At 71.6% G+C, this 111355-nt stretch carries 110 protein-coding genes, 4 tRNA genes and 2 pseudogenes (2 of these 116 running past the window's edge); 55 read left to right on the top strand and 61 right to left on the bottom strand.

The window, feature by feature from the left end; translation table 11 throughout:
* Positions 1–144 carry the final stretch of a hypothetical protein gene (locus tag ACQUSR_RS23970; RefSeq protein ID WP_431044671.1) on the top strand. It extends 513 nt beyond the left edge of the window, so 144 of the gene's 657 nt are visible here — the last part of the coding sequence; its start codon lies off the left edge, out of view; its stop codon occupies positions 142–144.
* Between the two features lie 114 nt (positions 145–258).
* Here ACQUSR_RS23970 and ACQUSR_RS23965 read toward each other — a convergent pair whose 3' ends face one another.
* On the bottom strand, positions 259–1047 hold the full coding sequence (locus ACQUSR_RS23965) for an ABC transporter permease (RefSeq protein WP_431044670.1): 789 nt from the start codon (positions 1045–1047) through the stop codon (positions 259–261).
* 195 nt (positions 1048–1242) lie between these two features.
* On the opposite strand from ACQUSR_RS23965, the gene ACQUSR_RS23960 reads away from it, so the two are divergent.
* From ACQUSR_RS23960 to ACQUSR_RS23930, 7 genes are all read left to right on the top strand, one after another.
* Complete coding sequence (locus ACQUSR_RS23960; protein WP_431044669.1) at positions 1243–1917, top strand: HNH endonuclease family protein; 675 nt, start codon at positions 1243–1245, stop codon at positions 1915–1917.
* Positions 1918–2688: 771 nt separating this feature from the next.
* A complete protein-coding gene (locus tag ACQUSR_RS23955; RefSeq protein WP_431044668.1) occupies positions 2689–3144 on the top strand; it encodes a GNAT family N-acetyltransferase in 456 nt (151 codons plus the stop codon).
* Positions 3145–3249: 105 nt separating this feature from the next.
* Positions 3250–5079, top strand: a complete 1830-nt coding sequence (locus ACQUSR_RS23950; RefSeq protein WP_431044667.1) for an alkaline phosphatase D family protein — start codon at positions 3250–3252, stop codon at positions 5077–5079.
* Between the two features lie 308 nt (positions 5080–5387).
* The gene (locus ACQUSR_RS23945) at positions 5388–7361 is read left to right on the top strand and encodes an FAD/NAD(P)-binding protein (RefSeq protein WP_431044666.1); all 1974 of its coding nucleotides are present in this window, start codon (positions 5388–5390) and stop codon (positions 7359–7361) included.
* Between the two features lie 100 nt (positions 7362–7461).
* Positions 7462–7935 carry a DoxX family protein gene (locus tag ACQUSR_RS23940; RefSeq protein WP_431044665.1) on the top strand — a complete coding sequence of 158 codons (474 nt, stop codon included), beginning with the start codon at positions 7462–7464 and terminating at the stop codon, positions 7933–7935.
* A 245-nt stretch (positions 7936–8180) separates the two neighbouring features.
* A complete protein-coding gene (locus ACQUSR_RS23935; protein WP_431044664.1) occupies positions 8181–8846 on the top strand; it encodes a DedA family protein in 666 nt (221 codons plus the stop codon).
* A gap of 89 nt (positions 8847–8935) precedes the next feature.
* Complete coding sequence (locus ACQUSR_RS23930) at positions 8936–9532, top strand: lytic transglycosylase domain-containing protein (RefSeq protein ID WP_431044663.1); 597 nt, start codon at positions 8936–8938, stop codon at positions 9530–9532.
* A gap of 108 nt (positions 9533–9640) precedes the next feature.
* Here ACQUSR_RS23930 and ACQUSR_RS23925 read toward each other — a convergent pair whose 3' ends face one another.
* From ACQUSR_RS23925 to ACQUSR_RS23890, 8 genes are all read right to left on the bottom strand, one after another.
* Complete coding sequence (locus ACQUSR_RS23925; protein WP_431044662.1) at positions 9641–10444, bottom strand: alpha/beta fold hydrolase; 804 nt, start codon at positions 10442–10444, stop codon at positions 9641–9643.
* A gap of 265 nt (positions 10445–10709) precedes the next feature.
* A complete protein-coding gene (locus ACQUSR_RS23920) occupies positions 10710–10928 on the bottom strand; it encodes a hypothetical protein (RefSeq protein ID WP_431044661.1) in 219 nt (72 codons plus the stop codon).
* Between the two features lie 250 nt (positions 10929–11178).
* A complete protein-coding gene (locus ACQUSR_RS23915) occupies positions 11179–12300 on the bottom strand; it encodes a lactonase family protein (protein WP_431044660.1) in 1122 nt (373 codons plus the stop codon).
* Positions 12301–12382: 82 nt separating this feature from the next.
* A complete protein-coding gene (locus ACQUSR_RS23910; RefSeq protein ID WP_431044659.1) occupies positions 12383–13435 on the bottom strand; it encodes a phosphatidylinositol-specific phospholipase C domain-containing protein in 1053 nt (350 codons plus the stop codon).
* A gap of 257 nt (positions 13436–13692) precedes the next feature.
* A complete protein-coding gene (locus tag ACQUSR_RS23905) occupies positions 13693–14313 on the bottom strand; it encodes a dihydrofolate reductase family protein (RefSeq protein ID WP_431044658.1) in 621 nt (206 codons plus the stop codon).
* A 140-nt stretch (positions 14314–14453) separates the two neighbouring features.
* A complete protein-coding gene (locus tag ACQUSR_RS23900; RefSeq protein ID WP_431044657.1) occupies positions 14454–14810 on the bottom strand; it encodes an ArsR/SmtB family transcription factor in 357 nt (118 codons plus the stop codon).
* A 103-nt stretch (positions 14811–14913) separates the two neighbouring features.
* Positions 14914–15210, bottom strand: coding sequence for a hypothetical protein (locus ACQUSR_RS23895; RefSeq protein WP_431044656.1), 297 nt, complete (start codon positions 15208–15210; stop codon positions 14914–14916).
* A 344-nt stretch (positions 15211–15554) separates the two neighbouring features.
* Positions 15555–16112, bottom strand: a complete 558-nt coding sequence (locus ACQUSR_RS23890; protein WP_431044655.1) for a TetR/AcrR family transcriptional regulator — start codon at positions 16110–16112, stop codon at positions 15555–15557.
* Positions 16113–16218: 106 nt separating this feature from the next.
* Between ACQUSR_RS23890 and ACQUSR_RS23885 the strand changes: the two genes are divergently transcribed.
* Entirely contained in the window at positions 16219–16644 is a 426-nt protein-coding gene (locus tag ACQUSR_RS23885; RefSeq protein ID WP_431044654.1) for a DUF4267 domain-containing protein, read from the top strand.
* A gap of 374 nt (positions 16645–17018) precedes the next feature.
* Here the strand turns inward: ACQUSR_RS23885 and ACQUSR_RS23880 are convergent, their stop codons facing one another.
* Positions 17019–17699 (bottom strand): HNH endonuclease, encoded by a 681-nt coding sequence (locus ACQUSR_RS23880; RefSeq protein WP_431044653.1) that lies wholly within the window; start codon positions 17697–17699, stop codon positions 17019–17021.
* 175 nt (positions 17700–17874) lie between these two features.
* On the opposite strand from ACQUSR_RS23880, the pseudogene ACQUSR_RS23875 reads away from it, so the two are divergent.
* A pseudogene (locus tag ACQUSR_RS23875) lies at positions 17875–18147 on the top strand (tyrosine-type recombinase/integrase); the annotation flags it as partial.
* Positions 18148–18215: 68 nt separating this feature from the next.
* Here ACQUSR_RS23875 and ACQUSR_RS23870 read toward each other — a convergent pair.
* Positions 18216–18290 (bottom strand) — tRNA-Val (locus tag ACQUSR_RS23870).
* A gap of 143 nt (positions 18291–18433) precedes the next feature.
* Between ACQUSR_RS23870 and ACQUSR_RS23865 the strand changes: the two genes are divergently transcribed.
* The 3 genes from ACQUSR_RS23865 (at position 18434) to ACQUSR_RS23855 (ending at position 21014) form a co-directional block, all read left to right on the top strand.
* Positions 18434–19759 carry a hypothetical protein gene (locus ACQUSR_RS23865; protein ID WP_431044652.1) on the top strand — a complete coding sequence of 442 codons (1326 nt, stop codon included), beginning with the start codon at positions 18434–18436 and terminating at the stop codon, positions 19757–19759.
* Between the two features lie 279 nt (positions 19760–20038).
* Complete coding sequence (locus tag ACQUSR_RS23860; RefSeq protein ID WP_431044651.1) at positions 20039–20254, top strand: FmdB family zinc ribbon protein; 216 nt, start codon at positions 20039–20041, stop codon at positions 20252–20254.
* A gap of 64 nt (positions 20255–20318) precedes the next feature.
* Positions 20319–21014, top strand: coding sequence for a DUF4383 domain-containing protein (locus ACQUSR_RS23855; protein ID WP_431044650.1), 696 nt, complete (start codon positions 20319–20321; stop codon positions 21012–21014).
* Here the strand turns inward: ACQUSR_RS23855 and ACQUSR_RS23850 are convergent.
* From ACQUSR_RS23850 to ACQUSR_RS23840, 3 genes are read right to left on the bottom strand one after another with little or no spacing between them, the layout of a single operon-like run.
* Positions 20968–21633: an O-methyltransferase gene (locus tag ACQUSR_RS23850; RefSeq protein ID WP_431044649.1), complete on the bottom strand. Its 666-nt coding sequence runs from the start codon at positions 21631–21633 to the stop codon at positions 20968–20970. The two genes, ACQUSR_RS23855 and ACQUSR_RS23850, sit on opposite strands and share 47 nt — an antisense overlap.
* 8 nt (positions 21634–21641) lie before the next feature.
* A complete protein-coding gene (locus ACQUSR_RS23845; RefSeq protein WP_431044648.1) occupies positions 21642–22289 on the bottom strand; it encodes a response regulator in 648 nt (215 codons plus the stop codon).
* Positions 22280–23422 carry a sensor histidine kinase gene (locus ACQUSR_RS23840; RefSeq protein ID WP_431044647.1) on the bottom strand — a complete coding sequence of 381 codons (1143 nt, stop codon included), beginning with the start codon at positions 23420–23422 and terminating at the stop codon, positions 22280–22282. The genes ACQUSR_RS23845 and ACQUSR_RS23840 overlap by 10 nt, the downstream gene beginning before the upstream one ends.
* A gap of 134 nt (positions 23423–23556) precedes the next feature.
* On the opposite strand from ACQUSR_RS23840, the gene ACQUSR_RS23835 reads away from it, so the two are divergent.
* Complete coding sequence (locus ACQUSR_RS23835) at positions 23557–24180, top strand: DedA family protein (RefSeq protein WP_431044646.1); 624 nt, start codon at positions 23557–23559, stop codon at positions 24178–24180.
* Between the two features lie 151 nt (positions 24181–24331).
* On the opposite strand, the gene ACQUSR_RS23830 is transcribed toward ACQUSR_RS23835, so the two are convergent.
* Genes ACQUSR_RS23830 through ACQUSR_RS23820 form a run of 3 tightly spaced genes read right to left on the bottom strand, consistent with a single transcriptional unit; the run spans position 24332 to position 29570 of the window.
* Positions 24332–25192, bottom strand: a complete 861-nt coding sequence (locus ACQUSR_RS23830; protein ID WP_431044645.1) for an HAD family hydrolase — start codon at positions 25190–25192, stop codon at positions 24332–24334.
* The gene (locus ACQUSR_RS23825) at positions 25189–28386 is read right to left on the bottom strand and encodes a phosphoribosyltransferase domain-containing protein (RefSeq protein WP_431044644.1); all 3198 of its coding nucleotides are present in this window, start codon (positions 28384–28386) and stop codon (positions 25189–25191) included. Before ACQUSR_RS23825 ends, ACQUSR_RS23830 begins: the two co-directional genes overlap by 4 nt.
* On the bottom strand, positions 28383–29570 hold the full coding sequence (locus tag ACQUSR_RS23820; RefSeq protein ID WP_431044643.1) for an HpcH/HpaI aldolase/citrate lyase family protein: 1188 nt from the start codon (positions 29568–29570) through the stop codon (positions 28383–28385). Before ACQUSR_RS23820 ends, ACQUSR_RS23825 begins: the two co-directional genes overlap by 4 nt.
* A 201-nt stretch (positions 29571–29771) precedes the next feature.
* On the opposite strand from ACQUSR_RS23820, the gene ACQUSR_RS23815 reads away from it, so the two are divergent.
* On the top strand, positions 29772–30818 hold the full coding sequence (locus ACQUSR_RS23815) for a TerD family protein (protein WP_431044642.1): 1047 nt from the start codon (positions 29772–29774) through the stop codon (positions 30816–30818).
* 58 nt (positions 30819–30876) lie between these two features.
* Here the strand turns inward: ACQUSR_RS23815 and ACQUSR_RS23810 are convergent, their stop codons facing one another.
* The 6 genes from ACQUSR_RS23810 to ACQUSR_RS23785 all read right to left on the bottom strand — a co-directional run bounded on the left by ACQUSR_RS23810 (position 30877) and on the right by ACQUSR_RS23785 (position 35358).
* Positions 30877–31611 carry a TerD family protein gene (locus tag ACQUSR_RS23810; RefSeq protein ID WP_431044641.1) on the bottom strand — a complete coding sequence of 245 codons (735 nt, stop codon included), beginning with the start codon at positions 31609–31611 and terminating at the stop codon, positions 30877–30879.
* 126 nt (positions 31612–31737) lie between these two features.
* On the bottom strand, positions 31738–32880 hold the full coding sequence (locus tag ACQUSR_RS23805) for a DUF475 domain-containing protein (protein WP_431044640.1): 1143 nt from the start codon (positions 32878–32880) through the stop codon (positions 31738–31740).
* Positions 32881–32932: 52 nt separating this feature from the next.
* Positions 32933–33508, bottom strand: coding sequence for a TerD family protein (locus tag ACQUSR_RS23800; protein WP_431044639.1), 576 nt, complete (start codon positions 33506–33508; stop codon positions 32933–32935).
* Positions 33509–33659: 151 nt separating this feature from the next.
* Entirely contained in the window at positions 33660–34235 is a 576-nt protein-coding gene (locus ACQUSR_RS23795) for a TerD family protein (protein WP_431044638.1), read from the bottom strand.
* A 123-nt stretch (positions 34236–34358) separates the two neighbouring features.
* Complete coding sequence (locus ACQUSR_RS23790; RefSeq protein ID WP_431044637.1) at positions 34359–34817, bottom strand: peroxiredoxin; 459 nt, start codon at positions 34815–34817, stop codon at positions 34359–34361.
* A 109-nt stretch (positions 34818–34926) separates the two neighbouring features.
* On the bottom strand, positions 34927–35358 hold the full coding sequence (locus ACQUSR_RS23785) for a DUF3052 domain-containing protein (RefSeq protein ID WP_431044636.1): 432 nt from the start codon (positions 35356–35358) through the stop codon (positions 34927–34929).
* Between the two features lie 490 nt (positions 35359–35848).
* Between ACQUSR_RS23785 and aceE the strand changes: the two genes are divergently transcribed.
* Positions 35849–38581: a pyruvate dehydrogenase (acetyl-transferring), homodimeric type gene (aceE, locus tag ACQUSR_RS23780; protein ID WP_431044635.1), complete on the top strand. Its 2733-nt coding sequence runs from the start codon at positions 35849–35851 to the stop codon at positions 38579–38581.
* A 160-nt stretch (positions 38582–38741) separates the two neighbouring features.
* The gene (locus tag ACQUSR_RS23775) at positions 38742–39638 is read left to right on the top strand and encodes a potassium channel family protein (RefSeq protein WP_431044634.1); all 897 of its coding nucleotides are present in this window, start codon (positions 38742–38744) and stop codon (positions 39636–39638) included.
* Here the strand turns inward: ACQUSR_RS23775 and ACQUSR_RS23770 are convergent.
* Positions 39619–39999, bottom strand: a complete 381-nt coding sequence (locus tag ACQUSR_RS23770) for a peptidase inhibitor family I36 protein (RefSeq protein WP_431044633.1) — start codon at positions 39997–39999, stop codon at positions 39619–39621. The genes ACQUSR_RS23775 and ACQUSR_RS23770 overlap by 20 nt on opposite strands.
* Before the next feature lie 200 nt (positions 40000–40199).
* On the opposite strand from ACQUSR_RS23770, the gene ACQUSR_RS23765 reads away from it, so the two are divergent.
* The 3 genes from ACQUSR_RS23765 to ACQUSR_RS23755 all read left to right on the top strand — a co-directional run bounded on the left by ACQUSR_RS23765 (position 40200) and on the right by ACQUSR_RS23755 (position 43225).
* Entirely contained in the window at positions 40200–40853 is a 654-nt protein-coding gene (locus tag ACQUSR_RS23765; RefSeq protein WP_431044632.1) for a TetR/AcrR family transcriptional regulator, read from the top strand.
* 91 nt (positions 40854–40944) lie between these two features.
* Entirely contained in the window at positions 40945–42150 is a 1206-nt protein-coding gene (locus ACQUSR_RS23760; RefSeq protein WP_431044631.1) for an alpha/beta hydrolase, read from the top strand.
* A 76-nt stretch (positions 42151–42226) separates the two neighbouring features.
* Positions 42227–43225, top strand: a complete 999-nt coding sequence (locus ACQUSR_RS23755) for a DUF4429 domain-containing protein (RefSeq protein WP_431044630.1) — start codon at positions 42227–42229, stop codon at positions 43223–43225.
* A 36-nt stretch (positions 43226–43261) separates the two neighbouring features.
* Here the strand turns inward: ACQUSR_RS23755 and ACQUSR_RS23750 are convergent, their stop codons facing one another.
* Both ACQUSR_RS23750 and ACQUSR_RS23745 read right to left on the bottom strand, forming a co-directional pair.
* Complete coding sequence (locus ACQUSR_RS23750; RefSeq protein WP_431044629.1) at positions 43262–44281, bottom strand: aldo/keto reductase; 1020 nt, start codon at positions 44279–44281, stop codon at positions 43262–43264.
* Between the two features lie 6 nt (positions 44282–44287).
* A complete protein-coding gene (locus tag ACQUSR_RS23745; protein WP_431044628.1) occupies positions 44288–44740 on the bottom strand; it encodes a MerR family transcriptional regulator in 453 nt (150 codons plus the stop codon).
* Between the two features lie 125 nt (positions 44741–44865).
* On the opposite strand from ACQUSR_RS23745, the gene ACQUSR_RS23740 reads away from it, so the two are divergent.
* Positions 44866–45684, top strand: coding sequence for a serine hydrolase domain-containing protein (locus tag ACQUSR_RS23740; protein WP_431044627.1), 819 nt, complete (start codon positions 44866–44868; stop codon positions 45682–45684).
* Between the two features lie 23 nt (positions 45685–45707).
* On the opposite strand, the gene ACQUSR_RS23735 is transcribed toward ACQUSR_RS23740, so the two are convergent.
* Complete coding sequence (locus ACQUSR_RS23735; protein ID WP_431044626.1) at positions 45708–46376, bottom strand: pirin family protein; 669 nt, start codon at positions 46374–46376, stop codon at positions 45708–45710.
* A gap of 72 nt (positions 46377–46448) precedes the next feature.
* On the opposite strand from ACQUSR_RS23735, the gene ACQUSR_RS23730 reads away from it, so the two are divergent.
* From ACQUSR_RS23730 to fabF, 5 genes are all read left to right on the top strand, one after another.
* Positions 46449–47633, top strand: coding sequence for a PucR family transcriptional regulator (locus ACQUSR_RS23730; protein WP_431044625.1), 1185 nt, complete (start codon positions 46449–46451; stop codon positions 47631–47633).
* A gap of 90 nt (positions 47634–47723) precedes the next feature.
* The gene (locus ACQUSR_RS23725; RefSeq protein WP_431044624.1) at positions 47724–48665 is read left to right on the top strand and encodes an ACP S-malonyltransferase; all 942 of its coding nucleotides are present in this window, start codon (positions 47724–47726) and stop codon (positions 48663–48665) included.
* Positions 48666–48678: 13 nt separating this feature from the next.
* Complete coding sequence (locus ACQUSR_RS23720) at positions 48679–49692, top strand: ketoacyl-ACP synthase III (protein WP_431044623.1); 1014 nt, start codon at positions 48679–48681, stop codon at positions 49690–49692.
* Positions 49693–49767: 75 nt separating this feature from the next.
* Positions 49768–50016, top strand: a complete 249-nt coding sequence (locus tag ACQUSR_RS23715; RefSeq protein ID WP_431044622.1) for an acyl carrier protein — start codon at positions 49768–49770, stop codon at positions 50014–50016.
* Positions 50017–50085: 69 nt separating this feature from the next.
* Positions 50086–51348, top strand: coding sequence for a beta-ketoacyl-ACP synthase II (gene fabF / locus ACQUSR_RS23710; RefSeq protein ID WP_431044621.1), 1263 nt, complete (start codon positions 50086–50088; stop codon positions 51346–51348).
* A 93-nt stretch (positions 51349–51441) separates the two neighbouring features.
* Here fabF and ACQUSR_RS23705 read toward each other — a convergent pair whose 3' ends face one another.
* On the bottom strand, positions 51442–51936 hold the full coding sequence (locus ACQUSR_RS23705; RefSeq protein WP_431044620.1) for a DUF3145 domain-containing protein: 495 nt from the start codon (positions 51934–51936) through the stop codon (positions 51442–51444).
* A 324-nt stretch (positions 51937–52260) separates the two neighbouring features.
* On the opposite strand from ACQUSR_RS23705, the gene ACQUSR_RS23700 reads away from it, so the two are divergent.
* Positions 52261–53187, top strand: coding sequence for an SGNH/GDSL hydrolase family protein (locus ACQUSR_RS23700; RefSeq protein ID WP_431044619.1), 927 nt, complete (start codon positions 52261–52263; stop codon positions 53185–53187).
* Positions 53188–53256: 69 nt separating this feature from the next.
* Here the strand turns inward: ACQUSR_RS23700 and ACQUSR_RS23695 are convergent, their stop codons facing one another.
* Positions 53257–55743, bottom strand: a complete 2487-nt coding sequence (locus tag ACQUSR_RS23695) for a beta-glucosidase family protein (RefSeq protein WP_431044618.1) — start codon at positions 55741–55743, stop codon at positions 53257–53259.
* A gap of 212 nt (positions 55744–55955) precedes the next feature.
* Between ACQUSR_RS23695 and ACQUSR_RS23690 the strand changes: the two genes are divergently transcribed.
* Positions 55956–56549, top strand: coding sequence for a TetR/AcrR family transcriptional regulator (locus tag ACQUSR_RS23690; protein ID WP_431044617.1), 594 nt, complete (start codon positions 55956–55958; stop codon positions 56547–56549).
* A 22-nt stretch (positions 56550–56571) separates the two neighbouring features.
* On the opposite strand, the gene ACQUSR_RS23685 is transcribed toward ACQUSR_RS23690, so the two are convergent.
* Positions 56572–57051, bottom strand: a complete 480-nt coding sequence (locus tag ACQUSR_RS23685) for a DUF6299 family protein (RefSeq protein WP_431044616.1) — start codon at positions 57049–57051, stop codon at positions 56572–56574.
* A 274-nt stretch (positions 57052–57325) separates the two neighbouring features.
* On the opposite strand from ACQUSR_RS23685, the gene ACQUSR_RS23680 reads away from it, so the two are divergent.
* Entirely contained in the window at positions 57326–58618 is a 1293-nt protein-coding gene (locus tag ACQUSR_RS23680) for a pyroglutamyl peptidase (protein WP_431044615.1), read from the top strand.
* Between the two features lie 136 nt (positions 58619–58754).
* Here ACQUSR_RS23680 and ACQUSR_RS23675 read toward each other — a convergent pair whose 3' ends face one another.
* The gene (locus ACQUSR_RS23675; RefSeq protein WP_431044614.1) at positions 58755–59612 is read right to left on the bottom strand and encodes an EI24 domain-containing protein; all 858 of its coding nucleotides are present in this window, start codon (positions 59610–59612) and stop codon (positions 58755–58757) included.
* A 45-nt stretch (positions 59613–59657) separates the two neighbouring features.
* Positions 59658–60677, bottom strand: coding sequence for an NADP-dependent oxidoreductase (locus tag ACQUSR_RS23670; RefSeq protein WP_431044613.1), 1020 nt, complete (start codon positions 60675–60677; stop codon positions 59658–59660).
* Positions 60678–60764: 87 nt separating this feature from the next.
* On the opposite strand from ACQUSR_RS23670, the gene ACQUSR_RS23665 reads away from it, so the two are divergent.
* Complete coding sequence (locus tag ACQUSR_RS23665; RefSeq protein WP_431044612.1) at positions 60765–61202, top strand: MarR family winged helix-turn-helix transcriptional regulator; 438 nt, start codon at positions 60765–60767, stop codon at positions 61200–61202.
* A gap of 170 nt (positions 61203–61372) precedes the next feature.
* On the opposite strand, the gene ACQUSR_RS23660 is transcribed toward ACQUSR_RS23665, so the two are convergent.
* Entirely contained in the window at positions 61373–62131 is a 759-nt protein-coding gene (locus tag ACQUSR_RS23660) for an SCO2400 family protein (RefSeq protein ID WP_431044611.1), read from the bottom strand.
* A gap of 232 nt (positions 62132–62363) precedes the next feature.
* Between ACQUSR_RS23660 and ACQUSR_RS23655 the strand changes: the two genes are divergently transcribed.
* Entirely contained in the window at positions 62364–62975 is a 612-nt protein-coding gene (locus tag ACQUSR_RS23655) for a hypothetical protein (protein WP_431044610.1), read from the top strand.
* Here ACQUSR_RS23655 and ACQUSR_RS23650 read toward each other — a convergent pair.
* The 3 genes from ACQUSR_RS23650 to ACQUSR_RS23640 all read right to left on the bottom strand — a co-directional run bounded on the left by ACQUSR_RS23650 (position 62956) and on the right by ACQUSR_RS23640 (position 65274).
* Positions 62956–63381 carry an OsmC family protein gene (locus ACQUSR_RS23650; protein ID WP_431044609.1) on the bottom strand — a complete coding sequence of 142 codons (426 nt, stop codon included), beginning with the start codon at positions 63379–63381 and terminating at the stop codon, positions 62956–62958. The two genes, ACQUSR_RS23655 and ACQUSR_RS23650, sit on opposite strands and share 20 nt — an antisense overlap.
* Before the next feature lie 140 nt (positions 63382–63521).
* Positions 63522–63920: a thioredoxin gene (gene trxA / locus ACQUSR_RS23645; protein WP_431044608.1), complete on the bottom strand. Its 399-nt coding sequence runs from the start codon at positions 63918–63920 to the stop codon at positions 63522–63524.
* Positions 63921–64029: 109 nt separating this feature from the next.
* Entirely contained in the window at positions 64030–65274 is a 1245-nt protein-coding gene (locus tag ACQUSR_RS23640; protein ID WP_431044607.1) for a S8 family peptidase, read from the bottom strand.
* 240 nt (positions 65275–65514) lie between these two features.
* Between ACQUSR_RS23640 and ACQUSR_RS23635 the strand changes: the two genes are divergently transcribed.
* Positions 65515–65946: a chaplin gene (locus ACQUSR_RS23635; RefSeq protein ID WP_431044606.1), complete on the top strand. Its 432-nt coding sequence runs from the start codon at positions 65515–65517 to the stop codon at positions 65944–65946.
* Between the two features lie 260 nt (positions 65947–66206).
* On the top strand, positions 66207–66623 hold the full coding sequence (locus ACQUSR_RS23630) for a TOBE domain-containing protein (RefSeq protein ID WP_431044605.1): 417 nt from the start codon (positions 66207–66209) through the stop codon (positions 66621–66623).
* 74 nt (positions 66624–66697) lie between these two features.
* Here ACQUSR_RS23630 and ACQUSR_RS23625 read toward each other — a convergent pair whose 3' ends face one another.
* The gene (locus tag ACQUSR_RS23625) at positions 66698–67189 is read right to left on the bottom strand and encodes a calcium-binding protein (RefSeq protein WP_431044604.1); all 492 of its coding nucleotides are present in this window, start codon (positions 67187–67189) and stop codon (positions 66698–66700) included.
* Positions 67190–67480: 291 nt separating this feature from the next.
* On the opposite strand from ACQUSR_RS23625, the gene ACQUSR_RS23620 reads away from it, so the two are divergent.
* The gene (locus tag ACQUSR_RS23620) at positions 67481–67714 is read left to right on the top strand and encodes a hypothetical protein (RefSeq protein ID WP_431044603.1); all 234 of its coding nucleotides are present in this window, start codon (positions 67481–67483) and stop codon (positions 67712–67714) included.
* 348 nt (positions 67715–68062) lie between these two features.
* Here the strand turns inward: ACQUSR_RS23620 and ACQUSR_RS23615 are convergent.
* The 3 genes from ACQUSR_RS23615 to ACQUSR_RS23605 form a co-directional block, all read right to left on the bottom strand.
* A tRNA-Ile gene (locus ACQUSR_RS23615) sits at positions 68063–68136 on the bottom strand.
* A gap of 177 nt (positions 68137–68313) precedes the next feature.
* Positions 68314–68386, bottom strand: a tRNA-Asn gene (locus ACQUSR_RS23610).
* 5 nt (positions 68387–68391) lie between these two features.
* A tRNA-Asn gene (locus ACQUSR_RS23605) sits at positions 68392–68464 on the bottom strand.
* A 230-nt stretch (positions 68465–68694) separates the two neighbouring features.
* Between ACQUSR_RS23605 and ACQUSR_RS23600 the strand changes: the two genes are divergently transcribed.
* Both ACQUSR_RS23600 and ACQUSR_RS23595 read left to right on the top strand, forming a co-directional pair.
* Positions 68695–68982 (top strand): YtxH domain-containing protein, encoded by a 288-nt coding sequence (locus ACQUSR_RS23600; RefSeq protein ID WP_431044602.1) that lies wholly within the window; start codon positions 68695–68697, stop codon positions 68980–68982.
* A 92-nt stretch (positions 68983–69074) separates the two neighbouring features.
* Positions 69075–70517 (top strand): FGGY family carbohydrate kinase, encoded by a 1443-nt coding sequence (locus ACQUSR_RS23595; protein WP_431044601.1) that lies wholly within the window; start codon positions 69075–69077, stop codon positions 70515–70517.
* A 21-nt stretch (positions 70518–70538) separates the two neighbouring features.
* On the opposite strand, the gene ACQUSR_RS23590 is transcribed toward ACQUSR_RS23595, so the two are convergent.
* The 9 genes from ACQUSR_RS23590 to ACQUSR_RS23550 form a co-directional block, all read right to left on the bottom strand.
* A complete protein-coding gene (locus ACQUSR_RS23590; protein ID WP_431044600.1) occupies positions 70539–71171 on the bottom strand; it encodes a hypothetical protein in 633 nt (210 codons plus the stop codon).
* 14 nt (positions 71172–71185) lie between these two features.
* Entirely contained in the window at positions 71186–72025 is an 840-nt protein-coding gene (locus ACQUSR_RS23585) for a hypothetical protein (protein ID WP_431044599.1), read from the bottom strand.
* Positions 72010–73467, bottom strand: a complete 1458-nt coding sequence (locus ACQUSR_RS23580) for a hypothetical protein (protein WP_431044598.1) — start codon at positions 73465–73467, stop codon at positions 72010–72012. Before ACQUSR_RS23580 ends, ACQUSR_RS23585 begins: the two co-directional genes overlap by 16 nt.
* Positions 73468–73478: 11 nt before the next feature.
* Positions 73479–73934, bottom strand: a complete 456-nt coding sequence (locus ACQUSR_RS23575; RefSeq protein WP_431044597.1) for a hypothetical protein — start codon at positions 73932–73934, stop codon at positions 73479–73481.
* A gap of 66 nt (positions 73935–74000) precedes the next feature.
* Positions 74001–75227, bottom strand: a complete 1227-nt coding sequence (locus ACQUSR_RS23570; protein ID WP_431044596.1) for an RNA polymerase sigma factor — start codon at positions 75225–75227, stop codon at positions 74001–74003.
* 141 nt (positions 75228–75368) lie between these two features.
* Positions 75369–77288 (bottom strand): DNA primase, encoded by a 1920-nt coding sequence (dnaG, locus tag ACQUSR_RS23565; protein ID WP_431044595.1) that lies wholly within the window; start codon positions 77286–77288, stop codon positions 75369–75371.
* A 29-nt stretch (positions 77289–77317) separates the two neighbouring features.
* A complete protein-coding gene (locus tag ACQUSR_RS23560) occupies positions 77318–78583 on the bottom strand; it encodes an NAD(P)/FAD-dependent oxidoreductase (RefSeq protein ID WP_431044594.1) in 1266 nt (421 codons plus the stop codon).
* A gap of 118 nt (positions 78584–78701) precedes the next feature.
* Entirely contained in the window at positions 78702–80150 is a 1449-nt protein-coding gene (locus tag ACQUSR_RS23555) for a deoxyguanosinetriphosphate triphosphohydrolase (RefSeq protein WP_431044593.1), read from the bottom strand.
* The gene (locus ACQUSR_RS23550) at positions 80147–81031 is read right to left on the bottom strand and encodes a sirohydrochlorin chelatase (RefSeq protein WP_431044592.1); all 885 of its coding nucleotides are present in this window, start codon (positions 81029–81031) and stop codon (positions 80147–80149) included. Before ACQUSR_RS23550 ends, ACQUSR_RS23555 begins: the two co-directional genes overlap by 4 nt.
* A gap of 232 nt (positions 81032–81263) precedes the next feature.
* Between ACQUSR_RS23550 and ACQUSR_RS23545 the strand changes: the two genes are divergently transcribed.
* The gene (locus ACQUSR_RS23545; RefSeq protein WP_431044591.1) at positions 81264–83615 is read left to right on the top strand and encodes a molybdopterin oxidoreductase family protein; all 2352 of its coding nucleotides are present in this window, start codon (positions 81264–81266) and stop codon (positions 83613–83615) included.
* On the opposite strand, the gene ACQUSR_RS23540 is transcribed toward ACQUSR_RS23545, so the two are convergent.
* Together ACQUSR_RS23540 and ACQUSR_RS23535 are read right to left on the bottom strand one after the other, a co-directional pair.
* Positions 83609–84064: a MarR family transcriptional regulator gene (locus tag ACQUSR_RS23540; RefSeq protein ID WP_431044590.1), complete on the bottom strand. Its 456-nt coding sequence runs from the start codon at positions 84062–84064 to the stop codon at positions 83609–83611. The two genes, ACQUSR_RS23545 and ACQUSR_RS23540, sit on opposite strands and share 7 nt — an antisense overlap.
* A 34-nt stretch (positions 84065–84098) precedes the next feature.
* Positions 84099–85085: an adenosine deaminase gene (locus tag ACQUSR_RS23535; protein ID WP_431044589.1), complete on the bottom strand. Its 987-nt coding sequence runs from the start codon at positions 85083–85085 to the stop codon at positions 84099–84101.
* Positions 85086–85186: 101 nt separating this feature from the next.
* Here ACQUSR_RS23535 and ACQUSR_RS23530 point away from each other — a divergent pair, with 101 nt between their 5' ends.
* Both ACQUSR_RS23530 and ACQUSR_RS23525 read left to right on the top strand, forming a co-directional pair.
* Positions 85187–85405: a ribbon-helix-helix protein, CopG family gene (locus ACQUSR_RS23530; protein ID WP_431044588.1), complete on the top strand. Its 219-nt coding sequence runs from the start codon at positions 85187–85189 to the stop codon at positions 85403–85405.
* A gap of 122 nt (positions 85406–85527) precedes the next feature.
* On the top strand, positions 85528–86268 hold the full coding sequence (locus ACQUSR_RS23525; protein ID WP_431047792.1) for a SanA/YdcF family protein: 741 nt from the start codon (positions 85528–85530) through the stop codon (positions 86266–86268).
* A 31-nt stretch (positions 86269–86299) separates the two neighbouring features.
* Here the strand turns inward: ACQUSR_RS23525 and cutA are convergent, their stop codons facing one another.
* Positions 86300–86629: a divalent-cation tolerance protein CutA gene (cutA, locus tag ACQUSR_RS23520; RefSeq protein ID WP_431044587.1), complete on the bottom strand. Its 330-nt coding sequence runs from the start codon at positions 86627–86629 to the stop codon at positions 86300–86302.
* 165 nt (positions 86630–86794) lie between these two features.
* Here cutA and ACQUSR_RS23515 point away from each other — a divergent pair, with 165 nt between their 5' ends.
* Positions 86795–87142 (top strand): cupin, encoded by a 348-nt coding sequence (locus tag ACQUSR_RS23515; protein ID WP_431044586.1) that lies wholly within the window; start codon positions 86795–86797, stop codon positions 87140–87142.
* 79 nt (positions 87143–87221) lie between these two features.
* Here the strand turns inward: ACQUSR_RS23515 and ACQUSR_RS23510 are convergent, their stop codons facing one another.
* A complete protein-coding gene (locus tag ACQUSR_RS23510) occupies positions 87222–88823 on the bottom strand; it encodes an AMP-binding protein (protein WP_431044585.1) in 1602 nt (533 codons plus the stop codon).
* 94 nt (positions 88824–88917) lie between these two features.
* On the opposite strand from ACQUSR_RS23510, the gene ACQUSR_RS23505 reads away from it, so the two are divergent.
* Both ACQUSR_RS23505 and ACQUSR_RS23500 read left to right on the top strand, forming a co-directional pair.
* The gene (locus ACQUSR_RS23505) at positions 88918–89802 is read left to right on the top strand and encodes a LysR family transcriptional regulator (RefSeq protein WP_431044584.1); all 885 of its coding nucleotides are present in this window, start codon (positions 88918–88920) and stop codon (positions 89800–89802) included.
* A 79-nt stretch (positions 89803–89881) separates the two neighbouring features.
* Positions 89882–90304 carry a VOC family protein gene (locus ACQUSR_RS23500; protein WP_431044583.1) on the top strand — a complete coding sequence of 141 codons (423 nt, stop codon included), beginning with the start codon at positions 89882–89884 and terminating at the stop codon, positions 90302–90304.
* A gap of 31 nt (positions 90305–90335) precedes the next feature.
* Here ACQUSR_RS23500 and ACQUSR_RS23495 read toward each other — a convergent pair whose 3' ends face one another.
* Complete coding sequence (locus tag ACQUSR_RS23495; RefSeq protein ID WP_431044582.1) at positions 90336–90749, bottom strand: ATP-binding protein; 414 nt, start codon at positions 90747–90749, stop codon at positions 90336–90338.
* Positions 90750–90935: 186 nt separating this feature from the next.
* Between ACQUSR_RS23495 and ACQUSR_RS23490 the strand changes: the two genes are divergently transcribed.
* Both ACQUSR_RS23490 and ACQUSR_RS23485 read left to right on the top strand, forming a co-directional pair.
* Positions 90936–91787, top strand: a complete 852-nt coding sequence (locus ACQUSR_RS23490) for a helix-turn-helix domain-containing protein (RefSeq protein ID WP_431044581.1) — start codon at positions 90936–90938, stop codon at positions 91785–91787.
* Between the two features lie 3 nt (positions 91788–91790).
* Positions 91791–91979 (top strand): DUF397 domain-containing protein, encoded by a 189-nt coding sequence (locus ACQUSR_RS23485; protein WP_431044580.1) that lies wholly within the window; start codon positions 91791–91793, stop codon positions 91977–91979.
* 85 nt (positions 91980–92064) lie between these two features.
* Here ACQUSR_RS23485 and ACQUSR_RS23480 read toward each other — a convergent pair whose 3' ends face one another.
* The 3 genes and pseudogenes from ACQUSR_RS23480 to ACQUSR_RS23470 all read right to left on the bottom strand — a co-directional run.
* Positions 92065–92457, bottom strand: coding sequence for a hypothetical protein (locus ACQUSR_RS23480; protein WP_431044579.1), 393 nt, complete (start codon positions 92455–92457; stop codon positions 92065–92067).
* Positions 92458–92480: 23 nt separating this feature from the next.
* On the bottom strand, positions 92481–92723 hold the full coding sequence (locus ACQUSR_RS23475; RefSeq protein WP_431044578.1) for a DUF397 domain-containing protein: 243 nt from the start codon (positions 92721–92723) through the stop codon (positions 92481–92483).
* 118 nt (positions 92724–92841) lie between these two features.
* Positions 92842–93342: pseudogene (locus tag ACQUSR_RS23470) on the bottom strand (DUF5753 domain-containing protein); the annotation flags it as partial.
* Between the two features lie 504 nt (positions 93343–93846).
* Between ACQUSR_RS23470 and ACQUSR_RS23465 the strand changes: the two are divergent.
* From ACQUSR_RS23465 to ACQUSR_RS23455, 3 genes are all read left to right on the top strand, one after another.
* A complete protein-coding gene (locus tag ACQUSR_RS23465) occupies positions 93847–94689 on the top strand; it encodes a hypothetical protein (RefSeq protein ID WP_431044577.1) in 843 nt (280 codons plus the stop codon).
* Positions 94690–94692: 3 nt separating this feature from the next.
* Complete coding sequence (locus ACQUSR_RS23460) at positions 94693–95397, top strand: hypothetical protein (protein WP_431044576.1); 705 nt, start codon at positions 94693–94695, stop codon at positions 95395–95397.
* A 160-nt stretch (positions 95398–95557) separates the two neighbouring features.
* Entirely contained in the window at positions 95558–96385 is an 828-nt protein-coding gene (locus tag ACQUSR_RS23455) for an NAD(P)H-binding protein (protein ID WP_431044575.1), read from the top strand.
* Positions 96386–96561: 176 nt separating this feature from the next.
* Here the strand turns inward: ACQUSR_RS23455 and ACQUSR_RS23450 are convergent, their stop codons facing one another.
* Complete coding sequence (locus tag ACQUSR_RS23450) at positions 96562–97344, bottom strand: TSUP family transporter (RefSeq protein WP_431044574.1); 783 nt, start codon at positions 97342–97344, stop codon at positions 96562–96564.
* 235 nt (positions 97345–97579) lie between these two features.
* Between ACQUSR_RS23450 and ACQUSR_RS23445 the strand changes: the two genes are divergently transcribed.
* From ACQUSR_RS23445 to nirD, 3 genes are read left to right on the top strand one after another with little or no spacing between them, the layout of a single operon-like run.
* The gene (locus tag ACQUSR_RS23445; RefSeq protein WP_431044573.1) at positions 97580–99247 is read left to right on the top strand and encodes an NAD(P)/FAD-dependent oxidoreductase; all 1668 of its coding nucleotides are present in this window, start codon (positions 97580–97582) and stop codon (positions 99245–99247) included.
* Between the two features lie 2 nt (positions 99248–99249).
* Positions 99250–101949 (top strand): nitrite reductase large subunit NirB, encoded by a 2700-nt coding sequence (nirB, locus tag ACQUSR_RS23440; RefSeq protein ID WP_431044572.1) that lies wholly within the window; start codon positions 99250–99252, stop codon positions 101947–101949.
* On the top strand, positions 101946–102335 hold the full coding sequence (gene nirD, locus ACQUSR_RS23435) for a nitrite reductase small subunit NirD (protein WP_431044571.1): 390 nt from the start codon (positions 101946–101948) through the stop codon (positions 102333–102335). Before nirB ends, nirD begins: the two co-directional genes overlap by 4 nt.
* A gap of 94 nt (positions 102336–102429) precedes the next feature.
* On the opposite strand, the gene ACQUSR_RS23430 is transcribed toward nirD, so the two are convergent.
* Positions 102430–102993, bottom strand: a complete 564-nt coding sequence (locus ACQUSR_RS23430) for a hypothetical protein (protein ID WP_431044570.1) — start codon at positions 102991–102993, stop codon at positions 102430–102432.
* Between the two features lie 227 nt (positions 102994–103220).
* Here ACQUSR_RS23430 and ACQUSR_RS23425 point away from each other — a divergent pair, with 227 nt between their 5' ends.
* The 5 genes from ACQUSR_RS23425 to ACQUSR_RS23405 all read left to right on the top strand — a co-directional run bounded on the left by ACQUSR_RS23425 (position 103221) and on the right by ACQUSR_RS23405 (position 109776).
* Positions 103221–105182 (top strand): APC family permease, encoded by a 1962-nt coding sequence (locus ACQUSR_RS23425; protein ID WP_431044569.1) that lies wholly within the window; start codon positions 103221–103223, stop codon positions 105180–105182.
* A gap of 246 nt (positions 105183–105428) precedes the next feature.
* Positions 105429–106685 (top strand): ABC transporter substrate-binding protein, encoded by a 1257-nt coding sequence (locus ACQUSR_RS23420; protein ID WP_431044568.1) that lies wholly within the window; start codon positions 105429–105431, stop codon positions 106683–106685.
* A complete protein-coding gene (locus ACQUSR_RS23415) occupies positions 106685–107614 on the top strand; it encodes a carbohydrate ABC transporter permease (RefSeq protein ID WP_431044567.1) in 930 nt (309 codons plus the stop codon). The genes ACQUSR_RS23420 and ACQUSR_RS23415 overlap by 1 nt, the downstream gene beginning before the upstream one ends.
* 5 nt (positions 107615–107619) lie before the next feature.
* Positions 107620–108474 (top strand): carbohydrate ABC transporter permease, encoded by an 855-nt coding sequence (locus ACQUSR_RS23410; protein WP_431044566.1) that lies wholly within the window; start codon positions 107620–107622, stop codon positions 108472–108474.
* A gap of 141 nt (positions 108475–108615) precedes the next feature.
* On the top strand, positions 108616–109776 hold the full coding sequence (locus ACQUSR_RS23405; protein WP_431044565.1) for an alkaline phosphatase PhoX: 1161 nt from the start codon (positions 108616–108618) through the stop codon (positions 109774–109776).
* On the opposite strand, the gene ACQUSR_RS23400 is transcribed toward ACQUSR_RS23405, so the two are convergent.
* Positions 109742–110848, bottom strand: coding sequence for an ArsR/SmtB family transcription factor (locus tag ACQUSR_RS23400; RefSeq protein WP_431044564.1), 1107 nt, complete (start codon positions 110846–110848; stop codon positions 109742–109744). The genes ACQUSR_RS23405 and ACQUSR_RS23400 overlap by 35 nt on opposite strands.
* A gap of 497 nt (positions 110849–111345) precedes the next feature.
* Positions 111346–111355: the final stretch of a pyruvate, phosphate dikinase gene (gene ppdK / locus ACQUSR_RS23395; RefSeq protein WP_431047790.1), read on the bottom strand. It continues 2750 nt past the right edge of the window; the window shows 10 of its 2760 coding nt (coding positions 2751–2760); its start codon lies off the right edge, out of view — the gene reads right to left on this strand; its stop codon occupies positions 111346–111348.

The following is a 111355-nucleotide window of genomic DNA, read 5'->3' as shown; positions in this document are numbered from 1 at the left end:
GAGGTGAGCTACGTCACCGCGCAGAACGCCGCGGCGACTCCCCCCACGCTGACCGGGCTGTCGGCCATGTTCGCCGAGCGGGTCCGGCAGGAGGCCGACGGCGAGACCCCCTCGGCCTCGGCCGCGAACATCCCGGTCGGCTGACCCGCTCCACCCGGATCCTCACGGGCCTGGTCCGCCGCCGCGGGGGCGGTGGCCAGGCCCCGGACCGGCCAGTCGGACCGCTCATTCCACGCCCTGGCCTCAGTCCCGGTGGCCTCAGCCCCGGTGCAGCCGCCCCCGCGCGACCAGTTCCAGCACGACCGTGACCGCCACCGCCTGTACGGCCATCAGCGCGACCAGCACGAACAGCTGCACCGCCCCCGCCAGCACCGGCGAGGCGCCGCCGAGCAGCATGCCGACGAACGCGCCCGGCAGGGTGACCAGGCCCACGGTCCTGGTCTGGTCCAGGCCCGGCAGCAGCGCGTCGGAGGCCGCCGGGCGGGCGATCTCCAGCCGGGCGTCCCGGTCCAGCAGCCCCAGCGCGAGACCCGCCTCCACCTCGCCGTGCCGCTGCCGCAGCTCGTCCAGGGCGCGCCGGCCGCTCAGTACGGTGGCGGTGAGCGCGCCGCCGATGAGGATGCCGGTGACCGGGATCAGCGCGATGCCCTCGACCGGGACGAGCCCGGTCAGCAGCAGCACCGCGACCACCGGCAGCACCCCGGCCCCGATCGGCGCGGCGGTCCACCACCAGGTGCGGTTCCCGGTGATCCGGCGCCCGGCGGTCCGCACCGCGACCGCGAACATCAGGGCGACGAAGCAGAGCAGCAGCGGTACGGCGCGCACCACCCATCCGATCAGGTACGACACGGCGGCGAGCTGGGCGGCGGCGCGCAGCCCGGCGGTGGCGACGGCCCGCGCGTACCCATGCCCCTCCTGGTCGGAGAGGCGGGCGACGGCCACAACGGTGACCGCCGCCGCCAGCAGCACGCCGAGCACGACCCCGAGCGTGGCGTTGACCGGCAACAGGGCCTCGTCCGCGAGGGTGGCAGGGGCGGCGAGCGGCACCCGGCAACCTTACGAGGCGTCACGGCACCCGCACAGGAACGTGCATGGCAACACGGAAATATCGGACACCCTCTTGCCTTGACATGCCCGCGTCGCCACGCTGTTACCTGGCGCCAACCCCACAGCAACCCGGCGCCGCAACCATGGCCGAGCACCACCGGCCATGTTTCCCCCCACTTCCCCACGGGAGTTCACATGTTCCGACCGCGCGAAAACTCCGTACGGCGCAGCGTCTACGCGCGTCGCGCCTCGATCGTCGGCGGCCTCACGGCCCTGCTCGGCACCGTGGCCCTGACCAGCCCGACCACCGCCAACGCCGCCCCGCCCACCCCACCGAGCGCGGCCGAAGCCCGCACCCAGCTGTCGTCACTGACCGTCAGCGCGGAAGGCAGCTCGGACGGTTACAGCCGCGACAAGTTCCCCCACTGGATCACCCAGTCCGGTGCCTGCAACACCCGCGAGGTCGTTCTCAAGCGGGACGGCACCGACGTCGAGCAGGACTCCAGCTGTGCGGCCGTCAGCGGCAGTTGGTACTCGCCGTACGACGGCGACACCTGGACCGTAGCCTCCGACCTCGACATCGACCACGTCGTACCGCTCGCCGAGGCCTGGCGCTCAGGCGCCAGCTCCTGGACCACCGCGGAGCGCCAGGCCCTCGCCAACGACCTGACTCACTCCCAGCTGATCGCCGTCACGGACAACGTGAACCAGGCGAAGGGCGACAAGGACCCGGCGGAGTGGATGCCGCCGCTGTCCTCGTACCACTGCATGTACGCCCGCATGTGGGTCTCGGTGAAGCACACCTACGACCTGACGGTCGACTCGGCCGAGAAGTCGGCGCTCAGCTCGGTCCTCAACGGCTGCAGCTGACGCCGGGCGCGGCGTCGGTGGCCAGTCCTGCCGCCGACGCCGCGCCTTCACCGGCGAAGGGGTCACCCGAGACGTCACCGAGACGCACGAGTCCGGGCCGCCCCTCATCGCTGACCTTGACGTAGACGGTGTGCCGTACGAAACCGCGCCGCCCGGCCAGCAGGGTGATGCCCGTCCATCCGACGACGCCTATGACGAGAGTGCCCAGTTGGCGGCCCGGATCGACGTCGGAGGCCGCCTCCAGCGGGACAACCCTCCGGGTCGCTGATGACCACGATTCTGTCGCCCACCTCCCACTCCGGGTCGTCCCCGTCGTAGTCCAGGGTCTCCTTGAGCTCGCCCGACCGGCCGACAAGGGCCTCAGTCACCAGGGCAGCATGGACAGCCTGCCCGCCGCCAAGCCCGCGATCAGGCCAGGCGGGCGGAACCCGCAGGTAGGCCCACAAGGACACCCCGCGACGGACACGGGCGGCCGGGACCGACGCGACGGGAGGCGGCGGGGCCGCAGGGGCGGGTTCTGGAGGCCACGTGTATTTGTGGCGTAAGCACCCAGAAGCCGACCTCACCGCGCACGCGCCGTAAATAGACGCTCCAGGACCCGCCCCGGAGGCCCCAGCCGCCGGCACCCGACAACGGCGATCAACCCACCCCCACCGCCCCCAATCCGCCGCGTGCCAGAGGCCCCGGTCCCTGGGGGCCTGGGGGCCTGGGGGCCTGGGGCACAACCCCCGGGAGAGATCCCCCCACCGGACACGCCCTAGGCTTCCGCTCATGAAGATCACCGTGCGCCCAGCCACGGAAGCCGACCTGCCCTCGCTACTCGCCCTCTACGGCGAGTTGAACCCGGATGACGCACCACTGCCCGAGGACTCGGCTGACGCGATATGGGCGGCCATCGCCGCACAGCAAGGTCGCACTGTGCTGGTTGCCGACCACGACGGATCCGTACTCGGCACCGCCGATTGCCTGGTCATGCCGAATCTCACGCGCGGCGGCCGCCCCATCCTCTTCGTAGAGAACGTGGTCGTCGGTTCCACATTCCGTCGGCACGGCGTTGGACGCCAACTCATGGACGCCGCCATTCGATTGGGCGAGTCCGCCGGGTGCTATAAGGCGCAACTGCTGGCGGCCGACGAAGAATACGTGCACACCTTCTACGCATCGTGCGACTTCCAAGCGCTGGCCCAAGGCTTCCGCCGCTACATCGAGCCAGTCGGCCGCGGCTGACTCTGCCACAAGCGGAGAGCGGAACTCCCCTGCTCCGCCCCGTCGTTCCGGTCAGTGCACGCGTTCCGTACCGTACGAGACCGACGAAGCGACGGAGGGGGCCGGATGGCCGGACTGCGGTTGGGGCCACTGCTGCGGCATGTCGAGGCGGATGCGACCGGGGGCACCGCCACCGTCTGGGTCGAGACCGACGGCTCCTGCCTGGCCCAAGTCGTCTGCGCCGACGGCTTCAAGAGCGCCGACGGCTCCGAAGCCGAGATCGGCGCGGGCGGGGCCGCGCGTACCTGGCGGATCGCGGGGCACCACTACGCCCTGATAACCGTCACCGGATTGCGGCCCGGCACCGAGACGGCCTACCGCGTGCTGCTGGACGGCGAGCAGGTCTGGCCGCTGCCCGGCTCGGAGTTCCCTGACAGCACGATCCGTACGCCCTACCCCTACCCGGACCCCGACCTCGCCCCCGAACCCGGCCCGGGCCCCAACCCCAACCCCGTCCCCAACCCCGGCCCCGGCCCCGCACCCGCACCCGCACCCGCACCCAACCCCGACCCGGACCGGCCCGTACGCGTCGCCTTCGGCTCCTGCCGCTGGTCCGCGCCGCCCACCGCCCCCGGCCGCCGTGGCGACCGCGGCCAGGGTCCCATCGGCCCGGACGCCCTGGACACCCTCGCGGCGGCCATCGCCCACGACCCCTCGACCGAGCGTCCCGACGTGCTGGTACTGCTGGGCGACCAGGTGTACGCGGACGAGACGTCGGAAGAGACGCGGCGCTGGCTCGCCGGGCGCCGCGATCTGAGTGAGCCGCCGGGACCGCAGGTCGCGGACTACGAGGAGTACACCCGGCTCTACTACGAATCATGGCTGGACCCCAAGGTGCGGTGGCTGCTGTCCACCGCCCCCAGCTGCATGATCTTCGACGACCACGACGTGATCGACGACTGGAACACGAGCGCGGCCTGGCTCGACCGGATGCGGGCCACCCCGTGGTGGCGGGAGCGAATACTCAGCGGCCTGATGTCGTACTGGGTGCACCAGCACCTGGGGAACCTCTCCCCCGCCGAGCTGGCCGCCGACAAGCTCTACCGGGCGGTGTGCGAGGCCGAGGACGGCACGGAGCTGCTGCGCGAGTTCGCCGAGCAGGTCGACATGGATCCCTCGCACACCCGCTGGAGCTACCGGCGGGACTTCGGGCGGACACGGCTGGTGATGGTCGACTCCCGGGCCGCACGCGTGCTGGACGAGGACGCGCGGGCGATGCTCGGCGGCGAGGAGTTCGCCTGGCTGCGGCGGCAGGTGCTGGAGCCCGGCGCCTACGACCACCTGCTCATCGGCACCTCACTGCCCTGGCTGCTGCCGCATTTCGTACACGACGTGGAACGGTGGAACGCGGCGGTGTGCGCGGGCACGCGCGGACGCCGCTGGGCCCGCTGGGGCGAGGCGCTGCGGCAGCGCGGCGACCTGGAGCACTGGGCGGCGTTCCCGGCCTCGTTCGACGCGCTCACCGAGCTGATCGCCGAGGCCGGCGGCGGTCCCGGGGCGCCTGCCACGATCAGCGTGCTCTCCGGTGACGTGCACCACGCGTACGTCGCCGAACCCGACTGGTCGGGCTTCTCCCGCCCGCCCCGCAGCCGAGTGCGGCAGCTCACCTGCTCCCCCGTGCACAACAGCATCCCCGCCTCGATGCGGTTCGGATTCCGCTTCGGCTGGAGTCGCGTGGGGCGCTGGGCCGGGCGCGTGTTCGCCCGGCACGGGCGGCTGCGGCCCACCGGGCTGCGGTGGCGGCGCACGGGCGGGCCGTGGTTCGGCAACCAGATCATGACGCTGACGTTGGCCGGACGCGGCGGGCAGCTGCGGCTGGACCAGGCGCGCGCCGCCGGACCGGGCGACGACCGGCTGGTCGCGGTGCTGCGAGAGGACTGGCCACGGGGGACGTAGCCGCTGCCCAGCCATAGCCCCAAGGGAAGTAACCGCCGCCCGGCCACGGCACCTGAGGACGTAGCCGCCGCCGACCGTGGCCCCAGGGCTGTGGAGCCGGTCGCCGCACCCGCAACGTGATCCACGCCACAACGGAGCCACTTGTTCCATTCCGGGGGTCGCATAGGGCGGCCAGACCGGCATGATGGTTTCCGCCCGGCACCCACCTGTCCCCTCGGGGCCGGAGCTCCCCCCAGACCCCGTCCGGGGGACCCCCAGCCCCGCCCTGCCACCGCCGCAGGCTCCATCCGTCCCCGGGAGACGCCACCTTGGCCGGAGAGCACCACGCCATAGCCGTCGTCGGGTCCGGTCCCAGAGGCACCAGCGTGCTGGAGCGGCTGTGCGCCTCGGCCGCCGAGCTGGCGTCCGGCACCCGGCTGACCGTGCACGTGGTCGACCCCGCGCCGCCCGGTTCCGGTCAGGTGTGGCGTACCACGCAGTCGGACGAGCTGCTGATGAACACCGTCGCCTCGCAGGTGACCCTGTTCACGGACGCGAGCGTCGACTGCGCCGGGCCGGTGCGCCCCGGTCCGAGCCTGTACGAGTGGGCCGCCGGGCACGGTCTGGAGCTGGCCCCGGACGACTACCCGACCCGCGCGCTGTACGGCCGCTATCTGGAGTGGGTCTTCGCGCGGGTGGTACGGGACGCCCCGCACGGCGTGACGGTGCGCACCCACGCGGCGCGGGCGGTGCGGCTGGAGGAACGGGAGAGCGGCGAGCAGCTGCTCACGCTGGACGACGGCAGGCGGCTGGCCGGGGTGTCCGCGGTGGTCCTGGCGCAGGGCCACCTCCCGGCGGTCCCCGACGAGGCGGAGGAACGCTTCTCCGGGTACGCGGCGGCGCACGGGCTGCGCTACTACCCGCCCGCCAACCCCGCCGACCTCGACCTGTCCGCCATCGCGCCCGGCGAGCCGGTGCTGCTGCGCGGACTGGGCCTGAACTTCTTCGACCACATGGCGCTGCTGACCCGCGGCCGGGGCGGGGCGTTCACCCGGGACGCGCACGGCACGCTCACGTACCTCCCCTCGGGCCGCGAGCCGAAGCTGTACGCGGGGTCGCGGCGCGGCATCCCGTACCACGCGCGCGGCGACAACGCGAAGGGCGCGTGCGGCCGCCACGAACCGCTGCTGCTGACGCCCGAGGTGATCGCGCTGTTCCGCAAGCGCGCGGAGGCGGGTGACGCCCCGGACTTCCTGCTGGACGTGTGGCCCCTCGTCGCCAAGGAGACGGAGGCGGTCTATTACGAGGCGCTGCTGAGGCGCTCGGAACGGACGGGTCGCGCGGGCGATGACGGCCGCTTCCGGGAGCGGTTCCTGGCGACGGAGCACGGCAGCGCCGAAGAGGCCGCCGTCCTGGACTCGTTCGGCATCCCGGCGGCCGACCGCTGGTCCTGGGAGGACCTCGCGCACCCGTACCACGACCGGGAGTTCGCCGACGCGGCGGACTTCCGGCGCTGGCTGCTGGGGCATCTGCGGGAGGACGTGGCGCACGCGCGGCTGGGCAACGTGGCGGGGCCGGTCAAAGCCGCGCTGGACGTGCTGCGCGATCTGCGGAACGAGCTGCGGCAGATCGTGGACCACCGGGGACTGCGGGGCGCGTCCCGCCGGGCGCATCTGGATCGCTGGTACACGCCGCTCAACGCGTTCCTGTCGATCGGCCCACCGCGCCGCAGGATCGAGGAGATGGCCGCGCTGATCGAGGCGGACGTGCTCCAGGTGCTGGGGCCGGGCCTGGAGGTGACCTGCGGCGAGGTGATCTACGGCAAGGAGCCCTGCGACGAGGCGTCCTGCGACAGTGCGGAGGACGGCGGCCTCGGGTTCCGTGCCCGCTCCGCGCGGGTGCCGGGCCCGCCAGTGGTGGCCACCACGCTGATCGAGGCGCGGCTGCCGGAGCCTGATGTGCGGCGGACCGCGGACGAGCTGCTGGCGCACCTGCTGCGTACCGGAGGGGCCCGTCCGCACCGCGTGGACGGTTACGAGACGGGCGGGCTGGATGTGACGCCGAGCCCGTACCGGGTGATCGACGGTCAGGGCCGCGCGCATCCGCGCCGCTTCGCGGTCGGCGTGCCGACCGAGGGCGTGCACTGGGTGACGGCGGCGGGCGCGCGTCCGGGGGTCAACTCGGTGACCCTGTGCGACACGGACGCGGTGGCGCGGGCGGCGCTGCGCGCGGCGGCGGGGGCGGGTGTGCCCGCGGCCCGGATACATCGGGAGCCGGACTCCGCAACCCCTATTCCGATGTAAAGATGGCATGAACTTGAACTTGCAACAAAAGCAGAGGCGACCCTAACCTGTCCCCCTCGTTGTTTCTCGTCCCCGGAACCGAAACGAGGGTCCCCCTCTCATGTCTCCTTTCTCCGCTCTCACCGAGCGCCTCGACGCGACGCGCCCGTACGTGCTGTCCCTGTTCCGGATCGTCGTCGGCCTGCTCTTCTTCTGCCACGGCGCGGCCTCGCTGTTCGGCTGGTTCGGCGGTCTCATGGGCATGGGCGCCACGGTCGAGGCCGGCACCTGGCCGGGCTGGTACGCCGCGGTGATCCAGCTCGTCGGCGGCGGGCTCGTCATGATCGGCCTCGGCACCCGCAGCGCGGCGTTCATATCCTCCGGTTCGATGGCGTACGCGTACTTCGTCGAGCACCACACGATGGACAAGCTGATGCCCATCGAGAACGGCGGCGAGGCGTCCGCGATGTTCTGCTGGGCGCTCCTGCTCCTGGTCTTCACCGGCTCCGGCCCGCTGGCGCTGGACCGGTTCCTCGGCGGTTCGAAGGAGACGGCCCGCACGAGCGGGGCGGCGCGCCAGACGACCGGCGTCTGAAGCACCACGCACACCGGCGCGTGAAGCACCGGTCGACCAGCGCGTGAACCGCCCCTGAACGCCGCCTGGATGAGGCGTTGATCACGTGATACGGGGCCCTGGGCCCCGTATACACGTAATTCGAACAACATCGCCGCGCCCTGATCGCTATCCTCGGAACCCGCAGGCGTACGCTGTACGGCTGTACAGGCCGTACCTGCCGCTCCCGGCAATGTCACGGCGGGGGAACGGGATCGGGAGACGCGTTGCTGGAACATGTGGGGTCACTGACCAATACCCCATGGATCTACGCCCTCATCGGGTTGTCAGTGCTCCTCGATGTCTTTTTGCCCGTGCTGCCCAGCGGAGTGCTGGTCATCACCGCGGCCACCGCCGCAGCGGGCACCACGGCCGATGTCGTCGGCGCGGCGCGCGCCGCCCAGGTCGAAAGCGTGCTGCCCGAGATGCTCAGCCTGGTGCTGTGCGCGGCGACGGCCTCCGTCGTCGGCGACATGGTGGCCTACCGGCTGGCCTGGCGCGGCAGCGACCGGCTCGACCGGGCCATCGCCCGCTCCCGCCGACTCACCGCCGCGCAGGAGAAGTTGGGCACCGCCCTGGACAACGGCGGCGGCCCGCTGGTCGTCGTCGCACGGTTCGCACCCGCCGGACGGTCCGTGGTCAGCCTGGGCGCGGGCGCCGCGCACCGCCGGGTCACCGAGTTCCTGCCGTGGTCGGCGGCGGCCGGACTGGCCTGGGCCGCGTACAGCGTGAGCCTGGGGTACTTCGGCGGCCAGTGGCTCGGCGCGACCTGGCTGAGCGCCGGCGTCTCCGTGCTCGCCCTGTTCGCGGCGGGCGCGGGCGCGGTGTACGTGGTGAAGCGGCCGGGCGCCACCGCGGCCGCCCCGGCGGCGGGCGGCGAGCAGGCCGCGTAACAGGTGCGCCGGTACCCCGATTGCGGCCTGGCCCACCACTGCGGCTACCGTCCCTCCATGCGTATCTCCACCACCACCCCGGGCATGGCATGGTGAGCCGTCGCGGGCGGTTCGTCGGGGCGGCCGTCGCCGCCACGGCGCTGCTCGCCGTCGCCGCGGTCGTCGTCGTACGGCAGTTGACCGGCTCGGGCCCCGGCCTGCCCACCATTCCGGACAAATACCGATCCACGGTGGAGTCGGCCGCCCGTACCTGCCCGCGGCTGAACGTGCCGCTGATGGCCGCGCAGATACACGCCGAGAGCCGCTGGCAGCCGGACGCGGACTCCGGGCACGCCCAGGGCATCTCCCAGTTCTCGCCGGTCACCTGGTCGGAATGGGGCCGGGACGGGGACGGCGACGGCCAGGCGGACGTCTGGGAGCCCAAGGACGCCATCCCGTCGCAGGCCCGGTACATGTGCCATCTGTACAAGGTGGTGAAGGACGTGCCCGGTGACCCCACCGAGCTCGCCCTCGCCGCGTACAACGCCGGTCCGGGCGCGGTCCTCAAGGCCCGGGGCATTCCCGCGATCGATGAGACGCGCGGCTATGTGGACCGGATCGTGAACGATCTGCTGCCGAAGTACGAGAAGAGTGAGGCGGAGCACGCCTCCAGCGCTCCGTCGCCTTCCGGCTCGTCTGCGCGCTGACGAGCCGGTCATTCCTCGGGCTCGGTGGAGGTCGGTCAGACTTCGGCCCCGGCCGCGGTTGGAGGTCGATCAGCCCTCGGGCTCGGCCTCAGCCTCGGTGGAGGTCGATCAGTCCTCGGCCTCAGCCTCGGTGAGGAAGTCCTCGACGGCCCGGACGAGCTCCAGCGGCGTCTCGTCGGCCGGATAGTGCCCGGCGCACGGCAGCTCCACCAGTTCGGCGCGTACGTACCAGCGTAGCCAGGTCTGCCGCATCACCTCGGCGGTCAGCGCCGGGTCGTGCGCGCCGACGACGACCCGTACCGGGACGGTGGCGCCCTCGATCTCCTCGTGGAAGTCCTCCAGGGCCCAGGAGTCCAGCCATGCCCGGAACGCCTTGACGTCGCTGTGCTCCCGCGAGTGCCGCACCATCAGATCCAGCCAGGCGTCGGGATGCCTGCTGCCGGTGGTGAAGTCGATGATCCGGCGCCGGTTCTCCGGGTGTTCGGCGGCGCCCGCGAACAGCTCCCACTGAGCGCCCTGCAGGGGCACACCACTCGCCGGTACGGGAGCGAGCCCCACCAGCCGCCGCACGCGCTGCGGGGCGGCGGCCACCACGCGCTGGGCCACGGCCCCGCCCATGGAGTGGCCGACGAGGGAGAAGCGGTCCCATCCGAGGTGGTCGGCGAGCGCGAGCAGATCGCCGGCCGCCTCCGCGGTGGTGTATTCCCCGGGAATGTCACGTGCCTCGCCATAGCCGCGCAGATCGGGCAACGCATAGGTGAAGGCCCGCCGGTCGATGTGCGGCATGACCGCGGCGTACGCGGCACGGTCGGAGAACCAGCCGTGCACGGCGATGACTCCGTGCGGGCCGCTGCCGACCAGTTCACAGGGTGGAACGAAGGGTGTAACACGGGGTGGCACGACGGTTCCCATAGCGCCTCCGGTCCAGTCGGATACGGGCGCGCGTGGTACGCCCGCGCGCACAACGGTGACCGCAACTGGGGAGTACGGCAAGCCCGATGCGCATATGCGCCACCCAGACGGCGGTTTCTTTTCCCCGGGCTCGTGGGGCGCCGCCGACCCGGGCTTCCCGGGCTCCCGGGTCCTCAGATCCTCCGGGGGTCCTCAGATCCTTCGGGGCGTCCGGGCCTTGGGGTCGTCCGGGTCTTCGGGTCGTCCGGACGTCCGGCCGCCGCTCCTAGGCCGCCGTGCCGACCTCACGCCGCATGGCGCCCAGATAGACCCCGAGCAGCCGCCGGTACTCCACCCGCTCCTCGGGCAGCAGCGGCCGCGCCGTACGCGCCCGCAGGAACGACCGGATCGCCTCGTTGGCGTGATCGGGGTCGACGAACTCGCCCTCCGCGGAGTCGTCCTCGGCAGGGCACGCGGCGTCAGAGGTCGGAGCTAACAGGGGCATGGGACAAGGCTACGGGCCGGGTGTGACAGCGGAAGACCGCCTGGGCCGTTCGGGAGCGTAATACCGGCCACATCGTGCGCACCTCGCGTCCCACCGGAATCCGGAGGGGAAGGCGGGCACGGCGGAGGGCGGAGCGTCAGGCAGGGCGGGCGGGTTGACGGACGGGGCGGGCAGGCCGGCCGACGGAACGGGGGGGGGGTGACGGGCGGGCGGACGAGCGGATGGGCGGGCCGACAGGACGGGGCGTCCGCTACAGCGGCAGTACACAGACGGGCGCGGGTGCGGCGAACGGCTCCCCTGACGGCGTGAGTTGACCTGTTCGCCGGTCCACCCGGAACACCGTGACCGTGCCCGCGTTCTGGTTCCCGGCGAAGAGCAGCGCGCCGGACGGCGACAGAACGATGTGCCGCGGGTACGCCCCACCGCACGGCACCGTGTCCAGCAGCCGGAGCCCGGCACCGCCGTCGGTCACCACGAACCGCGCGACGCTGTCGTCGCCCCGGTTGGACACGTACACGAACCGCCCGTCGGCCGAGACCACCACCCCCGCCGGGTAGTTGCGCTCGTCCGGCTCCGCGCCGTCGGGCAGCGTCGGCCGCGCGTCGCGCGGGCTCAGTTCGCCAGAGCGCTCGTCATAGGCCGCGACCGTGATGGTGCTGTCCAGCTCGCCGAGGACGTACGCGAACCGCGCCCCCGGGTGGAAGGCCAGATGCCGGGGACCGGCGCCCGGGGCGGCCCTCGCCTCCGAAACGGGTGCCAGCCGCCCGCGTGCCGCGTCGAGCCGGTAGGTGTACACCGTGTCGGTGCCGAGGTCGACCGCGAGCACGAAGCGGCCGGTGGGGTCGGCGAGGACCTGGTGCGCGTGCGGGCCCTCCTGCCGCACCGGATCCGGCCCGGAACCGGTGTGCCGTACGAGGTCCGTACGCTCACCCAGCGCGCCGTCGGGACGGATGGGGTGCACGGCGACGCTTCCAGAGCCGTAATTTGCGGTCAACAGATGACGTCCGCCGGGGTGCACGGCCAGATGGGTGGGTCCATCGCCGCCGGTGGACCGGGCACGGCCGAGTGCGGTGAGCGCCCCATCTGCACCGATCGCGAGGGCGGACACCGTGCCGCCGGGCCGCTCGTCCAGCGCGTACAGCACCCGGCCGGACGGGGCCAGGGCCAGGAAGGACGGATCGGTGACGCGGTCGCAGACACCGGTGGTGGTCAGCGCGCCGCTCGCGGTGTCGTACGTCCCGATGGTGATCCCGCCGCCGAACGAGCCGAGATAGACAGGCCGCACACCGCCGGGTCCACCGGAGCCAGGCTCGGCGGCTCCGGCAGGACGCGGCTCGGCAGTCCCGGCAAGCTCGGGATGCGGCTCACCCATGTCCGTCCCACCTCTCACTCTGACGCCGGACAACAGGGTGCCGGTCCAGACCAACGACGGCAACGACCAGCCGCTGAACACGTCAGCCGCGCGGGACCACCATCGACAGCACGGATGGCAGCGGGTACCAGTCCGCCGTGGCGAAGCTGGCGTGCTTGCCCGCCAGCAGCTCCACACGGGCCCGGGCATCGGCCTCGGCTGGCCGGGTCGCGTCGATCTCCGGGGACACGTTGTGCGCGTCGGTCATGATGAGCAGGTAGTGCCGCTGGTCGTACCACGCGGTGTCGATGCCGTTCTGGACATACGCCGACGCGTCCCCGTCGAAGACGACGAACCAGGGGCGCAGGGAGGTGTCGGCGTACCGGCGGCGCGGATCGCCAGGCTCCGCCTTGTGGACGGCGGGGAACGCGGTCGCCTGCCGCAGCTGTCCGGCGGCGGCCAGGTCCCGGAGCCGGGTGGCGTACTCGCGGTCCGTCCACAGCGAGTCGAAGGGATTGTTCTCCTCGACCGTGCCGGGCAGCAGCTCGAAGAGGAACTTGCCGGCGAGCGCGTCCCTGCCCGGCCAGCCGTCCGCCCGCACCGCGTCGTCCAGCGTCGCGTGCCCCCCGAGCAGGTCGGCCGGGCGGAAGACGGCGTCGCCCAGCTTGGCGTTGACGAGCGCGTCGAACTCGTCCGGGCCCCGGCCGCTTCGGTCGTTGAAGCCGTCCTTCATCTCGACCTTGACCAGAATGGGAGGGTGGCCGGGGTGGGCATCGTGCCAGGCCCGCATGTCGGCGAGGCAGCCGTCCAGGCTCTGGTTGCGCGACTTGGTGCGCAGCTCGGCCGCGGAGCCCGCGTTCTCGCAGTTGTTGGTGTTGCCTATCGGGTTGCTGTGCGAGACGCGCCATCGGCTGCTGGTGAAGTTGGTCCATACGTCCAGCTCCAGTAGCCCGGCGCCGGAGTCGAGCGCGTCCGCGAGGTAGGGGTATTTTGCCTGCTCATACGCGTTGTGCACGCCGACTCCGGTGGTCTCGGAGTACGCGGCCGCGGCCCGCTCCGGCTCCGCGTGCGCGGGTGCGGGTACGGCGAGGGCCGCTATGACTGCCGTGGGGAGCGCGAGGGTCGCCGCCCCGCTCGTGAGCCGGGACTTCTGCATACGTGTGCCGCCTTGAGTTCCGTGGGGTCAAGTCGGCAGCAGCGTACGGGCATTCGATGGATGGCCGGACGTCGCCCCGGTGGCCGGGTGGGGAACGGCAGAACGTCACACGACCACGCCGCCTGGCGAGCCGTCACCCGGCGAGGCGCCACCCGGCCGAGCTTCCCCCAGCCAGGCACCACCCGGCCGAGCTCCCCCCACGAGGCACCACCCAACCGAGGGTTCTTCCCAGCGAGGCACCACCCGGCCGTGCGGAGTCAGTCCGGGAGGTCGAACGAGCCGTACGTGGGGCGCCCCGCGAGCTGGTAGGTGTGGACCGCGACTCCGGCGCCCGTGGTCCTGCTGTCCAACAGCCGAAGCGCTGTCGGCACGGCGCCGTCGGCGAACAGCCGCTTCCCCGTACCCAGGACCACCGGGTACACCAGCAGCCGGAACTCGTCGATGAGGTCGTGTGCCATCAGGGACTGCGCCAGGGCGCCGCTGCCGTGGATCTGGAGCTCCCCGTCCAGTTCGCTCTTGAGCTTGGCCACGGCCTGCGGCACGTCCGTGCCGAGCAGCGTGGAGTTGTGCCAGTCCAGCGAGTCCAAGGTGGTGGAGGCGACGTACTTCGGCAGGGTGTTGAGGCGCGTGGCGATGGGGTCCTGTTCGTCGGTGACCCGTGGCCAGTAGGCGGCGAAGATCTCGTACGTACGGCGGCCCAGCAGAAAGGCACTCGCCCCGCCGAACCACTCGACGACGATCCGCCCCATGTCCTCGTCGGCGTACGGGACCACCCAGCCCCCGTACTCGAAACCGCCGCTGGTGTCCTCGCCGGGCCCTCCTGGGGCCTGCACGACCCCGTCCAATGAGAGGAAGGCGGTGAGCGTCAGCTTCGCCATGGCGTGCTCCGTTCCATGATGGTCCAAGTGGCTTCAGATACTCAGACTCCGTCCCAGCGGAAAACTCATCGCTCAGCGACACATCCGTTCCCCCCTCCCCCGGCCGCGCTGGGGATCGCCTCCAGGCAACGGGCGGGCGGTCACCGCCAGGCGGCGAGCATCTGCCCCATGGCCGCCAGGGCCGGAGGAGCCACCCTGTAGTACACCCAGGTGCCGCGCCGCTCAGAGGTGAGCAGTCCGGCCTCCTTGAGCTTCTTCAGGTGGTGAGAGACGGTCGGCTGGGAGACTCCGACATCGGAGATGTCGCAGACGCACGCCTCTCCGCCGGCGTGCGAGGCCACCAGGGAGAACAGCCGCAGCCGGACGGGATCGCCGAGCGCTTTGAACATCGCGGCGGTGCGCTCGGCCTCCTCGGCCGACAGCGGGCGCTCGGTCAGCGGCGGGCAGCACGGCACGACCTCCGACTCCTGGACCGGCAGCGCCTCGGTATTCGACATATCTCTATGTTGACACACGTCAAATCAGCACGAGAGGTCGCTCGCCGCCCGCTACGAGCAGGCCCCCTCCACCGCCTGCGCCCCTGCGGCAGGACGGCAGTGGCTACCGCACAGGGATGGCGAGTTCGCGGCCGCGATAGAACGCGTCCCGTTCGTCGGTGACGTAGCGGGCCATGGCCGCGCGCCGCTGCGTCTCCGCGTCGGACGCTCGATAGGCGTCGCACGCTTCCCTGGAGTCCCAGAACGACACCCCGACGATCTCCCGCCCGTCCTCGGACCAGTACGCGTAGGCGTGGCGAAGCCCCTCGGGGTACGGCGCCGGCCGCCACGCCCTCTCGAAGTCGTCCAGCATGCCCGGCTTGATGTGGCGCGTTGTCATCCAGACGAAGTGCTCCTCCATCACGGTCTCCTCCCGACCGGCTGACCGGCTGATCCACTCGGTGCGCTCTCACACCACCGTAGGCTCGCGTGACCGGTTCCGCCTCACGACCCCCGCCCAGGAACCGCGCCCGGCTGATCCCCTCACCCCGCACCGCGCCTCCCCGTCTGTGCGTCCACCTCTCGCGGTCTCACCGTGCCGCGCTGTGGTTCCCAGTCTGGCCGGCGGCGGCACTCCGAGTCGTCAGCCGATGGTCTGCGCATCCACGACGGAGGTATGAACTGCCCCCTGAACAAAGCGACTTAGGTCGCACACAGGCTCCGGCGAACGGCGCTAGCCGGCCGGCGGCGCGGCGACCTGGCCGATCAGCAGCTCCACGCGTGCGCCGTGCTGGTCTGGGCGAAGACGGTGGCCCGCGGTGAGGGCGGCCAGCCCATGAAGGGTGCTCCAGACGACTTCGGCGAGGGTCTCCGGGTCGTCGCCGCGAACGGCCGCCAGGGGTTCCAGCGCACTGAGGAACTCACCGAAGGCCGCTTCAAGGGGGCGGGCGACGCCTCGGTGCCGAACTCGACATCGACCTCTCGGACGAACATGGCGGCGTAGACCGCGGGCCGGGCCCTGGCGAACTCCAGATAAGCGTCGGCCAGGCTACGCAAGACCGCGGGCGCGTCGGCGCCGGCCGCCCGGGCGCCGCGCAGAGCGGCGGCAAGCTCGCCGAACCCGTCGACGGCGACAGCCGCCACGATCGCGCCCTTCGACGCGAAGTGGCTGTAGAGAACCGGCTGGCTGTACTCGACACGCTCAGACAGACGGCGCGTGGTCACCGCGCCCCTCCCCTCGGCCTTGGCGAGCTCACGGGCCGCCTCGACGATCAACCGGTGCCGCTCCGCTCGTTCGCGCTCTCGGCGCCGCTGCACCGCCATGAGCAGATTCTAGCACCGCTAGACGCAAGAGCATCGCTAGGGCTAGCATCGCTCGCAACCCTAGATACAGCCGGGCCCTCGGCCCGACGACTCCCACGGGGGACTCATGTCCAAGCAGCGCGTCACCAATGTTCTGACGCTCCTCACCGGCGCCGCGGTCATGTTCTTCGGGCTCACCTTCCTACTGAACCCGGACGGCGCGCCCACCGGCTTCGGCATCGAACCCTGGCCGCAGGGGAACGCCGACGGCTACTTCGTCGTGAAGGGCGTACGCGACCTGGCCGTCGGCTCCACCGTCTTCATCCTGCTCGCGCTGGGCCAGCGCCGCGCCCTGGGATGGGTGGTACTGGTCGACGCCGCCATCCCACTGGGCGACGCCCTCGCGGTCGCCACACACGGCGGCACCATCGCAACAGCCCTGAGCGTGCACGTCTCGGCGGCCGCCGTCGTCCTCCTGACAGCAGGCCTGCTGCTCACAGAGCGCCGCACACACCCGACGCCAGCCCCTGCCGGCCAGACCCTGAACATCTGAACGCCGAAGGCCCCCAGCCATGATCGACTGGGGGCCTTCGCACTGGTGGGCACAGACGGAATTGAACCGCCGACATCTGCTTTGTAAGTTCGATCCGAGTCCGCTCCGGCTGCGGTAGGCGACCGGACAGAGATGCTGGTGTACACCTCTGTCCCGTGTCGTTGATGTCAGCCGTGCATGTCAGAAGCCTTCTGATCCGTAGCTCTATGTGGATCGGTGGGTGAGGGTCATACCGGTTGCGCTACGGCTTCACAAGGATGCTGTAGGACGTGGCCAGTTGCTGGGGTTGCTGCACCGCACCCGGCTTTCCGCCTGCTACTGCTATGGCCACGGGCGGCACACAGGCCCTGACGGCATAAGTATGTGGGGTTCGATTAGACGTCTTCTGGGCCTAAAATCCCAACGTCCACGCACACGGCTAGATGCAGGTCGATGGAGGCCTCCGAAATCTCATCTGCGATATCGCGCCTACCCAAGCTTCGGGGCGCAGGAAATTCGCTAGCACTTAGCTCGTCGGCCCAGTCGGCCACGTGGTAAAAAATCGCATTGGCGATGTCGTCAGCTCGGGTGCCTTTCCAGCGATTCTGGAAGTCTAGTGCGGAAATAAGTGCACTTGCAAAAGTGTCAGCTGTCACATGCCTGGCGCGTTCGGCATCCTCCGGGGTTGCCTTCCGCTTGGACTTGACCGCACCGAATTCCTGCAAGCTTCGCACCCATGCACCGAACTGGGCCCGAAAGTCTTGATAGGCGGCAATCCGCCTCACCTGATCCCCTTTTCCGTCGACTTCTAGCGACAGGAGGGGATTTAAGTTGGCTTTATATTGCCGCATGGCCTTGCGATCCAATGGATTATGCGGATCGTCGAATCGCGTGTGACAAGTGGGGCACAGGGCGATCAAGTTTTTGAATTCATGCTTTTTCACCTTCACCCATGGGGCTATGTGGGCAATTTCCACGGGCGTGGCTCGACACGCCGGAATTGCGCAACGATGGCCAGCCTCAATCAGAACACGCCGTCGAAGCTCGCGCGGGATTGCAGGTCGACTGCCAGTCATGGCGACATGCTAACGACTGGCACTGACAGCGGAGCCACGGTGCGCTTGAGACTAACCGTGAGGTCGGCGGAGCAGCTTTGGGCTGGAGCTGCTTTGGGGCGAGAGATCATGGCCCCGTGAGCTTCCAGCGCGTCGGGCAGTCTATGGACTTGTCCGGTAAAGCAACGACCACGCGCGCGCCAGCCGCCCGATGGAACCGCGTAACGTGTACCGCTCCTTCGCCCGGGTCGCCGAAATCGCCGAGCTGTTGGTGATCCGGTGCACGACGCCCGGCACGGCTGCGCCACGCTGCTCACCGCCGCCGGCGCCGCGCGTGGTGATGGAGATCCTGGGGCACAGCCAGATCGCCGTGACCATGAACGTCTACACCCACGTCGTCCAGGACACCCAGTGCGAGGCCGTGAGCCATATGGACCGGCTGCTCAGGAGGCGCGTCGACCGGGACTGACCGTCCGCGTTGATGTCAAAAGTGGATGTCAAAGGCCCCCAGCCATGATCAACTGGGGGCCTTCGCGCTGGTGGGCACAGACGGATTTGAACCGCCGACATCTGCTTTGTAAGAGCAGCGCTCTACCGCTGAGCTATGCGCCCTGGCATGAGCTGACAGCCTACATGGCCCCTACCCCGGCTTCGCAAACCACCGACGGGGCCGTACCGGCACCCCGGCGGCCCTGTCAGGGCGGTGGTTCCGCGCAACTGATCTCCTCCCCGGGTTCGTCCCTGACGGTGGGAGAATGACATCCGGGTCCGGGGCTGGTCCGGGGCGGTCTGGCGGGAGAGGTCGGGAGAGGGATGTGACGGGGTTCCCCGGGGGCGGTACGCGGCGGTGGTTCGGGCGAGGGGAAGGGCAGCGGGCCGAGGCGCAGGCCGCCAAGGATGCCGCCGCCGCCGCGTTCTACGAACTCGACACGGCCCAGCGTGACCTGCGGATCTCCATCGAGACGATCATCGCCGTCGACGACTCCCCCGCCGGGCGGAAGGCCGTGGCCGACTTCGACGCGCTGGGGCGGCGGATCGACGAGGTCAGCCATGCCTACATCACCGCGGTGGACGCCCATGACCTCGACCGCGACGACCTGGACTCCGCAACCGCCGCCCGTGCCCGCGCCGAACTCGTACGGGCCCGTGAGGAGCTGGAGCGGACCAAGGCCGAGTTGCGGCGGTTCGAGGAGGGCCTCGGGCCGCTGTTGCGGCGTGCCGAGGGGCAGCTGGCCCGGCTGGCACCCGCCGTGGAGCGGGCCCGGCAGGCGTTGCTCGCCGCGAGCAACGCCCTGGACGCGGTACGCGCCTCCGGCCTCAAGGCCGACGGTCTCGCATCGCGGCTGGCCGCGCTCGCGCCCGAGCTGACCAAGCTCAACCAGGGCGCCGCCCAGCACGGCGTCCAGGACACCATCCGCCGCGCCGACGACGTGCTGCGCCGGGCGGAGGCGCTGCGGCTGGAGGCGGATCGGCTGCCGGAGCGGGCGGCGGAGACCGACCGGCGGCTGGTGTCGCTGCGGACCCGTGCTGAGGCGATCACCACCCGCGCCTCCGGCGTCGATCCGGTGCTCAGCGAGCTGCGCCGCCGGTACAGCCTGGCCTGCTGGCAGGATCTCCAGCCTGTGCCGGAACAGGCCGCGCGCGATGTGGCGCTCGCCCGCGAGAAGCTCAAGGAGGCGCAGACCGCCCGCGACGAGCAGCGATGGCCGGACGCCACTGCCCTGCTCAGCACGGTCCGCGCGCTGCTGAACACCACCGACGAGGCCGTCTCGGCCGCCGGCGACCGGCTGCGCCGACTCGACCAGGTGTCGTTCGACCCCCAGCAGGAGATCGAACGCACCCGCTTCGCGATCCGTGACGCGCAGCGGCTGGCGATGGCCGGGCGCAGCACGCCCGACCCCCGGCACGCCCAGCCGCTGGACGCCGCGGTCGACCGCGTCGACCGTGCCGTCACCGCGCTGGAAGGGCGCCATCCCGACTGGTGGCAGTTCCTGGCCGAGATGGAGTCCGTCCGGCAGGCGGTGGCCGCCGTCGTCCAGGTCATCCGCGAGGAGCGGGGCAGCGGCAGCGGCGCTCACTGAGCCGCACATCGCGCCTGTGCGCGTTGTGCCATGCCTGTGTCCGCCGCGCCGCGCCCGCGTGCGTAACCCATACCTGTGTCCGTCGCGCGTGGCGCGCCCACGTGCGTGACCGCATGCCCGCGTCCGTCGTGCCGCGCCCGCGTGCGTGACCCCATGCCCGTGTCCGTCGTGCCGCTCCCCCGCGCGCGTGCTGCCATGCCCGTGCGCATCGTGCCGCGCCTGTGTCCGTCGCCGCGGACCCCTGCCTGACCTGCGGCTCGGCTGGTTATGCTGCCTCGCATGCCACGTTACGAGTACCGATGCCGCGCCTGTGGGACGACGTTCGAGGTCGACCGGCCCATGGCCCGTTCCGCCGACCCCGCCAGCTGCCCCGACGGGCATGACGACACGGTCAAGCTGCTCTCCGCCGTCGCCGTCGGCGGTACCGCCTCCGCGCCGCGTTCGGGTGGGGGCGGCGGCGGTGGCGGATGCTGTGGAGGCGGCTGCTGCGGTTGAGCCGTGCGGCGGGGCGGCGGATGCTTGAGCTACGTACGCCTGTGCACGCCAAGGGAGGCCGTCCATGGTCATCGGCGATCACAGTCTCCGCGGCGGCCCCAGGCCGCGTCCCGCCAAGCCGCGGCGGATCAGATTCGACGAGCATCTGCCCCTCGATCACCGGCTGAGCCAGGTCTACCGCGTCGGCGCCGGACTCATGGGGCTGGTGTTGCTCGCCTTCGGGATCTTCGGGCTGATCGACAAAGTCGGCTTCTTCGACACGCGCGGTGACACCGTCTCCGGTCTGAACACCAACGGCGCGCTGAGCGTGCTCTCCATCGCCGTCGGTCTGCTGCTCTTCGCGGGCATGGTGATCGGCGGCAACGTCGCCTCCACCGTCAACTGCGTCGTGGCCGTCGGCTTTCTGCTCAGCGGATTCGTCAATCTGGCGCTGCTGCGCACCGACCTCAACTTCCTCGCGTTCCGCATCCAGAACGTGCTGTTCAGCTTTGCCGTCGGGATCATGCTCATGATCTTCGGGATGTACGGGCGGGTGAGCATGACCCTCGGGCACGACAATCCGTACTGGCGCGCCCGCCATCCCGACCAGGCCGCGCGCGAGGCCCGTACGGACGCCCGCGCCCGCGCCGAGGCCCTGCGAAAGGCCCTCAACGAAGGCGCGGTGTCACCGGAGGAGGTCGCGCGGCAGGTCTACAGCCCCCACGCCGCTCCGCTCACTCCGCCCGGCGGCGCGCCAGCGTCAGACCGTCCGCCACCGTGACCATCACGGACTCCATCCGGGCGTCGGCGGCCACGTGGTCGTTGAACCTGCGGATTGCGGCGGGATTGCCCGTCGCCGCCGGGTCGGTGACCTTGCCGCCGAAGAGGACGTTGTCCGCGACGATGAGGCCGCCGGGGCGCATGCGGGGGACCAGTTCCTCCCAGTACGCCACGTAGTTCTCCTTGTCCGCGTCGACGTAGGCGAGGTCGATGTGCGGCTCTGCGGGCAGCGCGCGCAGGGTGTCCAGGGCGGGGGCGATCCGCAGGTCGATGCGGTCGTCGACACCGGCTTTGGCCCAGGCCTCGCGTCCGTACGCGGTCCACTCCTCCGACACGTCGCACGTGATGAGCCGTCCGTCGGCGGGCAGCGCCTGCGCCATGGAGAGGGCGGAGAAGCCGGTGAACGTACCGACCTCGACGACGAGCCGGGCGCCGGTGAGCCGGACCAGGAAGGCCAGCAGCGGGCCCTGCTCCTGCGCGGACTGCATCCCGGCCTCCGCGGCGAGCCGCTGGTGCGTGACGTCGACGAGTTCACGCTGGACCGGGTCCAGTGGCGGGTTGTGCGCCAGTACGTAGTCGTACAACTCGGGGGTCAGCGGCGGGTTCTTGGTCTCGGTCACGGTGCCTCTCAGCTTCCCAGGTAACGGAGTACGGCCAGCACTCGGCGACTGTAACCCGCACTGCTCGGCAGAGTGAGCTTTTCGAAAATCGCGTTGATGTGCTTTTCGACGGCACTGCGCGAGACGTGCAGCCGCTCGGCGATCGCGGTGTTGGCGTGTCCCTGGGCCATGGCGTCGAGGACGTCCCGCTCGCGCGGGGTGAGGCGGCTGAGGGGGTCGGTGTGGGTGCTGCGGACCAGGAGCTGGCGGACGACCTCGGGGTCGAACGCGGTGCCTCCGGCGGCGACCCGGTCCAGCGCGTCGAGGAACTCGTCGACCTCGACCACCCGGTCCTTGAGTACGTAGCCGATGCCCTCGCCCGCGCCGGTCAGCAGCTCGGTCGCGTACCGCTTCTCGACGTACTGGGACAGGACCAGGACGCCCACGTCAGGATGGCCGGCGCGGATCTTGAGGGCGGCGCGCAGCCCTTCGTCGGTGTGCGTGGGCGGCATGCGTACGTCCACCACGACGGCGTCGACGTCCGGGTGCCGGGCCACCGCCGCCAGCAGCGCCTCGGCGTCGCCGACCGCGGCCACCACCTCGTGGCCTTCCTCGGCGAGCAGTCGTATCAGCCCCTCGCGCAGCAGGGTCGAGTCGTCGGCCAGGATCAGGCGCATGGCAGCTCCGCGGTGATGGTGGTGGGTCCGCCGGGCGGGCTGTCGACCCGGAGGTGGCCGTCGAGCGCGGCGACGCGGCGGCGCAGCCCGAGCAGTCCGCTGCCCGCCGGGTCGGCACCGCCGGTGCCGTCGTCGGTGATCCGGACCCGCAGGCCGTCGGGGCGGTGTCCGGTCAGTTCGACGCCGATGGCGTCGGCGGCGGAGTGCTTGATGGCGTTGGTGACGGCCTCGGACACCACGAAATACGCCACGGTGCGCACCGCCATGGCGGGTTCGGCGGGCAACGCGTAGTCCAGCCGCACGGGGATCGGGGACCGCTCGGCGACCGTCTCCAGCGCCGCCCGCAGGCCGGCCTCGTCCAGCACGGTCGGATAGACCCGCCAGGCCACCTCGCGCAGGTCGGTCAGCGCCTGGCGGCTCTCGGCGTGCGCCTGGGCGACGAGCGCGGTGATCTTCTCGGTGTCGTGGCTGCGGCGGGCGCGGCCGAGCAGCATGCCCAGGGCGACGAGGCGCTGCTGCACCCCGTCGTGCAGGTCGCGTTCGATACGGCGGCGCTCGTCGTGGACGGCGTCCACGACGCCGGCGCGGCTGCTGGCCAGTTGCCGGATCCGCCGCTCCATCACTTCCTGCTGGCTGGGGCCGAGGAAGTGCCTGGCCAGGTGCCCTTCCAGCGTGGCGACGCCGATGACGCCCTGGACACCGAGGAAGGTCAGCAGGATGCCGCCGGTGCCGGAGGACAGAACGATCACCACTGTGTCACGGGACATGATGAACCAGCCCCAGAACAGGAAGCTCAGGTACAGCGCGCCGACGGCCAGGGAGAGCAGGACCAGTCCGCCGAGCAGGCCCAGCGCCCAGCGCACCGCCAGATACTGCAGGGCCCGCCGGTCCGCGTAGTCGGCTGCGATCTCGTGTCCCGCGCAGCGGGCAAGCCGCCGCCGCTCCGCCTCGCACAGCCACCGCACCCCGGCGGTGACCGGGCGCAGCACCCGCTGCCGGGTTGTCGGCCACGCCGTCACACTGAGCAGGGCCACGCCCGCCGCGGCGACGTACAGCAGCTCGATGACGGCGGTGCAGGTGCCGATGAGCAGCCCGGCCGCCAGCCGCAGCCCGTGCCGAATCCATCCACGCATGATGCCCAACGCTAGCCGGGCGGCGGGCTGGTGACACTGAGGATTTCCGCAGTTTGCGGGGTGGCACGGGTACCCGGTGAAGTCGGGTACGGGCTTCATGGCCGCGGGCTCGCCCGCTTTCTAGCGTGGTGGACATGAGTGATCGCATCACCGACTGGGCCACCGGCCTGATGGACAGCCTCGGGGCGCCGGGTGCGGGCCTGGCCATCGCCCTGGAGAACCTCTTCCCGCCGCTGCCCAGCGAGGTGATCCTGCCGCTGGCGGGGTTCGCGGCGGGACAGGGCCGGATGAACCTGTACGCGGTGCTGCTGTGCACCACGGTGGGCTCGGTGGTCGGGGCGCTCGCGCTGTACTGGGTGGGCGCGCTGCTGGGCCGCGACCGCACGCTGGCGCTCGCGGCGCGGCTGCCGCTGGTCAAGGCCGCGGACATCGAGCGGACCGAGCGGTGGTTCGTCCGACACGGCACCAAAGCGGTCTTCTTCGGGCGCATGGTGCCGATATTCCGCAGCATGGTCTCGGTGCCCGCCGGGGTGGAGCGAATACCGCTCCCGCGCTTCCTCGGCCTGACCACGCTGGGCAGCCTGATCTGGAACTCCGTGTTCGTCCTGGCCGGCTACGGCCTCGGCGACAACTGGCAGGACGTCACGGACTACGTCGGGGTCTACTCCAAGGTGGTGCTGGCGGCCGCCGGGCTCGCGGTCGCCGGGTTCGTCGCCGTGCGCCTGCTCAGCCCGGGGCGGGGCAGGCGCCGCGGCTGACTCACCGTACGACCCGTCGGCGCCGGCTCCCGGAGTGTCCGCCGCGGCTCGTCGGCCGGGGCTCGTCGGCCCCTGACTCGTCGGCCGTGGCTCGTCGGGCGTGGCTGCCGGTGAGCGTCGTCGCGGAGCCGACCGCCGCTACGGCGCGTCGTCAGGCGCGGCCCCGGGAGACGGCGCGGATGACCTCGATGCGGGCCTTCGCGCGCGTGACGGAGGCGTGCTCGGCGATGGCCCGGACGATCGCCTCGCCCGCCGCCGCGCCCCGCTCGGGCACCGCCGTCACCTGCGGTGCCGTCCAGCCCGCGTCCGCCAGTTCGCCGTGGCCGGGCCGCCAGCCGTGGTCGGCGGCAAGCAGCAGGTCCGCGTCGAGCAGTGAGTCACCGGCGCTCAGCACCTCGTCGGTGCCGGTGCGGCGGGCGACCTCGGCGACGGCCGCGCTCTTGGTGAGCGGCTTGGGAACGGCATAGATCTTGCGGCCCTGGAGTGAGACGGTCCAGCCGAGAGGCCCGGCCCACTCGGCGAGTTCCTTGACGTAGCCGTCGGGCAGCAGGCTCCGGTCCACGACGAGGTACGCGAACAGGTCCTCCGCCACGCGCTCCTTGAGCAGCCACGCAGGGTCGGCGGTGCGGTTCAGGTGCGTACGGATCTCGTCCAGCGGCGCGCACTCGGCGGTGAGGGTGGCGCGCACCGTCGCGTGCCACTCGGGGTCGGACTCCCCGTCGACCAGCAGGTGGCCGCCGTTGGCGCAGATCGCGAAGCGCGGTGCGGGGCCGGGGAGGTGGATCCGGCCGTACTGTTCCCGGGTGCGGGTCGTGGTCGGGACGAACACCGAGGTGCGGGCCACCTCGGCGAGGAGCGTGGCGGCCTCCTCCGTCATGTAGGAGAGCGGCTTGCCCTCGTACACCTCGACGCAGAGCAGGCGCGGCGCTTCGGCGTCCGGCATGTCGAGGCCCAGGGCCGCCGCCGAGTAGATCAGGGTGCGATCGAGATCGCTCGCCACCAGCACGCTCATCTGGAAACCGCCTTTCCGTCGGCGCCGGTCGCGCCCTTCGTGTAGCGCGGGTGGATGAGTCCCACGCAGGTGTACGGCAACGCGTCGACCTCTTCCACCGGTACACCGCGCTGCTCGGCGAGCAGCCGTACGTGATCGAGATCCGCGCCCGCGCCGCGAGAGGCGAGGATCTTCCAGGGGACGCGGCGCAGCAGCACACGGGTCGTCTCGCCGACGCCCGGCTTGACGAGGTTGACGTCGTGGATGCCGTACTCCTCGCTGATCCGCTCGACGGCGGCCCAGCCCTCCCAGGTGGGGGTGCGGTCGGCGGCCGCCAGTTCCTTGACGTCCGCGGCGACGTCGGCCGCGACGTCGGCGAACCGGGCGGCGACGGTGTCCAGGAACAGCCCGGAGACATCGGCGCCGGCCAGCTCGCGGTAGAACTTGGCGCCGTGGAAGTCGCCGGGGCCGACGAGGTCGGCACGCAGCACGGTGCGGGAGACCAGGCCGGAGACGGTGGAGTTGAGGCAGGCGGAGGGGATGAGGAAGTCGTCGCGGGTGCCGTAGGTCTCCACGCAGCGGCCGGGGTCGGCGAGCACCGCGATCCGGGGGTCGAAGCCCGGGTGCTCCGCGGCCGCGGCGGCCAGTTCACGGGTGATCGCGCCCTTGCCGGTCCAGCCGTCCACGAACACGACGTCGGCCGGGTCGTGGTGCGCGGCCAGCCAGCGCAGCGCCGCGGTGTCGATACCGCGGCCGCGCACGATGGAGACGGCGTAGTGCGGCAGGTCGAGCCCGTGCGCGTGGCGCGCCCAGCGGCGCATGAGGACACCGACGGGGGTGCCGGCGCGGGCGAGGGAGACCAGGACGGGGCGGGGGGACCGCTCGGCGAGCACGGTGTCTGTGACGGTTCCGACGGCACGGGCGATGCGGGTGGCGGAGATGTCGAGCGCGGTCCGGAACAGCGCCTGGTACGCCTCGCTGGGCTGGTACTCGACCGGCAGCGACTCGGCGTAGTGGGCGCCGCCGCTCTGGATCGCCTCCTCCCGTTCCTCGGTGGGCGCTTCGAGGGTGACGTCGGAGAAGTCCTGGAGCAGCCAGCCGACCTCCTCGGGGGCGTAGGAGGAGAAGTCGGGTCCGCGGAGCGGTTCTGGCATGGGCGGCGCCTGTTCGGTTTCGGAGCGGGAGGCGGGGGTGGCGTGGGAGGCGGGGGCGGTGTCGCGGACTGGGCCGGCGGCTGTGCCGGGGGCGGGAGCGGGCACGTAGGACGGCACGACGGCGAGCAGCACCTGGTCGGTATGCGCGGCCAGACGGGCCGTCAGCCCGTCCGGGGCGTGCAGGTGGGGGGTGTCGGCGGCGGAGTCGACCACGGCGACGATCGCGTCGAAGCGGCGCGCGGGGTCGCTGCCGGGAGCGACGTTGTACGCGTAGCGCTCGCCGGGGCCGTCGGCGGGGTCGTCGTGGGCGGGGAAGGCGAGGCGGGTGCGGATGGCGTAGCCGGGGTCGTCCACGGCCAGGACGGGTGAGCGGGTGGTGGTGGAGTAGCGCACGTCGACCCCGTCGAGGCGGTCCTGAAGGGCCTCGGCGATCCGCAGGGGTGCGTACATCAGCTCTTCGAAGCCGAGGACGAGCACACGGCGCAGCTCACCCGCCGGGCGGGGATCTGCCTCCGGGCCGGCGTACGGCTCCGTCCCCGTGTCCGGGCGCGGGGCTGTCGCGGCCGAGCGCTCGGGCACCGGCGTCGCGCCTTCGGCGGGCTCTCCCCCGCCCCGCACCTTCCCGGAACCGGGGCTCCGCCCCGCACCCCGGTCGTCAAGGGCCTGGGGGCGAGACGCAGTGGGCCCGTCCGGTGCCGGAGGAGCAAGGGGGGTCCGGGGGGATCCCCCTGGTTCGCGAAGGGACGGTGTGAGGGAAGGCTCCGGGCTCCGGGCAGGTCCCAGCGCCTCCGCGATACGAGCCGCCATGTCCGGCAGCGCGGCCTTCAGTTGTGCCCGGTGCTCGGGCGTGAAGCCGTGCCGTCCGCCGTCGGGCAGGCCCTCGGGCCAGCCGAGCTCCACGCGGCGCACGGGCTGCCCGGCCTCGTGGCCGGTGGCCGCGGCAGCCGCCGCTACCGCGTCATGTCCCCCGGCCTCGTGCGCTGCGGCCTCATGCGCCACCGCCTCGCGCGTCGCCGCATCGGCCGTCGCCGCATCGGCCGCCGCCGTCTCGTGTTCGGCGACGAGCCGCTGCCCCCGCTCCAGTACGCCGTCCGGCAGGGTCACCGTGCCCGCTGCCAGGGAGATCAGGTCCACGCGGGCGCCGAGGTCCGCCGCGAAGCGTTCCAGCCGGGCCCGGTCCGCCGCCGACCGCATGTCGACCAGGGCGACGACCACGTACCGGTCGCGGGGGTAGCGCGCGTGCAGCGCGGCGATGGTGTTGAGCACGGTGTTGCCGGTGGAGAACTCGTCGTCGACGAGCACCAGCGGCCCGCGCCCGCTCAGCAGTTCCGGGTCCTGCGGCAACAGCAGATGCGAGGTGGCGTGGCTGTGCTCCTCCTCGAAGCCGCCGACCGCGCGGACGCCGGGCACGGGGCGCCGTGTGGAGTGCAGATACGGGGCGAGGGCCAGCCCGTCCGCGACGCTGTGGCCCAGGCCGGTCGCGGTCTCGGCGTAGCCGAGGACGACGGCGCGCGCAGCCGCGTCGTCGCCGAGGAGGTCGCGTACCCGGCGGCCGAGTCCCAGCCCCGCCTCGTAGACGGTCCGTGGGCGCTGCGGCACGTGCTTGCCCAGCACGTTGGAGACGAGCAGATGGGCGCGCTTGGGGTTGCGCCGGAGGGCGAGGCCCAGGAGCTCCCGCAGCCTGGCGCCGCCGGACGCGACGTCACGCGCCCCGTCGGACGCACGCGCCCCCTCGGACGCGGCATCACGCGCCCCCTCGGACACGGCGTCGTGCCCCCGCTCCGACGCACCGTGGCGCCCTCCGACGGACGCACCGTCAGGTGCCGTCTCCGGTGTCCGGTCGTCTCGCGCGCCCTCGGACGCCCCGCCCGGGGCACCGTCGAGTCCGACGCCCAGCCGGTCCGCCACCCACTGTCCCGACCACACCATGCCGTCGTCCGTGCCCTTGTCCGTGCCTGTGCCGCCGCCGACGCCCTCGTCCGCGCCCTCGCCCATGCCGCCGCCGGTGCCCTCGTCCGTCACCTTCGCCCTCGCCTCCGTTCCGTGCTCGCCACGGCTCATACGGTCCGCAGCCCCGCGGCCAGCAGCTCCACGAAGCTGATGTCCTCGCGTGCCACACCGAACACCTCGGCGCGCAGCAGGATCCGCTCGGCCCAGGCCCGGTGCGGCTTCACCTCGTTCATCTTGTTCGTGTACGCCGAACGGAGGACTCCGCCCCCGCTGCGCTCCGGGCCGAGGATGTCCGTGGCGTCGGTGAACTCCTCATGGCTGACCACCGACAGCGCGTGCACCGGCGCCACGTGGGTGGGGTGGATGCAGGTCTTGCCCTGGAGTCCGTTGGCGCGGTCGAGTTCGATCTCGCGCAGCAGGCCGTCCATGTCGTGTTCGATCAGCGCGGTGCGCAGCGCCTCCGCGCGCCCGGTGAACGGGCTGCGCCGCAACTGCGGCTTGAACATCCGCTCGTGGGGTTTGAAGTACTCCCACACCGGCCCGGTGACCGTGAAGCCCGTGCCGTCCGCGCGCCCCAGCATGTTGACCACGTCGGCGATCACCCCGGCCACGAGTTGCACGTCGTAGGCGGTCATGTCGGGCGCGCGGCGCAGCCCGTACGCCGAGCAGAAGTCGGTCACGCCCAGACGCAGCGCCAGCACCCGGTCGCGGTACTTGTCGATGGTGCGGGCGATGCCGCCCAGCGTCTCGGCGCGGGTCTCCAGATGGAGCAGTTCGGGCGATTCCAGTACGGGCATCGCATACAGCCGCCGCCCTCCCAGCACCTCGGCGATCTGCGTCGTTTCGGCCGCTATCAGGGCTTCCAGGAACGGAACTCCCCGCTCCTCGGTGAACTTCGGTAGTACGAATCCGGACAGCAGCCGGACCGCTTTTCCGAAGCGTCGCACGAGGTCGGCGATCTGCTCAGGGGTGCGCACCCGGATGAACAACAGGGGCAGCGCGGCATCCGCATGCCGGTCCGCCAGCTCCGCGAACTGCCGGACGAGGTTCTCCTCGGCTTCGGCGACCTCGCCGTCGTCGATGGAGTCCTCCAGGCAGAGCACCATGGAGACCACGCCGCGACCTGCCTGTTTGATGATGTCCTCGGCGAGTCGAGGGCGCGTGGCCGGGCTGTAGAGGGTGGCACCGAGGGCGATGGCCAGCGTGCGCGCGGGCGAGTCCGCGGTGAACTCGCCGGGCTCACGGTGGAACAGTTCCTTCCGCACTGCAGCCGAAAGGTGCCCGAAATGCTGCATAAATCTCCCCGTTGCGCCGGCGCTTCTCCTGGGCTCGCAGGCTGCGAGCATGGCCGATAATCGTACGTCCTAAGTTGGGTCAAGAGTTCCCCAAGCCCATGAAAATCAAGTAACTCCTCCGCATCATCCGCGTGTCCCGCTATCCACATCGCTCCTACCCTGCGTTGTCCCCGCCCCCTATGGGAAGGCAGGATTGCGGACATGACGCACGCGATGCTGAAGGGATCGAACATCCCACTGGACGCCACAGCCGTACGGGCCGTGCTGCGCTGGGCCCCCGGCGCCGACGTACCGGACGTGGACGCCTCCGCGCTCCTGCTGGCCGCCGACGGCCGCGTGCGCTCAGACGAGGACTTCGTCTTCTACAACCAGCCCCGGCACCCCTCGGGGCTGGTCCGGCACCTGCCCAAGAAGCGGCTGCCGGAGGGGCTCACGGACACCATCGAGGCCGATCTGACCGCGCTGGAGGCGGGGGTCGACCGTGTCGTGCTGGCCGCGTCGGCGGACGGCGGTCCCTTCGGGCGCGTCCAGGACCTGACCGTGCTCCTCCACGACGCGGCCGCCCCCGCCGGCACCGAGCCCATCGCGGTCTTCAAGGTCACCGCCGAGACCGGCCGGGAGACCGCCATGATCTGCGGCGAGCTGTACCGGCGCGCCGACGCGTGGAAGTTCCGAGCGCTGGGACAGGGGTACGAGTCCGGGCTGGTCGGGCTGGCCACCGAGTTCGGCATCTCGGTCGACGACGACGGGGAGCAGGAGAGCTCCGCCGCGCCGGCCCCCGAACCGGCCCGCTCCACCACTCCCGTACCCGAACCGGCCCGCTCCGCCGCGCCGGCACCCGAACCCGCGCGGCCTGCCGCTCCCGCACCCGAGCCGTCCGGTGCCAGCGCGCCCGCGCCCAGCGCGCCCGCGCCCGCTCCCCTTCCGCCGACGGAGCCGCAGGGTGTCCCCGGTCCTCCGCCCGGGCAGACGGTCGACGAGGACTCCTGGGGTCCGGCGCCCCAGCCCGCCGCGGCCGGGTACGGCTACCCGCAGATGCCGCCCCCGCCGTCGGCCCCACCGCAGGCGCCGCCCGGCTACGGCTATCCGCAGCACCCGGCACCGCCCGCACCGCAGCCCGCCTACGGCTACCCGCAGCCCCCGGCCTACGGCTATCCGCAGCAGGCACAGCCGCCGACCGCCCCACCGCCGATACCGGACCCGGCCTTCACACTGCCGCCGCAGGGCCCGCAGTTCCAGCGGCGGTAGCCGGCCGGCACGGACAGGCTCGTCAGACCGTGGTCGTCCGTCAGGCCTTGGTCGTCCGTCAGACCTTGGTCTTCTTGTAGCCGCGCCCCCATTGCAGCCCCCACCCGTACAGCCGGTCCAGCTCCGCCTGGAAGCCATACACGTACTTCACCTCGCGGCGCACGACCATCTCGCCCTTGATGTTCTCGATCATCACCACGGCGCAGGAGCGGGCCTCCGGCGCCCGTTCGTCGAGGGAGATCTCGACCCGCGGCCCGTTGCTCGGATACAGCGTCACCAAGGCGTGCGTACGGTCGAACGCGGGCGTGCCGTCGTAGATGTAGACGAACACCAGCAGCCGCTTGATGTCGTCCTTGTGGTCCAGGTTGACGAAGACCGTCTCGCCGGAGCCCGATCCGAACCGGTCGTCGCCGCTCAGCTGGACGTACGGCGCGGTGTTGAGGCTGCCGTAGAAGTCGCCCAGCGGCTGCACCACACCCTTGGCGCCGTTCTGGAGTTCGTACATGCAGGCCAGGTCGAGGTCGACGTTGACCATCGCCGGGCCCTGGGCCTGCACCATCTCGGGCTTGAACATCCGCAGGGGGTGCCGGAGCAGACTCTGGTCCCAGCCGCGCTTGCCGCCGAAGTCCGAGGTCCGCATCCGCCAGGACAGATTGACGCGCAGGTTCCCCCCGGCGGCGCCCTGTTTGGTCAGCGAGATCGCGGCGCGCCGCTTGGTCAGTTCCACCACGCCGGTGGCGTCGCCGCTGTCGAACTGCTGCGCGCCCCGCCCCCAGTTGCTCCAGAAGCCCACCGTCAACCACCCCCACCGCCGACCGCGTCCGGCCGGGTCGCCATCCGCCCAACTGCCACGGGGCGGCCGTAGGGAGGTTTCTCCTCCGGCCGCCCCGCTTTTCAGCGTTCCTCAATCGCCCCCGGGTCACACTCCGGAGGAGACTTCCGTCCTCTCCGAGCCGCCGCCGTCCGCCGCCTCGCGCCGGTTGCGGACCACCGAGGACCAGTACGCGGCGGCGATCAGGACCACACCGATGAGGCCGGTGATGACCTCGCTGATCTCGTACTTGATCGTGATCAGCAGGATGAGGCCGAGCGCGCCGATGGCGTAGTGCGCGCCGTGCTCCAGGTAGACGTACTCGTCGAGGGTGCCCTTGCGGACGAGGAAGACCGTCAGCGACCGGATGTACATGGCGCCGATGCCCAGACCCAGCGCCATCATGAAGATGTCGTTGGTGATGGCGAACGCGCTGATGACGCCGTCGAAGGAGAACGACGCGTCGATGACCTCCAGGTAGAGGAACATGGCGAACGCGGCCTTGCCGGCGAGCCCGACGACCGTGGGACCGCCCTTCTTCTCGGCCTCGGCGCCCTTCGCGGATCCCTCCGACTCCTCGCCGTCCTCTTCCTCGGACTCCTCCAGCTTCTCCTCGAAGTAGCCGGAGACACCGCCGACGATCAGATACGTCACCAGACCGGCGACACCGGAGAGGAGCACCGTGGCGGTCTTGTCGCCGCCGCCGTGCGCCACGTCCCCCGCGAGCATCTCGGACGTGACCAGCAGAGTGGCCAGGGCGATGACGATGGAGAGCGTGTCCAGCTTGCCGAGCTTGGCCAGCGGCTTCTCCAGCCACGCCAGCCACTTGATCTCCCGCTCCTCGAAGACGAAGTCGAGGAAGATCATCAGCAGGAACATTCCGCCGAAGGCGGCGATCGCCGGGTGGGCGGCGGTGACCAGGTGCTCGTACTGGTCCTTGTCGTTGATCGCCAGATCGATCGCCTCGATCGGCCCGATCTTCGCCGTGATGGCGACAATGACGACCGGGAAGACCAGTCGCATGCCGAAGACGGCGATCAGAATGCCGATGGTCAGGAAGATCCGCTGCCAGAAGGCGTTCATCTTCCGGAGGATGCCGGCGTTGATGACGGCGTTGTCGAACGAGAGCGAGATCTCCAGGATCGACAGGATCCCGACGATCGCTAGCCCCTCCCACGACCACAAAATTCCGGCCAAGGCCAGGCCGGCCACCGTAGCGGCGAACGACCAACCAAAGGTTTTCAGCAGCACTGGCTACCCAATCCTTCTTCGTGAGGGGTCTCCCCCGCGCCTGTACGCGGCTTTACGAAACGTTGACCCCGAAGTCTAGAGCGATGCCTCGCAGCCCCGACGCGTACCCCTGCCCAACGGCCCGGAACTTCCACTCGCTGTTGTAGCGGTAGACCTCACCGAAGATCATCGCGGTTTCGCCGGAGGCGTCTTCCGACAGGTCGTAGCGCGCCAGCTCATTGCCGTCGGCCTGATTCACCACACGGATGAAAGCATTACTGACCTGCCCGAACGTCTGGCCACGGGCATCCGCGTCATGGATCGACACGGGAAAAACGATCTTGTCGACCTGCGCGGGGACCTTGGACAGGTCCACCAGGAGGGACTCGTCGTCCCCGTCACCCTCGCCGGTGAGGTTGTCGCCCGTATGCTCCACGGAGCCCTCGGGGCTCGTGAGGTTGTTGTAGAAGACGAAGTACTCGTCGCCCAGCACCCGGCCCGAGCGGCACAGCAGCGCGCTGGCGTCGAGGTCGAACGGCGCCCCGGTGGTGGAGCGCGCGTCCCAGCCGAGGCCGACCAGGATCTGCGTCAGATTCGGCGCGGCCTTGGAGAGGGAGACATTGCCTCCCTTGGCGAGCGTGACACCCATGATGCGTTTTCCTCCCCGATGTCATGTGTCCTGAGATGTGTTCTGCGTCGTCGTCCCGCGGTGTCCCGTCCGCAAGCGCGGCCGGCGCCGCACTCCTGTCAGGTGTGCGGCGCCGGATCCTTGCGTACCGAGGTACGGACGAACTAGCGGGTCAGACGTTGACGCCGAAGTCCTGCGCGATGCCGCGCAGGCCCGAGGCGTACCCCTGGCCGATGGCCCGGAACTTCCACTCCGCCCCGTTGCGGTACAGCTCGCCGAAGACCATGGCGGTCTCGGTCGAGGCGTCCTCGCTGAGGTCGTAGCGCGCCAGCTCGACGTTGTCGGCCTGGTTCACCACGCGGATGAACGCGTTGCGCACCTGGCCGAAGCTCTGCTGGCGGGTCTCGGCGTCGTAGATCGACACCGGGAACACGATCTTGGCGACATCGGCCGGGACGCCGACCAGGTTCACCTTGATCTGCTCGTCGTCACCCTCGCCCTCACCGGTGATGTTGTCGCCGGTGTGCTCCACGGAGCCGTCGGGGCTCTTGAGGTTGTTGAAGAACACGAAGTTCTGGTCGTTGGCGACCTTGCCCTCGGTGTTCGTCAGGATGGCACTGGCGTCGAGGTCGAAGTCAGTGCCAGTGGTGGTACGGGCGTCCCAGCCCAGACCGACGATGACAGCGGTCAGGTTCGGGGCTTCCTTGGTCAGCGAGACGTTGCCGCCCTTGCTGAGGCTGACTCCCACGAGTCCTCCCAAAAAGGTTCGTCAGGAGCACGGTGTGCCCCCTGTTGTGTTGCGGTTGCCATCGGATCAACGATTTGATCCTAGTGAGCGGTTCCCCTGGGTACAGGGTTTCCGGCGCCTTGGTTACAGGGTTTCCAGCGCCTTCACGTAGTCGCTGATGTCGCGGGCGTCCGGGAGGCCGTTGACGACCGTCCAGCGGACCACGCCCTCCTTGTCGATGACGAAGGTGCCGCGCACCGCGCAGCCCTTCTCCTCGTCGAAGACGCCGTAGGCGCGGCTGACCTCGCCGTGCGGCCAGAAGTCCGACAGCAGCGGGTACTCCAGGCCCTCCTTCTCGGCGAAGACGCGCAGGGAGAACGGCGCGTCGTTGGAGACGGCGAGCAGCTGGACGTCGTCGTTGACGAACTTCGGCAGCTCGTCGCGGAGCGCGCACAGCTCACCGGTGCACACGCCGGTGAAGGCGAACGGGTAGAAGAGCAGCACGACGTTCTTCTCACCGCGGAAGTCGGCGAGCCGGACCGTCTCGCCATGCTGGTTCTTGAGCTCGAACTCCGGGGCCTTCGTACCGACCTCTATCGCCATAGGAGACATCCCTTCGCATCAGCTCGACAGATCGCGACCACCCTACGCGCAGAGCCCCCCTCCGGTTCGACCCGGAGGGGGGCTCTCATGCAGTGTCTGCCCGGTCGCCTCAGCGCTTGGGGCCCTTCGGCGTGACCATACGGCTGCCCGTCCAGTCCTTGGCGGCGTTGATGCTGCGGGTCTGGGAGAGGCCGGCGGTCTGTGCGGCCTCGTTGATGTCGCTCGGCTCGATGTAGCCGTCACGCCCGGTCTTGGGGGTCATCAGCCAGATCTGGCCGCCTTCGTCGATCAGGCCGATGGCGTCCACCAGCGCGTCCGTAAGGTCGCCGTCGTCATCACGGAACCACAGCAGGACGGCGTCGGCCACGTCGTCGTAGTCCTCGTCGACGAGCTCCTGGCCGATCAGGGCCTCGATACCTTCGCGGAGCTCCTGATCAACGTCGTCGTCGTTGCCGATCTCCTGGACCACCTGTCCGGGCTCGAACCCCAGCTTCGCCGCCGGGTTGGTCCGCTCCTCCGCGTGGTCCGCGGTCGCGCTCACGGATGTCCTCCTGTCACGTTCATGAATGCGTTGCGCACCCCGCGCGCACGCGAGGGCATTGGGCGTAGTCCACACGGGCCGGGCGGATCGCGCAAGTACCCAGCCTCCGAGACCGCCGAAACGGTGACGGATGGGGCGGTGTCACCGCAACTCGCATCCCGCCGCCCGAGCCCACCGTGATTCACGCCACAGTGATTCAAGGCTTTTGTGGACTTGTGTCGCCAGATTACGTCGTTCAGGGCCGAACGGCCGTACGCGGGGGACCTCCGCCGTGGGCGTAAGGTTGCGATTTGGCCGTCGACAGCCGGACGGCCGCGCGGCGCCCATCTCACAAAGTGGTGGTTACCACTCAGTAGAGATGACGTACCCCATACGCGAGGTACACGATGGATGCGGCGCGACATCAGACATCAGCAGAGCACCAACCGTTTGTGTGCACGGCACGATCGCGTGCAGCGCACAAAAACGACCGAAACAGCGAAGGAACAGCGTGGCTTCCGCATCCGATCGCAACCCGATCATCATTGGCGGCCTTCCCAGCCAGGTCCCGGACTTCGATCCCGAAGAGACCCAGGAATGGCTCGACTCGCTCGACGCAGCCGTCGATGAGCGAGGCCGGGAACGTGCCCGCTACCTGATGCTGCGCCTGATCGAGCGCGCCCGCGAGAAGCGGGTCGCCGTGCCCGAGATGCGCAGCACGGACTACGTCAACACCATCGCCACCAAGGACGAGCCGTTCTTCCCCGGCAACGAGGAGATCGAGCGCAAGATCCTGAACGCGACCCGCTGGAACGCCGCGGTGATGGTCTCCCGCGCCCAGCGCCCGGGGATCGGTGTCGGCGGCCACATCGCCACGTTCGCCTCCTCCGCCTCCCTTTACGACGTGGGCTTCAACCACTTCTTCCGCGGCAAGGACCAGGGCGACGGCGGCGACCAGATCTTCTTCCAGGGCCACGCCTCCCCCGGTGTCTACGCCCGCGCCTTCCTGCTGGACCGGCTGTCCGAGCAGCAGCTCGACGCGTTCCGCCAGGAGAAGTCGAAGGCTCCCTACGGCCTGTCCAGCTACCCGCACCCGCGGTCGATGCCGGACTTCTGGGAGTTCCCGACCGTCTCCATGGGCCTGGGCCCGCTCGGTGCGATCTACCAGGCGCGGATGAACCGCTACATGGAGGCGCGCGGCATCGCCGACACCTCCCGCAGCCACGTCTGGGCGTTCCTGGGCGACGGCGAGATGGACGAGCCCGAGTCGCTCGGCCAGCTGTCGCTGGCGGCGCGCGAGGGCCTGGACAACCTCACCTTCGTGGTGAACTGCAACCTCCAGCGCCTCGACGGCCCGGTGCGCGGCAACGGCAAGATCATGCAGGAGCTGGAGTCGCAGTTCCGCGGCGCCGGCTGGAACGTGATCAAGCTGGTGTGGGACCGCACCTGGGACCCGCTGCTCGCCCAGGACCGCGACGGCATCCTGGTCAACAAGCTGAACACCACGCCGGACGGCCAGTTCCAGACGTACGCCACCGAGACCGGCGCGTACATCCGCGAGCACTTCTTCGGTGACGACCAGCGGCTGCGCAAGATGGTCGAGAACATGACCGACCAGCAGATCCAGCACCTGGGGCGCGGCGGCCACGACCACAAGAAGATCTACGCGGCGTACGCGGCGGCCAAGGCGCACAAGGGCCAGCCGACCGTGATCCTGGCGCAGACCGTCAAGGGCTGGACCCTCGGCCCGAACTTCGAGGGCCGCAACGCGACCCACCAGATGAAGAAGCTCACGGTCGACGACCTCAAGCGCTTCCGGGACCGGCTGCACCTGCCGATCGCGGACAAGGACCTGGAGTCCGGCCTGCCGCCGTACTACCACCCGGGCCCCAACAGCGAAGAGATCCAGTACATGCACGACCGGCGCAAGTCGCTGGGCGGCTATGTGCCCACCCGTGTCGTGCGGGCCAAGCCCCTGAACCTGCCGGACGACAAGGTGTACGCGGCGGTCAAGAAGGGCTCCGGCCAGCAGTCGATCGCCACCACCATGGCGTTCGTCCGGCTGCTGAAGGACCTGATGCGGGACAAGGAGATCGGCAAGCGCTTCGTGCCGATCGCGCCCGACGAGTACCGCACCTTCGGTATGGACTCGCTCTTCCCGTCCGCGAAGATCTACAACCCGCTGGGCCAGACCTACGAGGCGGTCGACCGCGACCTGCTGCTGGCGTACAAGGAGTCGCCGACCGGCCAGATGCTGCACGACGGCATCTCCGAGGCGGGCTGCACCGCCTCGCTGATCGCGGCGGGCTCGGCGCACGCCACGCACGGCGAGCCGCTGATCCCGGTCTACGTCTTCTACTCGATGTTCGGGTTCCAGCGCACCGGTGACCAGTTCTGGCAGATGGCCGACCAGCTCGCGCGCGGGTTCGTGCTGGGCGCGACCGCCGGCCGTACGACCCTGACCGGCGAGGGCCTGCAGCACGCGGACGGCCACTCGCAGCTGCTCGCCTCGACCAACCCGGCCGTCGTCGCGTACGACCCGGCGTTCGGCTACGAGATCGCGCACATCGTGCAGGACGGTCTGCGCCGGATGTACGGCGAGAACAGCGAGGACGTCTTCTACTACCTCACCGTCTACAACGAGCCGATCCTGCACCCGGCCGAGCCCGAGAACGTGGACCGCGAGGGCATCCTCAAGGGCCTGTACCGCTTCAAGGAGGGCGACAAGGGCGCGATCCCCGCGCAGATCCTCGCCTCCGGGGTCGCGGTGCCGTGGGCCGTCGAGGCCCAGCGCATCCTCGCCGAGGAGTGGAACGTCAAGGCCGACGTCTGGTCGGCGACCTCCTGGAACGAGCTGCGCCGTGACGCCGTCGAGGTGGAGCAGCACAACCTGCTCCACCCGGAGGAGGAGCAGCGCGTGCCGTACGTGACGCGGAAGCTCACCGGTGTCGAGGGTCCGAAGGTGGCCGTGTCCGACTGGATGCGGGCCGTTCCGGACCAGATCGCGCGCTGGGTGCCGGGTACGTACCAGTCGCTGGGCGCCGACGGGTTCGGCTTCGCCGACACGCGGGGCGCGGCGCGCCGCTTCTTCCACATCGACGCGCAGTCGGTGGTCCTGGCGGTGCTCACCGAGCTCGCCAAGGAGGGCAAGGTGGACCGCTCGGCGCTGAAGCAGGCGATCGACCGCTACCAGCTGCTGGACGTCGCGGCGGCGGACCCGGGCGCGGCGGGCGGCGACGCGTAAGTAACGACAGGCGCTGAGCCGAACGGATCATGGCTGGGCCCCGAACCGCAGTGTGGTTCGGGGCCCAGCCATGTCCGCGGGGTGTCCCGCCCCGATCTCTGGCCCCGAAGGGGCCGGTGGCTCCATCCGTGCCCGGTCAGCGCTTGGGAGAATGCCGGGCATGACCGAGCATCCGGCGCAGGCGTGGTGGGAGCGGCGCACCGAGACACCGCTGTTGGCACTCGCCCTCGCGTTCGCCATCGCGTACGCCGTCCCGATCATCGAGCCGAACGCCGGACCGCTGCTGCGCCGGACGTGCACGGCCGTGGAGTGGGTGGTGTGGGGCGCCTTCGCCCTCGACTACGCCCTGCGGCTGTACTGGGCGCCGGATCGCAGGAGTTTCGTGCGCGGGCAGCCGTTGGCCCTGCTGGCGGTGGTGCTGCCGCTGGTGCAGCCGCTGCGGCTGCTGCGGGTGGTCGCGACGCTGCTGCTCGCCGGGCAGCGCGCCCGGATCGCGGCGCAGGTGCGGCTCACGACCTATGTCGCGGGCGCGGTCCTGGGTCTGCTCATGTTCGGTTCGCTGGCCGTCCTGGAGGTCGAGCGCGACTCCCCCGGGTCGAACATCCGCTCCCTCGACGACGCCGTGTGGTGGGCGTTCACCACGATGACCACCGTGGGCTACGGCGACCACGCCCCCACCACCGGGTTGGGCCGGCTGCTCGCGGTGGGGCTGATGCTCTCCGGGATCGCCCTGCTCGGTGTGGTGACCGCGAACATCGCCGCGTGGTTCATCTCGCGGTTCGAGCGCGACGACGCCGAGGAGCGCCGCCAGACGGCGGCGATCGAGGTGTTGACGGCCGAGGTGCGGGCGCTCCGTGCCGAGCTCGCCGAACTGTCCGCCACGCCGCGTACGGGCCAGGGCCGCCCGGCCGCGGCGCCGCCGGAGGCGCCCTCCCGCCTCTCCGAGGCGTCCAGGCCCGCTGTACCGCCGCGGGCGCGGCCGTGCGGCCCGTCCGGGCCCGCGGTGGCGCCGCAGGCCCGGACGGGCGAGCCGCCGGTCAGTTCTCCCAGATCTTGAAGGCGCGGACCTGGTACGGCGACTCCGGCGCCCAGGAGCCCGACGGGTAGGTGTCGAACTCGCCCGTCTCGCCGCATTCGGCGCTCTGGTACGTGGTGACGGGGCGCCCCGTGCGGTTGGCCAGGCTTGCCGCGGTGGCCCCGTCGGGCAGTGGGACACAGCTCTCGATGTCGGTTCCGGACAGCTCATGGGTCGTACGGGCGCCGCTGAAGCCCGCGTCGCGCCACAGGCACAGCTGGCCGGTGGCGCAGGCGCCGGACCGGGCCTGCGGTGCGGTGGCGGCGGCCTGGGCCGGGGCCAAGAGGGCGGCTGTGGCCGCCAGGACGGTGGCGGCTGCCGCGGCGGTGATGGTCTCGCGCATATGGATCGCTCCCCCGTGTCGGGCGTCTCAATGATTCGCCGTTGCGAACGGGGGCCAGCCTGGTGGCGGGTTCCGGTGGCGCTCAAGGGAGTCGATCAAGGTCCACCCTGATAGGGGGCGCGCGGCGGCAAGGGCACCGCCCGCCGTATCCCCCGCCGGTATCGTGATCCGCCCGAACGCGCCAGGAAGCGAGCCACCAGGTGCACCCAGAGCACGGAGCGCCGCCCGCAGGGCTGCGCGAGCGCAGGAAGCAGCGGACCCGCGACGCCCTGGTGCGCGCGGCACTCGAACGGTTCACCGCCCAGGGATACGAGCAGACCACCGTCGACGAGATCACCGCCGCCGTCGAGGTCTCGCAGCGCACCTTCTTCCGTTACTTCGCCAACAAGGAGGAGGCCGCCTTCGCCGTTCAGGCCGTGGTGGACGCGCGGGTCCACGCGGCGGTGTGCGAACGGCCCGCCCACGAGACGCCCATCGCCGTCCTGTGCGGCGCCGCCGCGGCCACCTGGCAGGCCATGGAGCCGGCCATCGAGGAGATCGTGCCGATCGACCTCCATCTGCGGATGTACCGGACGATCGAGTCGACCCCGGCCCTGCTCGCCGTCCATCTGCGCCGCACCGCCGAGTTGGAGGAGCGGATGGCGCGCGAGATCGCCCGCCGCGAGGGCCTCGACGTGGACGCGGACCCCCGTCCCCGGCTGATCGTGGCGGCCTTCGGCGGAGCGGTCCGGATGGCCGGCCGGTTGTGGAACGAGGGCTCGGCGCACACCCTGGAGGCCCTTCGCGATCTCACCATCGCCTACCTCGACCAGATCGGCCCCGCGCTGGTGGAGAGCTGGCAAAAGCCGGCATAAAAGTACAAACAGGATCAATTCAGCGTTTCATAACGTGAGATAGATCACGCATTTGGCGGGTAGCGGCACCCTTCTCCTAGGGTGTCCCGCGGTGACTTCCTTCCCGGGGCTCGGTTCCTCCTCTCCCTCCACCACGGCCTGGCGCACGCTGCTCGCGCTGACTGTGGTGTTCGTGCTGCTCGCGATCACCGGTTGGACGGCAATCCGGCACCACAACGGGACCATGAACCCGCGCGCCGAGGAGCTCTCCGCCTGGCGGCAGGGCTCCATCAGCGGACGTCCGCTGCCCGACCCGACCACCGAACCCCGGCAGCTGGCCGGGTTCTTCGAGTCGCTCACCCCGGCCGAGCAGACCCGGCTGGTGCTCCGCTACCCGCTGGTCGTCGGCAACCTCAACGGCGCTCCCGTGAGCCTGCGTTACCAGGCCAACCGGCGCGCCCTCATCCAGGCGCGGGACGTGGAGCAGCGGCGGACGCACAACAGCGCGCTCACCCCGTACGGCCGGTCCGACGCGAGTCGCCGGATGCATCGGTACGAGTCGTTGCTGAGCCCCGGCCGGCAGATCCTCGCCTTCGACCCGGCGGGGTCCGGCCGGGCCGCCGAGGTCTTCGGCGACCTCGCCCACGCGCGGCGGGTCGCGGTGGTGGTGCCCGGGGTGGACACCGACATCCTCACCTTCCAGAAGACCCGGCGGGCCGAGACCTCCGTGGTCGGGATGGCCCGCGCCGTCCACCGGGCCGAGCGGTCCCTGCGGCCGGGGGGTGCCAACGCGGTCATCGCGTGGGCGGACTACACCGCACCCGAGGGCACCAACCTCGAGTCGGCCACCGGCAAGCGGGCCTCGGAGGGGGCCCTGCGGCTGCGCGCCCTGGTCAAGGGCCTTCCGGAGCGCTCCCGGGTCGCGCTGCTGTGCCACAGCTACGGTTCCGTGGTGTGCGGCGTGGCCGCCCGCGACCTGTCCCCGAAGGTCACCGACATCGCGGTGGCGGGCAGCCCGGGGATGCGCGCCGAGCACGCCTCGGACCTGGGCACGACGGCCCGGGTGTGGGCGATGCGCGATGCCGGGGACTGGATCGAGGACGTGCCGAATCTGGAGGTGGGGGGCCTGGGGCACGGGGCAGACCCGGTCTCCCCGGGCTTCGGCGCGCGGGTGCTCTCCGCCGACGGCGCCCACGGGCACTCCGGCTACTTCGTGCCCGGCACCGAGAGCCTCGCCAACTTCGCCAGGCTCGGCGTGGGCGACATCCACGCGGTGACCTGCGCGAACGGCGACGATTGCAGCTCAAGGCCGGCCTGATCGGCCCATCAGAGGTTTGACGCGCGTAGCGCAGCAAAGGGGGACGGGCGGGCGACCGCCGCATACGATGAGCCGCATGGGTGATGTGCTGGCCGGTTTCCACACCGTCTGGGAGTTTGACACCGACTCCGTGCTCATCCGCTTCGAACGGGGGATTCGTACACCGAAGTTGCTCCAGGCTCTCGGTGAGCGCCGTATCCCCTACGAAGCGCTGACCGCCGTGGAGCTCACTCCCGGCAAGCGGGGGACGGTGGTGCTGCGGGCTGTGCCGCGGCCGGGCGCCGATCCGCTGATGGAGGCCGCGGACGGCCAGCTCAAGGAGGCCTACGACCCCTACCGGCTGGTCCTGCCCGGCGAGCGCGAGGCCCTCGCCGAGTACTACGCCGGCGAGATACGCACCGCCCTCGGCCCGGCCGCCGCGACCCCCGCCGAGGACCACCTGGTGGCCGCCCCCGCGCCCCCGATGGCCTTCAAGGCGTACGACGGCAAGGCCTCCTTCGACGGCAAGGCGGTGTCCTTCCGCTGGTTCTGGACCGGCGCCTCGTCCGCGAAGTGGAAGGCCGGAGACCAGCGCTTCAGCGTCGATGAGCTGGCCGGGGTCGAATGGCGCTCCCCGGAGGGCCGGGGGTCGGGGAACGGTTCCGCAAAATCCGGAAACGGCTCTGCCAAGTCCGGAAACGGCTCCACCAAATCCGCGAACGGCTCCGCCAAGTCCGGGAGCGGCTCCGCCAAGGACGACGGCAACGGGCACCTGCGCCTGCTGGGCCGCGCGTTCGGCGAGCAGCCGGGGGCGGCGGACCAGGACCCCGCCGCCGTCGTCTTCGGCATGGGATACGGCCTGGTCCACGAGTCGCTGCCGTTCGCCGCGGCCGTCCTGGAAGCGGTCCGCGCCGCCGGCCCGGCCGCCGCCCCGGCCCCCGGTGACCAGCCCTCCGCACTGGTGACCACCCCGCCCCGGCGCGACCCGGCCGACATCGCCGACCGCATCCGCCACCTGGGGGAGCTGCACTCGGCGGGGCTGCTGACGAACGACGAGTTCAGCGCGAAGAAGGCAGAGCTGCTGGCGGAGCTCTGACCCCTGGGAGCTCCGCACCGGGCGCCCGGGACGGGGCTACTCGCGGCCCGCCGAGGTGAAGCCCATGTCGGCGTAGCGACCGCCCGCGACCTTCCCCGCGACCGGCTCCAGCAGCCCCAGCTCCTCCTCGGTCAGCCGCAGCCGCGTCGCCGCGCTGTTCTCCGCCAGCCTGGACCGCTTGCGGGTGCCCGGGATCGGCACCACGGTCAGCCCGTGCACCTCTGCCCGCTGCTGCACCCAGGCCAGCGCGACCTGCGCGAGCGAGGCGCCGTGCGCCTCGGCGACCTGCCGCACCGGCGCCAGCAGCGCCGCGTTGGCGGCGGCGTTGTCGCCCGTGAAACGCGGCTGCGTGCTGCGGAAGTCGTCGGCGCCCAGGTCCTTGGCGGCGTCCGTGAACGTGCCGGTCAGGAAGCCGCGGCCGAGCGGGGAGTACGGCACAAAGGCCACGCCCAGCTCCCCGGCCGCCGCCACGGCGTTCTCCTCCACGTCCCGGCTGAACAGCGACCACTCCGACTGCACGGCCGCGATCGGGTGCACCGCGTGGGCCGCGCGCAGCTCGCCGCCGGAGACCTCGCTCAGCCCGAGCTGCCGCACCTTGCCCTCGGTGACCAGCTCGGCCATGGCGCCGACGGTCTCCTCGATCGGCACCTCAAGATCGCGCCGGTGCATGTAGTACAGGTCGACGTGGTCCACGCCGAGCCGCCGCAGGCTGCCCTCGATCGACTGGCGGACGTAGGCGCGGTCGTTGCGGATCTCCGCGGGGCCGTACGGATCGTCCTCGCGCCGGACGATGCCGAACTTGGTGGCCAGGACCACCTGGTCCCGGTGCGCCTGCACGAAGGGCGCGAGGAACTCCTCGTTCCGCCCGAAGCCGTACATGTCCGCCGTGTCGAAGAGCGTGACGCCCAGCTCCAGGGCCCGCTCCAGCGTCGCCCGCGCCTCCGCCTCATCCGTCGGCCCGTACGCGTGGGCCATGCCCATGCAGCCGAGCCCCTGCACACCGACCTCCGGGCCGTTGGTGCCGAGTCGGGCGGTGGCTATCATCTCGTTGCTCATCTGCGGTCAGGCCCTCTCCGACGCCCGGCGGGCGTCAGCATAGATGTCGATCTTGTAGTCGAGGATGTCGAGCGTGCTCTGCAGCTCGGCGATCCGCTGCCGCACCGCGTCGCGGTGCGCGGTGAGCAGTTCCTCACGCGCGGGGAAGGTGTGCCTCCCCTCGCGCACCAGCTCGGCGTAGCGGACCATGTCCGCGACCGGCATCCCGGTCAGCCGGAGCTTGCCGACAAGGGCCAGCCAGTCAAGGTCGCGGTTGGTGAAGCGGCGCTGTCCGGTGTGGTTGCGGTCCACGTGCGGCATCAGCCCGATGCGCTCGTACCAGCGCAGGGTGTGTGCCGACAGTCCGGTGTGCTCGGCGACCTCACTGATCGTGTAGCGGTCCTGCCCGGCCGGCCGCGGGTGCGGCGTCGGCGTCAGGCACAGACTCAACGGCACCGGCGCGGTCTCGAGCACGGTCATACCGCTTTCACCTCTTCGCGTTGGCGGGTCTTGATCCCTCACGACCCGTTCAACGCTAGAGACTTGGAGTCCACTCCAAGCAAGCGGAGATTTGACGGACTCTTGTACGAGCTAGGCTCGTGCGCATGGAGAGCCTGCGACTGATCGAGAACTGGCCGGTGCCCACGGCGGCGGCCGCCGTGGTGACGGCGGACGGCACCGTGGCCGGATCGTACGGTCCCACCGCGCACCGCTTCCCGCTCGCCTCGGTCACCAAGCCGCTTTCCGCGTACGCCGCGCTGGTCGCCGTCGAGGAGGGCGCGGTGGAGCTGGACGAACCGGCCGGCCCCGACGGCGCCACCGTGCGGCATCTGCTCGCCCACACCTCGGGCCTCGCCTTCGACGAGCACCGGGTGATGGCCGCGCCGGGCACCCGGCGGCTGTACTCGAACGCGGGCTTCGAGGTGCTCGGCGACCACATCGCCAAGGCGACGGACATCCCGTTCGCCGAGTATCTGCGCGAGGCCGTCCTGGAGCCGCTCGGCATGGCCGCGACCGCGCTGCCGGGATCACCCGCCAAGGACGGCGTCTCGACCGTCGACGACCTGGTCCGCTTCGCGGCGGAACTCCAGGCCCCGCGGCTGCTGGCCCCGGAGACGGTCGCCGCGGCGACCTCGGTGGTCCACCCCGGGCTGACCGGCGTCCTGCCCGGCTACGGCCACCAGAAGCCGAACGACTGGGGCCTGGGCTTCGAGATCCGCGACGGGAAGTCGCCGCACTGGACGGGTGCTGCGTCCTCGCCGCGGACGTTCGGGCACTTCGGGCAGTCGGGTACGTTCCTGTGGGTCGACCCGGACGCGGGCGCGGCGTGTGTGGCGCTGGCGGACCGGGCCTTCGGCCCGTGGGCGATCCAGGCGTGGCCCCCGTTCACGGACGCGGTCCTGGCCGAGCTGCGCGGGCGGTAGCCGCTCCCGGGCGGGACCGGAGGTCAGCCGTACACGGGCTCGGTGTGCATCTCCCACACCAGGAACTCCGCGTCGCCGACCGCCACCGCGTCCAGCCCCTCCGCGTCGTCGATGCGCGCGGCGTCGCCCGGGCCGAGCCGCTCGCCGGCGATGCCGACGGTGCCGCGCACCACGTGCACGTACACCCACGGCGCGAGCGGCAGCGCCGTCCGCGTCCCGTCCGGCAGGCGCCGCACGTGGAACACCGCCTCCGCGCGCGGCACCGCGTACGGCGTGTCGTCGGGGATGCCGCGCACCACGTCGTACGAGGGCTCCCCGCCGAACTCCGCCGGTGTCAGCCACATCTGCACGAACCGCAGCGGCGCCGTGCCCGCGTTCCGCTCCATGTGCCGGACCCCGGTGCCGGCGCTGAGCCGCTGCACGTCGCCGGGGCGCACCACCGTCCGCCGGCCGGTGGAGTCCTCGTGGGCGAGCTCGCCCTCGATGACCCACGTGACGATCTCCACGTCGCGGTGCGGGTGCTCGGAGAACCCGGCGCCGGGCGCGAGCCGCTCCTCGTTGCACGCCGCCAGCATCCCGAACCGCACGTTGTCGGGATCGTAGAAGCCCGAGAAGGAGAAGGCGTGGCGGGTCTCGGTGCCCGCCTCGTCACCGCCCCGGTAGCGCTCATCGGCCCGCTGAACCCAGATCACGCGCCCACGGTAACCCGGCTCGGCCAGGGGTACCCCCACAAGCACCCCATCCGATAAGGCAGGCTTGTCCTCGTGCCTGAACCCGCAGCGAAGCCCGATCACCCGCATTCCGCGACCTTGCGCCGCCTGGAGAAGTCCTCCGGAAAGCTGGCCGCCAGCGCCATCGCCCGCATGGACGAGCAGCTGCCGTGGTACCGCGCCATGCCCCCGGAGAACCGCTCCTGGATCGGACTGGTCGCCCAGGCGGGTATCGCGGCCTTCACGGAGTGGTTCCGGCATCCGGAGGCGCCGCAGGCCATCAGCACCGACGTCTTCGGCACGGCGCCGCGCGAGCTGACCCGGGCGATCACCCTGCGGCAGACCGTGGAGATGGTCCGCACGACCATCGAGGTCATGGAGTCCGCGATCGACGACGTGGCGGCTCCGGGGGACGAGTCGGTGCTCCGCGAGGCGTTGCTGGTGTACGCGCGGGAGATCGCGTTCGCCACCGCCCAGGTGTACGCGCAGGCGGCCGAGGCGCGCGGCGCCTGGGACGCCCGGCTGGAGTCCCTGGTGGTCAACGCGGTGCTGTCCGGCGAGGCGGACGAGGGGGCGCTGTCCCGGGCCGCCGCGCTGGGCTGGAACTCGCCGGAGCATGTGATCGTGGTGCTCGGCACGGCCCCGGACGGGGACAGCGAGCTGACCGTGGAGGCCATCCGGCGGGCCGCCCGGCACGCCAAGCTCCAGGTCCTCACCGGAGTGCTCGGGGACCGGCTGGTGGTGATCGCGGGCGGCTCGGACAATCCGCTGCAGACCGCGAAGGCGCTGATCGGGCCGTTCGCGCCGGGCCCGGTGGTGGCCGGTCCCGTGGTGTCCGACCTGCTCGCCGCCACCCGCTCCGCGGGGGCCGCGGCCGCCGGGCTCAAGGCGTGCGCGGCCTGGCCGGACGCCCCGCGTCCGGTGCTGGCGGACGACGTGCTGCCGGAGCGCGCGATGGCCGGCGACCCCGCCGCGCGCGAGCAGTTGGTAGAGGAGATCTACAGACCGCTGGAGGAAGCGGGCTCGGCGCTGCTGGAGACACTCAGCGTTTATCTGGAGCAGGCAAGCAGCCTGGAAGGCGCGGCCCGGATGCTCTTCGTCCACCCCAACACCGTCCGCTACCGGCTGCGACGTGTGACCGACGTCACCGGATGGTCACCCTCCGATGTCCGGTCGGCGTTCACTCTGCGCATCGCGCTCATCCTGGGCCGTCTCGCTGATGGGGACGCCCAGAGTTAGCCGTTTTGTTGGACACCAACAATTCCCTCATCGGTTCTTCGTCCCTGTCCTCACGGGCGGGCCAGACCCTCCACAAGAGAGAGTGTGAGAGTGCTCGTACTCGTCGCTCCCGGCCAAGGCGCTCAGACGCCAGGCTTCCTGACCCCCTGGCTCGACCTCCCCGGCGTCGAAGACCGGCTCCGTGAGTGGTCGGCCGCCATCGACCTGGACCTGGTCCACTACGGCACGAAGGCCGACGAGGACGCGATCCGCGACACCGCCGTCGCCCAGCCCCTGCTGGTCGCGGCGTCCCTGGTCTCCGCCCGGCAGCTCTTCGCGACGGCGGAGGACTTCTCCCGCCTCGTGGGGGCCGCCGCCGGGCACAGCGTCGGTGAGCTCGCCGCCGCCGCGCTGACCGGCGTCCTGCCGGAAGAGGCCGCCATGCGGCTCGTACGCAAGCGCGGCCTGGCCATGGCCGAGGCCGCCGCGGTCACCGAGACCGGCATGTCCGCGCTGCTGGGCGGCGAGCCGGAGATCGTCCTCCCACACCTGGAGAAGCTGGGCCTGACCCCGGCGAACGTGAACGGCGCGGGCCAGATCGTGGCCGCCGGCACCGCCGAGCAGCTGGCCGCGCTCGCCGAGGACAAGCCCGAGGGCACCCGCAAGGTCGTCGCGCTCAAGGTGGCCGGCGCCTTCCACACGCACCACATGGCCCCGGCCGTCGCGGCCCTGGAGACCGCGGTCACCGAGCTGACCGTGGCCGACCCGCACACCCGGTACGTCTCCAACAAGGACGGCCAGGTCGTCTCCTCGGGCCGGGACGTCGTCCAGCGGCTGGTCGGCCAGGTCGCCAACCCGGTCCGCTGGGACCTGTGCATGGAGGGCTTCAAGGAGCTGGGCGTCACCGCGATCATCGAGGTGGCCCCGGGCGGCACGCTGGTCGGCCTGGCCAAGCGCGCCCTGCCCGGCGTCAAGACCCTCGCCCTGAAGTCCCCGGACAACCTCGACGCGGCCCGCGAGCTGATCGCCGAGCACGCCGAATCGGCCGAATAGGAGCCCGAAGCGCATGACCGCGAAGATCAAGCCCGGCAAGGGTTCCCCGTACGCGCGCATCATGGGTGTCGGCGGCTACCGGCCGACCCGGGTGGTGCCGAACGAGGAGATCCTCAAGCACATCGACTCCTCCGACGAGTGGATCCGTACCCGCTCCGGTATCGCCACCCGGCACTGGGCGGGCCCGGACGAGACCGTCGCCTCGATGTCCGTCGAGGCGGGCGGCAAGGCGATCGCCGACGCCGGGATCACCCCGGAGCAGATCGGGGCCGTCATCGTCTCGACCGTCTCGCACTTCAAGCAGACCCCGGCCATCGCGACCGAGATCGCGCATCTGATCGGCGCGGGCAAGCCGGCCGCGTTCGACATCTCCGCGGGCTGCGCCGGCTTCGGCTACGGCCTCACCCTCGCCAAGGGCCTGGTGGTCGAGGGCAGCGCCGAATACGTGCTGGTCATCGGCGTGGAGCGGCTCTCGGACCTGACCGACCTGACGGACCGTGCCACGGCCTTCCTGTTCGGTGACGGTGCGGGCGCGGTCGTCGTCGGCCCCGCCAAGGAGCCCGCCATCGGCCCGACCGTCTGGGGCTCGGAGGGCGACAAGGCCGACACGATCATGCAGACGCTGCCCTGGGACGTGTACCGCGACGCGGAGTCCACCTCCGACGTGCGCTACCCGGCCATCACCCAGGAGGGCCAGGCGGTCTTCCGCTGGGCGGTGTTCGAGATGGCGAAGATCGCCCAGCAGGCGCTGGACGCGGCCGGGGTGGAGGCGAAGGACCTCGACGTCTTCATCCCGCACCAGGCCAACATGCGGATCATCGACTCGATGATCAAAACCCTCAAGCTGCCGGAGCACGTCACGGTCGCCCGTGACGTGGAGACGACCGGCAACACCTCGGCAGCCTCCATTCCGCTCGCCATGGAGCGGCTGTTGGCGACCGGGCAGGCGAAGAGCGGTGACACCGCGCTCGTCATCGGCTTCGGGGCGGGTCTCGTGTACGCAGCGACGGTCGTTACCCTCCCTTAGGCAAGATCCCACGCAGCCCCGCAGATGGCGGACGCTGCGCACTCCAACGCAACACACCGAAGAAGGAGCGCCGCAATGGCCGCCACGCAGGAAGAGATCGTCGCGGGTCTCGCGGAGATCGTCAACGAGATCGCGGGCATCCCGGTCGAGGACGTCCAGACGGACAAGTCCTTCACCGACGACCTGGACGTCGACTCGCTGTCCATGGTCGAGGTCGTCGTCGCCGCCGAGGAGCGCTTCGACGTGAAGATCCCGGACGACGACGTCAAGAACCTCAAGACCGTCGGCGACGCGACCAGCTACATCCTCAAGCACCAGGCCTGAGCCGAAGCGCTTGTCGCCACCCCAGCGGTGGCAGGTACAGCCCCCTCTACACGTGGAGTAAGAATTCCTGTGAACTCGACCAATCGCACCGTGGTCGTCACCGGTATCGGCGCAACCACACCGCTGGGTGGCGACAGCGCATCGACCTGGGAGGCCCTGCTGGCCGGACGCTCCGGCGTCAGCCGGCTGGAGGAGGACTGGGCGGCCGAGCTGCCCGTCCAGATCGCCGCGCGGGTCGCCGTGGACCCGGCCGGGATCATTCCGCGGCCACAGGCCCGCAAGCTGGACCGCTCGGCCCAGTTCGCGCTGATCGCGGCCCGTGAGGCCTGGGCCGACGCCGGCTTCACCGGCAAGGCGGGCGAGGACGGGTCCGTGAACCCCGACCGGCTCGGCGCCGTCGTCGCCTCCGGCATCGGCGGTGTGACCACGCTGCTCGACCAGTACGACGTGCTGCGCGAGAAGGGCGCCCGCAAGGTCTCCCCGCACACCGTGCCGATGCTGATGCCCAACAGCCCGGCGGCCAACGTCGGCCTGGAGGTCGGCGCCCGCGCGGGTGTGCACACTCCGGTCAGCGCCTGCGCGTCGGGCGCCGAGGCCATCGGCTACGCCATCGAGATGATCCGCACCGGCCGCGCCGACGTGGTCGTCGCGGGCGGTACCGAGGCGGCCATCCACCCGCTGCCGATCGCCGCGTTCGGCAACATGATGGCGATGTCCAAGAGCAACGACGACCCGCAGGGCGCCTCGCGTCCGTACGACGTCGACCGCAACGGCTTCGTCCTCGGTGAGGGCGCGGGCATGATCGTGCTGGAGTCGGCGGAGCACGCCGCGCAGCGCGGTGCGCGGGTCTACGTCGAGGCCGTCGGCCAGGGCGTCTCGGCCGACGCCCACCACATCACGCAGCCCGAGCCGTCCGGCAACGGCATCGCGCACGCGCTCCAGAACCTGCTGGACTCCACCGACCTCAAGCCCGCCGAGGTCGTGCACGTCAACGCGCACGCGACCTCGACCCCGCAGGGCGACATCGCGGAGATCAAGGCGCTCCGCAAGGTGTTCGGCGACGACGTCGACCACATGGCGATCTCCGCCACGAAGTCCATGACGGGCCATCTGCTGGGCGGCGCGGGCGGTGTGGAGACCGTCGCGTCGATCCTGGCCCTGTACCACCGGGTGGCTCCGCCGACGATCAACATCACCAACCTGGACCCGGAGGCGGACGCGGACATCGTGCGCGAAGAGCCCCGCCCGCTGCCGCAGGGCACGATCGCGGCGCTGAACGACTCGTTCGGCTTCGGCGGCCACAACGTGGTGCTGGCGCTGCGTACCGTCTGACCTCGCATTCCCGTACGCGGCTGAGGCCCGCCCGGTCAGTGACCGGGCGGGCCTCAGCCGTATCGCCGTCTGTGTCGGAGAGCTGAGCGCGGCTCAGACGACCTGGTGCAGCCAGCGGACGGGGGCGCCCTCACCCGCGTACCGGAAGGGCTCCAGCTCGTCGTCCCAGGGCTTGCCCAGCAGTTTGGCGACCTCGTCCGCCAATTCGGTCTCGCCGCGGGTGGAGCGGGCCATCGCGGCGCGCAGCCGGTCCTCGGGGATGAGGATGTCGCCGTGGATCCCGGTGACGGCGTGGAAGATGCCGAGTTCGGGGGTGGAGCTGTAGCGCTCGCCCTCGGCGGTGGCGCAGGGCTCGGCGGTCACCTCGAAGCGCAGCAGGTGCCAGCCGCGGAGTGCGGAGGCGAGTTTGGAGGCGGTGCCGACCTGGCCCTGCCAGGAGAATTCGGCACGCCAGGTGCCGGGCGCGGCGGGCTGCTTGATCCAGTCGAGGGTGACGCGCACGCCGAGGACGCCCGCGATGGCCCATTCGACATGGGGGCACAGCGCGCGCGGGGCGGAGTGCACGTACAGAACTCCACGTGTCGTCACCGGGACCTCCAGTGCGGTTCGAGGTTCGCCTTCCCCAGCGGCCTCGCCTCCGTACCGGTCGCGCCCGCGGACAGCAAGAGACATTCTGCCCCAATGATCACGCCCGCACCAGCTCCCGAGGTTACCTGACGTAAACGCTACCGCTGGTAATACCCGCCAAAACGGACGAGATTTGACGCTGCGTAATGCTCTGGTGCCGGATTGCGCCTCCGCTGGGCCGGAGCCCGACCAGCATGGGGAAAAGCTACCGTGCAGCGCCGACACGCGAGTGACGTACCGTCGGTCCTGGATAGATATCACCCATCAGTCGGAGGGGGAACAGTCATGCGGGGCTCGTACGGGAGCGATCTGCGCCGCCGCCCGACCACCGGCACCACCGCGACCACCGCAGGCGCCCTGCTCACAGCCACCGTCCTGCTGGCCGGCTGCACCCTCGGCTCCGGCGGGGGCGACGGGGACGGCGGGAGCGACCAGGCGGTGAAGCGCCCCTCCCCCAGGGCCACTCCACCGTGGGACACCCGGCCCCGCTCCCTCGCGTCCGTCGGCGACTCCATCTCCCGCGGTTTCGACGCCTGTTCCGTGCTGAGGGACTGCCCGGAAGTGTCCTGGGCCACCGGTACGGAGGTGGACAGCCTCGCCCGACGGCTGCGTCCCTCCGGCAGCGAAGGGGTCCGCAGCTGGAACCACGCCAAGACGGGGGCGGTGATGGCCGACCTGCCGGCCCAGATGCGGGCTGCCACGGCCCACAAGCCGGAGCTGGTGACGGTGCTGATCGGCGCCAACGACGCCTGCCAGGACTCCGTCGGCGACATGACCACCGCGGCCGACTTCCGCGCCGACTTCACCACCGCCCTGACGTCCCTGCGCCGTGAGCTGCCGAAGACCCAGGTGTACGTGGCGAGCGTGCCGGACCTGAAGAGGCTGTGGTCGCAGGGGCGCAACAACCTCTTCGGGCGGCAGGTCTGGAAGCTGGGGATCTGCCCGTCGATGCTGAAGGACTCCACGGCGGATGACGCCGCGTCGGTGGAGCGCCGCCACCAGGTGGAGAACCGGGTGGACGAGTACAACGCCGTGCTCAAGGACGTCTGCGGCAAGGACTCCCGGTGCCGCTATGACGACGCCGTACACAACTACCAGTTCACCACGGACGAGTTGAGCAAGTGGGACTGGTTCCACCCGAACAAGGAGGGGCAGAAGGCGCTCGCGGACATGGCGTACCGCGAAATCACTCGGAAGGAGCCCACCGCGTAGGCGCGTCCCGGCCGGCGGGGAGCGGAGCGGGCGCGCTGGAGCGGACCCCCTGGCAAGCCCCGGAGCGCGTCACTCGGCGGGCGCTGGAGCGGGCACGGGGACGGGGATCGTCAGGCGCCGGTCGGCGACGCTGCGGCCCGCCTCCGCCGCGTACTCCCCCGGCAGAAGCCGCCAACCGCCGTCCTCGTCCCATATCTCCGCGGCACGCCGCGGCAGCGCGATGACCGCCTCGACGCTCCGGCCCGGTTCCGCCCGCACAGTGGCGAAGCCCGCCAGCACCCGGGCGGGCCGCTCCACGGAGTCGGCAGCGGCGCCGCCCGGCGTGCGGGGCGCGGCGAGGTAGACCTGGACGACCTCTCGCCCTGCGCGCCCGCCGGTGTTGCGGACCCGGACCGTGACGGTGCCCAGTTCATCGCCCGGCTCCGCGGCGGACGGCGCGGCCTGGGTGAACCGGGCCGCCTCGTACTCCCAGTCCGTGTATCCGAGGCCGTGCCCGAACCAGTAGGCGGGGGCGGTGCCCGACAGCTCCCACGCGCGGTAGCCGATGAACACCCCTTCCTCGTAGGAGAGTTGGCCTGCCGTGGGGACGACCCGCCGCACGGGTGCGTCCGCCAGCCGTGCCGGCCAGGTCGTGGGCAGCCTGCCGCCCGGCTCCGCCGCCCCCAGCAGCACGTCCGCCAGGGCCCCGCCCGCCTCCTGGCCCGGGAACCAGCTCAGCAGCACCGCGGCGGCCTCCTCCCGCCACGGCATCTCCACCGGCGCACCGGAGTTGACCACCACGACCGTCCGCGGGTTGACGGCGGCCACCCGGGCGACCAGTTCGTCCTGGCGGCCCGGCAGCCGCAGATCGGCCCGGTCGAAGCCTTCGCTCTCCACGCGCTCGGTGGTGGCGACCACGACGACGGCGGCGTCGGCCGCCCGGGCCGCCTCGACGGCCTCCTCGATCAGCTCCTCCGGGTCCCTCTCGGGCTCCCGGTGCATCAGGGAGAAGCCGACGGCCCGGATCGGCGCGTCCTCGATCGTCGGGACGACGCACGTCAGGCTGATCTCGACGGGCTGCCCGGCGGTCAGCTCGATGCGTCCGCGCGGCACGGGGCTGCCGAAGAACGACTCGAAGGGGTCGCCCGGCTCGGGCGTCTGCCGCCCGTCGTACAGCACCTCGCCGCCGACCACGAGCCGGAAGCCGCCGAGTCCTCTGGTGCCGAAGGAGTGCACACCGCCGACGCGCGGCGTGAAGGTGCCGGTGGTCTCGACGGTGTGCAGCTCCTCGAAGGTCACGCCGGCGGGGAGGTCGCCGCCGAGCCAGCGCAGCTCGCCGCCCGGCAGCCGCCGTTCACCGAGCCACCTGCCGTCCGCCGCGCGCACCACGGCCCGCAGCGTGAACCCCTGGTCGGCGACGGAGAGTTCGCCGCCGGGGTCGGCGCCGACGGCGTAGGTCAGGGTGGCGGCCGGGGGCAGTGCGGCGCGCAGCCCGTCCAGCGGTGAGACCACGCGCTCGGGGAAGACCTGGGCGGAGCCGCCGCCGAGGATCCGGGCGTCGCGGGCGGCGGCGCCGATCAGCGCGATGCGCGGCGTGCGGGCGGGGTCGAGGGGCAGCGCGCCGTGCTCGTTCCTCAGCAGCACGAAGGAGCGCCGGGCGATCTCCTGGGCGAGGGCCTGCCCGTCGACGGCGACGGGCAGCTCGGCGGGCGGGACCGCCGCCGGGGCGCCGGCCAGCGCTCCGGCGCGGGCGGCCAGCCGCAGCACCCGCCGCACCGCCGCGTCCACGTCCGCCTCGGCGACCCTCCCGTCCCGCACGGCGGCGGCCAGCGCGGGGCCGTAGACCGTACGAGGGCCGGGCATGGCAATGTCCAGGCCGCCCAGCAGGGCGCGCACGGTGTCGCGGGCGGCCAGCCAGTCGGAGACGACGACGCCGTCGAAGCCCCATTCGCCGCGCAGCACCTCGTGCTGGAGGAAGCGGTGCTCGGTCATGGTGAACCCGTTGACGGAGTTGTACGCCGCCATGACGCCCCAGGGGCGGGCCTTCTTGACGATCGCCTCGAACGGCGCGAGGTACAGCTCGCGCAGGGCACGCGCGCACACCGCGTTGTCGACGGTGAAGCGGTCGGTCTCGGCGTCGTTGGCGACGAAGTGCTTGACGGTCGCGCCCACTCCCCCCTCCTGCACCCCGGTGACATAGCCCGCACCGATCTCGGCCGTGAGATACGGATCCTCGCTGTACGCCTCGAAGTGCCGGCCGCCCAGCGGCGAGCGGTGCAGGTTCACCGTCGGCGCGAGCAGCAGATGGACGCCCTTGCGCCGGGCCTCCTGCGCGAGCAGATGCCCGGCCCGGCACGCGAGCTCCGGGTCCCAGGTGGCGGCGAGGGCGGTGGGGCTGGGGAGCGCGACCGAGGGGTCGTCGGCGGTCCACCGGACACCGCGGACCCCGACCGGCCCGTCCGACATGACCAGGGAGCCGAGCCCCGCCTCGGGCGCGGCGGGCAGCGACCACATGTCCTGCCCGGCGAGCAGCCGCGTCTTGGCGTCCAGGCCGAGCCGGCCCAGCGCCTCCTCCACGGCGTCGCTCCTTCTCGCTTCGTCTCCCTGGACCACAGCCGTACCTCCTCGTCGAAGCCCGCCGGGCGCCTTCCAGCGGCAGCTGGGGCCCTCCATCCTGAACCGCCCAACCTGTACATCGGTAGGCTTTGTTACCTCTACGTTATGAACGAATATCGTACGGTCAGGTCACGGGCGCAGGGAAAGTGCACGACCGGAAGGCGGGACCGGCGATGAGCAGGACCACCGGCAGCAGACGCAGTGAGGCACGGCGCGCGGAGATCGTCCGCTCAGCCCTGGAAGTGATCGCGGAACGCGGCTATCGGGGCGCCACGCTCAACGCGGTCGCCGAGCGCGTCGGCCTCACCCAGCAGGGCCTGCTCCACTACTTCCCCACCAAGGAGTCCCTGCTCATCGCCGTCCTGAAGGAACGCGACCAATGGGACACCGGCTCCGCGCGCCGCGACCGGAGCGGGCCCTGGCCGCTGGACCTGCTCGCCGCGCTGGTCGAATACAACGCGATGCGGCCGGGCATCGTCCAGACCTTCTCGGCCCTGCTGGGCGAGAGCGTCACCGACGACCACCCGGCCCGGGACTACTTCCGGCGCCGCTACGAGAGCGTGCGCGCGGACATGGAGGAGACGCTGCGCGGCGAGTTCGGCGACCGCCTGCCGGGCGGCCTGACCCCGCAGCAGGCGGCTCCGCTGCTGGTGGCGGTGCTGGACGGGTTGCAGTACCAGTGGCTGCACGACCCGGAGGCGGTGGACATGCCGGAGCTGTTCCGCGCGTTCGTCTCCCTGCTGGGCGGGCGTCCGGCCGGGGAGTGAGCGCGCGAGGAGCGCGGTGGGGCTATGAGCCGGTGCCGGACACCAGTTGGACGCCCTGGCGCTCGGCGGTGAGCACGTCCGGCAGCGGCAGGCCGGACTCCATGCTCAGGCGCAGGATCGTGGCCTTCACCTGGGCCTTGCCCGGGGTATACGCCTCGCCCACGAGCCAGGCCGCGCTGTCGGTGTTGGTCCATCGGTGCATCTTGCCGTCGCAGTCGGCGGCCGTACCGCCGATGCCGCGCTGCTGGTCCCCCTGCTCGAGGGTGGAGCTGATGAACGTGAGCCCGACCGCGCCGCCCTTGACGCACCGGTAGGTGCCGGAGAGCCTGACGGAGCCGTTCGGCCCGAGATAGCCGCGCGGGTCGATCGTCAGCTCGTAGCCCCGCTCAGGGGCCGGGGCGGCCGGCCGCCCCGGAGCGGCACCGGCCGGCAGAGGCGCGGCGGCGGCCAGCAGCGCGGCGCCGAGGACGGCCAGGGCGGCGCGACGGAATCGGATACGCATGCGCGGACCTCCACATCGCAGGGGAACGGAGTGCTTCGGCCCCGTATGCGTACCTCGCCAGGGCAGCACCGGGCGGGACCGTCACCGGGACGTGGTGTGTCAGCGGGCGTACGGCGCATCCGGCGCGACAGGCATCCGTACCGCGTGCCCATGCCGCGTGCCCGTACCGCGTACCCGTCCCTCTCGCCGCCGTCTCCGTAGCGCCGGATCACCCCCGGGCGGAATACTGCGCTCTCGGTCCCCAATGTGATCATCCCGACCGGAAGGATTCGGCATGAGACCGATACGTGCCCGCCTCGGAGCGCTGGGCGCCGCGCTGCTCGCCGCCGCCCCGCTGTCCCTCGCCGCCCCGGCCGCCGCCGACGCACGTCCCGGCGCCGCCACCGCCGGGCCGCCCCCCACCGTGGAGGAGCTGCGGCTCACGCAGCCCGTCCCCCAGGAGATCCTGCGGCGTGGCGGCTTCGACTGCGTGGCGGCCGAGTTCGCCGAGGCGCTGGCGGACGCGCGGTCCGCCGAGCAGGCCGACCGGGTCGTGGCGCGGCACGGCGGGCGGCTGTGGCGACGGGCAGTGGACCGGGCCCAGGGACGCGGTCCCGCCAGCGGCGACCTCAGCCGCGACGACGACCGTCCGCTGTACTGGGCGCGGTTGGGCATGACCCGCGCCCTGCGCGAGTGGCGGCCCGCGTTCCCGCTCGACGACGACCGGCGCGCCGCGCTGCTCGCCACGCTGGAGCGGTCCTCACGCGGCCAGGACTCGGTGGAGCTGCCCGCGGGCCGGCACATCCGGCGCATCGTGGTGACCGGTTTCGATCCGTTCCAGCTCGACGCGGACGTGCGCCGGAGCAATCCGTCGGGCGCGGCCGCGCTCGCCCTCGACGGCACCGTGATCCGTACGGCGTCGGGCCTCGCGCGGATCGAGACCGCCGTCTTCCCCGTGCGCTGGGCGGACTTCGCGGACGGCACGGTGGAGCGCACGCTGCTGCCGCACTTCCGGTCCGGGCCGCGCCGTGCCGACCTGTTCATGACCGTCAGCCAGGGCCGGGTGGGGCGGTTCGACGTCGAGCGCACCAACGGCGCCTGGCGCGGCGGCTTCCCGGACAACCTCAACGTCTCGCGGACGGGGACCGTGCCGGTGCCCTCCGGGGTGCCCACGCCCGCCGAGCAGCCGCAGTGGACGGGCACCACGCTGCCGTACGAGCGGATCACCGCCGCGCCGACCGGTCCGTTCCCGGTGTACGACAACACCGCCGTCACCGAGATCCCGGCGGGCGGGACCGAGCCGGTGGAACGGCCCGAGGGCCCGACGCCGGGCTCCACCGCCCGTGCGGGCGGCGGCGGCGACTACCTGTCCAACGAGATCGCCTACCGGGCCACGCTGCTGCGCGACGCGGTCGGGTTGCGCGCACCGGGCGGCCATCTGCACACGCCGGTGCTCCGGTTCGGCGAGGGCAACACCGACCCGGCGCACGGCCGGATCACCGACCCGGACTTCGTCCGCGACCGGCAGGCCATCACCGCGCAGGTGCGGTCCGTGCTGTCAGTGGCGGCTGGCACGCTGGACCCGTGACCATCTCAGCGGCGCGGTTCCCCCCTACCCGGCGGCATCGAGGCCGACGCGGCACGGGCGGCCCGGCAATTGGCGCGGGCCTCGGGGGCGGAGCCCGGTGGGGCCGTCGCCGAGGTCCGGCCCCGCCTGGCGCGCCCTACGCCCCGCTGAGCGCGGCCGCGGGCCGCCCCGGGCCGCCCTCCTGACCGCCACCGGCACCCTCACCGTCGGCGCGGCCGTCGGCCGGCGCGCCGTGCGTGTCCTCCGCGCCTTCCGTGTCCTCGCCCAGCAGGTCGCGGACCAGCAGCGTCGCGCCCGCCACGGCGCCCGGCATGAGGAACACCGCGACCAGCGGGATGAGGAACAGCAGCGCCAGCGGCACGCCGAAGCCGAGGGTCAGCATCCTGCGGCCGCGCAGCAGCCGCAGCCGCTCCTTGAGCCCCACCCGGCGTCGGGCGAGGGCGACCGCGGTCAGTTCCTCGGCGAGGAAGAAGCCGGAGACGCAGAAGCCGACGGCGGGGATGACGGTCTGGCCGATGAAGGGGACGAAGCCGAGGCCGAAGAGCAGGATGCTCCAGACCGCGACCCGGATGACGACGGCGACGCTCTCCCTGGCCGAGATCAGCAGCTCACGCCAGAGCGGCAGCCCGGACTCGGTGGCGCTGCCGGCCACGGAGACCTCGACCTGTTCGGAGAGGGACTCGTAGAAGGGCTGGCCGACCAGGAGGGTGATCGCGGTGAAGGTGACCAGCGCCAGCATCAGGCCGGTACCGAAGAGCAGCACGGCGAGAGCGCCGCGGAAGATCCCGAGCCAGGGAGAGTGCCAGTCGTCGGCGAAGGGGGTGGCCCAGGCGACGATGTCGTCGGTCCAGAAGAACAGCGCGATGAGCGCCGCGGCGTAGCCGACGAGGGTGATGAGGGCGGGAATCATCCCGAACCCCCACCACCGACCGTGCCGGGCGACCCAGCGCTGCCCCTTGAGCAAGTAGCCGAACCCGGCGGCGAGATCACGCATGGGCCGCAGCCTAGCGAGTGCGCGCCGAGTGGCCCTGCCCCGGTGTCAGCCGCCGAGGCCGACGATCATCTTTCCGGTGTTCTCGCCGCGCAGCATGCCCAGGAAGGCGTCCACGCCGTGCTCGATGCCCTTGACGACCGTCTCGCGGTAGTGCAGCTTGCCCTCGCGGATCCAGCCGCCGACCTCCTCGACGAACTGCTGCTGGAGCGCCTTGTGGTCGTTGACGAGCATGCCCTGTATGCGCAGCCGCTTGCCGATGACCAGCGCGAGGTTGCGCGGGGCGGCGGGCGGCTCGGTGGCGTTGTACTGGGCGATCATGCCGCAGACGGTGATCCGGCCGTGCACGTTGAGACTGCTGATCGCGGCCTCCAGGTGCTCGCCGCCGACGTTGTCGAAGTAGACGTCGATGCCGTCGGGGGCGGCCTCCTTGAGCCGGTCGGCGACCGGGCCGTTCTTGTAGTTGAACGCCGCGTCGAAGCCGTACTCCTCGACGAGGAGCCGGACCTTCTCGTCCGAGCCCGCGCTGCCGATGACCCGCGAGGCGCCCTTGAGCTTGGCGATCTGGCCGACCTGGCTGCCGACCGCGCCCGCCGCGCCGGAGACGAAGACCACGTCGCCCTCCTTGAAGGAGGCGACCTCCAGCAGTCCGGCGTAGGCGGTCAGGCCGGTCATGCCGAGCGCGCCGAGGTAGGCGGAGAGCGGGGCGGCCGCGGGGTCGACCTTGACGGCGTGCTGGGCCTCCACGGTGGCGTACTCGCGCCAGCCGAGGCCGTGCAGGACGTGGTCGCCCACCGCGATGCCGTCCGCCTCGGAGGCGATGACCTCGCCGACCGCGCCGCCGTCCATGGGCTGGTCGAGCTGGAACGGCGGGATGTACGACTTCACATCGTTCATGCGGCCGCGCATGTAGGGGTCGACCGACATGAAGAGATTGCGGACCAGTATCCGGCCCGGTCCGGGGGCCGCCACGGCCTCCTCACGCAGGGCGAAGTCCTCCGGCTTCGGCCAGCCCTGGGGGCGTGCGGTGAGGTGCCAGGCGCGGCTGGTGGCGGGGATGACGGACATGACAGGTGCCTCCAAAAGCTTCATGAGATGAAACAATCATGCGCGTCGATATTTCATATTGTCAAGCAAATGGGTAGAGTGATGGGCATGACACCGCGCACCGATCCACTGACCCAAGAGGTCGTCGAACTCATCGGCGCCGTCGTGGCGCGCTACTACGAGGAGTACGAGGCGGCCGCCGCCGAGCACGCGCTGACCGGCGCCCAGGCGCGGGTGCTGGGGCTGCTGGCCCGCGAGCCCGTACCGATGCGCAGGATCGCGCAGACGCTGAAGTGCGAGCCGTCGAACATCACCGGGATCGTCGACCGGCTCGCGTCACGCGGGCTCGTGGAGCGGCGCACCGACCCGGCCGACCGCCGGGTCAAGCTCGCCGCCGCGACGGACGCGGGCCAGGAGACGGCGGCCCGGCTGCGCGGATCGCTGAGCTTCGCGCGGGAGCCGCTGGCCGCGCTGTCGGAGGCGGAGCGCACCGTGCTGCGCGATCTGCTCCAGCGGATGCTGGGCGACGCACCGGCGACCGGCTGACCTGGGGCTCCGACTCCCGCTCCGGTCCATCCTGGGACTCCCCCGGTCCCGGGACCGTCGGAGGGCTCTCCCGATCCCCGGTCCGTCCGGGGGATCCCCCGCATCACGGCGCCCCGCGCCTTCGGCGCCACCGCCTCACCGGCCGCGCAGACGGAACGGTGGCGGAGCGGTCAGGTGCAGAACCACAGGAACCGGTCGCAGGTCGGCTCGGGTTCGGGCTGCTGTGTGGGTGGCTGGGTCGGCGTCGGATCCGGGTCCGGGGACGACGGGCCGCCGCTGGGCGCGCCCCCGCCGCCGGGGGCCGGGGCGGTGGGCGAGGGCTCGCCGCCACCGGAGGGGGTCGCGTCCGGCTCCGGAGAGCCGTCGTCCGCCTTCCGGTCGCCGTCCTTCTGGCCGTCCCCGTCCCTGTCCCGTTTCTTGCCGTCCCGCTCGCCCTTCTCGCCGTCCCCGTCCGAGTCGGCGGATCCGCGCTCGCCGTCCCGGCCGGAACCGGTCGACGGGTCCGCCCCGGGCGCCCCGGTCGCGGGCGTGCCGTCGCCGTCCGTACCGGGGCTGCGGTCCGCGACCGGCTGCTGGGTGCCCGGGCGCGGCTCCTCCGGCTGGAAGATGCCGCCCTCGGTGGCCAGCTCGGCGACGAACAGCGCGGCGAGGACCGGCCCCAGGACGCCCGCGACGACGGCCACCCTGCGGCCGCGGCCGCGCCGCGCCCTGCGCGCCCGGCTGACGGAGCGGCGCGGCTTCCGGCGGGAGGTTCCGCGCTGGGCGGCGGCGCGCCGGGACGCGCGCGTACCACCCTCGCCCGGCGAGGGCGGCTCGGCGGCCGCGCCGGACTCGGGCGAGGAGGGCGGGAGTTCTTCGGCGGGGGTCCCGCACCCCGGACAGGAGAGCGCGCCGTTGAGATACCGACGGCACGGAGGGCAGTAATCCATTTCGCGGGCAGGTTATGTGACCCGCACATAGTCGAGATACCGCCGGTTGTGAGGATCGTGTGCAGAACCCCGCGCCCGCGCCCCTCCCGGCCGTATCCGTGTGCCACGCGGCGCTGTGTCGACCTGCCCCCGCGCGGCACGTTCGCCGGCCCGTGGGCGGCACGATGGGGATCGCCGGCCCGTGGGGCGGCACGATGGGGATCGCCGGCCCGTGGGGCGGCACGATGGGGACATGAGTTCCGCACTCGGGGCGCCCGACGCCTTCCCGGCCCCCTTCCCGTTCATCCTCGTCCTGCTGCGCCGGATGGCGGACCACCACCCCGCGCTGGTCGAGGACGCGCTGCGCGAACTGGGCTTCAGCCGCGCCCAGATGCGCGAGGCGAACAAGCGGTGGCAGGCCATGCAGCGCTCACCCCGGCGGCGCGCCGCGGCCGCCCGCTACCAGTCCGTACTCGGCCCGCCGGAAACGGTGACCACCCACCGCGTCGGGGATCTGAGCTGCGAGGCGCTGCGCTGGCCGGTGCCGCTCTGGCCGGATCTGCGGTTCGAGGTGCTGGTCGCGCCGGGCGGCGCCGTATGGCACGAATGGCTGGTCCGCGCCCCGGGCGCCGCCGGCCCGGTGCTCCGTACGGCGGCGGACCTCCAGCCCTGGTCGTGCACCGTGGACGAAGTGGCGCGGGCCTTCGCGCCGGTGCGGCCGATGGAGGGCACCGCCCCCACCCGGTGGCGGCTCGCCTTCACCGCACCCGACGGCGACGCCGAACCCCCGGGCCTTCCGCGCGTCGCGGAGTTCACCTGGGGGCTCTTGCAGCGAGTGGAGACCGTCAGACCAGCTTCGCCGTGAGGGTGATCTCCGTACCGGTCAGCGCCTGACTCACCGGGCAGTTCTTCTTGGCGTCCTCGGCGGCGGCGACGAACGCGACCTCGTCCAGACCGTCCACCGCGCCCTCCACGGTCAGGTGGATCCCGGTGATGCCGGTGCCGGGCTGGAAGGTGACGTCGGCCTGGGTGCGCAGCTGCGTCGGCGGCGTACCGGCCTGGGTCAGCCCGTGCGAGAGCGCCATCGAGAAGCAGCTGGAGTGCGCGGCGGCGATGAGCTCCTCCGGGCTGGTCTTGCCGCCTGCCTGTTCGGCGCGGGACGGCCAGGACACCGGCTGCTCCCCGATGCCGGACGAGTCGAAGGTGACGGTGCCCGTCCCCTGGGCCAGATTGCCCTGCCAGACGGTGTGCGCGGTGCGCGTCGTTGCCATGCGGGATGCCTCCTGTGTGTGGCGTACGGGGCCATGCGTGCCGCGCGGTCATGTGCGGCGTACGGCTATGCGTAATGTGCGGCTACGTGCGGCGTACGGCTGGGTGCGGCGCACCAGCCGGGCTGTGCCGGCGGGCGGGTTCAGCCATCGGTGTCCGGGTGCTGGCCGTCGGGCCCGGACCCGGCCGCCTCGGCGATGGCGGCGCGCACCTTGTCCATGTCGAGGTCGCGCGCCTGCCCGATGAGATCCTCCAGGGCCTGCTCCGGCAGCGCACCGGGCTGGGAGAAGACCGCGATGTTCTCCCGGACGATCATCAGGGTGGGGATCGACTGGATCTGGAACGTGGCGGCCAGCTCCGGCTGCGCCTCGGTGTCGACCTTGCCGAACAGCAGGTCCTGATGGCGCTCGGCCGCCCGCTCGTACACGGGCGCGAACGTCCGGCACGGACCGCACCACGACGCCCAGAAGTCGATCAGGACGAAGTCGTTCGACGAGACGATCTCGTCGAAGTTGTCCTTGGTCAGTTCAACGGTGCTCATGCCTGACTGCCTGCTTCCGGTCGGATCGGCGGTGCCCAGCTACGGTAACCAACCGTAGCCGGGCGGTATTCCTGCCGACTCCGCGGTCACATCCGACCGGTGTACGCGGTCACATCCGACCGGTGTAGACGAGCCGCGGGGGCGTTCCGGTGGGAGCGCCCTTGTTGCTGGTGTCGACGCCGGGCGTCGCGTAGCCGATGAGCCAGGACGCCACGGACTTGAAGGAGGCATCACCGTAGGTGTCCTTGTAGAGCGCGGCGACGCCGGTGACGTGCGGCGCGGCCATGGAGGTGCCGGACAGCTCGCGGAAGGTGCCGCCGAGGTAGGCGGAACGGATGTCCACACCGGGCGCGTTGATGTCCACGCAGCGGCCCCAGTTGCTGAACGGCGCCTTGCGGTCCTTCTGGTCGGTGGCGGCGACGGTGAGGGCACCGGGGGAGCTGGCCGGAGAGCTGGCGCAGGCGTCGCCGTTCTCGTTGCCCGCGGCGACGACCGGGAACACCCCGGCGACCGCCAGGCCCTCAAGGGCCCGGTTCAGGGCGGCGGAGTACGGGCCGCCCAGGGAGAGGTTGGCGACCGCGGGCTTCTTCGCGTGGGCGGCCACCCAGTTGGCGGCCGCGATGACGGTGGAGTTGGCGCTCACACCGGAGCAGTCGAAGACCCGCACGGCCACCAGCCGGGTCTTCTTGGCGACGCCGGACGTCGTTCCGCCGACGGTGCCGGCCACATGGGTACCGTGCCCGTTGCAGTCGCGGGTGCCGCGCCCGTCGTCGACGAAGCTGTGACCGGCCACGGCCCGGCCGCCGAAGTCCGGGTGGTCCAGCTGGATCCCGGTGTCGATGATGTAGGAGTTGACCTTGGCGCCGGTGGCCTTCATGGAGTAGCCGGTCGCGCCGTTCTCCCGGTGGTTGATCCGGGCCAGGCCCCAGGGCACGGGCTCGGCCTTCCGACGCGGGGCCGCGGCAAGGGGCTTGCGGGCGGGACGCGTCATGGCAGAGCCCGTGACGCGCGGCACGTTGAGTCGGGCGTCCTGTTCCACGGCGCTCACCCCGGGCTGGTTCCGGAGCATGTCGACCTGGGCGGTGGTGAGCTTGGCGGCGAAGCCGTGATGGACACGCGTATAGGTGAACATCGGCCTGATACCGACCCGGTCCGCCATGGCCGAGGGGCTGATGTCGGACGCCAGCGAGACGATGTACTGCCCGGGGATCGCGCCCTTCATCCGATACAGGGGCGCGGGAGCGGACCTGGCCGACACGGGACTCGGGTCCTCGGCGTCGGAGGCGAGGGCTGACGTCGCGGGTACCGCGGCTACCAGGGCAGCCGCAGTCACCCAGCACAAGGACACACGCATGGGGGATCCTCACTGCATGGTGGCGCTGAGACGGTCTCAACATGTCCTTGCTATCGACGAATGCGATCATCGGCATGGCTTGCTAGGCCATCCGGCCCCACCGGCCACGGAGTCGGCCGTCCGGGAATCGTCGCTGGTCCCGGCCGTAAACGCGGGCATTCGAGTGACCGGGCGTATCGGCGGACCGTACGAGTCGTTGGTCAGGCCCCGAGCCAAATGATCAGGGAAAGGACACGACTCTTGAAGCGCATCTCGAAGGCTGCGGTTCTGACCATCACGGCGGGTGCCGTCGCCCTCGGCAGCGCCGGTGGCGCGGCCGCGGCGGGCGGTGGCGACGAGGTGGTCATCACCAAGCAGAAGATCAGCAAGAACAACGGCGCCAACACCAGCAAGACCGCCGCCATCAAGGTCAAGGGCATGAAGGTCGACGGCCACAGGGTCAATGTCAAGGCCAAGGCCGCCAAGACCAACGGCAAGGGCAAGGGCAAGAAGCACCACCACAGCCACGGCAAGGGTTCCTCCGCCAGTGCCAAGGCCATCGGGTCGCCCGGCGCCATCAGCGGCAACGTCATCCAGGTGCCGATCAACGTGCCCATCAACGCGTGCGGCAACACCGTTGACGTCATCGCGCTGCTGAACCCCTCGTTCGGCGGTATCTGCATCAACAAGTGACGTTCTGCTAGGCCGACGTCGGGATTTCCGTTCCTGGAGCCCCCGTCTCATCGATCGATGGCATCGATGAGACGGGGGCTCCGCGCGTGGGCGGCCGCACCCGCGCGCGGCCGTCGGCGGAGAAGCTCCAAACGAGTCGCGCGGCGTCACACCAGGACAGGCGTGGGCGTTTTCTGCCGCCTTGCGCGCGATCTCTGTGGTTACAGTGCGGAGGAGATCGCGGCAACGCCGCTCACCAGGACTCCCCGCGAGGCGATCCCATGGCCCTGAGCATCCGCAACCGGTTCCCCGGCACCGTCACCGCCGTCACGCCCGGCGCCGCGATGGCGACCGTGACGGTGCGCCTCACGGGCGGGCAGGAGATCGTCGCGGCGGTGACCCGTGAGGCCGTGGAGGACCTCGGGATCGCGCCGGGCACCGATGTGCGCGTCCTGGTGAAGTCGACCGAGGTGTCGCTGGCCACCGGCCCCGTCACCGGGCTGAGCATTCGCAACCGGATTCCGGGCACGGTCGCCGGGATCACCACCGGCGACGCCATGGCGGCGGTGAAGGTCGCGGTCGACGGCGGCGAGCTGACGGCCGCCGTCACCCACGACGCGATCGGCGACCTCGGCCTCACCGCCGGCTCCCCGGTCGTGGCGCTGATCAAGTCGACAGAGGTGTCGCTGGCCACCTGACGGCCGGAGCCTCGACAGCGGAGAGCCGTCCGGCGGGCGAGACGGCGCGACGCGTCAGACGGCGCGACGCGTTCTCATGGGCAGCCCCGCCCCTCGGCGGGCTGGACGCAGACATTGGCACCGGGGCCGCCGTCGTGGAAGTTCGTGCCCGCACCGCCGTCGAGACGGTCCCCGCCGGCGCCCCCGAACAGGCTGTCGTCACCCTCGCCGCCGACGAGCTCGTCGTCGCCCTCGCCGCCCCACAGGGAGTCGTTGCCACGGCCGCCATCGATCCGGTCGTCGCCCTGGTCACCGTAGAGATCGTCGGCACCCGCGCCGCCGCAGACGCTGTCGTCGCCGCCGCGGCCGTTGACGACGTCGGCGCCGCCACCGGCGATGATGACGTCCGGCCCCGGCGTGCCGTTGATCCGGTCGTTTCCGGACGTTCCGGTGATCGTCGCCGGTCGGCCGAAGCACAACGCGGCGGCCGGGTCGACGGCGGCCGCCCCGGCCATGGCCGTCTGCGCGGCTCCACCAGCCGTCACCAGCAACCCGAGAACTGCTCCAACCACGAGACTGCGGCGCATCGATCGCTCCTCTTCTTCCATGCCGGCACCGACGCCCCCTCGGTCAAGTCCTCCACGTATGCGCGCGCGGGGCTTCCTTTGTTACGCCGTACGGGTACGCCCGCGCTCCGTCCGGGGCTCCGCCGTAACCGCCGGCCACCGCCGATCCGCGCCCAGCTGAGTGATTCATGTGCCCGGGCCGAGCCCGCCTGAACGCGCCGCCGGAGGTTCGCCGCGTCTTGTCGTTAACTTCCAGGAGGGCCGACCGTAAGCGCCCAGCCTGTCCATGCGTCAAACAGGAGCTGATCAGTCATGGCCGTGTGCGAGGTCTGCAACAACGACTACGAGATGGCGTTCGAGGTGCGCGCCGCGGGAGCCGTCCACACCTTCGACAGCATCGAGTGCGCCGCCCAGAAGATGGCACCGATTTGCGACAACTGCCAGTGCCGCATTCTCGGCCACGGCCTCGAGGCGGACGGACAATTCTTCTGCTGCGCGCACTGCGCGCGCGAGAAGGGCTTCGCGCGACTCGTGGATCACGTCTGATCTGACCGCCACGCCCGGGATGACCTCGGCCTCCCCTGGCCCCACCCGGTCGGTCCGCCGCTGGCAGGACCCCCGGCAGGGCGCTGATCCCGCGGCAAGGTCAGGAGCGTACGTCTCGCAGAAGGTCGACGGCGCCCGCAGCGCGATGCTGTCCGCGCCCGCGACGGCACCTGGCCGCGATCCAGTGGGTGAGGGCGGAGGTCCTCCGCGACTCGACTGGCGCCCTCCGGGCCCCTGGAGGGCCCCTGGGTCTTGATCTAGAGGCTGCGAAGGTGCCGCCACGACGTGCGTGACGGCACCTTTCCCGCGTTTCCGCAGGTCAGAACGTTCTTATCGAACGCCTTCCGGTGGGGCGGGTGGGACTCGAACCCACGGCCGACGGATTATGAGTCCGCTGCTCTAACCGGCTGAGCTACCGCCCCGTATCGGCGCGTCGCGCACATCTGTGCGCGCCGTCTGCCGCAGCATAGCCGCTCATACGATCTGTTGCCCCAGGGGGGCGCGACGAGTGGACCACGCCTGCCCTGAAGGACTTCGATCACGCTGATCTGGTTCCCCCGAAAACGAAAAAGGACCCCTGCGGGGTCCTCTTCCTTCTGCTCCCCCGACTGGACTCGAACCAGTAACCCTCCGGTTAACAGCCGAATGCTCTGCCAATTGAGCTACAGGGGACCGAGCTCCCCCGACTGGACTCGAACCAGTAACCTGCCGGTTAACAGCCGGCTGCTCTGCCAATTGAGCTACAGGGGATTGCTCCGTGTGCCTCGATTGCGCCACCCTCCGGTGTCCCCGGACGGCGCGCCCTCGCTGCGACACATACATTAGCGCAAGCAGGGGGGTGCTCCGCCAATCGGTATCCCCACCGGTCAGCGGCGAGTCGCCCGCGGGTGATCTCCGGGCCCGGCGGGTAGGCGGGCGGCACGGTCCCAGCGGCACACGAGGCGAGGTCCGACGGGATTTCCTACGGGAAGGGCAGAGCGATGCGCTACCGGCTGACGTTCATCACCGGAGTGGCTGTGGGGTACGTGCTCGGGGCACGCGCCGGGCGCGAGCGGTACGAGCAACTGCGCAAGAGCGCGCAGCGGGTCGCGCAGAACCCGGCGGTGCGCAACACCGTGGAGTCGGCCGCCCTCAACGGGCGCAAGGCCGCCACCAGGGCGTTCGACAAGATCGGGGATCGGCTGCCCGGCCCGGTGGCGGATCGCGTGCGGTCGCGGCGCGAGGAGCGCGCCGTGGAGGACGACGACTGGGGCACCAGCAACACCTGACACCTGACCGGGACGCGGCGGCCCGACCCGCCGAGAGTCCGCGGCGCGCGCCCGGCCGCCGACACGCCCGCGATAAGGCATCATCAGGTGCTATGGGGATAGTCGCCGGATTGGACAGCTCTGCCGACAGCACACGCATCGTCGTCTGTGACACGGACACCGGTGCCGTACTCAAGCAGGGATACGCGCCGCACCCGGCCACCGGCAGCGACGTGGACCCGCAGGCGTGGCTGCTGTCGCTCGGCGAGGCCGCCGAGGGCGGGCTGCTGGAGGGCGTGGAGGCCATCGGCGTCTCGGCGCAGCAGCACGGCCTGCTCATGTTGGACGCGGGCGGGGTGCTGGTGCGCCCCGCGCTCACCGGCAGCGACAAGCGGGCCCAGGCCGCGGCCGCCGATCTGATCGACGCGTTCGGCGGGCGCACGGCGTGGGCCCAGGCCGTCGGGTCCGTACCACACTGCGGGCTGCCCGTGGCGAAGCTGCGCTGGCTCGCCCGTACCGAGCCGGAGGCGGCGCGCCGGGTGGCCGAGCTGCTCCAGCCGCACGACTGGCTGGTGTGGCAGCTGCTGGGCCGCCCCGCGCGGCGTACCACCGACCGGGGCGCGGCGTCCGCCAGCGGCTACTGGTCGGCGGCGACCGGCGAGTACCGCGCCGACCTGGTGGAGCTGGCGCTCGGCCACCAGGTGCGGCTGCCGGAGGTCATCGGGCCCTCCGAACCGGCGGGGCGCACGCCCGAGGGGCTGCTGATCTCGGCGGGCACGGGCGAATCCATGGCGGCGGCGTTCGGCCTGGGCGTCGGCGTCGGGGACGCGGTGGTGTCGCTGGGCGCCTCGGGGTCGGTCCTCTCCGTGCACCACGAGGCCCTCACCGATCCGACCGGCACGATCACCTCGTACGCGGACGCGACGGGCTTGCATCTGCCGGTCGTGCACACGCTCAACGCGGTCCGCGTGCTGCGCGGCACGGCCGAGATGCTGGGCTGCGACCTGGACGAGCTGTCCGCGCTGGCGCTGAAGTCCACGCCCGGCTCGTACGGCCTCGTCCTCCTCCCCTACCTGGAGGGCGAGCGGACCCCGCATCTGCCGCACACGGCGGGGACGTTGAGCGGGCTGCGCCGCGAGAGTATGAAGCCGGAGCATCTGGCCCGGGCCGCCTTCGAAGGCATGCTGTGCGGGCTCGCGGACGCGCTGGACGTGCTGCGCGGCCGCGGGGTCGAGGTGCGCCGCGTCTTCCTGCTGGGCCCGGCGGCCGGCCTCCCGGCGGTCCGCGCCATCGCCCCCGCCCTGCTGGGCGCCCAGATCGTCGTCCCCCAGCCCGCGGAGTACGCGGCCCTGGGGGCCGCCCGCCAGGCGGCCTGGTCGCTGGGCGCCGCCCGGGGCACCCAGTCCCCGCACGAGCCGCCGCCGTGGCCGTCCGCCGCCAGCCAGATCTTCGAACCGGGCGAGGAACTGGCCGTCGGCCAGGCGGTGCGGCAGCAGTACATCGCGGTCCGGGAGGCGACCCATCCGGGTGCCTTCGAGCCGGGCGGCGCCGGATAGCCGGCTCGCTTCGGTAGCCAGTTACTTCTTCCGGCTCCGACGGTCGAGGGTGACGGGGCCGTCGGGCAGCCGGTCGGCCCCGGGGCACGTGTGCCAGTTCTTCCCTCCTCGGGCCAGGCTCCGCGTCACGTCGGCGGCGAATTCGGCGAAGGCCCGGACCTCCTTGTCGGAGACATCCAGCTTTCGCACGGCCGCTCCCTTGCCCTCCACCACAGAGGCCCCCGTGGTGACAATGAGCCGGTCCGTTTCCTTCCTCCAGCGACACGGCACATAAAGCCTTATATCCCCGCTTGACACGACGTATCCGTATGCGGCTCCCAGAGACACCGGAGTTCCCTCTCGCTGCACACGGTCGCGCGAATATGTGGCACCCGGGATGTAGTGGAACTCGAAGCCCACCTCTTCTCCGCCGACCTCAAGAGAACAGACTCCGTACGACCGCATCACCTCGAGCTCGTAGGTGTCCTCCTGTAGTTGCTTCCCCTTAGCGGGAAGCAAGGGTACGACGCTCTCTCCCGGAATGCGGTCGCCGCACACCCTCTCCGGAATCTTGATGGATTCGTCGTCCGCTAAAGGCCCCGCTAGCCCCCACCACGTCCCGGCTCCGATGAGCAACACGGCAGCAGCGATCACGAGTATCCGCCCACGCTTCAAGGAAGGCATTCTGATCAACGGCCCTTCCCATCGGCGTAGCTGTCGTTCACCTCTTGGTACACCGCGTCGGCCGCGAGTTTGACATCATCACTCTCGCGAGAGAGCCCCGCCCGCTCGGCGCCATCGAACACCGCTCGCTTCGAGGCCTGCGCGGCCCTCTCACGCTGCCCCTCGAGGTAGTCTTTGCGATTCTCCTCGATCTCCCGCGCAGCCTCCTCCGGGTCCTGGATGAAATGACCGAACACCGACTCCTGGATCTTTCCGATCACCGCACCGGCGGCGTCTCCGCCAACGGGCACCTGAGCGACGGTCATGTCCACGAGCTTGGTCACGTATTCATCCAGCGTCGCCATTCTACTGTTGAATTCTTCAGACTTCTCCACCCCGTCGTCCGCTGCGGCAATCGCCTCGGCTCTTCCTTCAGCCGTGATGCCCGAGATCACCCCTCCAGGCTTCGCGGCCACTTCAGCGACATTTGACAGGGGATTGTCCCCCGGGTCCGTCAGCGCTTCCCGCATCATGTCGGTGGTCACGGCCTGCTGGGCGTGCGTGATGGTCGCGTAGGCGTCGGGGTCTTCAGCCGTTGCCCGAAGGAAGTCAATCAGGCCATCATAGGTCTCAAGCCCCCTGAGATTGGCCTTGGCTCCCGTATCCGCCGTATAGCCTCTCTCATCCCCACCAGCGAACGCCCGCTGAATGTCGTTCATGTATTCAGCCGACATGTTGCCCAGGCTGTCCGCCATCGCGGCAAGTTCGCCGTCATGCCGGATCAATTCGGGGTTCGCTCCCAACCTGCTGACCACGTCGTGGAAGATCTCCGCCTGTGCCCGCGTGTGCTTCACCGAGGCAGGCACGTCGCTGTCGTACGCCCGTCCCGACGTCGCCGACTCCAGCGCGTGCCCCAGGGCCTCCTTACCCGGGACTCTGCTCTCCTCGTCCGGCATGATGCGGCCGCTCGTCTTGTCCGGGAGCCATTCGCGAGCGTTCTTCCTCTCCTCGTCACCGAGGAAAAATCGAGGTTGCTGAGCTTTCTCAAACCGCTTTCACCACCGCCAGTAGATCCGCCGAAGAACGCGGTCGACGCTTCCGGATCACGGCCCAGGGCTTCCATGAAACCCGTCATCGGGTCCCAGCCGGGCTCGCCCTTCCCGTCGAGGTTGAGGCTGACGTCGTCAGAGCCGTTATAGGGATCCGGGATCGGCCAACTACCGCCCTTTCGCTCGAAGGCGACCATGTCCTCACCGATGGGCACAAGGAAGTTCTTGCCGTAATCGCCGTAGTGCAGCAAGGACGAAAGCACCTGGTGGCCGGTCGGCTGCGCGTGGTCCATTCCGATGTTCAGGGCGAGCTGCTGACGGCCGACCCGTTTGAGGTCGTCCACCCACGCCCTCCCTAGATAGTCTTTGTCCTCGCGGAAGGCCGTGTCACGGTTGTCCTTGTGCGGCTGAGTGGCCGCTCCCAGGGCGACGCCCATGTTTTCCTGGATGCTGCGTGCCAGCCTCAGCCGCTCCTTGTCGCCGCGCGTCGAGGCGTCAATGGCGATCTGCGCTTCGAAGGTCAGTGCGTCCTTGGGCCCCAGCGCCCGGTAGAAGTCGGCCGCGAATTCCGGGCTCTTGGCATTGCCCGCGAGTAGCTGCCTGAACTCGGCCAGCTCCGTGGTGCTCAGTTCGGAGTCGTGCTGGGAACGGTCGATGCTCTTCTTGGCCAGCTCCACCGCCCGTTCGGCCTGCGCATCGTCCAGCGAGTCGTACTTCGCGTGGCCGAAGTCGTGGACGTCACCGCCGTGGCTTTTGCGTAGCGCCCGGACGACAGAGCCGTCGATCTCCTCGGCCTGGGCGATCAGGCCGTTGATGCGGTTTTCCAGATTCCGCTGGGCGTCCAGTTCCTGCTGCGACGGCCCGTCGCCATCGCTGCGGTCGGCCACGAAGACGCATGCGACCGTGCCGTCTTCTCGACCCTGGACTCTCATGCCCTTGCTCTTCGCCTCGACGTCCACGAGCTTCTTCAGGTTCGTCTGGATGGCGGCCAAATCGGTATGGGCGTCCCGGAGCACGCTCCAGATACTCGTCGCCTCGGTGTGCGCGTCCTGGAACTCTCCGGCGGTCTTGCGTACGAACGGCTTGGTGACGTCGGCGTTGACTCCGGCCCAGCGTGCGGCGTCGGATTTCCGCGCCATTCCCGCGGCGTCGTCGAGAAGATCCTTGAGCTGGCCCACCATCTCCTTCCAGTCGTCCGCCGCGGAGCCGAGGCTGGATAAGGAGACCTGGTAGAGGTCGTCGAAGGTCAGCTTCGCCATGTCGCGTTCCCTTACCGGTAGTACTTGGAGATCTCGGATACGGACACGGCGCTGCCGTCACGATGACCCAGGGACGCGGCGATCTTCGCGTCCTCTGCGGCGTGCGACCGCTTGGTGTAGTCGAGGTGGTTCGAGACGTGGGCGCACGCCTGCAGGAGCGTCCGAAGCTGGTCGCCCCACACCGTGGCCGTGGTGGTCAGCGCGGCGCCCATGGCGAAGTTGTGCGACGTGAGCGCGGCGGCCGCCTTCGCCGTCGCTCCCTCGTCCTCGGCCCCGCGCGTGATGTCTCCGGCCTTCTTGAGCCGGCCGTGGAGCATGAACGCCGCGTGCCCGATCCGGCCCAGGTCGTCCTGGCGGACGATCAGATCGCTCGGGCCTCCGCTGGACGCGACGCCGTCGGCGTGATCGAGCCGCGTGCGGGTCGCGGCTTCAGCGCGGGCCCTGGCCCACTCTTCCCGGAACGACACGCTTCCCCCAATGAACATCAACTCGGGCTTGCGACAGCCGAGTTGGAGGGTAGCGTATCGGGCAGATCACTCCAGGTAGCCACGCAGCTGATCGGCGAAGGCGTGCTCGCGCAGCTTGTTGAGCGTCTTGGACTCGATCTGGCGGATCCGCTCGCGCGTGACGCCGAAGATGCGGCCGATCTCCTCCAAGGTGCGGGGGCGGCCGTCGGCCAGGCCGTAGCGGAGTTGGACGACCTTGCGTTCGCGTTCGCCGAGGGTGGAGAGCACCGCCTCCAGGTGTTCGCGCAGCAGCAGGAACGCGGCCGACTCCACGGGTGAGGTCGCGTCGCCGTCCTCGATCAGGTCGCCGAGCGCGACGTCCTCCTCCTCGCCCACGGGTGCGTGCAGGGACACCGGCTCCTGGGCCAGTCGCAGCACCTCGCAGACCCGCTCGGGGGGCAGGTCCAGCTGGGCGGCCACCTCTTCGGAGGTGGGTTCGTAGCCGCGTTCCTGGAGCATGCGGCGCTGGACGCGGATCACGCGGTTGATCAGTTCCACGACGTGCACCGGGACCCGTATCGTCCGCGCCTGGTCGGCCAGGGCGCGGGACATGGCCTGGCGGATCCACCAGGTGGCGTACGTGGAGAACTTGTAGCCGCGCGCGTAGTCGAACTTCTCCACGGCGCGGATCAGGCCGAGGTTGCCCTCCTGGACCAGGTCCAGCATGGTCAGGCCGCGGCCGACGTAGCGCTTGGCCACGGAGACGACGAGGCGCAGGTTCGCCTCTATGAGGCGGCGCTTGGCCATGCGGCCGAGGACCACCAGCTTGTCGAGGTCGAGGGCGAGCCGCGTGTCGAGGTCGGGGGTGCCGGCGAGCTTCTCCTCGGCGAACAGCCCGGCCTCCACCCGCCGGGCCAGATCCACCTCCTCGACCGCGGACAGCAGCGGGATCCTGCCTATCTCGCGCAGATACTGCCGGAAGAGGTCGGAGGACGGGCCGCCGGTGTCCAGCCGCACGGCGACGGGCTCGGGGAGCTCGGCGTCCGGCGCGGGCGCCTGCGGCGGGGCGACGGCTTCGGGGTGGAGCGGGGCCAGGCTCTGCTGCGGCACCACGGGGGCCGCCGCGGTGGTGTCGGGAGTGAGGGTCTGGGTCTGCACGAGGGCGACCTCCAGGGTGATCGCGCTTGAGGCGGCAGGACGATCGGGTACGGCTCCGGCGGCCGCGCCGCCATCCGTCCCGTACTCGGTGAGTGGATCGGCGGGGGAATCCGGCCCGACCTGGCCAGCACCGCCGCGCTCCGAGGACTCAGGCACCGCCCTCCAGTGTGGGGTACGACACAGCCCGGCCACGAGGGGCGTGCGAGCACTTTTTGCTCAGCGCGCGGTGATCGGACGGCTACCGTCCGGCGTTCGCCGTCACCGGGTTCCCGCCGCGCGGCGCCGCCACCAGCGCCGTCACAGCGCCGCGGCGCCGCGCTCGCGCAGGGCCTGGCCGTACTGCTGGAGCACCCACAGTTCGTTCTGTACGGCCGCGAGCTGCGCGGGGTCGGCGTGCTGCCCCAGGCGCTGGAGCGTGCCGCGCACCTCGGTGACCCGCTGGTTGACCGCGGCGAGGCGGACGGCCACCAGCTGGACGCCCGCGTACGCCTCGTCCGGGTCGCGGCGGGTGTGCAGGGGCTCGACGGCCAGCTCGGTGACCATCGCGCGGACGGTGTCGTCGGGGGCGATGTCGCGGACCCGGGCCAGGTAGTCGGCGTCGGCGTACGTGGCGCCGCCCGCGTCCTCGATGGCGCGGCGCACGGCGGCGTACGGCGGGGCGGTGAACTCGTCCACGCCGTACGCGTCGAACGCCGGGGAGACCAGGTCGGGGCGCTGGAGCGCGAGCTTGAGCAGTTCGCGCTCGACGCGGTGGGCGGGGCTGCGCAGGTTCAGCGCGGGGCCGCGGGGGGTGGCCGGGGCCGCGGGCTGCTGCGGGGCCTGGGCGGACTGGCGCGGTTGCGTACGGGCCGGTCGGCCGCCCGGTCCCGCGGAGGCGGCGCGCTCGCGGGCCCAGCGGGCGAGCTGGCCGACGCGCTGGACGACGAACTGCGTGTCGAGGATGCCCAGCATGCCGGCGAGTGTCACCGCGTACCCGTGGCGGATGGACGAGTCCTTGATCTGCGCCACGATCGGCGCGGTCTCCTCCAGGGCCGCGGCCTGGCCCTCGGGCGAGGCGACGTCGTGGCTGCCGACCACCGAGCGGATGGCGAACTCGAACAGCGGCGTGCTCGTCTCGACGAGCTTCTGCACCGCGTCGTCCCCGTGGGCGAGACGCAGCTCACACGGGTCCATGCCGCCCGGGCTGACGGCGATGGAGGTGTGCGCCGCGAACTTCTGGTCGTCCTCGAAGGCGCGCAGCGCGGCGCGCTGTCCGGCCGCGTCGCCGTCGAAGGTGAAGATCACCCGCGCCCGGGAGTTGTCCATCAGCAGCCGGCGCAGGATCTTGACGTGGTCGCCGCCGAAGGCGGTGCCGCAGGTGGCGATGGCGGTGGTGACCCCGGCCAGGTGGCAGGCCATGACGTCCGTGTAGCCCTCGACGACGACGGCCCGGCTGGTCTTGGCGATGTCCTTCTTGGCGAGGTCGATCCCGTACAGGACGTGGGACTTCTTGTAGAGCGGGGTCTCGGGGGTGTTGAGGTACTTCGGGCCGTTGTCGTCGTCGCGGAGCTTGCGGGCTCCGAAGCCGACGACCTCGCCGGAGATGTCGCGGATGGGCCACATCAGGCGGCCGCGGAACCGGTCGATGGGGCCGCGGCGGCCTTCCTGGGCGAGGCCGGAGACGATCAGCTCCTTGTCGGTGAAGCCGCGGCCGCGCAGGAAGCGGACGAGGTGGTCCCAGCCCGCCGGGCTGTAGCCGACGCCGAAGTGCTCGGCGGCGGCCTGGTCGAAGCCGCGCTCGGCGAGGAAGACCCGGCCGATCTCGGCCTCGGCCCCGGCCAGCTGCTCGGCGTAGAACTGGGCGGCGGCCTTGTGCGCCTCGACGAACCTGGTGCGCTCCCCCTGCTGCCGCCCGCTGGGGCCGGCGCCGCCCTGCTCGTACCGGAGCGTGATGCCCGCCTGCGCGGCGAGCCGCTCGATGGTCTCGCTGAAGGAGAGGTGGTCGATCTTCATGATGAAGTCGACCGTGTCCCCGCCCTCCTGGCAGCCGAAGCAGTAGAACAGGCCCTTGCCCGGGCTGACCTGGAAGGACGGGGACTTCTCGTCGTGGAAGGGGCACAGGCCCTTCAGATTGCCGCCGCCGGCGTTGCGGAGCTGGAGGTACTCGGACACGACGGCGTCGATCGGGACCGCGTCCCGGACCGCCCGCACGTCGTCATCGTTGATCCTGCCTGCCACGCGTGAATTCTACGGTGGGCCTGTGACACTCATTCCGCGATCAGCGAGGCCAGCGGGACCGCCGGATCGGCGAGGGCGTCGGGGTCGAGCCGGGTGCCGGAGCGGATGAGGCGCTGGAGGGGCTCGACCACGTCCCAGACGTTGACGTTCATGGCCGCCAGCAGCCGGCCCTGGCTCAGCCAGAAGGCGATGAACTGCCGCTTCCCCACGTCCCCGCGGCATACGACCTGGTCGTAGGCGCCGGGAGGGGCGTATCCGGAGTACTCCATGCCGACGTCGTACTGGTCGGAGAAGAAGTACGGCGCCCGGTCGTAGGAGACGTCCTGGCCGAGCATGGCGCGGGCGGCCGCGGGGCCGCCATTGAGCGCGTTGGCCCAGTGCTCCACGCGCAGCCGGGTGCCCAGCAGCGGATGGTCGGCGGCGGCCACGTCCCCCGCGGCGAAGATGTCGGGGTCGGAGGTGCGCAGCGAGGCGTCGACGGCGATGCCGCCGCCGTCATCGGGGTCGGCCAGGGCCAGCCCGGCGTGCTCGGCCAGGGCGGTGCGCGGGGCGGCCCCGATCGCGGCGAGGACGTCGTGGGCGGGGTGCTCCTCGCCGTCGGAGGTGTGGGCGGCGAGCACCATGCCGTCCTGCCCGACGATCTCGGTGAGCCGGGCGCCGAAGTGGAACCGGACGCCGTGCTCGCGGTGCAGGTCGGCGAAGAGGGTGCCGAGTTCGGGGCCGAGGACGTGGTACAGCGGGGTGGGCTCGGGTTCCACGATGGTGACCTCGGCGCCGTATCCGCGGGCGGCGGCGGCGACCTCCAGGCCGATCCAGCCGGCTCCGGCGATCACGAGCTGGCCGTTGTCGCGGCCGAGCGACGCGAGGACGCCGCGCAGCCGCTCGGCGTGCGCGAGCCTGCGCAGGTGGTGGACGCCGGCCAGGTCGGTGCCGGGGATGTCCAGGCGGCGCGGCTCGGCGCCGGTGGCCAGCAGCAGCCGGTCGTAGTGGATCCGGGTGCCGTCGCCGAGGGTGACGGCCTTGGCGGCGCGGTCGAGGCGCACGGCGGGCTGGCCGAGGTGCAGCTCGACGTCGGCCTGCGCGTACCAGGCGGGCTCGTGGACGAAGACGCTGTCGCGGTCACTCTTGCCGATCAGGAAGCCCTTGGACAGCGGCGGCCGCTCGTAGGGGTGGTCACGCTCGTCGCAGATGAGGATCACCCGGCCGGTGAACCCCTCCGCGCGGAGGGTCTCCGCGGCTTTCGCCCCGGCCAGCCCTCCTCCGACGATGACGAACGTCTGGTGTGCGTCGACCACTTGGCTCCTCCTCGCCGCCGCGCAGGGTTCTGCGTCCGGCTTCCCGCTGGTCACGTGCGCCATAGGCGAGCGTCCCGCCGGACCGGCTCGTTTTCAAGCCTGCCTGTGGGCAGCGGGGTCATCGCGGCCGCGTGAGGCGTGCGTGCAGGGAGCGCGCCGAGGCGTCCGTGAGGGCCGCGATCTGGTCGACGATCACCCGCAGCCGCGCCGTGTCGTCGGCCGCCTCGGCGAACAGCGTGCGGAACTGCGGGTCGAGTCCGTCCGGAGCGCGGGCGGTCAGCGCCTCGCCCAGTTCGGCGATGACCACGCGCTGGTCGGCCCGGAGCAGCTCCTGGTCCTCGCGCTGCATCACGTACCGGTCGGCGACGGCCTTGAGAACGGCGCACTCCAGGCGCGTGGCGCGGGGGACGACCAGTTCGGCGCGGTAGCGGGTGAGCCGGCCGGATCCGAACGCGGCCCGGGTGGCGCCCTCGGCGGCGAGGCAGAACCGGCCGATGAGCTGGCTGGTGGCGTCCTTCAGCCGGGCCTGGGCCGTGGCGGTGCCGTCGTAGCCGTGCGGCCACCACTCCTGGTCGAGCAGCCGGTCCAGTGCCTCGGCGAGTTCGTCGGGGGCGGCACCGGGGGCGTACCGGTCGGCGGCGACGGCGAACACCTCGCGCCGCTCGGGTTCGGCCAGCAGGCAGGCGGGGTCCAGGTGTCCGGCGTGCAGCCCGTCCTCGACGTCGTGCACCGAGTACGCCACGTCGTCGGACCAGTCCATGATCTGGGCCTCGAAGCAGGTGCGGTGGCCGGGGGCGCCCTGCCGGAACCAGGCGAAGACCGGCAGGTCGTCCTCGTAGACCCCGAACTTCCGGGACGCGGGGTCGGTGGGGTGACCGCCGCGCGGCCAGGGGTACTTGGTGGCGGCGTCGAGGGCGGCGCGGGTGAGGTTGACGCCTACGCTGACCTGCTCGCCGGTATCGGCGTCGGCGATGAACCGTTTCGGCTCCAGCCGGGCCAGCAGGCGCAGCGACTGGGCGTTGCCCTCGAAGCCGCCGCAGGGCGCGGCGACCTCGTTGAGGGCCAGTTCGCCGTTGTGCCCGAAGGGCGGGTGCCCCAGGTCGTGGGCGAGACAGGCCACCTCCACCAGGTCCGGGTCGCAGCCGAGCGCGTCGCCCAGTTCCCGGCCCACCTGGGCGCATTCGAGGGAGTGGGTCAGGCGCGTACGGGGCGAGGCGTCCCAGGAGTGGGAGCTGGTCCCGGGGGTGACCACCTGGGTCTTGCCGGCCAGTCGGCGCAGGGCGGCGGAGTGCAGCACGCGCGCGCGGTCGCGCTGGAAGGCGGTGCGGCCGGGCCGCTTGTCGGGCTCCGGGGCCCACCGTTCGACGTCGGAGGCGTGGTAGCCGGGGAGGGCGGCCGCGCCGGGGGCGGGCGGGACCTCGGGGTCGACGGGGAAGGGCGGTGCGGCGGACGGTCCCGCGGTGAAGGGCTCGGCGGGGGCCCGTCCCGCGACGGATCGCCCTGTGGTGGCTCGTCCTGTAGTGGCTCGTACTGCGGGGTCGGGTGCGGTCGGTGGTGTCCCGTTCATACACCGACGGTAGCCGCCGGGTGTGACAGCGAGGTGGAACTCGGGCGTGGCACCGGGTGTGACGCGGGGAGGGGCACCGGCGCCAAGGCCAGGGCCTGCTCGTAGCGGTGGAGTATCAGCCGCGCCATCGCCGGATGGTCGCCGAGCGGGGCGGACACCGCACCGGGGGCGGCCGCCGCGCAGCGCCCCGCGAAGAGGCCGGGCGCGGTGAAGCAGCGGGCCACGGCGATCCGCCTCCGGCCGTGGTCGGCCAGCGCGCGCACCGCCTCGGCGACGGACGGCGCGCCGGGCCCGGTGGCCGAGGCGTAGCCGGGCAGGACGGGCACCCCGCCGAGCCGGGCGCTGAGCAGCGCGGCGGTACGGGCGGTCCCGACGGCGGAGTCGGGGTCGCGGGAACCGGCGGCGGCCAGCACGACCCCGGATCCGGCCCGCGCGGCACCGTCCCATCCGGCCTCGGCGAGCCGCTCGTACAGGGCGTCGGCGAGCAGCGGGTGCGGGCCCAGCGGCGCGGCGATCCGGACGCTCAGATGGCGGGCGGCGGCGGCCGCGGCCGGGAGGTCGTGCTTGACGTGGTGGCCGGGTGCCAGCAGCAGCGGCACGAGGACGGCTTCGCCGCGCAGCGTGGCGAGGGTGTCGCCGAGCAGGGGCGCGTTCAGCTCGATGTGCCCGAGGTGGACGGGCAGCCCGGGGCGCAGCGCCCGGACCCGGGCCAGCAGGGCGGTCACGGTGCGCAGGGCGGCGGGGTCGCGGCTGCCGTGCGCGACGGCGACGAGGGTGGGGGGGACCTCCCGTGCGCGACGCACTACGGAGGAGGGGCGGGGCCTGCCCCGCAGGGTGACCCGGCTGAGTTGGGAGGTGAGCTGTGCGGTGATGCGGTCCATGAGCTGCGCCGTACTGTCGAAGGGTCCGGATCCGGCGGAACCGGCGGGGCCGGGGGTCTCGACACCGTCATGAACCGAGGGTGGCAGCGGCGTGTTGCCCTGCCGTTGCGGCGCGGTGAAGGGTGGTTTCGCCGGCTTCACAGCGCGGGCGGGGGCGCGCTGAGTCCCGGTTGTCAGAGGCGTAACGCACGGGGGGCTCGGCCCGTAACACGCGCGTAGCACGCTCTCAGGCATGAGTGAGACCGCCGCCACGGACACCCACTGCCCGTACTGCTCGCTGCAGTGCGGCATGACGCTGCGCGCGCCGCGCCCCGACGGCACGGGCGCCAGTGGGGTCGGCGTGGAGGTGCTGGAACGCACCGCGTTCCCCGTGAACCGCGGCGCCCTGTGCGGCAAGGGACGTACCGCGCCCGCCGTGCTCTCCTCCCGGGTCCGACTGACCGAGCCCCTGATCCGTCGCCCCGCGTCAGGGCGGCTCGAACCGGCCACCTGGGAGGAGGCGCTCGACGCCGTCGCGGAGGGCCTGGCCCGTACCCGCGCGGAGTGCGGCGCGGACGCGGTCGGGGTCTTCGGCGGCGGCGGGCTGACCAACGAGAAGGCGTACGCGCTGGGGAAGTTCGCGCGCGTGGCGCTGGGCACCTCGCAGATCGACTACAACGGCCGGTTCTGCATGTCGTCGGCGGCCGCCGCGCACCAGCGGGCGTTCGGACTGGACCGCGGGCTGCCCTTCCCGCTGGCGGACGTGGCCCGTACGGGCTGTGTGATCCTGGTCGGCTCGAACCTGGCCGAGACGATGCCGCCCGCGCTGCGCTATCTCACGGAGCTGAAGGAGAACGGCGGGAAGCTGATCGTGGTCGATCCGCGCCGCACCCGCACCGCCGAGCAGGCGGATCTGCATCTGGCGCCGCGCCCGGGCACGGACCTGGCGCTGGCGCTCGGCCTGCTGCACCTGGTGGTCGCGGAGGGCCGGGTGGACGAGCGGTTCGTGGCGGAGCGTACGAGCGGATGGCCTCAGGCGCGGGCGGCGGCCATGGCGCACTGGCCGGAGCTGGTCGAGCGGATCACCGGCGTGCCGGTCCCCGAACTCCGCTCTGCGGTAACGATGTTCTGCGATGCGGAATCGTCGATGGTGCTCACGGCGCGCGGACCCGAGCAGCAGTCCAAGGGGACGGACACGGTGGGCGCGTGGATCAACCTGTGCCTGGCGACCGGCCGCGCGGGCCGCCCGCTGTCCGGCTACGGCTGCCTGACGGGCCAGGGCAACGGTCAGGGCGGCCGCGAGCACGGGCAGAAGGCCGACCAGCTCCCGGGCTACCGCAAGCTGACCGACCCGGCGGCGCGCGCGCATGTCGCGGGGGTGTGGGGAGTCGACCCCGACGCGCTTCCAGGGCCGGGCCGCAGCGCGTACGAACTGCTGGACGCGCTCGGCGGCCCGGCGGACGGCGGCGGCATACGGGCGCTGCTGCTCATGGGCTCCAACCCGGTGGTCTCGGCCCCGCGCGCGGCCCATGTGGAGGGCCGCCTGCGCTCGCTGGACTTCCTGGCCGTGGCGGACGTGGTCTTGTCGGAGACCGCGGCGCTGGCGGACGTCGTGCTGCCGGTGGCGCAGTGGGCGGAGGAGACCGGGACGACGACGAACCTGGAGGGCCGGGTCCTCCTGCGCCGCGCCGCCCTGACGCCGCCGCCGGGTGTCCGTACGGACCTGGAGGTCCTGCACGGCCTGGCGACCCGGCTGGCGGACGGCCTGGAGAAGGGGTTCCCCACGGACCCGGAGGAGGTCTTCGAGGAGCTCCGCCGCGCGTCGGCGGGCGGCCCCGCAGACTACTCCGGGATCACGTACCGCAGGATCGCGGACGAGGACGGCGTCTTCTGGCCGTGCCCGGGGGCGCCTGAGGCGCCCGGAGGAGCTGCGGCGGCGCCCGGGGCGGCAGGGGAGCCGGAAGCCGCGGCGGCGTTCGCGGTCGAGCCGGTGCCGGACGGTCCGCCGCCGGTCGGGGCGGGGGCCCGGGCGGGCGGGGGCCGCACGGACACCGCGTCCGGCGCCGACGCCGCCGCGCCCTTCCTCGACGCCCGCGCCGAAGGCGCCCCGCACCCCGGTACGCCGCGGCTGTTTCTCGACCGCTTCGCCACCGATGACGGCCGCGCGCGTTTCGTGGCCGTCAGCCACCGCCCCGCCGCCGAGGAGCCCGACGCCGAGTACCCCGTCCTGCTGACGACGGGCCGGGTGCTGGCGCAGTATCAGTCCGGTGCGCAGACCCGGCGCGTGGCCGAGCTGAACGCGGCCGCGCCCGGGCCGTTCGTCCAGCTCCACCCGCTTCTGGCGCGGCAGTTGGGGGCGTCCGAGGGCGACCCGGTCGCGGTGGTCTCGCGGCGCGGCCGGGCCGTCGCCCCGGCCCGGATCAGTGGCGACATCCGGCCCGACACGGTCTTCATGCCCTTCCACTGGGCGGGTGAGGGCCGGGCCAACACGCTCACGAACCCGGCCCTCGACCCGACCTCGCGGATGCCGGAGTTCAAGGTGTGCGCGGTGCGGCTGGAGCTGGAACGAGAACCAAAGCGGGTGGAGGAGTCACCGGCTCAGTGATGCCAGGCCCGCCCGCCCGTGTTGTGGATGAAGCGCTGGAGCACCTTGAGGGTCGTCAGGTACTCCTCGTCCGAGACGCCCGCGTGCCGCTCGGCCCACAGCTCCCGTTGCAGGGCGGCGCCCTTGGCGTGGAATGCCTTCCCCTCCGCCGTGAACCGCAGTCGGCCCTCCCCGTCCTCGGTGAGCCAGCCCCGCGCGATCGTCGCGTCGATCTCCGGCCCGATGGCCTCCCCCACGCCCAGGTAACCCTTGAGGATCTCCGTCACCTCGGCGCGGGCCTTGCCGTCCTCGCCCAGCGCGACCTGGGCCAGCACCCACCACTGCGGTTGGGTGGTACCCAGCTCGGCCAGGGCGGCCCGGGTCCGGGTGACCACCGCCTTGTGCGCGGCCCAGCTCCAGTAGCCGATGGGCTGCTTGATCAGTTCGGTGTCGCTGTGTGAATACTCCATGCGGACGAACGTAGAAGTTCAACAAAGGTTGAAGTCAAGGACGGTGGGCGTCGACTTCCTTCAGGTACGCGGCGCGGGTCTCCTCGTCCAGGAAGGACGCGCGGAAGGAGTTGCGCGCCAGGGTGCGCAGCGCCTGCTCGTCCAGGCCGAGGGCGTCCCGTACAGCGGTGAAGTTGTCGTCCACGTACCCGCCGAAATAGGCCGGGTCGTCGGAGTTGACCGTCACCAGCAGGCCCGCGTCCAGCATCGCGGGCAGCGGGTGGTCCGCCAACTGGTCGTACACGCGCAGCCGGACGTTCGACAGGGGGCACACCGTCAGCGGCACCTGGTCGGCGACCAGCCGGGCCACCAGCGCCTCGTCCTCCAGGCAGCGCACACCGTGGTCGATCCGGTCCACGCCGAGGATGTCCAGCGCCTCCCATACGTACGCGGGCGGCCCCTCCTCGCCCGCGTGCGCCACGCACTTGAGCCCCGCCTCCCGCGCAAGCCGGTACACCTCACGGAACTTCGAGGGCGGGTGCCCGGCCTCCGCCGAGTCCAGTCCGACCGCCGTGATCCGGTCCAGGTAGGGGCGGGCGGCCTCGAAGGTCTCCAGAGCCGACTCCGCGCTCTCGTCCCGCAGGAAGCACATGATCAGGCGGGTGCTGATGCCGTACGTCCGCTCGGCCGCGTCCAGCGCCCGTGTCAGCCCGCCGATGACGGTGCCGATCGGCACGCCCCGCGAGGTGTGCGCCTGCGGGTCGAAGAAGATCTCGGCGTGCCGGACGCCCTGACGCTGGGCGCGGACCAGATAGGCGTCGGCGAGCTCGGCGAAGTCGTCCTCGGTCCTCAGGACCGCCATCAGCGCGTAATAGAGGTCCAGAAAGGACTGGAGGTCGGAGAAGGAGTAGGCGGCACGCAGGTCGTCCTCGGTGGCGTACGGCAGCGGGACGCCGTTGCGCTCGGCGAGCGCGAACGCCAGCCCGGGCTCCAAAGTGCCCTCTATATGGAGGTGGAGTTCTGCTTTGGGAATGGGGGGCATGGCGGGTCCCACCTGCTCTGGTCGGCTGATCGGCTGACTCGACGGGCGTCCAGGGTAACGGGCATGCACCGGGTTCACCCCTGTCGCGATACCCTCGGCTCATGGCGCAGACCCGTCTGTCCCTCTCCGTGGACCAGGAACACGCCGCTGCCATACGGGAGGCGGCGCGGCGGCGTGGCCTGACCGTTTCCGCGTACATCGAAGGCGCCGCGATGGAGGCCGTCGCGCGTGACGCCCGTATCCGCGCCCTGTTCGCGGTGGAGTGGGAGGCGTACGAGGCCGCCGAAGCCCTCGACACGGACCGGCGCTTCACCGCCTGACCGGGGCCGCGCAACCCTGTGCGCGTCACGCGCGTCGCAGCAGGCGACGATGATCGCCTGACTCAGGCTGACGCGGGGGGGGCGAGATGCGGCGTACGAGACGTACGGATGGGCTGCCGTGGATGCGGCGGTTGCGGCTTCCATCATGGCTGCGGCTGCCGTCCTGGCTGCGGCTCCCGTCCTGGGCGCGGCTCCCGTCATGGCTGCGGCTACCCCGGACCCGGCGCGGGCAGCGCCGGGCCGTCCAGGTCACCGTCCTCCTGTGCGTTCTCGCGCTGGTGCCCGCGACCTGGCTGCGGCTGACCACCGACGCCCGCGTACGGACGGCCGCGGACGTCCCCTCCGCCCCGGTCGCGGTGGTCTTCGGCGCCGGCCTGTGGCAGGGCAAGCCGTCGCCGTATCTCGCGCACCGGCTCGACACCGCCGCCGAGCTGTACGAGCGCGGCAAGGTCCGCGTGGTCCTGGTCACCGGCGACAACAGCCGCCACGACTACGACGAGCCGGACGCGATGCGCGCGTATCTCGTACGCCACGGGGTCCCGGACCGGCGGATCGTCAGCGACTACGCGGGCTTCGACACCTGGGACTCCTGCGCCCGCGCCCGGCGCGTCTTCGGCGTGGACCGGGCGATCCTGGTGAGCCAGGGCTTCCACATCCGGCGGGCGCTGGCCCTGTGCGAGGCGGCGGGGATCGACGCGTACGGCGTCGGGGTGGGCGAGCCGCACGACGCGACGTGGGTGTACGGGGGGCTGCGCGAGCTGGCCGCGGCGAGCAAGGCGGCGCTGGACGCGACGTTCCGGCCGGACCCGCGCTTCCTGGGACCGCGCGAGCGGGGCGTGGCGGAGGCCCTGGCGGCACCCTGACCGCCTTGTGGTCCTCCCGGGCCCGGCCCGGCTAGCTGATGGTGGTCTGCTCCACCACCCACCCCAGGTACGCGTCGCTCCCGTGTGTCACCGGCGTCGCGATGATCTCCGGGTTGTCGTAGTCGTGCGCCTCCCGGATGTGCGCCTCCAGTTCCTCGTACCGCGCGGCCGTCGTCTTGAACAGCACCTGCCACTCCGACTCGGTCTCGACCACACCCTGCCAGCGGTAGACGGACGTGACCGGCTGACTGATCTGCGCGCAGGCCGCCACCCGCGACTCCACGGCCCCGCGGGCCAGGGCTTCGGCCTTCTCCGGGGTGTCGGTGGTGGTCAGTACGGTCAGGAAGTCCGTGTCCGCCATGGTGGTGTGTCCTCTCTGCGCCTGGCGCGGTGCTGCGACGAGCGCGGTGTGCGGCTGGCGCGGTGCTGCGACTGGCGCGGTCCACGCTAGCCGGTGAGGATTGAGAGGTACCGCTGATCCGACCGTACAACCGATCCGACCGTACGACGCGAAGCGAGCAAGCCCATGGACGACCTCACCGCGCTCGCCCGCCACCATCTTGACCAGGCCAAGACCGATCCGCACGGCCGCAGCGCCCACCTGTTCCTGCACAGCGGTCCGCTGCGGCAGAGCGTGATCGCGCTGACGGCGGGCACGGAGCTGTCCGAGCACAACGCGCCCCCGGCGGCGAGCCTTCAGGTCCTCCACGGCCACGTGCGGCTGACCACCGTCGGCGGCGCCGACCAGGACCTCATCGCGGGGCAGGTCCAGGTGCTCCCGCCGGAGCGGCAAGGCCTGGTGGCGGTGGCGGACTCGGCGGTGCTGCTCACGGCGGTCACGGCGACGACGGGCTGCCCTACGCCCGCCGAGTGAGCCCGGCCGCGCCCCACGCCTGCCGGATGATCCCGGCCCCGGACCGGGACTACCAAACGGCCCCGGCCCCGGCCCCGGGCTACCGGACGGCTCCGGCCTCCGCTCCGGTCCCGGCCCGCGCGCGCAGCAGCTTCTTGTCCGGTTTACCCACGTCGGTCAGCGGGATGTGGTCCACGGCGTGCAGGGCGGCGGGCGCGTACATCGCGCCCATGCGCGCCGTGACGAACTCCCCGATGTCCTTGGCCAGCTCGTCGTCCACCCGGTGCCCCGGCGCCGGGACCAGCGCGGCGTGTACCTCCTCGCTCTCGTCCGGCCGCCGTACGCCGAACACCGCACAGTGCGCCACCGCCGGGTGGGTCAGCAGCAGCTCCTCCAGTTCCGCCGGATAGACATGGCCGCCGACGACGATGATCATGTCTTTGAGCCGGTCCACGAGGAAGAGATGGCCCGCTTCGTCGAGGTAGCCGGCGTCGCCGGTGTGGAGCCATCCGTCCTCCCGCAGCACCTGCGCCGTCAGCTCCGGTTGCTTCCAGTAGCCGCTCATCGCCTGCGCGGAGCGGACGTGCACCTCCCCCACCTCCCCGGGCGGGAGCTCGCGACCGTCCTCGTCGCGGACGACGATCTCCACCCCGGGTATCGCGCGGCCGGCGGTGATCTGCCCCGCGTGTCCCGTCACGGTGTGCTCGTGCGGCAGGACCTCGCTGATCCACCCGGCCTCCGACTGCCCGTACCAGCCGTGGAGTACGGGACCCAGCAGGTCGGCGGCCTGGCGCAGCCGCGTCGGTGACGCCGCGCAACCGGCGTAGATGAGCCGGCGCAGGCTGGAGGTGTCGGTGCGGGCGGGTCCGTCCTTGTCGAGCGCGTCGATTACCCGGTACAGCAGCGGCGGCAGCAGGAACACGTCGGTGATCCGTTCCCGCTCGACCGCGGCGAGTACGTCGCGCGGGTCGAAGGCCCGGCGCAGGACCACATGGCCGCCGGCGAGCAGCGTGGCGTCGGCGAGGATTCCGGCCATGTGGGCGAGCGAGGTGCAGGCCAGGAGGCGGGGCGGGGCGTCCGGGTCGGCCGCGCGCAGGCACAGGTCGCGGTACGGCCCGTGTGCCATCCGTATGCCCTTGGGAATCCCGGTGGTGCCACCGGTGTACCGGATCGACCAGTCGTCCTCCGGACGCGCCGCGCCCGCCGACCGCCGTACGGGGTGCCGGGCGGCGCAGGCGATCAGGTCCTCGGCGAGCGGGCTGGGCCCGAAGGAGAGGACGGTGGGGGCGGCGGGCCGGTCCGCGGCCCCCTCGCCCCGCTTCCTCAGCCGGGCGACGAGCGCGTCGGTGGCCTCCCCGGCGTCGGGGTCCACGAGCAGCAGCGCCGCCTCGAGGCTCGCCACGATGGTGGCCAGCGTCGCCGGGGCCATCCCCTCGTACAGGAACGCCGCGCGGGCGCCGAGCAGATTGGCCGCGTAGCGGGCGCTGAGGGCCTCCGGCCGGTTGCCGGTGAAGACGGCGACGGTGCTGCCTCGCTCGACGCCGCGGTCGGCCAGCTCGACCGCCATCCGCAGGACGCTGTCGTGGAACTCCCCGGCCGGGATCCGCCGGCCGTCGTCGGCGGTCAGGATCGTCCGCCCGGGGTCGTCGGCGAGCCGGTCGAGGATCAACTCCACATAGCTCACGAAGGTTTGTTCGGTCATGAGGACGACGCTAGGCGGAATCACTCATACCTTCCACGACCAATCAAGCCATGAAATCATGCCTCGTCGGTTATGAGCTGAGACGAGGTCTGGGATGGATCTGCTGGCACTGCGGTACTTCCAGGCGGTCGCGCGCCGCGAGCACATCAGCCGGGCGGCGGAGGAACTGCGCGTCGCCCAGCCGTCGGTGAGCCGGACGATCTCCCGGCTGGAGGCCGAACTCGGAGTGCCGCTCTTCGACCGTACGGGCCGCCAGGTGCGCCTCAACCGCTACGGCGCCGCGTTCCTGCGCCGCGTGGACCGCGCCCTGGCCGAACTGGACGACGGACGGCGCGAACTCGCCGACGCCGCCGGTCTCGACCACGGCACCGTCGCCGTCGCCGCCGAGACGCTCCTGCCGCTCACCGGCACCCTCACGGCGCTCCGGGCCGCGCACCCCGGCATCGGCGTCCGGCTCTGCCAGGCCGAACGCGAGGAGATGGCGCGGCGCCTCCAGGCCCGTGAGGTGGACTTCTGTCTCGCGTCGCAGCCGCTGCCGCTGCCGGGCCCGGCGCTGCGCGAGATCGCATTGGTGCGAGAGGAGGTGCTGCTGGCGGTGCCCAGCGCGCATCCGCTCGCGCGGCGGGAGCGGGTGGCGATCGCGGAGCTGGCCCGCGAACCCTTCATCACCACCCAGCCGGGCAACTGGCAACGCGCCCTGCTCGACCGGCTCTTCGCGGCGGAGGGGATCCGCCCGGTCATCACCTGCGAGGGCGACGAACCGGGCGCGGTCCTGGACCTGATCAGCGCGGGCCTCGGCATCGGCCTGATGCCCGCGATGGCGCGGCAGGCCAAAGCGGACGCGGACGTCGCCTGGCTGCACGTCGACGCCACCGACTGCGTACGGACGTTGACGCTGGTGTGGCAGGCGGACGCGTACCTGTCGGCGGCGGCGCGGAGATTCCGCGAGGTCGTGGTCGCGGAGCTGGGCACCGGATGATCTCCGGCCGACCTGGGCCTCAGTCCGGCCGATCGACGGCCCCGGCCTGCCGAAACACCGCAGGAATACGATCACGCGCATGGATGCCATGTATCCCCGCCTGCTCGTCGAGGACTTCGACACTGCCGCTCGTTTCTGGACCGCGGCGCTCCGCGATCTCCTGGGCGTCGAACCGGTCAAGGTGATACTCGCGGCGGGCTACGCCAACTGGGACCTGAACGGCGAAGCCGTCCTCGCACTGTTCTCCCGCAAGGCCGTCGCCGAGGCCGTCGGCACCGGCGGCCTGCCGTCGGCCGCTTCGGCCGCTTCGGCCGCTTCGGCCCAGGACGCCGCGATGCTGGTCCTGCGCGTCGACGACGTCGCCGCCGCGGCGCGCTGCCTGAGCGGGCACGGCGCGTCCGTGCTCGCCGACGCCCAGGACCGCCCCGACTGGGGCCCCAACCTGCGTACCGCCCACCTGAGGACGCCGGACGGCACGCTTGTGGAGTTGCAGTCCTACTAGGGCGGCTAGGGGCTGCCTGGCGGGTCGACGGTCACGAGAGGTCGAGTTCCGCCCAGACCTCCTTGCCGACGGCACATGGCCGTACACCCCAGCGGGCGGCGAGCCTGTCGACGATGAGCAGCCCGCGCCCGAACTGGTCGCCGTCGGCGGCGATACGGATGCTGGGTACGCGATGGCCACGCGGGTCGGCGACGCCGATGCGCAGGGTTCGTGGGGTGAGGGTGAGCTGAACGGGGATGAGCTGCCCCTTTAAGGAGCCGTGCAGCAGCGCGTTGGTGAGCAGCTCGGCGAGCACGAGTGCCGCGTCCTCGGCGAGGCCTTTGTGGCCCCACTCGCCGACGAGGCGTGCCGTGCGCTTGCGGGCGATCGGGATGCTTCCGGGATACGGGGTGTAGTTGAGGCGGTCCAGGTAGCGGACCGGGGCGGGGTCTTGGGGCCGTTCCATTGCGTACCTCCAGGCAGGCAAACGGGTGCCGTACCGGTCGCGTGTCTTGCGGTTCGCGACCGGCTCTTCGCGGAACGTAGCCCGCAGCCCAAGATCCTTTCAATCGACTCGGGGAGAATTTCACCCGTTCTTGCGTGCGGGGCGTGCTCGACTCCACACTGAACGTGCCGATGTTGGAGGGTGGACGTGACAGACGATCAGGCCGCGCAGGACAACCGCGTATCAACGGTCCTGGGACGCAAGCTCGGCGGCGAGCTGCTGCAACTGCGCCTGGCGGCCGGGCTCACACAGGGCGAGGCGGCCAAGGCCATCACGGCGTCGACCGGCAAGGTCGCGAAGATGGAGCGCGGGTGGGTTCCCATGCGGGAGCCGGACATCCGCGCACTGTGTGAGCGGTTCGGGGTGTCGGATCCCGCAGCAGTCGGCGGCCTGCTGGAGTTGGCGCGCATCGACCGTGAGCGTCGCAAGGCGAAGGGCTGGTGGAACGACTTCTCCAGGCTTGGTGACATGCACGAGTACGTAGCCCTGGAGAGCGCGGCGACCACCGTCACCATGTGGCAAGTCGCCTACGTGCCGGGGCTGCTCCAGACCCCTGCCTACATCCGCGCGTTGAACAGCGATGAACAGTTCGTCTCCGCTCGGCTCGCGCGCCAGCAGCGTCTCACGGAAGCGACTCCCCTTGCCCTGCGGGTCGTCATCTTCGAGGCCGCGCTGCGGAACCTCGTGGGTGGCGCAGAGGTGATGAAGGAGCAGCTGACCCACCTGGCAGCCGTTGCCACGAGGCCGAACATCACTGTGCAGGTGCGCCCGTTCAGCGCGGGGTCTCACCCTCAAATGGACTCGGCCTTCAACATCATGTCGTTCGCCGAACCGGGGGCGATGGACGTGGTGTACATGGAGGTTCCCTTCACCCGGCTGTGGATCGAGGGCGGAGAAGGGGCTGCACAGCACGTAGAACTGTTCGAGACAATCGCCAGGCAGGCCCTCAGCGAGGGCGATTCACAGGCGTTCATCAAGCGCATCAGCGAGGAACTGTGAGCCATGCCTGACTTTGAGTACCACAAGTCCAGCTACAGCAACGGTGAACGCGAATGCGTGGAGGTCGCAATCAACGTGCCCGGCACCGTCGCCGTACGCGACTCCAAGAACCCCCACGGGCCCGTGCTCCGCTTCGAACCGGCCGCGTGGGCGAAGTTCACGGCGGCCGTCACGGCGGGACGGTTCGAGTAACCAGCGCGGACAACGCGCACACGCGGAGAGGGAGCCCCCGCCAGGACGGCGGGGGCTCCCTCTGCGTACGGACACGACCCAAGCCCTAACTCAGCGGGCACGCCACCGCGGGGTCCGCCCGGTTCGGACAGCACACCACCGCCAGCGAGACGAACCGCGTCCCCGCGCCATAGCAGCCCCAGGACACGTCGCCGCCCCACCCCAGCGTGTCCACCGCCAGCGCGACCTGCGTTTCCAGCGGCGGCTGGAGCGCGCTGAGGGTGACGGCCTCACCCACCCGTTCCGCCAGCCAGTCCGCCGCCTCCTTCGGGTGGTCGTACGTGGCCCGGATCAGCCCTCGCGGCTTGCGGAGCCAGTGCGCGACCTGGAGGGGCGGGAGGTCCGAGGCGTCGAAGCCGGGGCCCTCGGGGCGGCGGTCGCGTTCCCGGTCGAAGTCCGGCTTGGGGCCGGACCAGGAGTACGCGTGGTAGTGCGGCACAGTGGCCTGGCCTGCCGCGCCGGTCAGGCGGACAGGCCGAACCGGGCCGGGTCGATGCCCGCCGCGCGCAACTCCGCCGCCGTGAAGCGGAGCGGTTCCGCGTCGGGTCGCTTGCTGTCGCCCAGCGCGTAGGCGCCATCGGCGCCGGGGATCGGCGCGAGGGTCACGCACGTCTCCGGGGCGTCCGGAGGGTTCCCGCCGCAGGCGGCGGGGCGGGTGAACTCGGCGCCGGTGAGGTCGAGTTCGTAGAGGTTCGTGTCACGCATGGGTGACCCCTTCCTGCTCGGGCGGCACGGCCGTATGCGGTGGCCGTGCCGCGGTGAGCAGGACGGTAGGGAGCGCGGTGGGGCGGTCTCTACGGACTTGCGGGGACTTGCGTGCGGTTCACCCGAGTGCGGCGCGGGCGTCCTCGATCAGTGCACGCGCGTGCGCGTCGTACACGGCCATCGCGGCGAGTCCGGCGTGGGTCCGGGCGTAGATCTCGATCTCGGCCGGTTGGGTCACCGTGACCTCCGAATCGGGGAGTTCGACCTTCGCCTCCGCGTCGTCGAAGAGGTAGAAGCCCGTCGTCGGCCACATGGCGCGGTCGGCGCTCATCGGGACGATGCCGAAGCGCACTCGGGGCAGCGACGTAGCGTCCCGCAGGTGGTCGAGTTGTTCGGCCATGACGTCGGCTCCGCCGATACGCGACCGCAGGACCCACTCCTCCACCAGGATGTGGAACTCGCGCTCGCCTTCGTGGAGCACCTGCTGCCGCCGCAGACGCCCGGCGACGGCCGCCTCGGTGTCATCGGGGATGCCGTAGAAGGGGATGATCACGCCCATCAGCGCCGTGGCGTAGCCCTGGGTTTGCAGCAGGCCGGGTACGACACCTGGCTCGTAGACGCGGAACTGCCGCGTACGCTCGTACTGCGGTACACCGGATTGCTGGAGGTCACCAAGGCCCGTCTGGGTTACGGCGCTCCACGGTACGTATGTCTCGTCGGGCGCAAGTCTCTCCTCTCGGGGTCACCCCAGGGCGTCGATAGCTGAGGTGATCAACGTTCGGGCTTCCGCCCCGTACACGGCGAACTCGCGCAGAGCCCGCAGAGTCTGTTCGTACATGGCGGCACTCGTCCTCCTCACAAGGGTCCTTGCCGAGGAACGTCAATGCCATGCGAGCCTCCCGCTCAGTTCGGCGATCACTGAGACACACCTTGCCCTCCACACACCGTGACCGCCACGAACTTGCGGGAACTTGCACCTCCAAGATCACAACCCACCCCGTGCACGCGCACACATGCACCCGCGCCGCCCGCACACAGCAAGCAACCCCCGACCTCAGCGAGGAAGGCGCGGCCTACGCGAAACGCCCAAGTCGCCGAACCCGTACGGCATATGCTCTACCGGGTGACGAACACGCCGCGCCCTCGCAGACCCGGCCGACGGTCGCGAGGCAGCCTGACCCATCTGATCACCCATAGTGACCCCATCGCGCTGGTCGGCATATCCCTGGCCCTCGTCCTGTCCGTCTGCCTGGACGTCACCGGCGCCGCGAGCGGAGTCGAGTCCCTGCTCGCCGGTTTGATGCTCACCATCCTCTCGCTCGTCCTGGATGCCTCGGCCCGTGCGGAACGGAGGTTCCAGTTACGGCAGTTGGTGCAGACGACCGACTGGCTGGCCGGTTCGGTGACGTCCGTGGCAGCCGCCACCCAGCGGATCGTCGAGCAGTACCCCGGCGGCGCGATCGAGGCCGAGGCCCGGCAGCGGCTGCGGCGGCTGGCCGAGGAGTTCGACGACCTGAGCCGGGGCCGCATCGAGCGGCCCGGAGACGACGGCGAGCACCTGCTGGCCGCCACCCGCGCCTGCCGGGACCGGCTGGAGGCCGTGACCAACGTCGCCGACGAGCCCACCTGGTGGCGCGGTGACGTCGGAACGGCGTACTGGCAGGCCAACCTCGACGCCCTCGCCCGCGGAGTGCGCATCACGCGGGTCTTCCTCACCGACCGGCCCAGCAGTGAGCTGGAGGAGCTGATGGAGCGGCAGCGGCAGGCGGGCGTGGAAGTGATCGTCAAGCGCCGGGACCAGGATCCCGGGCTGCACGTGAACATCGTCGTGTGGGACGGCCGACAGGCGTGGGAGGCCCGCATGAACGCCCACGGAGAGACGGTGGCGCACCTGTTCATGGTCAATGAGCAGGACGTGAGCCGCCGCCGCGAACTCTTCCGCCGACTGGTGCTGGCGGATCGCTGAAGCGTGGCCTCGCTGCTGATGGCCTTCACGGCCGTCACCCTCACGGTATGGGGCGTCAGCCTGATCCGCCCGGTCCGATGGCGGGCGCTCGTCTACAGCCTCCCGATTCCGATCACGCTGGTCCTGGCCACCACCCCGGTCGAGGTGGACGGCAGCCAGGTGCTCGGCGTGGTCGCGCTGAACCTCTTCTTCGCCGTCACCGCCTGGCTGCACGGGCGCCGCGGGTGGCACATCGTCCTGGCCGACCTCGCCGGAGTGGTCGCCTACCTCGCGCTGAGCAGGCTGGTCGCCGTACTCGCGCCGGTCCCCTTCGTACCGGTACTGGCCGCCGTGTCCGTGGCGTGGATCGCGGCCGCCGTGCTCCTGCCGCCGCCCGCGCCGAGCCGTCCGGCCGAGCCCGCGGCACGGCCCGGGGCCCTGGCGAAGTTGGGTGCCGCCGCGAGCGGCGGGCTGCTCATGGTCGCCATCGGACGGTATCTGAGCGGCCTGGTCGTGACCTTCCCCTACGCCGGCGTCCTCGTCGTGATCGAGGCACGCCGCGACCTGGCGCAGTTCGCGCGGCACTTCACCCGCAACAGCATCGGCCTGGTGGCGTTCTTCGGCGCCTGCCACGCGCTGCAGAGCCACGGCAAGCCGGTCGCGCTCACCGCGGGATGGCTCGCCCACGCCTCCTGCGCGCTGGCGCTTCACCTGCGTCGGCCCAGGTAGGCCCGTCGGTTCGAGTCGGTCCGTCGGCCCGGATAGCCCCTTCGTACGAGGCAGCGCCCCGGCCCTCTGGACGCAGCCCTGGAACCCCTGGACGCACACACATGAACGCGAGCCTCCCGCGCATGGTCGGGGCGGCCCGTCCCCGCGTTCACTGGAGCACATGGCAGACAACACCACGACTCTGGTCCTCGGCGGCACCGGCAAGACCGGGCGCCGGGTCATCGAGCAACTCACCGCCCGTGACATCCGCACGCGATCCGCCTCTCGCACCGGCGAAACCCCCTTCGACTGGCTGGACCGCTCCACCTGGGAGCCCGCTCTCGCCGACGTACGCGCCGTCTACCTCGTCTACCTCCAGGACCTCGGACACCCCGACGCCGCCCCGCACATCCGCGACTTCCTGCGGCTCGCCGCCTCGCGCGGGGTCGAGCGGGTCGTCATGCTCTCGGCGCGCGGCTGGGACGCGGCCCACCCCGCCGAGCAGGCCGTGCGCGACGCCGGGATCGACTGGACGATCCTGCGGCCCACGTGGTTCGCGCAGAACTTCAGTGAGGACATGTTCCTGCCCTCGATCCTCGGTGGGGAGTTGCGGCTGCCCACCGCCGACGGGCACGAGCCGTTCATCGACGCCGAGGACGTCGCCGCCGTCGCCGTCGCCGCGCTTACCGAGGACGGACACTCGGGCCAGGTCTACGAGCTGTCCGGGCCCCGGCTGCTCACCTTCGGCGACGCGGTCGCTCTGATCGCCAAGGCGACGGGCCGGGATGTCCGATACACCCCGATCTCCTCGGAGGAGTTCATCGCCGATCTGCTCCAGGCCGGTCTCACCGCCGAAGAGGCCCCCGTCGTGGACGGCCTGCTGGGCATCATCGCGCGGGGCGGCAACGCCTATCTCTCCGACGGCGTCCAGCGGGCCCTGGGCAGGGAGCCGCGGGACTTCGCCGGGTTCGCCGAGCGCACCGCGGACACGGGGGCGTGGCACGCCTGACCTGCCGAGGCCGGGCGTCCGACCGGCGAGCGGCGGTCAGGTCACACGTGCGGCCGGCGAGGGGCATGCGAGTGCCCCGGCCGGGTCGGACGTCACCGCGCGAGGGCGTGCGAGTGCCCCGGCCGGGTCGGACTTCACCGCGCGAGGGCGTGCGAGTGCCCCGGCCGGGTCGGACGTCACCGCGCCAGCCACTGGTCGTACGCCAGCTTGCACACCAGCGAGACCACGACCACCACCAGGACCGCCCGCACGAAGCCGCTACCGCGCTTGAGGGCCATGCGCGCGCCCGCCATGCCGCCCGCGAAGTTGAAGACGGCCATCAGCGCGGCCAGCCGCCACAGCACCGTGCCCTGGTAGGCGAAGGTCAGCAGCGCGCCGAGGTTGGTGCAGACGTTCACCACCTTCGCGGTTGCGGAGGCCGTCACCAGGTTCATCCTGAGCGTCGCGACCAGCGCGATGACGAGGAAGGTGCCCGTGCCGGGGCCGATCAGCCCGTCGTAGAAGCCGATGCCCAGGCCCGCGACGAGGATGCCCGCCAGGACCCGGCGGCGGGTCACCGGGCCGGTGGCCGGGGCGGTGCCGAAGGCCGGGCGGAGGAGGACGAAGGCCAGTACGGCGAGGAGTACGGCCATGATCAGCGGGCGGAGTACGGCGCTGTCGATCCCGGCGGCGAAGAACGCCCCGGCGAGCGAGCCCCCGGCCGCGGCCAGCCCGATCCGGGCGGCCGAGCCCACGTCCACCAGGCCCTTGCTGGTGTAGGTGACGGCCGCGGCCGAGGTGCCGACGACGGACACCGCCTTGTTGGTGCCCAGGACGTACGCCGGCGGCAGGTCGGGGACACCCACCAGGAGGGCCGGGAGCTGGAGGAGGCCGCCGCCGCCCACGACGGCGTCGATCCAGCCCGCCGCCGCGGCGGCCACGCACAACAGGATCACCGTCGTCAGGGATATGTCAGGCATGATCGCGACCCTAGCGGCCGCCCGTGGCGGGCCTGGCGGGCGGCCCGGCGGATCGCCGGACGCCGGACGCCGGACGCCGGCGGTCGTCACTCGCGGGCGGCGGCGGACAGCGCGGCCCGCCGTCCGTCCCGGCGGCCGGTCTCACACCCGTCCCTCCGGCCCGCTGAGGGCAGCGTTGCCCGGCGGAAACGAAGGGGATGCGGTGGGGTAACAGGCACCACGCACGCTTCCCGGTATGAGCTCGGAGTCGGAGAAGGAACCGGACGGCCGCCACCGCGTGGTGGTGATCGGCGGCGGCATGGCCGGGGCGCGGCTCGCCCAGCAGCTGGCGGTGGCGTCCGAGGCGGCGGGCGCGGGGGCCGCGGCGGCCCCGGCGGTCACCGTCATCGGCGAGGAGCCGCACGCCCCGTACAACCGGGTACTGCTCGCCGAGGTGCTCGCCGGGCGGTACGCCCCGGAGGTCGTCGCCCTCCCCACGCCCGCCGCGCACCACCTGCGCGGGGTTCGGGCGGTCCGTATCGACCGCGGTCCGCGGACCGTGCACTGCGACGACGGCCGCCTCGTCCCCTACGACACACTGGTGCTCGCCACCGGCTCCAACCCGGTCCTGCCGCCACTGCGCGGCCTGTTCGAGACTGGGGGCACCTCCTGGGGGCACCGCCCAGCGGCCGTGCTGGGGGACAGGTTTGGGGGAGGACGCGAGCTGCCGGACGGCGTGCACGCCTTCCGCACCATGGACGACTGCCTGACGCTCGCGGCCTCGGTACGGCCCGGGGTCCGCGCGGTCGTCATCGGCGGCGGGCTGCTCGGCGTCTCCGCCGCGCGCGCCCTGGCCCAGCGCGGCGCCCAGGTGGTGCTGGCCCACCAAGGCGAGCACCTGATGGAACGCCAGGTCGACGCGCACGCGGCCGGGCTGCTGCGCACGCACCTTGAGGCCATGGGCGTGGAGGTGCACACGGAGTGCCGCGTACGCGGACTGCGGACCGACCTCGTGGCCTGCGCCGACCCGGCCGGGGCCCAGCCCGCCCCTATGGCCACCGGCACATCCGGCACCCGGCCCGCCGATACGGCCACCGACACGGGCGACGCCCGGCCCGCCGACGCGGCCGACGCCCCGCGGCCCGCCCGCGGTGCCGACCGCGGCCACCGCGCGCCCCGCGCCGGGCGGGCCCCCGCCCCGCGTGCCGTCCGTGCCGTCGTGCTCGCCGACGGATTCGCGCTCGACACCGACATCGTCGTCTTCGCCTGCGGGGTGCGGCCGCGTGTCGGGCTCGCCCATGCCGCCGGGCTCGACGTGGCGCGCGGTGTCCTCGTCGACGACGAGCTGCGCACCTCTGACCCCTACATCCACGCGATCGGCGACTGCGCCGAGCACGACGGGGTCGTGTACGGCCTCGCCGGTCCGGCGCAGGAGCAGGCGGACGTCCTCGCGCGGGCGATCGCCGCGCGGCTGCGGGATCCCGGCCCGCACCAGGCCGGGAACCAAGTCGGGAACCAGCGCGGCGACGCCGCCGCGCACCGCTACCGCGGTACCCGTGCCCTGACCCGGCTCACCCTCTCCGCTCCCCCGGCGGCCGCTCCACCCGCCGCCGATGCCCTGGCCGATGCCCCGGCCGACGCCCTCTCGGCCACCGCCACCGCCGCCGACGCCGCGGCCGGCGGACCGCTCGATCTCGCCACGTTCGGCGAGGCCACCCCCGCGCCCGGTGACGACGTCGTACAGCTCTCCGACGCGACCCGTGGCGCCTACCGCAAGGTCGTCGTGCGTCAGGACCGGCTCGTCGGCGGGATCCTGCTCGGCGATCTCGGCACCGTCGGCGCGCTCGCCCGCGCCTGGGAAGGCGACGCGCCGCTGCCCGCCGCCCCGCTGCTCCACCTGCTCACCAACGATGGAGGCTCCTGACCATGACGAAGCCGATAGCGTCGGCGACGCCGACGAAGCCGACCGGGTCAACGCAGTCGACGCCGCGGACGATCGTGCTGATCGGCCACGGGATGGTCGGCCAGCGGTTCCTCGAGGCGCTCGCCGACCGGGGAATCACCGGCGCCGCCCGCGTCGTCGTGTTCTGCGAGGAGCCCCGTCCCGCCTACGACCGCGTCCAGCTGTCCTCGTACTTCTCCGGCCGTACCCCCGACGATCTGTCGCTGGTCGAGGACGGCTTCATGGCCCGGCACGGCATCGAGCTGCACGTGGGCGACCCGGCCGTCGCCGTCGACCGCGAGGCGCGCACGGTCACCTCGCGGGCCGGGGTGACGATCGCGTACGACGCGCTCGTCCTGGCCACCGGCTCGTACCCCTTCGTGCCGCCCGTCCCCGGCAAGGACGCCACCGGCTGCTTCGTCTACCGCACCGTCGAGGACCTGCTGGCCATCGAGGAGTACGCCAAGGGCCGCGGCACCGGCACCGTGGTCGGCGGCGGACTGCTCGGGCTGGAGGCGGCCGGGGCGCTCAAGGGGCTCGGGCTCACCACGCACATCGTGGAGTTCAACCCGCGGCTGATGGCCCTCCAGGTGGACGAGGGCGGCGGCGCCGCGCTGCGCCGCACCGTCGAGGACATGGGGCTGGTCGTGCACACCGGCGTCGGTGGCAAGGAGATCACGGCCGGCGAGGACGGTGCCGTCACCTCGATGCTGCTGTCCGACGGGTCCGCCATCGACACCGACCTCGTGATCTTCTCGGCGGGCGTACGGCCCCGTGACCAGCTCGCCCGGGACTGCGGGCTGACCGTCGGCGAGCGCGGCGGGATCGCGGTCGACGAGCGGTGCCGTACCAGCGACCCGTCCGTGTACGCCATCGGCGAGTGCGCGCTGGCCGCGGACGGCCGGGTGTACGGACTGGTGGCGCCCGGCTACGAGATGGCGGAGGTGGCCGCCGACACCATCGCGGACGCCGACATCATCGGAGACGCCGATGCCATCGCGGACGCCGACACCACCACGGACCAGGCGGCCGGTGACGGCTTCACCGGTGCCGACACCTCCACCAAGCTCAAGCTCCTCGGCGTGGACGTGGCCTCCTTCGGCGACGCGCACGGCACCGCGCCCGGCTGCCTCGACGTCGTCTACTCCGACTCCCGGGCCGGGGTCTACAAGAAGCTGGTGATCGGCGCCGAGGGCGAGCTGCTGGGCGGGGTGCTGGTCGGCGACGCGGACGCGTACGGGATGCTGCGGCCGCTGACCGGCACCGTGCCGCCGGTCGCGCCCGAACAGCTCGTCCTCCCCGCGGGGGTGGGCGCACCCGCCGCCCTCGGCCCGTCCGCGCTCCCCGACGAGGCGGTCATCTGCAACTGCCACAACGTCACCAAGGGCACCATCCGGGCCGCAGTCACCGAGCACTCCTGCACCACCGTCCCCGCGGTGAAGAAGTGCACCAAGGCGGGGACCGGCTGCGGCAGTTGCGTCAAGGCGCTCACCTCCCTGGTGGAGGACGAGCTGACGGCGAGCGGGGTCAGCGTCGACAAGGGCCTGTGCGGCTGCTTCGCGCACACCCGCGCCGAGCTGTACGAGATCGTGCGAACGCTGCGGCTGACCAGTTACGCCCAGCTCCTGGACGGCCATGGGCGCGAGGAGGCGCGCAGCGGCGACGGCTGCGAGGTCTGCAAGCCCGCCGTGGCCTCCATCATCGCCTCGCTCGCCCCGACCGTGGGGGCCAGCGGTTACGTCCTGGACGGCGAGCAGGCCGCGCTCCAGGACACCAACGACCACTTCCTGGCGAACCTCCAGCGCAACGGCTCGTACTCGATCGTGCCGCGCATTCCCGGCGGCGAGATCACCCCGCAGAAGCTGATCGTCATCGGCGAGGTGGCGCGGGACTTCGGGCTCTACACGAAGATCACCGGCGGGCAGCGGATCGACCTGTTCGGCGCCCGCGTCGACCAGCTCCCGAAGATCTGGGCGCGGCTGGTGGAAGCCGGGTTCGAGTCCGGGCACGCCTACGGCAAGGCGCTGCGCACCGTGAAGTCGTGCGTGGGGCAGACCTGGTGCCGGTACGGGGTGCAGGACTCGGTCCGTATGGCCATCGACCTGGAGCTGCGCTACCGGGGCCTGCGCTCCCCGCACAAGCTCAAGTCGGCCGTCTCCGGCTGCGCCCGGGAGTGCGCGGAGGCGCGCGGCAAGGACTTCGGGGTGATCGCCACCTCGAACGGCTGGAACCTGTACGTCGGCGGCAACGGCGGCGCCGACCCGCGCCACGCCGACCTGCTGGCCCAGGACCTGGACGACGCGGAGCTGATCCGCGTCATCGACCGCTTCCTGATGTTCTACATCCGCACCGCGGACCGGCTGGAGCGCACCTCGGCGTGGCTGGAGCGGATCGAGGGCGGGCTCGACCACGTACGGGACGTGGTGGTGCACGACTCGCTCGGCCTGTGCGCGGAGCTGGAGGCGATGATGGCCGAGCACGTGGCGCACTACCGCGACGAGTGGGCCGAGACGCTCGCCGACCCGGAGCGGCTGCGGCGCTTCGTCTCCTTCGTCAACGCGCCCGGCTCGCCCGATCCGACGGTGCGGTTCGTACCCGAGCGCGACCAGGTCAAGCCGGATCTGACGATCCTGGCCGGTCCCACGATCCCCGTCCGCACCCTCGAAGGGAGCATCAGCCGATGACCATGGCGCCGCAGAAGACCGCCGGGCCCGCCGGGCCCGAGGCGACCGCCGTTCGCGTCGAACTGCTCGTGAACCAGAGCTGGTTCGCGGTGTGCGAGCTGTCCGACCTCGCCCCGGGGCGGGGCGTGGCCGCGCTGCTGCCGGACGGCACGCAGGTCGCGGTGTTCCTGGACCGGGCGGGGCAGGCGTACGCGATCGACAACCGCGATCCGTTCTCGGGCGCGTACGTGCTCTCTCGCGGGCTGCTCGGCTCGGCGGCGGGCGGCCGGGCGTTCGTCGCGTCGCCGCTGCTCAAGCAGCGGTTCGACCTGGTGACGGGGCGGTGCCTGGACGACGAGTCGGTGGGCGTGCGGGCCTATCAGGTCCGTACGGGCGCCGCGGGCTGACGCCGGCCGCTTGTCCCCTGACCCGCCTCTTCCCCGGAAGGAGTTCCTGAGAAGGAGTTCCTCGGAAGGAGCCCCCCGACACGGGTCGGCGCCGTCAGACGCCGGCCCCGGGGCCGGGGCTCGGCGGGATCACCCCGGCCGCCTCCAGCAGGCGGCGGGCGCCGTCGCCGTCGATGTGGTCGGCCAGGACGCGCAACTCCCGTTCGCCGTTGCGCAACAGCCCGCGTGCGCGGGAGAGCCGTACCCCGCGGTCGAGTTCGTGCCACAGCAGCGGGTTGCCCGTGAGGACCTTCGGGTCGAGTTCCACGCGGCGGCCCAGTACGTCGCGCAGGATCAGCCGGGGCGCCGTGCCCTGTACCCGGGTGACGCTGGTGAGCAGGTCGGTGCGTACGCGCCGCTCGCCGCCCACGGCGCCGCGGGACGCCAGCCAGCCGTCGCCGGCGGTCACGCGTCGCGGGCACAGGACGGCGAACAGCAGCAGTGCGACGCCGGTCCAGGCGGCGGCGCGGGGCGGGGCCAGGTGGTGGTCCGCGGAGTCGAGCAGGAGCATGACGGCGAGCAGGGCCGCCGCGGCGCACACCGCGGTACGCAGATCGGGGACCCACCGGCTGTCGTGGGCGAGCACCGGCCGCCCGTCGTCACCGTTTCCACGTGCCATGCTCCCGACGCTAGGTCCGGGGCCGGTCGCCGCACCGGGCGTTGACGCGCCGCTGACTCCCCGCTGTCGAAACTTGACGCGCCTCTGACACGGACCCGCCCCAGCGTCAAGAAGGTGTATGGATCACAGATCTCGGCGCCAAGAGCACGCAAAGACGGCGCGCGGCATACGGAAAGCGCCTCCACGCTGAAGCCTCCCCCATGCACCAGCGGAGGTACGTACCAATCATGTCGATGTCGTCGAAGGACCAGGGTTCGCCCGCCGCCGTAGCGAGCGACGAGGAGCCGCCTGATATCCGGGCCGCGGCCCTGGCCGTCTCGTCGGCGCGGGCCCAGGCGGAAGCGGAGCACGACTCCGGGATCGGACCGGAGCACGACCTCCGGCACGAGCCGGAGCACGACTCGCGGCACAAGCTGACCACTGTCACCGGTCTCGCCGCACTGTCCCTGGACGCCATGGCCTCGGTCGCCTACGGACCGGAGGCGATCGTCCTCGTCCTGGCCGCGGCGGGCGCGCACGGCCTCGGTTTCACCCTCCCCGTCACCCTGGCGATCGCCGCGCTGCTCGCGGTCCTGGTCGCCTCCTACCGCCAGGTGATCGCGGCGTTCCCGGACGGCGGCGGTTCGTACGCCGTCGCCAAGACCCACTTGGGCAAGCGGACCAGCCTGGTCGCCGCCGCCTCCCTCGTACTGGACTACGTCCTCAACGTCGCCGTCGCGGTCACCGCCGGGGTCGCCGCGCTGACCTCCGCCTTCCCCGAGCTGTACGACACGCGGCTGTGGCTGTGCCTGGGCGTGCTGGTGCTGATCACCGCGGTGAACCTGCGCGGCATCGTGGACTCGGCGCGCGCCTTCATCGCGCCCACGGTGATCTTCATCCTCGCGATCTGCACACTGATCGTCATCGGTCTGTTCCGGTCCGCGCCGGTCAGCACGGAGGCATCGGCCGGGCACGCCTCCGTACTCTCCGACAACGCCACCACGGTCGGCGCGCTCCTACTGCTCAAGGCCTTCGCGTCCGGCTGCTCCGCGCTGACGGGAGTCGAGGCGATCGCCAACGCGGTGCCCGCCTTCCGCGCCCCGGCGGCCAAGCGCGCGCAGCGGGCGGAGATCGCCCTCGGCGCGATCCTGGGCATCATGCTGATCGGCCTGTCCGTGCTGATCTCCCGCTTCCACCTCAAGCCGGTGGAGGGAGTCACGGTGCTGGCGCAGCTCGCGGACGCCTCGCTGGGCCACAACTGGGCTTTCTACCTCGTCCAGTTCGCCACCATGACGCTGCTGGCCCTGTCCGCGAACACCTCGTTCGGCGGCCTGCCGGTGCTGCTGAAGCTGCTCGCGCGCGACAACTACCTGCCGCATGTCTTCGGGCTCAAGGCCGACCGCCAGGTGCACCGGCACGGCGTGCTGGCGCTGGCCGCCGTCTCCGCGCTGCTGCTGGTCTTCTCCGGCGGCGACACCAACACCCTCGTACCGCTCTTCGCGATCGGCGTCTTCGTCGGCTTCACCATCGCCCAGACCGGCATGGTGATCCACTGGCGGGAGCAGCGCGGGCCGGGCTGGCGGGGCAAGGCGCTCCTCAACGGCTTCGGGGCCCTGCTGACCGGCGTCAGCGCGGTCGTCGTGACGGCGACGAAGTTCCACGACGGCGCCTGGCTGATCGTCGTCGCCCTGCCGCTGCTCGTGCTGTGCTTCGAGGCCGTGCACCGCGCGTACGGGCGCATCGGCGACGCCCTGGGCCTGGGCCGGGTCCCCGAGGCTCCGCACCGCGAACACTCGCTGGTCGTGGTGCCGGTCTCCGGGATGTCCCGGCTGACCAGCGAGGCGCTGACCGCCGCCGCGTCGCTCGGTGACGAGGTGCTGGCCATCACCGTCACCTACCAGGACCCCGAGGACCGGGAGGCGGCCGCCGCGCTGCGCCGCGACTGGGAGCTGTGGAACCCGGGCGTGGACCTCCTGGAGGTGCCGTCCGCGACGCGCACCGTGGGGCGGCCGGTGGCGGCGCTGGTCCGGCGCCTGACCGAGCAGCACCCCGGCACCCGGGTGACGGTGCTGATCCCGGAGGTGGAGCCCGCCCGGCTGTGGCAGCGGCTGCTGCAGAACCAGCGCGGCGCGGTCATGGCGCACGCGGTGCGCCGGGACACGGACGCGGTGATCTGCCGGCTGCGGTTCCGGCTGACGACCACCGCCTGAGCCCGGACCCGGGCGGACGTGCCCGCCACCCGTCCGCCCGGGTCCGGCACATCCCGTACGCCCGGGCCCGGGACACCCCCTCCGCCCGGGCCCGGCACACCCCGTCCACCCGGGTCCGGCGCCCGCCCCAACTCGCCTCCGGCCAGGCCGACATATGACGGCAACACGTCTTTCGTAATCCAACGCCACCCTTGATCGTTGGTTCATAAGATGCACAGTCTGGCCGCATGAGCGAGGGGGCGCCCCATGTCCATCAGCCGCAGACGACTGCTCGGTTCCGGTACCGGGATCGCTCTGACAGGAGCGCTGGCCGCCGCGTGCGGCTCCAACACCGGCCGCGGCTCGGGCGACGGCCCGGCCATCGAGCAGTGGTACCACCAGTACGGCGAGCCGGGCACCGCGCAGGCCGTCAAGCGGTACGCCGACGCGTACGCGCAGGCCGACGTCACGGTGCAGTGGCGGCCGGGCAACTACGACCAGCAGACCGCCGCCGCGCTCCTCACCGACTCCGGCCCCGACGTCTTCGAGGTCAACGGCCCGTCCCTGGACCAGATCCTGGGCGGGCAGGTGGTGGATCTGACCGAGCTCGTGGCCGGGGTGCGGGACGACTTCCACCCGGCGGTGCTCGCCACGAAGACCCACGACGGCAGGGTCTGGGGCATTCCGCAGGTCATCGACGCACAGTTGCTCTACTACCGCAAGAGCATGCTGGCCGACGCCGGGATCGAGCCGCCGCGCACACTCGACGAGCTGATCGACGCGGCGAAGGAGCTCACCACCAAGGACGTCAAGGGCCTGTTCTGGGGCAACGACGGCGGCCCCGGCGTGCTGATGGCCACCCCGCTGTACGCGGCGGGCCTGTCGGCCGTCACCGACGACGGCGCCGTGGGCTTCGACGACCCGGCCGCCGCCCGTACGCTCGGCAAGCTGCGCCGGCCGTACAAGGACAAGTCGCTGCTGCTGGGCGCGCCGAGCGACTGGTCGGACCCGTCGGCGTTCCTCCAGGGGCTGACCGCGATGCAGTGGTCGGGGCTGTGGGCGCTGCCGCAGATCAAGAAGGAGCTGGGGGACGACTTCGGGGTGCTGCCGTTCCCGAAGGACGGTCCGGACGGCGCCCCTTCGGTGCAGGTCGGCGCGTACGGGGCCGCGGTCAGTGCCCGAAGCGAGCACCAGCAGCAGGCCAAGGCGTATCTGAAGTGGCTGTGGGTGGACAAGACGGAGTACCAGGAGGACTTCGCGCTCTCCTACGGCTTCCACATCCCGGCCCGGATCTCGCTGGCGAAGAAGGCGGAGAAGCTGAAGGAGGGCGCGGCGGCGGAGGCGGTGCGGTTCGCCACCGACCACGGGTACGCCCAGCCGCTGCTGTGGACCACGGCGAGCCAGACCGCGTACAAGGACGCGCTCAGCCGCATCATCAAGGACGGGGCGGACCCGGATGGCGAACTGCGGTCGGTGGTGCGCAAGACGGAAGCGGAGCTGCGGCGTGTGAAGAAGAAGAGCTGATGCGGCGCCCGGCCGCGCCGCGCGGGCTGTTCGGCCCACAGAACCGGAATCTGTGGTTCTGGATCTTCGTCGGACCCTTCGTGATCGGGCTCACCGTCTTCACCTACGTACCGCTGGGCTGGAGCGTCTACCTCTCCTTCTTCGACGCCCACAACACGGTCTCGCCGACGGACTTCGTCGGGCTCGACAACTACACGGCGATGCTGCGGGACGACGCGTTCACCGACAGCCTGGCCACCTTCGCCGTGTTCACCGCCATCATCGTCCCGGCCACCTTCGCGCTGTCGCTGGCGCTGGCGCTGATGGTCAACCGGCTGCGCCGGGCCCAGGCGTTCTTCCGGTCGGTGTTCTTCCTGCCCGTGGCGTGCTCGTATGTCGTGGCGGCGCTGGTGTGGAAGATGTCGATCTTCAACGGGGTGCGGTTCGGCCTGGCGAACACCGTCCTGGGCTGGTTCGGCGCGGACCAGGTCGCCTGGCTGTCGACCACCGAACCGCCCTGGTACTGGCTGGTGATCGTGACCGTGCGGCTGTGGCTCCAGACCGGCTTCTACATGGTGCTGTTCCTGGCCGGGTTGCAGCGCATTCCGCCCCGGCTGTACGAGGCGGCGGCGGTGGACGGCGCGCGGCCGGGCTGGCAGACCTTCCGGCACATCACCTTCCCGCAGCTGCGGGCGACGTCGGTGGCGGTGGCGCTGCTGCTGGTGATCAACGCGTTCCAGGCGTTCGACGAGTTCTACAACCTGCTGTCGGACGCGCGCGGCTATCCGCCGTACGCCCGGCCGCCGCTGGTCTACCTCTACTACACGGCGCTCGGGCAGGAGCAGAACCTGGGGCTCGGCAGCGCGGGCGCGGTGATCCTGGCGCTGATCATCGCGGTGGTGACGGTGGCGCAGGCGCGCTGGTTCGGCCTCGGCCGGAAGGAGGACTGAGACGGATGCGGAACTCCACGGGCACGCACGACGGTCTGGTGCGGGTGGGCCGGGCGCTGCGGCTGGTGCTGCTGATCGCGCTCGCGCTGCTGTTCCTGATCCCCTTCTACCTCCTGGTGCGGAACGGGCTGGCGCGCGAGGAGGACATCACGGCGGCGGACTGGACGTTCTTCCCCCGCGATGTCCAATGGTCGAACGTCACCGAGCTGTTCAACGATCCGAACGTCCCGATGGCGCGGGCGCTGCTGAACTCCTCGGTGATCGCGGTGGCCACCACGGCCGGCACGCTGCTGCTGGCGTCGCTGGCCGGATACGGGCTGGCCCGCATCCCGTACCGCTACGCGAATGCCGTCTTCTACTGGATCCTGGGCACGCTGATGGTGCCGGCCGCGGTCACGTTCGTACCGAGCTTCGTGCTGGTGTCCTCGCTCGGCTGGATCTCCACGATGCGCGGCCTGATCGTCCCGACGCTCTTCTCCGCCTTCGCGTGCTTCGTCTTCCGCCAGTTCTTCCTGGGCTTCCCGCGCGAGTTGGAGGACGCGGCGCGGGTGGACGGGCTCGGCTACTGGCGTACGTACTGGCGGGTCGTGGTGCCGAACTCAGCTCCGGTGTTCGCCGCGGTCGGCACGATCGTCTTCATCGGGGCGTGGAACTCCTTCCTGTGGCCGCTGGTGATCGGGCAGGACCGGGACGCGTGGACGGTGCAGGTGGCGCTGTCGACGTTCACCACCGCCCAGACGGTCCGCATCCATGAGCTGTTCATCGCCGCGGCCGTCTCGATCCTGCCGCTGCTGCTGGTCTTCCTGGTCCTCCAGCGCTACATCGTGGCCGGGGTGGAACGTTCCGGCATCGACGACTGAACCTGCAGCTTGCGGATCTGCCCGCTCCGCTTCATGTTTTGTTGATGCACCGTCAACTCGCCACTCCTATGTTTCTCAGCGCTGCCCCCCTCCCTCGCCGCCGACCGGCCGCGGGGACGTCACAACCTCCGTGGAGTGACCATGGAACGTCGCAGCCTCTTGCGCGCAGCAGTCCTCGGAACATCGGCCGCCGTCTTCGGCGGCGCCCTCTCGCGTGGCGCCGCGTACGCCGCCCCCGCCCAGAACGGCCCCGGCCCGTACGGTGCGCTCGGTTCCGCCGACGCCAACGGCATCCAGCTGCCGAGCGGCTTCACCAGCAGAGTGATCGCCCGGTCCCGGCAGACCGTGTCCGGCACCTCGTACACCTGGCACGACGCCCCCGACGGCGGTGCCTGCTTCGCCGACGGCAGCGGCTGGATATATGTCTCCAACTCGGAGATCTCGTCCACGGGTGGCGCCGGTGCCGTCAAGTTCAACTCCTCGGGCACCATCACCGGGGCCTACCGGATCCTGTCCAACACCAATCGCAACTGCGCGGGCGGCGCCACACCGTGGAACACCTGGCTCTCCTGTGAGGAGGTGTCACTCGGCTACGTCTACGAGACCGACCCGTGGGGCGTGAACGCGGCCACGCGCCGCGACGCCATGGGGCGCTTCAACCACGAGGCCGCCGCCGCCGACCCGACGCGCCAGGCGATCTACCTGACCGAGGACGCGGGGGACGGCTGCTTCTACCGCTTCCTCCCGTCGACCTGGGGCAACCTGTCCTCCGGCACCTTGCAGGCCCTCAAGGCCGGGACCGGCACCTCCGGCTCGTTCACCTGGGGAACGGTGTCCGACCCGGACGGCTCCCCGACCGCGACCCGCAACCAGGTCTCCGGGGCCAAGCGCTTCAACGGCGGCGAGGGCTGCCACTACGCCAACGACACCGTCTGGTTCACCACCAAGGGCGACAACCGCGTCTGGCAGATCAACCTGGCCAACAGCACCTACGAGCTGGCCTACGACGACAACCTGGTCAACCCCGGCCCCGCCCCGCTGACCGGCGTCGACAACGTCACCGGCTCGTCCTCCGGCGACCTGTTCGTCGCCGAGGACGGCGGCAACATGGAGATCTGCATCATCACCCCGGACGATGTCGTCGCGCCGTTCCTGCGGATCACCGGGCAGTCGAGTTCGGAGGTCACCGGCCCGGCGTTCTCCCCTGACGGCACGCGGCTGTACTTCTCCAGCCAGCGCGGCACCACCGGCAGTTCGTCGGGCGGCATCACCTACGAGGTGACGGGTCCGTTCCGCTCGTAGTCAGTCGGGGGCTCTGCTCGGACGTCAGCCGGGGGCCGTGCTCCGCTGTCAGCCGGGGGCCCTGCTCCGGCACCCGCTCCGCTGGTGTGCCGCCCCGCAACAGGGCGGCGCCCAGCGGAGTCAGCGTATGCAGCACCGCGCCGCCCTGGCGGAGCGTCAGCAGCAGTCCGGCCTCGCGCAGCACGCTGGCGTGCTGGCTGGCGGAGGCCAGCGAGACCCCGACCCGGCGGGCGAGTTCACTGGTGGTGCAGCCGCCGCCCACGCCCTGGAGGACCGCCGAGCGGGTCTGCCCGACGAGCTTGCCCAGCCAGTGGGCCTTGGTGGAAGCGGTGACGGGCTGCCGCAGCGGCCGCGGCGGAGCGGACTCGCCGGCGTGTTCGACCGGGTAGACCAGCACCGGGGTCAGCTCCGCGTTCCGGTACGTCACCGGCGTACGGCGGCAGAAGAAGGACGGCTGGAGCAGCAGCCCGCGGCCGTTCAGGAACAGATCCCGGTCGACGGGATAGTCGACCTCCAGGACCGGCGGGCGCCAGCGCGTGGTGGGCGGCAGCGAGGCCAGCAGCCCGTCCGCCCCGCCGTCCAGCAGGGCGCGGCCCCGACCGGCCCGGTCGGCCTCGACACGGGCCTGGAGGTACGGCCAGTACGGGGCGACGGCGGCGGCGTGGTAGGCGCGCAGCGCGCCCAGCAGCCGGTCGAACGCGGGGCTGGCGCCCTGGGCCAGGTCCTGGATCCAGGCGGGGAGTGTGCGGTCGGCCGAGAGCCGGGCGACCTCGGCGTGCAGGCGGGCACCGGGAGTCGCGCGTAGCGCCTCCATCGCGGCGTCCGCCCCGATTATGCCTTCGGCGGGTGTCAGGAAGTCCGGGAAATACCCGCGCAACGGAATCAACGGGGCCAGCAGCCGCGTTTCACCGTTCAATCGTGTGCGCGTTTCCGCTCGCCAATCGCCGTATACCATCTCCGCCTGTTTGTCGCGGAGCCGGTGGAAACTTAGAACGGTTTCCCACAGTGCGTCGGGGCGGTTCGCCATCCGCACCCGTGCCAGATCGAGTTCTGTGAAATGAACACGTAGCACCAGACCCCCACAAAGTGACATCCGTGGCCACCCCCCGATCACGGATGAGTATGCACACTAACACAGCCAGTCACCACGCCCTTTTGGCCACACTTGAAACGGGTCGCGGAGCGCATGTTGCAACCGCAATGCTTGTCACCAGGAAAGCGCGGGGAAACACCGCAGAACCAGCGGTGGACGTCCGCATTTCAACAGGACGTGCTCAGGACCTGGATTGCTCGTTCCCGTGGGGGGTGACGAGTGCGTACCGGCCGCTGAGCACTTCTGTTGCCCGCTCGGGCCGATGCGAGCGGGCGACAGCTCCCGTGGGGGGAGTGAGAGGGGGCGGCACCTCCGCACAGAGTGCCGCCCCCTTACAAGCCGAAGTCGCGCCTGGGGTGAGGGTTGAGGTTCCCCCGCGACGACTCCGGTGGCATGCGGACCCAAGGGCCTCAAGGGCAGAGCCCCCGTGCCCCAGGGGGCCGGAGCCCCCTGGGAAAGAACCTTCCGGCCCGGCGTCAGCGGCTG

Origin of the sequence: Streptomyces sp. P1-3 (genome assembly GCF_050613155.1) — a bacterium.
Lineage (GTDB): Bacteria > Actinomycetota > Actinomycetes > Streptomycetales > Streptomycetaceae > Streptomyces.
This window is presented reverse-complemented; position numbering and strand designations above follow the sequence as displayed.

Excerpts from the sequence above, each read along its gene's own strand:
- ACQUSR_RS23960 (WP_431044669.1), top strand. The coding sequence starts at position 1,243 with ATGTTCCGACCGCGCGAAAACTCCGTACGGCGCAGCGTCTACGCGCGT.
- ACQUSR_RS23955 (WP_431044668.1), top strand. The coding sequence starts at position 2,689 with ATGAAGATCACCGTGCGCCCAGCCACGGAAGCCGACCTGCCCTCGCTA.
- ACQUSR_RS23950 (WP_431044667.1), top strand. The coding sequence starts at position 3,250 with ATGGCCGGACTGCGGTTGGGGCCACTGCTGCGGCATGTCGAGGCGGAT.
- ACQUSR_RS23940 (WP_431044665.1), top strand. The coding sequence starts at position 7,462 with ATGTCTCCTTTCTCCGCTCTCACCGAGCGCCTCGACGCGACGCGCCCG.
- ACQUSR_RS23930 (WP_431044663.1), top strand. The coding sequence starts at position 8,936 with ATGGTGAGCCGTCGCGGGCGGTTCGTCGGGGCGGCCGTCGCCGCCACG.
- ACQUSR_RS23925 (WP_431044662.1), bottom strand. The coding sequence starts at position 10,444 with ATGGGAACCGTCGTGCCACCCCGTGTTACACCCTTCGTTCCACCCTGT.
- ACQUSR_RS23920 (WP_431044661.1), bottom strand. The coding sequence starts at position 10,928 with ATGCCCCTGTTAGCTCCGACCTCTGACGCCGCGTGCCCTGCCGAGGAC.
- ACQUSR_RS23915 (WP_431044660.1), bottom strand. The coding sequence starts at position 12,300 with ATGGGTGAGCCGCATCCCGAGCTTGCCGGGACTGCCGAGCCGCGTCCT.
- ACQUSR_RS23910 (WP_431044659.1), bottom strand. The coding sequence starts at position 13,435 with ATGCAGAAGTCCCGGCTCACGAGCGGGGCGGCGACCCTCGCGCTCCCC.
- ACQUSR_RS23905 (WP_431044658.1), bottom strand. The coding sequence starts at position 14,313 with ATGGCGAAGCTGACGCTCACCGCCTTCCTCTCATTGGACGGGGTCGTG.
- ACQUSR_RS23900 (WP_431044657.1), bottom strand. The coding sequence starts at position 14,810 with ATGTCGAATACCGAGGCGCTGCCGGTCCAGGAGTCGGAGGTCGTGCCG.
- ACQUSR_RS23895 (WP_431044656.1), bottom strand. The coding sequence starts at position 15,210 with ATGGAGGAGCACTTCGTCTGGATGACAACGCGCCACATCAAGCCGGGC.
- ACQUSR_RS23890 (WP_431044655.1), bottom strand. The coding sequence starts at position 16,112 with ATGGCGGTGCAGCGGCGCCGAGAGCGCGAACGAGCGGAGCGGCACCGG.
- ACQUSR_RS23885 (WP_431044654.1), top strand. The coding sequence starts at position 16,219 with ATGTCCAAGCAGCGCGTCACCAATGTTCTGACGCTCCTCACCGGCGCC.
- ACQUSR_RS23880 (WP_431044653.1), bottom strand. The coding sequence starts at position 17,699 with ATGACTGGCAGTCGACCTGCAATCCCGCGCGAGCTTCGACGGCGTGTT.
- ACQUSR_RS23865 (WP_431044652.1), top strand. The coding sequence starts at position 18,434 with ATGACATCCGGGTCCGGGGCTGGTCCGGGGCGGTCTGGCGGGAGAGGT.
- ACQUSR_RS23860 (WP_431044651.1), top strand. The coding sequence starts at position 20,039 with ATGCCACGTTACGAGTACCGATGCCGCGCCTGTGGGACGACGTTCGAG.
- ACQUSR_RS23855 (WP_431044650.1), top strand. The coding sequence starts at position 20,319 with ATGGTCATCGGCGATCACAGTCTCCGCGGCGGCCCCAGGCCGCGTCCC.
- ACQUSR_RS23845 (WP_431044648.1), bottom strand. The coding sequence starts at position 22,289 with ATGCGCCTGATCCTGGCCGACGACTCGACCCTGCTGCGCGAGGGGCTG.
- ACQUSR_RS23840 (WP_431044647.1), bottom strand. The coding sequence starts at position 23,422 with ATGCGTGGATGGATTCGGCACGGGCTGCGGCTGGCGGCCGGGCTGCTC.
- ACQUSR_RS23835 (WP_431044646.1), top strand. The coding sequence starts at position 23,557 with ATGAGTGATCGCATCACCGACTGGGCCACCGGCCTGATGGACAGCCTC.
- ACQUSR_RS23830 (WP_431044645.1), bottom strand. The coding sequence starts at position 25,192 with ATGAGCGTGCTGGTGGCGAGCGATCTCGATCGCACCCTGATCTACTCG.
- ACQUSR_RS23825 (WP_431044644.1), bottom strand. The coding sequence starts at position 28,386 with ATGAGCCGTGGCGAGCACGGAACGGAGGCGAGGGCGAAGGTGACGGAC.
- ACQUSR_RS23820 (WP_431044643.1), bottom strand. The coding sequence starts at position 29,570 with ATGCAGCATTTCGGGCACCTTTCGGCTGCAGTGCGGAAGGAACTGTTC.
- ACQUSR_RS23815 (WP_431044642.1), top strand. The coding sequence starts at position 29,772 with ATGACGCACGCGATGCTGAAGGGATCGAACATCCCACTGGACGCCACA.
- ACQUSR_RS23800 (WP_431044639.1), bottom strand. The coding sequence starts at position 33,508 with ATGGGTGTCACGCTCGCCAAGGGAGGCAATGTCTCCCTCTCCAAGGCC.
- ACQUSR_RS23790 (WP_431044637.1), bottom strand. The coding sequence starts at position 34,817 with ATGGCGATAGAGGTCGGTACGAAGGCCCCGGAGTTCGAGCTCAAGAAC.
- ACQUSR_RS23775 (WP_431044634.1), top strand. The coding sequence starts at position 38,742 with ATGACCGAGCATCCGGCGCAGGCGTGGTGGGAGCGGCGCACCGAGACA.
- ACQUSR_RS23770 (WP_431044633.1), bottom strand. The coding sequence starts at position 39,999 with ATGCGCGAGACCATCACCGCCGCGGCAGCCGCCACCGTCCTGGCGGCC.
- ACQUSR_RS23755 (WP_431044630.1), top strand. The coding sequence starts at position 42,227 with ATGGGTGATGTGCTGGCCGGTTTCCACACCGTCTGGGAGTTTGACACC.
- ACQUSR_RS23750 (WP_431044629.1), bottom strand. The coding sequence starts at position 44,281 with ATGAGCAACGAGATGATAGCCACCGCCCGACTCGGCACCAACGGCCCG.
- ACQUSR_RS23745 (WP_431044628.1), bottom strand. The coding sequence starts at position 44,740 with ATGACCGTGCTCGAGACCGCGCCGGTGCCGTTGAGTCTGTGCCTGACG.
- ACQUSR_RS23740 (WP_431044627.1), top strand. The coding sequence starts at position 44,866 with ATGGAGAGCCTGCGACTGATCGAGAACTGGCCGGTGCCCACGGCGGCG.
- ACQUSR_RS23720 (WP_431044623.1), top strand. The coding sequence starts at position 48,679 with ATGACCGCGAAGATCAAGCCCGGCAAGGGTTCCCCGTACGCGCGCATC.
- ACQUSR_RS23715 (WP_431044622.1), top strand. The coding sequence starts at position 49,768 with ATGGCCGCCACGCAGGAAGAGATCGTCGCGGGTCTCGCGGAGATCGTC.
- ACQUSR_RS23700 (WP_431044619.1), top strand. The coding sequence starts at position 52,261 with ATGCGGGGCTCGTACGGGAGCGATCTGCGCCGCCGCCCGACCACCGGC.
- ACQUSR_RS23690 (WP_431044617.1), top strand. The coding sequence starts at position 55,956 with ATGAGCAGGACCACCGGCAGCAGACGCAGTGAGGCACGGCGCGCGGAG.
- ACQUSR_RS23685 (WP_431044616.1), bottom strand. The coding sequence starts at position 57,051 with ATGCGTATCCGATTCCGTCGCGCCGCCCTGGCCGTCCTCGGCGCCGCG.
- ACQUSR_RS23680 (WP_431044615.1), top strand. The coding sequence starts at position 57,326 with ATGAGACCGATACGTGCCCGCCTCGGAGCGCTGGGCGCCGCGCTGCTC.
- ACQUSR_RS23675 (WP_431044614.1), bottom strand. The coding sequence starts at position 59,612 with ATGCGTGATCTCGCCGCCGGGTTCGGCTACTTGCTCAAGGGGCAGCGC.
- ACQUSR_RS23670 (WP_431044613.1), bottom strand. The coding sequence starts at position 60,677 with ATGTCCGTCATCCCCGCCACCAGCCGCGCCTGGCACCTCACCGCACGC.
- ACQUSR_RS23665 (WP_431044612.1), top strand. The coding sequence starts at position 60,765 with ATGACACCGCGCACCGATCCACTGACCCAAGAGGTCGTCGAACTCATC.
- ACQUSR_RS23660 (WP_431044611.1), bottom strand. The coding sequence starts at position 62,131 with ATGGATTACTGCCCTCCGTGCCGTCGGTATCTCAACGGCGCGCTCTCC.
- ACQUSR_RS23655 (WP_431044610.1), top strand. The coding sequence starts at position 62,364 with ATGAGTTCCGCACTCGGGGCGCCCGACGCCTTCCCGGCCCCCTTCCCG.
- ACQUSR_RS23650 (WP_431044609.1), bottom strand. The coding sequence starts at position 63,381 with ATGGCAACGACGCGCACCGCGCACACCGTCTGGCAGGGCAATCTGGCC.
- trxA (WP_431044608.1), bottom strand. The coding sequence starts at position 63,920 with ATGAGCACCGTTGAACTGACCAAGGACAACTTCGACGAGATCGTCTCG.
- ACQUSR_RS23640 (WP_431044607.1), bottom strand. The coding sequence starts at position 65,274 with ATGCGTGTGTCCTTGTGCTGGGTGACTGCGGCTGCCCTGGTAGCCGCG.
- ACQUSR_RS23630 (WP_431044605.1), top strand. The coding sequence starts at position 66,207 with ATGGCCCTGAGCATCCGCAACCGGTTCCCCGGCACCGTCACCGCCGTC.
- ACQUSR_RS23625 (WP_431044604.1), bottom strand. The coding sequence starts at position 67,189 with ATGCGCCGCAGTCTCGTGGTTGGAGCAGTTCTCGGGTTGCTGGTGACG.
- ACQUSR_RS23620 (WP_431044603.1), top strand. The coding sequence starts at position 67,481 with ATGGCCGTGTGCGAGGTCTGCAACAACGACTACGAGATGGCGTTCGAG.
- ACQUSR_RS23600 (WP_431044602.1), top strand. The coding sequence starts at position 68,695 with ATGCGCTACCGGCTGACGTTCATCACCGGAGTGGCTGTGGGGTACGTG.
- ACQUSR_RS23595 (WP_431044601.1), top strand. The coding sequence starts at position 69,075 with ATGGGGATAGTCGCCGGATTGGACAGCTCTGCCGACAGCACACGCATC.
- ACQUSR_RS23580 (WP_431044598.1), bottom strand. The coding sequence starts at position 73,467 with ATGGCGAAGCTGACCTTCGACGACCTCTACCAGGTCTCCTTATCCAGC.
- ACQUSR_RS23555 (WP_431044593.1), bottom strand. The coding sequence starts at position 80,150 with ATGAACGGGACACCACCGACCGCACCCGACCCCGCAGTACGAGCCACT.
- ACQUSR_RS23550 (WP_431044592.1), bottom strand. The coding sequence starts at position 81,031 with ATGGACCGCATCACCGCACAGCTCACCTCCCAACTCAGCCGGGTCACC.
- ACQUSR_RS23545 (WP_431044591.1), top strand. The coding sequence starts at position 81,264 with ATGAGTGAGACCGCCGCCACGGACACCCACTGCCCGTACTGCTCGCTG.
- ACQUSR_RS23540 (WP_431044590.1), bottom strand. The coding sequence starts at position 84,064 with ATGGAGTATTCACACAGCGACACCGAACTGATCAAGCAGCCCATCGGC.
- ACQUSR_RS23535 (WP_431044589.1), bottom strand. The coding sequence starts at position 85,085 with ATGCCCCCCATTCCCAAAGCAGAACTCCACCTCCATATAGAGGGCACT.
- ACQUSR_RS23530 (WP_431044588.1), top strand. The coding sequence starts at position 85,187 with ATGGCGCAGACCCGTCTGTCCCTCTCCGTGGACCAGGAACACGCCGCT.
- ACQUSR_RS23525 (WP_431047792.1), top strand. The coding sequence starts at position 85,528 with ATGCGGCGGTTGCGGCTTCCATCATGGCTGCGGCTGCCGTCCTGGCTG.
- cutA (WP_431044587.1), bottom strand. The coding sequence starts at position 86,629 with ATGGCGGACACGGACTTCCTGACCGTACTGACCACCACCGACACCCCG.
- ACQUSR_RS23515 (WP_431044586.1), top strand. The coding sequence starts at position 86,795 with ATGGACGACCTCACCGCGCTCGCCCGCCACCATCTTGACCAGGCCAAG.
- ACQUSR_RS23510 (WP_431044585.1), bottom strand. The coding sequence starts at position 88,823 with ATGACCGAACAAACCTTCGTGAGCTATGTGGAGTTGATCCTCGACCGG.
- ACQUSR_RS23505 (WP_431044584.1), top strand. The coding sequence starts at position 88,918 with ATGGATCTGCTGGCACTGCGGTACTTCCAGGCGGTCGCGCGCCGCGAG.
- ACQUSR_RS23500 (WP_431044583.1), top strand. The coding sequence starts at position 89,882 with ATGGATGCCATGTATCCCCGCCTGCTCGTCGAGGACTTCGACACTGCC.
- ACQUSR_RS23495 (WP_431044582.1), bottom strand. The coding sequence starts at position 90,749 with ATGGAACGGCCCCAAGACCCCGCCCCGGTCCGCTACCTGGACCGCCTC.
- ACQUSR_RS23485 (WP_431044580.1), top strand. The coding sequence starts at position 91,791 with ATGCCTGACTTTGAGTACCACAAGTCCAGCTACAGCAACGGTGAACGC.
- ACQUSR_RS23475 (WP_431044578.1), bottom strand. The coding sequence starts at position 92,723 with ATGCGTGACACGAACCTCTACGAACTCGACCTCACCGGCGCCGAGTTC.
- ACQUSR_RS23455 (WP_431044575.1), top strand. The coding sequence starts at position 95,558 with ATGGCAGACAACACCACGACTCTGGTCCTCGGCGGCACCGGCAAGACC.
- ACQUSR_RS23450 (WP_431044574.1), bottom strand. The coding sequence starts at position 97,344 with ATGCCTGACATATCCCTGACGACGGTGATCCTGTTGTGCGTGGCCGCC.
- ACQUSR_RS23445 (WP_431044573.1), top strand. The coding sequence starts at position 97,580 with ATGAGCTCGGAGTCGGAGAAGGAACCGGACGGCCGCCACCGCGTGGTG.
- nirB (WP_431044572.1), top strand. The coding sequence starts at position 99,250 with ATGACGAAGCCGATAGCGTCGGCGACGCCGACGAAGCCGACCGGGTCA.
- nirD (WP_431044571.1), top strand. The coding sequence starts at position 101,946 with ATGACCATGGCGCCGCAGAAGACCGCCGGGCCCGCCGGGCCCGAGGCG.
- ACQUSR_RS23430 (WP_431044570.1), bottom strand. The coding sequence starts at position 102,993 with ATGGCACGTGGAAACGGTGACGACGGGCGGCCGGTGCTCGCCCACGAC.
- ACQUSR_RS23425 (WP_431044569.1), top strand. The coding sequence starts at position 103,221 with ATGTCGATGTCGTCGAAGGACCAGGGTTCGCCCGCCGCCGTAGCGAGC.
- ACQUSR_RS23420 (WP_431044568.1), top strand. The coding sequence starts at position 105,429 with ATGTCCATCAGCCGCAGACGACTGCTCGGTTCCGGTACCGGGATCGCT.
- ACQUSR_RS23415 (WP_431044567.1), top strand. The coding sequence starts at position 106,685 with ATGCGGCGCCCGGCCGCGCCGCGCGGGCTGTTCGGCCCACAGAACCGG.
- ACQUSR_RS23410 (WP_431044566.1), top strand. The coding sequence starts at position 107,620 with ATGCGGAACTCCACGGGCACGCACGACGGTCTGGTGCGGGTGGGCCGG.
- ACQUSR_RS23405 (WP_431044565.1), top strand. The coding sequence starts at position 108,616 with ATGGAACGTCGCAGCCTCTTGCGCGCAGCAGTCCTCGGAACATCGGCC.